The sequence below is a fragment of the Pseudomonas guariconensis genome (assembly GCF_015680235.1).
Taxonomy (GTDB): domain Bacteria; phylum Pseudomonadota; class Gammaproteobacteria; order Pseudomonadales; family Pseudomonadaceae; genus Aquipseudomonas; species Aquipseudomonas guariconensis_A.
This window is the reverse complement of record NZ_JADLJL010000007.1, coordinates 1-112,410: the sequence shown is the minus strand read 5'-3', so window position 1 is coordinate 112,410 and position 112,410 is coordinate 1. Positions and strand designations below refer to the sequence as shown.

Genomic DNA, 112,410 nt, shown 5'->3' with positions numbered 1-112,410 from the left:
GCCAACTGTCTTGAGTTGCTTGCCCCGGTCCTATCGCTGGCAAGCCAGCTCCCACAGGTACGGCGGTATCTCTGAAAACAGCGCAGGCCTGGTGGGAGCGGGCTTGCCCCGCGATTGGGCCGGCCCTGCCAACTTCAAACATGATACCCATACAGCGTGGCCAGCAGCCCCGCCAACGCACAGGCGATCAACACCTCCAGCACCCCGCGGCGGAACAGCAGCAACCCCAATGCCGCCAGCACCGCAATCAGTAGCGCCAGCCAATCGACCCCGGCGCCGAACCCATGGGGCCAGAACACGTGGTAGCCGAAGAACAGCGCCAGGTTGAGGATCACCCCCACCACCGCCGCGCTGATCGCCGTCAGCGGCGCGGTGAAACGCAGCTGCCGCCGTGTGCTCTCCACCAGCGGCGCGCCGATCAGGATGAATAGGAACGAGGGCAGGAAGGTGAACCAGGTCACCAGGCACGCCGCCAGGGCGCCAGCGAGGAATGCCTGGTCGGCGCCGAACTGCGCCTGCACGTAGCCGCCCACGAAGCCGACGAAGGCCACCAGCATGATCAACGGCCCCGGCGTGCTCTCGCCCAGGGCCAACCCATCGATCATCTGCGTCGGCGTCAGCCAGCCGTAATGAGTCACCGCCCCCTGGTACACATACGGCAACACCGCATAGGCGCCACCAAAGGTCAGCAAGGCGGCCTTGGTGAAGAACCAGGCCATCTGGGTGAAGGTACCTTCCCAGCCGAACAGCAGTGTCAGTGCCGCCATCGGCAGGCACCACAGCGCGGCGCCGCAGGCCACCAGCCACAGCAGGCGCGGCCAGCGGAAGCGGGTGTGCTCCGGTTGTACCGAGGGCTCTTCCGCCACCGGCTGCTGCCCGCCGCTGGCGCGCACTGTCTGGAACAGGCTCGGTTGCCAGCGCCCGCCTAGGTAGCCGAGCACACCGGCACCGATGACGATCAGCGGGAATGGCAGGCCCAGGCCGAACAAGGCCACGAACGCCGCCAGGGCGATGGCCCACAACGCGGCGTTGTGCAGCACTCGCGAGCCGATGCGCCACGCGGCCTGGAGCACGATGGCGGTAATCGCGGGCTTGAGCCCGTAGAACAGGCCGGCCACCACCGGCTGCTGGCCATGGGCGACATACACCCATGACAGGCCGATGAGGATGAACAGCGACGGCAGGACGAACAACCCGCCGGCGACGATGCCGCCCCAGGTGCGGTGCATCAGCCAGCCGAGGTACGTGGCCAACTGTTGGGCTTCCGGGCCGGGCAGCAACATGCAGTAATTGAGGGCGTGGAGGAAGCGCGACTCGCTGAGCCAGCGGCGTCGCTCGACGATCTCGCGGTGCATCAGGGCGATCTGCCCGGCGGGGCCGCCGAAGCCGATGAAGCCCAGCTTGAGCCAGAACAGCATGGCCTGGCGAAAGGGGATAGGGTGCTCGGTCTGCATGCAGGTCTATCCAGAGGGCAAGGGGAGAGCTGCGCCCTCCCAATCGCCGGCAAGCTGGCTCCCACAAGGCCAGTGGCAGCCGGCTTGCCGGCGATCGGGCGGTGATATCAGGCGTTGCGGGTAAGTGGCTGCGCCGCGAACTTCACCCCGGCCAACCCATGCTTGATCAGCGCACGGATATTGGCATGGTCGCTCCCGTCGGGAGTGGCCAGCACACTGCGGTAGTGCTCGCCGAATGCCAGCAACGCTTCCTGGTCGCTCAGGCCTTCGAGCAAGGCCAGGCCCAGGGTCTTGCACGACCCCTCGTTCTGCCCGGCGGCGTTGGCCACCCCGCCATTGTCGAAGGCCTGTGGCTGGTAGCTGTAGTGGGCGGCGACGAATGCCAGGGTATCGGCGAATACATGCTCGCCGCTGGCGAGGCTGGCCCGCAGGGTGGTCAGATCAGTCACGTGGCTTTCCTTTTTCGAACGCTGCTTGTTGCTCGGCGCTGGCTTCTTTCTGGTATTGGGCCTTCCAGTCGGCGTAGGGCATGCCATACACCTGCTCGCGGGCGTCATCCAGGCTCATCTCGATCTGGCGTTCGTCGGCGGCGGCCTTGTACCATTTGGACAGGCAGTTGCGGCAGAAACCGGAGAGGTTCATCAGGTCGATGTTCTGCACATCGGTGCGTTTTTGCAGGTGTTCGACCAGGCGCCGGAACGCGGCGGCCTCGAGTTCGAGCTGTTGTTGCGCAGTCATGGGAGCTTTCCTCAGGTCATGCGGTTCTTCAGGTGGCGGCCACCGTTGATGACCACCTGGCTGCCGGTGCTGTACTGGCTTTCGAGCAGGAACATCACCGCCTCGATCAGCGGGCGGGCGCCAGGCTCGAATTCCAGCAGGGCTTTCTTCAGGGTCTGCTGGCGATAGGCGTCGTCGCCGCCTTCCTTGAGAATCAGCAGGCCAGGAAGGATACCGTTGACGCGCACCTTCGGCGCGTATTTTTCAGCGAACGACAGCACCATGTTCTGCAGCGCGGCCTTGGTCGCGGCGTAGCCGATATGGCTCTTGCTACCCCGCGAAGAGGTCTCGTCGCAGATGTGGATGATATCGGCCTTTTCCACCTTGGCCAGCAGTTCGCCGAGGGCCAAGTTGAGGTGGTACGGCGCCTCGACGTGCAGGCGGAACATGGTCTGCAGGTTATCCAGGCCGTCGTCGAGCCACAGCGAGGCGTTGTGAATGATCGCCCGCAGGCCGTCATGGTTGTCGTGCAGGTAGTCGATCAAGGCCTGGCGGTCGGCCTCCTGGCAGAGGTCAGCCTGGAACTGGACGATGTTCGGGTGTGGCGTGTGCGGGTGGATACTGCGGCTGGCACTGACCACCGTATGGCCGGCCTTCGCCAGTTCCAGGGCCAGGGCCAGCCCGACGCGCTGGCTGGCGCCGGTAACGAGGATTGGGCTGTTCATGTTCGAGGCAGTCAACTTGTCTGTCCGTGCATTGATGGGCCCAGCATACCCGAACTGTTTCCCTCGTGTGCGCTCGACCCCCGGAACCAGGCGGCCGCGTCAGGTGTGCGCAACCTTAATGAACGAATCGGCCGGCGCTTACCTCTGAGCGTGGTGCAGTGACGGTCCACCGGTGGGCGGGCCGTGCTGAACCTCCACCCAAGCCATCGTAGAATGCCTATCAATCATCAGGAGACAGGGTGCCTGTGCACATGATCAGTCAGCTTCAAACGCCCTTGGGCGTCGCGGGCCTGGAGCACCAGGAGCTGTTTCCAATTCGCGAGGTGGCCCGCCTGACGGGCGTCAACCCGGTGACCTTGCGAGCGTGGGAGCGTCGTTACGGCCTGGTCCAGCCGACGCGTACCGACAGCGGCCATCGGCTGTATTCCCAGGCCGACATCGACAATATCCGCAACATTCTCGGCTGGCTGGAGCGTGGCGTGGCGGTGAGCAAGGTCGGCAGCATCCTGGCGCGCGACCAGGCGTTGGCGCAGGATGCTCAGGGCTCGGGCCGTGAAAATGAGCGGGCGCGCTGGCGCACGCAGGTGCAGGAGGCCGCCCAGCGCTTCGATGGCGCAGCGCTGGAGCGATTGTTCGATCAGGTATTCGCCAATTACGCCCAGGACCAGGTGTTCGGCGAGGTGTTCATGCCAGCCTGGCAGGCCTTGCGTGCGGGGCAGACCGGTTTCGGGCGCGCCAGCGAATGGCTGTTTCTCGATCAGTTCCTGCGCGGCCGGGTGCTGTTGCGCCTGCAACTGGCCCGTGCGCCCTGGAGCCAACGCGTGGTGCTGGCGCCCTTGTCAGGCCAATGCCAGGAACTGGAGCTGCTGGTGGCGGGGCTGCTGCTGGGCAGCGAGGAGGTGGGCGTCACGGTGTTGCCGGCCGGTCAGCCCTTGGCGGAGCTGGCGTTGGTCTGCGAGCGCCTGGCGCCTGATGCCCTGGTGGTGTTTTCCAACCAGCAGCCCACGGCGCAGTTGGGCAAGTGCCTGACAAGGCTGAACCAGGGCGTTGCGTGCCCGGTATTGTTGGCGGGGGAGGCGGCGGAACTGGCCCAGGACAGCCTGGCGGGCAGCCCGGTGGCCTGTCTGGGCGCGGAGGGAAGCCTGATGCGCAGGCGCCTGCGTCAGTACCTGGCGGGTCAGTTGGATACGTGAACGTGCAGCTCTGGGTGCGCCTGGCGGTGTGCCTGGAGAATGTATTCTCGCAGGCGCTCGATTTCTTCCGGCGCGCTGTCGCCCAGGTCGTAGGCGGCCAGGTCCGGGCCGATACGCCGGCGCAATGTGCCGTGCAGCTGGATGGCCGGGATGCCCTCGGGGGCGAAGCGCAGGTCGAAGTCGGCGGGCGTTGTGGGCAGGTCGCGGATCTGCACCAGTACGCCCTTGGAAGAAATCTCGCGCACCCACAGGCCGCTGGCCTGGTCTTGTGCATTCAGAAGCGCTGCCGGCTGTTCCAAGGTCATGCGCCAAGGGCGTGGCTTGGGGCCGTTCTCGTAAATTTCCGGTGAGCCCAGCTGCAGATGCAGGGCATGGAATTCGTCTTCGACCAACTGCAGCGGGAAGCTGATCTGTTGGTTGTTGAATTGCGCCTGGAGCTGGACCTGTTCGTTAGCCACCAGGCGGGTCAACAGTTCCTGGATTCGACGGTCGCCATTGACCAGCAGGCTCGACATGGGGTCGGCCAGGTTCAACTGGGGCGAATGCTGCATGTCCTGGATGAAGTCCAGTTCGTCCTGGGTCAGGAGGGCGTCGGCTTGCATGATTGGGCTCGAAGGTGATGATTTCTTCAAGGTGATGGACACCGTCCAAGGCGCTTCGTTCAGCTACGTTCGTCGGGTTCCTGCCGGCCCAGACGCGCCCGGGCCTGGGCCAGTTCCCGTTCCAGCTCGACCTGGCGGCTGACGTCTTTCTGGATCCCGATGAAATAGGTGCGTTGGTCGGCGGCGTTGTAGACCGGGGTGATCGATAGCTCGTTCCAGAACGCGCTGCCATCCTTGCGGTAGTTGCGCAGTACTTCCCGGCACGGCTGCCCTTCGGCCAGGGCTCGGCGGATCCGGGCGCGCCCGAGCTGGTCGCGGTCGTCGCCCTGGAGGAAGCGGCAGTCCTGGTAAAGGATGTCGTCGCGGGTGTAGCCGGTCAGGCGTTCGAAGGCCGCGTTCACGTAGATCAGGATGGTGTCGTCGCCTTCCTGTTCGGTGACCACGATCCCGTCGTTCGAGGCGTCGACCATCGATTGCAGCAGTTGCGCGTTGATCATGTCCGGGCCATTGGCATGAGGGGACTTTGGTGGAAGGCGGCCTTTTGCCACTGGTGAATGCTAGTATCCTACGTTTTCACTCAGTTTCGGAATCCTCTGCCCGATGAAAGTCGCCATTATTTCCGGCTCGGTGTATGGCACCGCCGAAGAAGTCGCCCGCCACGCCGAGGCCTTGCTCAAGGCTGCCGGTTTCCAAGCCTGGCATGCTGCCCGCGCCACCTTGCAGGATTTGCAGGGCTTCGCCCCGGAGGCATTGCTGGCCGTGACCTCGACCACTGGCATGGGCGAGCTGCCCGACAACCTGATGGCGCTGTACGGCGACATTCGCGATACCTTGCCAGCCGCTTGGCGCGGGTTGCCGGGGGCGGTGATCGGGCTGGGCGATTCCAGCTATGGCGACACCTTTTGCGGCGGTGGCGAGCAGATGCGCGAGCTGTTCGCTGAGTTGGGCGTGCGGGAAGTGCAGCCGATGCTGCGCCTGGATGCCAGCGAGACCGTGACACCCGAGGCCGATGCCGAGCCGTGGCTGGCAGACTTCATGGCTGCGCTCAAAGCCTGACCCCAGCCATCGCACGCCCCCTATAGGGGCGGCGACACCTCATGGCCCAGGCTAATCACTGACCGCTGGATGCTCCCGCACCAACTGCAACCACGCCTGCGCCGCCCGCGACAGGTACGCTCCGCGTCGCCAGATAAAGGCAATGTCCCAGCGCAAATGGCGTGGCGCACCCAGCGGTACCCGCACCACCCCAGGTCGCTCCAGCGCGCGCGCTACTACCCTGGGTAACAGCACCACCCCTTGCCCGGCGGCCACCAGCGCCGCCAGGAAATCCGCCTGCCCACTGCGCCCCCCTTCCTTCGGCGTGAACCCCAGTTGCTGGCAAGCACTCAGCAGCCGGTCATTGAGCACGAAGCTGCGCTGGTACAGCAGAAACGGCGTATCGGCCAATTGCTGCAACTCGACTTGCATCGCTCCAGCCAACGCATGCGCCTGGGGTAGCAGCGCATCCAGCGGCTCGTTGCAGAATGGTTGGTAGTCGAACGCCGTGTCGCTGGGTGTAAGGCTGCCGCCCAGCTCCAGTTCCCCGCTTTTTACCGCCTGCTCCACGGTACGGCTGCCGCCTTCGAGCAGTTGGATCGCAATATTCGGGTGCCGCCGCCGGTATTCAGCGAACAGCCCTGCGAACAACGCATCGCTGCCCAGCAACGGCAGGCCCAGGCGCAACTCGCCGCGGGCCATGTGGCTGAGGTCGTCGAGTTCGTTCTGCAGCTCCTGGCGCTGACGCAGCAAGGCTTCTCCACGCTCCAGGACGATTCGCCCTGCGGCGGTCAGGTGCAGTTGCGACCCCTGGCGCTCCAGCAAGGGCTGGCCGATGTCCTGCTCGAGCTGGGCGACTTGCTTGCTCACAGCGGACTGGCTGATGTGCAGGGTCAGTGCAGCCTGGGTGAAGCCGCCACGGTGGACCACCTCGATGAAACTGCGCAGCTGTTTGAATTCCATGATCGAATTCCATTTTGGAATGCAGACAAGTCTAACAATTCGCTTCTGGCCTAGGCAGCGCAAATCTAGAATAGAGCCTCTCGAGGACCTATCTGATGAACCCTGCGTTATTGAAGAAAAGCCTGCGCCTGTTCGCCGAATTGGCGGTATTGCTTGCCTTGTTCCTGCTCGGCGGCCAGCTGTCCAGCTGGCTCGGCTGGCCCATTCCCGGTGGGGTGATGGGGCTGGCGCTGCTGTTGCTGCTGTTCGCCTTCGGCGTGCTCAAACCCTCCATGTTGCAGTTGGGCGCCGGCTGGCTGATGGCGGAGATGCTGTTGTTCTTCATTCCAGCCCTGATGAGCCTGCTCGACTACGGCAGCCTGCTGCGCAGCGAGGGCTGGCGCATCCTGCTGGTGATCGCCGTGAGCACCGTGCTGGTGATGGTGGTCACGGCCGTCACGGTGGAGCTGGTATGCCGCTGGAGGTTGCGCCATGAGCCTTGAACCCATGCCGCTGTTCTGGCTTGCCCTGACACTGCTTGCCTACCTGGGCAGCCGCTGGCTGTATCGCCGCAGCGGGCGCTACCTGCTGTCGCCACTGATTTTGGTGCCGGCTGTGCTGTTGGCGGTGGCCGTGCCGTTGCACACCGCCTATGCCGAATACGCGCGCAATACCCATTGGCTGATGGGGGTGTTGGGCCCGGCGACCGTAGCCTTCGCGGTGCCGATCTGGCAGCAGCGGGCGATGCTGGCGCGTCACTGGCCGGCCTTGCTGGTGGGTATGCTCGCCGGCAGCTTGGTCTCGATCGGCAGTTCCTGGAGCCTGGCGCACCTGTTGGCGCTGGATGATGCAGTCAGCCTGTCGTTGGTGCCGCGTTCGATTACCACGCCCTTCGCCATGCCGTTGGCCCAGGGCCTGGGCGGTGTGCCGGAACTGACAGCCGTGTTCGTCATGTTCACCGGCGTGCTGGGCGCGATGTTCGGCGGCATCCTGCTGCGCATGCTGCCGCTGCGCACGCCTTTGGCCCGCGGCGCGCTGTTTGGCGTGGGCGCCCATGGCGCTGGCGTCAGCCGGGCCCAGGAGGTCGGGCGCGAGGAAGGTTCGGTGGCCGGCCTGGTCATGGTCCTGACCGGCCTGCTCAACCTGTTCGCCGCCCCGTTGCTGGCCATGCTGCTCTGACCGTTCGTACCCCTGACCCGCAAAGCCAGCAAGCTGGCTGCCAACGCAAGTTCCGCCACCCGGTGGGCTGACTAGACTGAGCCTCTACATAGAGCGCACACACAAGTGCCCGAGGGCAGGCCGCGAACGCTGCCTGCCTTGTCGCCAACACGTAACCACCGGGACAATTCTGATGCCACTGGCAGAGATACCTTTGTGCGTCTGGCGTACCCGAGCCCAGAACTTCGCCTTTCGGGGCCAGACCATCCGCTACTGGACTGCAGGGCAGGGAGAGCCACTGCTGCTACTTCACGGTTTCCCCACGGCCAGCTGGGATTGGCACTACCTGTGGGCACCTTTGACCCAACGCTTTCGCGTGATAGCCTGCGACATGCTTGGCTTCGGTGACTCGGCCAAACCGCTGGACCATGACTACAGCCTCATGGAGCAGGCCGACCTGCAACAGGCACTGCTCGCCTACCTGGACGTCGACCAGCCCGTGCATCTGCTGGCGCATGATTATGGCGGCAGCGTCGCCCAGGAACTGCTGGCGCGCCATTGCGAACTGCGTATCGAAATCGCCAGCTGCGCGTTTCTCAACAGCGGCCTGTTCCCCGAGTGCTACCAGGTGCTGCTGGTGCAGAAACTGTTGCTCAGCCCGTTGGGCTGGTTGGTGGGCCGTAGCTTCGGGCGTGACGACCTGGTGCGCAATGTCAGCCATATCTATGGCCCGTGCACCCACCCCAGCGAAAGCGCACTGGATGATTACTGGAGCCTGATCGTCGCCAACCAGGGCACGCGCATCCTGCACAAGCTGATCGGCTACCTGCCCGAGCGCAGGCGGTACCGTGAACGTTGGGTCGGCGCATTGCTACGCCGCTGTGTGCCGCTGCGCTTCATCAATGGCGTGGCCGACCCGATTTCCGGTGCGCGCATGCTCGATCGCTACCGGCAACTGGTGCCGGCGGCAGATACCGTGGCATTGCCGGGTATCGGGCACTACCCGCATACCGAGGCACCGCACCAGGTGCTGCGGCATTATTTGGCGTTTCGCGAACAGCCTCTGAGCTATGTACCGCAGAAAGTCGCCTGGTCATAAGGAATTCTTGCGGGCATAAAAAAGGCCGCTGCAAACGCAGCGGCCAATCGAGACGTTAGATCAAGGAGCTTCAAAATCAACGTCGGTGAACCTTGCAGGCCCGAAAGGCAGGGGGTAGAGCCTTTCGTGCCAGCCAGTGAGATCAGAATAAGCGCTTGGTGGCGTAGGAAAAATAGCCGCTTCCGACATTCACCTTTACGTTTTGAGTAAAAGTGCCTACCCCTGTGGATACGGTGCCGGCCGATTTTCTAGGGCGCATAGCCCATCCGCCAGCTGGTGGCCTGGGTCGCCGCCAGCAGCCGCTTGGCCGCCGGGCCGTGTTCGTCGGCATGGAATATCGAGGTCGGGCCGACCACGGTCATCACCGCTGCAATCTGCCCCATGGCGTTGAACACCGGTGCCGACAGGGCGTCCACGCCGGGCATCAGCAGGCCATGCACATGGTGCAGGCCGCGCTCGCGAATCTGTGTCAGCAACGGCTCGTAGTCGCCATACACCTGGTTCATCGCCGCCAGTTCCTGCTCGCGCAGCTCCACCGTCTCCCGCTCCGGCAAGTGGGCGGCGAAGACCAGGCCGGTGGAGGAGCTCAACAGCGGTAGCACCGAGCCGATCTGGGTCACCACCGTCACCGCACGCACCGCAGGCTCGATGTTCACCACCGTTGCTCCCTGGTTGCCCCACACAGCGATGAAGCAGCTTTCGTTGAGCTCGTCGCGCAATTGCGACAGTGGCAGTGCCGCCACCTTCAGCACATCGATGCTGCCCAGCGCCGCCATACCCACCCGCAGCGCCTCACGGCCCAGGCCGTAGTGGTTGGTGGCCGGGTCCTGCTCGGCGAAGCCGCTGGCGATCAAGGCCTGCAGGTAGCGGTGCACCTTGCTCGCCGGCATCCCTACGTGCTCGGCCAGGCGCGACAGCGAGGTGGACGGGGAGAGTTCGGCAAGGGCCTTTAGGATGTCGGTGCCGACTTCCGCCGAGCGAACCTTCTGCTTGCCGGTGTCGGCAGGGGAGCTGGCTTTGGCCATGGGTGCGGGTATCCAGGGAGACAGGTGGGCGTCTTTATAGCTTGACGCCTTTCGGCAATCAAATTACGTTATTCGTAATCTGATTACGATAAAAACAATGCAGACGCGCTGCCATGCCTGGATCGCTCGCTCGAATGCGCAGCAGCAGGCGCACAGCCAGCTGCCAACAACGGCTCCCATCGAGCCCGGAGGCACCGATGACTCGCGACCCTTCCCCAGACCTTCAGTACCTGAGCGGCTTCGGCAACGAATTCGCCAGCGAAGCGCTGCCCGGCGCGCTGCCGGTCGGGCAGAACTCCCCGCAGAAAGCGCCCTACGGCCTGTACGCCGAACTGCTCTCGGGCACCGCGTTCACCATGGCCCGCAGCGAACAGCGTCGGACCTGGCTGTACCGCATCCGCCCCTCCGCGCTGCACCCGCGCTTCGAACGCCTTGAGCGCCAGCCGTTGACCGGCCCGCTGGGTGCCTCCACGCCCAACCGCCTGCGCTGGAGCCCGCAGCCGATTCCGGCCGAGCCCACCGATTTCATCGAAGGCTGGTTGCCCATGGTGGCCAATTCGGCCGCCGAGAAGCCGGCCGGCGTGAGCGTCTACATCTATCGCGCCAACCGCTCCATGGAGCGCGTATTCTTCAACGCCGACGGCGAGTTGCTGCTGGTGCCGGAACAAGGCCGCCTGCGCATCGCCACCGAGCTTGGGGTGATGCAGGTCGAGCCGCTGGAGATCGCGGTGATCCCGCGTGGCATGAAGTTCCGTGTCGAGCTGCTCGACAGCCAGGCTCGCGGCTACATTGCCGAGAACCATGGCGCACCGCTGCGCCTCCCGGACCTGGGCCCGATCGGCAGCAACGGCCTGGCCAACCCGCGTGACTTCCTCACTCCGGCGGCGCACTACGAAGAGGCCACAGGGCCTGTGCAACTGGTGCAGAAGTTCCTTGGCGAGCACTGGGCCTGCGAGCTGCAGCATTCGCCGCTGGATGTGGTCGCCTGGCACGGCAACAACGTGCCCTACAAGTACGACCTGCGCCGTTTCAATACCATCGGCACGGTCAGCTTCGACCACCCGGACCCGTCCATTTTCACCGTGCTGACCTCGCCGACCAGCGTCCACGGCCTGGCCAACATGGACTTCGTGATCTTCCCGCCACGCTGGATGGTGGCCGAGAACACCTTCCGTCCACCGTGGTTCCACCGCAACCTGATGAACGAGTTCATGGGCCTGATCCAGGGGGCCTACGACGCCAAGGCAGAAGGCTTCCTGCCCGGTGGTGCCTCGCTGCACGGCGTGATGAGCGCCCACGGCCCCGACGCCGAGACCTGCGACAAGGCCATCGCCGCGGACCTGGCGCCGCACAAGATCGACAACACCATGGCCTTCATGTTCGAGACCAGCCAGGTGCTGCGTCCGAGCCTGAAGGCCCTCGAGTGCCCGCAGCTGCAGGCCGACTACGATAGTTGCTGGGCCACCTTGCCGAGCACCTTCAACCCGAATCGGAGATAACCCATGAACCAGACCGCCATCGCCCGTAGCTGGGTCGAGCACGCCAATGGGCACAGCGACTTCCCGCTGCAGAACCTGCCCCTGGGCATCTTCAGCCGCCCGGGCCAGGCGCCGCGTTGCGGCGTGGCCATCGGCGACGCCATCCTCGATCTGGAAGCGGTGCTGGCTGCCGGCCTGTTCGACGGCCAGGCCAAGGCTGCCGTGGAGGCCACCCGTGGCGGCGCGCTGAACGCCTTCTTCGCCCTCGGCCGCCCCGCCCGTGTCGCCCTGCGTGAGCGCCTGCTGGCGCTGCTTGGCGAGCACAGCGAACACCAGGACGCGCTGAAACCGGCGCTGCACCCGGCCAGCGACTGCCAGCTGCACTTGCCGGCGAAGATCGGCGACTACACCGACTTCTACGTAGGCATCGAGCACGCCAAGAACGTCGGCAAGCTGTTCCGCCCCGACAATCCGCTGCTGCCGAACTACAAGTATGTGCCCATCGGCTACCACGGCCGCGCCTCGACCATCCGCCCCACCGGCACCGACGTGCGCCGCCCCAAGGGCCAGACCCTGCCAGCCGGGCAGGCCGAGCCGAACTTCGGCCCCTGCGCGCGCCTGGACTACGAACTGGAGCTGGGTATCTGGATCGGCCAGGGCAATGACATGGGCCAGTCCATCCCGATCAGCGATGCCGCCGAGCACGTAGCCGGCTACTGCTTGCTCAACGACTGGTCGGCGCGCGACATCCAGGCCTGGGAATACCAGCCGCTGGGCCCGTTCCTGTCCAAGAGCTTCATCACCACCATCTCGCCGTGGGTGGTCACCGCCGAGGCGCTGGAGCCGTTCCGCTGTGCCCAGGCCAAGCGCCCGGAAGGCGACCCACAGCCGCTGCCTTACCTGCTGGACGAGCGTGACCAGGCCGCAGGCGCCTTCGACATCGAACTGGAAGTGTTGCTGCTGACCGAGCGCATGCGCGAGCAGGGTTTGCCGGCCCATCGCCTGACCCTGAGCAACACCCGCAGCATGTACTGGACCGTGGCACAGATGGTCGCTCACCACAGCGTCAACGGCTGCCAGCTGCAGCCGGGCGACCTGTTCGGCTCGGGCACCTTGTCCGGTGCAGCGCCGGGCTCGTTCGGCAGCCTGCTGGAGATCACCGAGGGCGGCAAGCACCCGGTCGAGCTGGCAAGCGGCGAGCTGCGCAAGTTCCTCGAGGACGGCGACGAGATCATCCTGCGCGCGCGCTGCACCCGTGACGGCGTGGCGAGCATTGGCTTCGGCGAATGCCGCGGCAAAGTCATCTCGGCCAACTGAGGGGCAGGGCGATGGAGCTGTTCACCTATTTCCGTTCCACGTCGTCGTATCGGGTACGTATCGCCCTGGCGCTCAAGGGCCTGGAATACCAGGCCCTGCCGGTCAACCTGCTCAAGGGCGAGCAACGTGGTGCCGACTATGTGGCGCTGAACCCGCAAGGGCGCGTACCGGCCCTGCGCACCGACGAGGGCGCCCTGCTGGTGCAGTCGCCGGCGATCATCGAGTACCTGGAGGAGGCCTATCCACAGGTGCCGTTGTTGCCCACGGGGGCCGAGGCGCGGGCCAAGGTACGCGGCGTGGCGGCGATCATCGGTTGCGATGTCCACCCGCTGCACAACGTCAGCGTGCTCAACCAGCTACGCCAGCTGGGGCATGACGAAACTCAGGTCAACCAGTGGATTGCCCACTGGGTCGGCCAGGGGCTTGCCGCAGTGGAGCAGTTGATCGGTGACGAGGGTTTCTGTTTCGGTGACCAGCCGGGCCTGGCGGATGTGTACCTGATCCCGCAGCTATACGCCGCCGAGCGCTTCAACGTCGACCTCGACGGCTATCCGCGGATTCGTCGCGTGGCTGCCTTGGCCGAGGCGCACCCGGCCTTCGCCAAGGCGCACCCTGCCCGCCAGCCGGATACGCCGGCTCAGTGAATCGAACGCTTGGCCGACGGCAGTTGGCCAAGGCGTTCGCTCAGTTTCAGGCGCTGTACCGGGTCGTCGGTCAGTAGCAGGGCATGCTCCAGGTCGTAGCGTTCGGCCTGGGGGCAGTCCAGTTGCTGGTAGAGCGTGGCCCTGGCCAGATAGTCGCTGACCAGCACCGGGCCCAGCTGCATCACCCGTTCGGCGTCGATCAGCGCGGCCAGGGCATTGTCGTTGCTGCCGTGTAGGTGGCGCAGGTTACGTGACAGGCGTTGGAGCATCTGTGCAGGGGTGGCGCTGCGCATGTGTTCGGCGGTCAGCGGCATGTGCGGGCCGAACTGGCGGGCGAGCAGCTCGCGGCAGTCGGCCGGGTACAGGCGTCGGCCGCCGCACGGGTCGAGCAGGTGGTCGGCACCGGGCACCCGGAGCAGGAAATGGCCTGGGAAGTTCACCCCTTCCAGCGGTATCGATAGCCGACGCGCCAGCTCCAGGGTGAGGATGGCCAGGGTCAGCGGCTGGCCGCGACGGCGCTGTAGGACCTTGTCCATCAAGGCCACCTGAGGTCGCAAGGGGTGGTACTCGTCCTGCTGGAAACCCAGCGCGCTGAGTTGGCGCAGCAGCGGCTGGGCCAGTTCGTGCAGGGGCAGCATCGGCAACTGCGCGCTGATCTCCCGTTGCAGGTCATGCAGATGGGCGAGGCTCGCCGCCGGGTCCAGCGCCCGGTCGTGTTCGGCGGCGATCCACAGCGTGGCCTCCAGCAGGGCGACAGGCTCGCGATCCAGGCAGGCCAGGCAGGCTTGGCGTGGGTTCATGGGCATCTCCACATACGCTTATCTTTTAGCCCTGGGCGGTGCTTTCGTCCAGTGGTCTGCCCGGGGTTCAGGCCTTGGCGGGCTGCCTATACTGGTAGGAGCACCTCTCTGGGGAGCCCGTTGATGTTCGCGCTCATGCAAAGCACCCGTACCCAGTCGCTGCACCTGTGCATCGACCCGCCCACGGGCCTGAAGGCCGTGGTGGTGATTCACAGCGAGCAACTGGGGCCAGCCATGGGCGGCTGCCGCTATCTGCCTTACGCCGATGATGAAAGCGCCATGACCGATGCCATCCGCCTGGCCCAGGGCATGAGCTACAAGGCGGCCCTGGCCGGTTTACCGCTGGGTGGTGGCAAGGCGGTAATCGTGCGCAACCCCCATGTGGAAAACCGCGCGGCGCTGTTCGAGGCGTTCGGCCGCTTCGTCGATAGCCTGCAAGGGCGCTTCATCACGGCCGTGGACAGCGGCACCTCGACCCTGGACATGGACTGCATCGCCCAGACCACCCCACACGTCACCAGCACCACCGCCTCGGGCGACCCTTCACCGCACGCGGCCATGGGCGTGTTCGCCGGCATCCGTGCCACATCCATGGCGCGCCTGGGTAGCGACAACCTCGAAGGCTTGCGGATAGCGGTGCAGGGGTTGGGCAATGTCGGCTATGCCCTGGCCGAACAACTGCATGCGGCGGGTGCGGAGTTGCTGGTCAGTGACCTGGACCCAGGGCGCGTGCGCCTGGCAGTGGAGCAGCTGGGGGCCCACCCGGTCGCCAGCGAAGCACTGGTCAACACCCCTTGCGATATCTTCGCGCCGTGCGGCGTGGGGCCGGTGCTAAATGGCCAGAGCGTGATGCAGTTGCGCTGTGCGGCGGTGGCGGGGGCGGCCAACAACCAGCTGACCACCTTGCAGGTAGCCGACCAACTGGAAAAACGCGGCATCCTCTATGCCCCGGATTATGTGATCAATGCCGGTGGCCTGATCTACGTGGCGTTGACTCATCGAGGCGAGAACCTGGGAACGATCACCTCGCACCTGGCGCGCATTCCCACACGGTTGACCGAAGTGTTTGCCCATGCCCAAGCGGAAAAACGTTCGCCAGCGAGGGTGGCGCAGATGCTGGCGGAGCGGTTGCTGTATGGGTGAGCCGGTGTCGCCTGTGCGGTCGCAATCGCGGGCAAGCCCGCTCCCACAGGGTGGCTCTGCAAGCCTGATTTATGTATCAGCTCAGTTTCTATGAGAGATCACCTAGCCCTTCGGAGCGCTGATCCTCTGTGGGAGCGGGCTTGCCCCGCGATTGCTGCCGCACAGGCACGCCACTCCAGTCATTACTCCGCACCGCCCTCAAGCAGTTCCGCCAGCGCATCCGGCTGGTTCTTGAACGCCCGGGCGAACACATCGCGGTTCTTGGCCATGTAGATACCGGCTTCCTCGACCTGCTGCTCGGTCAGCGACGGCACCGCCTTGTGCAATACATCGGCCAGGCGCTCGGCCAGTTCGAGCATCTTGTCGTGACGATCTGCCTCGGCCTTATCCATGAACAAGCGCTCCGGGTCGCGGCTGCTGCGGTACACCACTTCGACGGCCATTCATCACCTCTGTGCCTTTTTGCTGTGAATTGCGGTTTGCTGTATGCATATACAGTATCCGGTCAGGCCATGTAGATGCAACCACGATGATGGCCTTTTTTCCCTGAGCCTAGCCCACAGGTGCCTTGCGGCAATCGGTCGCCTTCCAAGCCAAGGGCCTGGCCCTTTAACTGCATGCACAAAGCGTCACAGGCGTGACGCATCATCCTTCAGCTCGTATCGGGGAATCGAACATCGTGAACATCAAATGGGCAGAAAAACTGCGCAAGGGCCTGCACGGCTCCGCCGACTCGCTGGGCAACCTGTGTGTCGAAGGTTTCCATTACCTGGCGTTGTTCGGTATCGGCGCCATCACGGCCTACGCGGCGGTCATGACCTTCCTGGACATGCTGGGCAAGGGAGGGGTCAGTGTCGATGACATCCTGCTGCTGTTCATCTACCTGGAGCTGGGGGCGATGGTCGGGATCTACTTCAAGACCAACCACATGCCGATCCGCTTCCTGCTGTACGTGGCGATCACTGCCCTGACCCGCCTGCTGATCGGCGATGTCTCGCACCACAAGGCGCCTGACGTCGGGCTGCTGTACCTGTGCGGCGGCATCCTGTTGCTGGCGTTTTCCATCCTGGTGGTGCGCTATGCGTCGTACCGCTACCCCTCGACCAAGGTGCTCGATGCCAACGGCAAGGAAGTGGAAGAGGGCAAGTGAGGGTGGTATGCCGCTAACGCCGGCCGGGGCGGGTGGGGCTGTGAAATCCGGGGCGTGGCCGCGGCCTGGGATCACGCCAAAGGGGCGTGAGGTTTGCGCGCCGCCCTGGATATCAACATGAGCTTTGACGACTACGTGCTGACCGAAGAGATCCGCCACTACCTGACCGCGTTCTTTGCCCCGTTGGGCATTGACCCAGACGCTACCTACCTCAACGAAATCGCCGATGTCATCGACGAAGACGTGGTAAGTGTCCGCACCCTGGTCGAGGAGGCCGAATACTGGGTCGAGCGCGAGGAAGTACCGACCTACGACCAAGGGCTGATCGGCTTTTTCAATGCGCCTGCCACCTTCGAGCCGGCATCGCGTGTACGTGGCTTGCGCTTGTCCGATTTCGAGCGGGCAATAGACAGCCTGCTGCTATCGCGACGCTGATCGCCAGGCAGCCTGCACCGGTTTGCGTGGCAAGCGGGCCAGGACTTCCACGGCCAGCCCTTGGCGGATGCTGTCGATGACCCGTTGCAGACGCTGCGGGTCGTTGCGTTGGGCGGCGGTGATCAAGCGCTTGGCCGCTATACCCTTGTCGTCCGAGAGCGTGAGCATGATGCTGCCATCCAGGCTTTCGATACTCAGGTTGACCCTGTACTCGGGGGCGAAGGCGTCGCTGATCTGGTCGAATGGATTGTGCATGGTCGTTGTCTGCGAAGAAGTGACTGCAGGGGTTGACCGGGTGGGCGCCGGGTTGGTTCAGGCCCACCGACCAGTGGAAACGAAAACGCCCGGCGTATAGCCGGGCGTCGTTGTGTCATGCAGCGGGTCAGGCTTCGGGGTCACTCAGCTGCAGCACGCCACGTTTGCTGCGCAACTTGCCGTAGAAGTGGTCCAGCGCGTTGTTCAGCTTACTGGCGGCGCCATCGACCGCCTGGTCCAGCGAAGTGGCGGTGTGGGTCACGGAAATCGGTTGATGGCCTTTCGGGCGAGCCTCCATCTGGCAGCGTTTGTCATGCGGGCCGGGCTTGGTGCCGTTCTCGTCGCGCAGGTGGACCTCGATGCGGGTGAGGTCGTCCTCGTAGCGTTCGAGGCTGCTTTCCAACGTGCTGCGGACCCACTCATTGAGCCGGATGTTGCTATCGATGTGGTTGCTGCTGTTGACCTGGATTTGCATGATTCAATCCTTATTCAGCTTGCTCGCAAGAGGCGCGCCTAGGCCACTGAGGCCCCTGGAATTTCTTCGCCTCTTGACTCTAAAGTCAGGCAACGGCGAAGCGAAATCAACCCCCTTCGAAAAATAAATTTCCTGTTGCAGTTCAGCAGGTGTGCATCGTTTGTAGGGACGGGTTTGCCTCCGCGATCGGACCGCAAGGCGACCCCTTGCCCGTTCAGCGGCTGAACGCCGCCCTGTATTCCCCAGGCGTCGCCCCCAACGCCTGGCGAAACCGGTTGCTGAAATGGCTGGCGCTGGCGAACCCACACAACAGCGCCACCTCGCCCAGCGGCAACGGGCCCAGGCGCAGCAGCCCGCAGGCCCGGTGCAGGCGCCGCGCCAGCAGGTACTGGTGCGGCGGCAGGCCGAAGCTTGCACGGAACATGCGGGCGAAATGGTATTCGGACAGGTTGCAGCGCAGGGCCAGCTCCCCCAGGGTGATGGGCTGCTCCAGGTGCGCTTCGATGTAGTCGATCAGTTGCCGGCGCTGATGCGGGGCCAGCCCACCTTTCAAGCGCAGCCCCTGGCGCAACCCCGCCTGGCCGAGTACGGCATGGTCGATGATTTCATGGGCCAGGCTGCTGGCCAGCAGGCGCTCGCCCGGTTCGTCCCAGTCCAGGCCCACCAGTTGGCGGAAACGCCGGGCCTGTAGCGGGTCGTCGAGGAATGTCGCCTCGCGCAATTGCATTTCCCGGGGTTCGCGGTCGAGCAAGCGGATGCAGCCGAGTGCGAATTGTTCCTCGCTGATGTACAGATGGGCCAGGCGGACTGCACCGTTGATGATCCAGTTGGACTCGTGGCCGGCGGGCATGATGCACAGCTTGTCCGGCGCGCCTTTGTCAGCCGGGCGCTGGCGGCGGAAGATGCCGGTGCCGTCGGCGATGTAGCAGGACAGGGTGTGGTGGCTCGGCGACTTGTAGTCGCGGGCGTCGTTGCGGTTGCTCCACAAGGCTGCGGCCAGGCCGTCACCCAGCTGCGCGCTCAGTTCCAGGCGTGCATGGGGCGAGGCGTGCATGGCATTGAAGACTTGCAGCTGGGTCAGTGGCGTCATGGGTGATTCCTCTCGATGCCATCCTACTGCGGCGTTGGGTGGCTGGCAGCCCCCGTGACGGGAAAAGCGCAAGTTTGTGCAAGCGGGGCAATCGAAAGCGGGCAGAAACTGGTCTCCGGCGAGGGCTGCGCTCTCGATCGCTGCAACCGGCTTGTGTTGTTGCCGTGGGAGCCGGCTTGCCGCCGATCGGCTGCACGGCGGCCCCGTTCAGGTAGCCTGGAGAAACCTCATGAACCTGTCGCTGTACCTGCTAACCGTCCTGATCTGGGGCACCACCTGGATCGCCCTGAAACTGCAGTTGGGTGTGGTCGCCATCCCGGTGTCGATCGTCTATCGCTTCGCCCTGGCCGGCCTGATCCTGTTCGCCATCCTGTTGCTCACCCGCCGCCTGCAGCCGATGGGCAGGCGCGGGCATCTGGTCTGCCTGGCCCAGGGCCTGTGCCTGTTTTGCGTCAACTTCATGTGTTTTCTCACCGCCAGCCAATGGATCGCCAGCGGGCTGATCGCCGTGGTGTTCTCCACCGCCACCTTGTGGAACGCACTCAACGCCCGGATCTTCTTCGGCCAGCGCATCGCTGCCAACGTACTGGGCGGTGGTGCCCTGGGGCTGCTGGGCCTGGGCTTGCTGTTCTGGCCGGAGCTGGCCAGCCATGGCGCCAGCCGTCAGACACTCTACGGCCTGGGCTTGGCGCTGCTTGGCACCTTGTGCTTCTCGGCAGGCAACATGCTGTCCAGCTTGCAGCAGAAAGCCGGCTTAAGGCCGATGACCACCAATGCCTGGGGCATGCTGTACGGCGCATCGATGCTGGCGGTGTATTGCCTGTCGAGCGGCATTCCCTTCGACATGGAATGGAACACGCGCTATATCGGTTCGTTGATGTACCTGGTGATCCCCGGCTCGGTGATCGGTTTTACCGCCTACCTGACCTTGGTGGGGCGCATGGGGCCGGAGCGGGCAGCCTATTGCACAGTACTGTTCCCGCTGGTGGCGTTGAACGTCTCGGCAGTGGCCGAAGGGTACCAGTGGACGGCACCAGCGCTGTTGGGGCTGCTGGCGGTGATGGTGGGGAACGTGCTGGTGTTTCGCAAGCCCAAGGCCGGCAAGGTGGGGGCGGCGGTGGCCATCAGGTGAAGACAGGGTTGGCCCTATCGCGGGACAAGCCCGCTCCAGGTATGCGCCAGCCCTGTGGGAGCGGGCTTGCACCGCGATCGAGGGCGAAGCCCTTGGCAGGCGCCTCAGTTCTTCCAGACCTGCGGGTTCACCAGGTCCCGCGGTCGCTCCCCCAGCAGCGCCGCCCGTAGGTTATCGATCGCCCGATTGGCCATGGCTTCGCGGGTTTCGGCGGTGGCCGAGCCCACATGAGGCAGGGTCAGGGCGTTGGGCAACGTGAACAGCGGTGAATCGGCCAGCGGCTCCTTCTCGTATACGTCCAGCCCGGCGCCTCGGATCGTGCCGCTCTGCAACGCCTCGACCAATGCCGCTTCGTCCACCACCGGCCCACGGGATACGTTGACCAGGAACGCGCTGGGCTTCATCAGCTTCAGTTCGCGGGCCCCGATCAGCTTGCGCGTGGCCTGCGACAGCGGCACCACCAGGCACACGAAGTCGGCTTCGGCCAGCAGTTGCTCCAGGCTGCGGAATTGGGCACCCAGTTCCTGCTCCAAGGCCGGCTTGCGGTTGTTGCCGCTGTACACCACCTGCATGTTGAAGCCCAGGCGGCCGCGCCGGGCAATGGCTGCGCCGATGTTGCCCATGCCGACGATGCCCAGGGTCTTGCCATGTACGTCGCTGCCGAACTGGGCCGGGCCGACGGTGGCCTGCCACTGGCCGGCCTTGGTCCAGGCATCGAGCTCGGCGACTCGACGGGCGCAGCCCATGACCAGGGCGAAGCCCAGGTCCGCGGTGCTTTCGGTGAGCACGTCCGGGGTGTTGGTCAGGGCGATGCCGCGTTCATTGAAGTAGTCCAGGTCGTAGTTGTCGTAGCCGACCGAGACGCTGGACACCACCTCCAGCCTGGCCGCGCCTTCGAGCTGCGCCCGGCCGAGCTTGCGACCGACACCGATCAGGCCATGGGCCTCGGGCAGGGCTTCGTTGAACTGGGCGGCGACGTCACCGAGCTTGGGGTTGGGCACGATCACGTTGAAGTCTTGTTGCAGGCGTTCGGCCATGGCCGGGGTGATGCGGCTGAAGGCCAGGACGGTCTTTTTCATCGGGCTTCTCTGCAAGGCTGGGGAGCGGAGCCGGGCAGAAAAGCGGGGCCGCTTCACGGCCCTTTTCGCGGCACGAGGCCGCTCCTACAACGACCTGTAGGAGCGGCCTCGTGCCGCGAAAGGGCCTGTCTGCCAGACGTGGAGTCAATGGATAGCAACCTACCATTGTCCTCGGTCCCGATGCAGCAGCTTTTTCAGTTGGCGATCAGCAACTCGTGGGTCTTCAGGTCTGCCTCATGGGCCGCGAGGATCTCCGGCAACGAATTGCGCAGGTATTCGACCCAGGTCTTGATCTTCGCATCCAAGTACTGGCGCGACGGGTAGATCGCGTACAGGTTCAGCTCCTGCAGGCGGTAGTCGGGCATGATCCGCACGATGCTGCCGTCACGCAGGCCGTCGATGGCCGAATAAATCGGCAACACGCCTACGCCCATGCCGCTGCGGATGGCGGTCTTCATGGCGTCGGCCGAATTTACCTGGAACGGCGAGCTGGTGATGTTGACCACTTCCTGGCCTTCCGGGCCGTCGAACAGCCATTTTTCCAGCGGAATCACCGGGCTGACCATGCGCAGGCACGAATGCTTGAGCAGATCGGCGGGTTTGTGCGCGGTGCCATGCTTGGCCACGTAGTCGGGCGATGCGCAGACGATGCTGTAGGTGATGCCCAGGCGCTGGGAAACGAAGCCGGAGTCCGGCAGTTCGCTGGCCAGCACGATGGACACGTCATAGCCCTCGTCGAGCAGGTCCGGCACGCGGTTGGCCATGGTCAGGTCGAAGGTCACGTCCGGGTGCGAGTCGCGGTAGCGGGCGATGGCATCGACCACGAAGTGCTGGCCTACGCCGGTCATCGAATGCACTTTCAACTGGCCGGCGGGGCGGGCGTGGGCATCGCTGGCCTCGGCCTCGGCTTCCTCGACGTAGGTCAGGATCTGCTCGCAGCGCATCAGGTAGCGCTTGCCGGCCTCGGTCAGGGCGATACGTCGGGTGGTGCGGTTGAGCAGCCGGGTTTGCAGATGGGCTTCCAGGTTGGAGACCGCCCGCGAGACGTTCGCGGTGGTCGTATCCAGTTGCGCCGCAGCGGCCGTGAAGCTGCCGAGCTGGGCCACGCAACTGAAAGCACGCATGTTTTGCAGGGTGTCCATGGGTCACTCTCAAGGTAGAGGACAAAATTGTGACATGAAGTAACCAAAGCGGTCTTCAGACTAAAGCCGGATTATCGCTGTTTTGGTAACAAAGATTCGCAGGAATATACGCTTATCGCCAGTGCGACCGCCCCCTAGAATTGCCCGGCCTCATCCACCTCTTCCTCGGGAAATCGCAGCTGTGCCGCGTCGCATCATCAGAGCGCTGAGTGCGCTCAGTGCCTGTGCCCTTACCCTCACCTTGAGCGGCTGTATCGGAACCTGGGGCATCGCCCCGCAAAGCAAGACGCTGCAAGCCAATACCCTGACCACCGACGATGCGATCCGCGAAGCGGCCAGCGACGCCCATTGGCCGGACCAGCAGTGGTGGCGCGCCTATGGCGACCCGCAGCTGGACCGCTGGGTCGCGTTGGCCCTGGCCGGCAGCCCGAGCCTGGCCATGGCCGCGGCGCGGGTGCGCGAGGCCAAGGCCATGGCCGGCGTGGTGGAATCGGCAGAAAAGCTCCAGGCCAATGGCCAGGCGACGCTCAAGCGCCACAACTGGCCCGAGGATCAGTTCTACGGGCCTGGCGCGCTCTCCGGCGCCAACACCTGGGACAACAATGCCGCCATCGGCTTGAGCTACGCCCTCGACCTTTGGGGTCGCGAGCGCAACGCCAGCGAAAAGGCCGTGGACCAGGCGCACATGAGCGTCGCCGAGGCCCGCCAGGCTCAGCTCGAGCTGGTGAACAACGTGGTGCGCGCCTATATCCAGCTGAGCCTGCATTTCGCCCAGCGCGATATCGTCAAGGCTGAACTGGCGCAGCAGGAGCAGATCCTGGCGCTGGCCAAGCGTCGCCTGGACAGCGGCCTGGGCACCCATTTCGAGGTCAGCCAGGCCGAGGCGCCACTGCCCGAGACCCATCGCCAACTCGACAGCCTCAACGAAGAAATCGCCCTGGCCCGTAACCAGCTGGCCGCCTTGGCCGGCAAGGGGCCAGGGGAGGGCGCGCAGCTTCAGCGCCCGACCTTGACCCTGGGCGCACCGCTGAAACTGCCCTCGAACCTGCCCGCCGAACTGGTCGGCCAGCGCCCGGACGTGGTCGCCAGCCGTTGGCAAGTGGCCGCGCAGGCGCGAGGCATCGATGTCGCCCATGCGGGTTTCTTCCCCAACGTCGACCTGGTCGGCAGCCTGGGCTTCATGGCCACCGGTGGCGGCCCGCTGGAGTTTCTCACCGGGCGCAAGTTCAACTACAACGTAGGCCCGGCGATCAGCTTGCCGATCTTCGATGGTGGCCGCTTGCGCTCGCAATTGGGCGTGGCCTCGGCGGGTTATGACGTCGCCGTGGCCCGTTACAACCAGACCGTGGTCGGCGCGCTGAAGAACATCTCCGACCAGCTGATCCGCCGCGAGTCGATGAAGGAGCAGGCGCATTTCGCCGCCGAGTCGGTGGCCGCTGCGCAGAAGACCTACGACATCGCCATGGTCGCCTTCCAACGCGGCCTGACCGACTACCTCAACGTGCTCAACGCCCAGACCTTGCTGTTCCGCCAGCAGCAGATCGAGCAGCAGGTCCAGGCCGCGCAACTGGCCGCCCACGCCGAGCTGGTCACTGCCCTGGGCGGGGGCCTTGCGGCTGGCGAGGACGTGCCCGACGAACAGCGCCAGGCCGCCCCGAAAACGCCGGCCACCCTGGCTATCTTCGACACGCCGGGCCACACCGAATGAGTACCTCGAGCCTACCCCTGCGTTGGCTGCAAAGCCTGGAGTGGCGCCGGGGCTTCTTCGCCTGGGCGCGCACCGACGGCGTGACCTGGGTCTATATCTTCAAGATCCTGGTCGCCGCCTTCGTCACCTTGTGGTTGGCCATGCGCCTGGAGCTGCCCCAGCCGCGCACGGCGATGATCACCGTGTTCATCGTCATGCAGCCGCAAAGCGGGCATGTGTTCGCCAAGAGCTTCTACCGCGTGCTCGGTACCCTGGCCGGCTCGGCGATGATGGTCGCGCTGATCGCGATCTTCCCGCAGAACACCGAGCTGTTCCTGCCCAGCCTGGCCCTGTGGGTCGGGCTGTGTTCGGCCGGGGCCATGCGCTACCGCACCTTCCGCGCCTATGGCTTCGTGCTGGCCGGCTACACCGCGGCGATGATCGGCCTGCCGGTGCTCGAACACCCGGACCAGGCGTTCATGGCGGCGGTGTGGCGGGTGCTGGAGATCTCCCTGGGGATCCTGGTGTCGACCGCAGTCAGCGCCGCGATCCTGCCCCAGTCGGCCAGCGCCGCCATGCGCAATGCGCTGTATCAGCGCTTTGGCGTGTTCGCCGGCGTGGTGGTCGAGGCCCTGCACGGCGACAGCCAGCGCGACCGCTTCGAAACCAGCAACGTCCGCTTTATCGCCGAAGCCGTGGGCCTTGAAAGCCTGCGTAACGTCACCGCATTCGAAGACCCGCACATGCGCAGGCGCTCAGGCCGCCTGGTGCGCATGAACAGCGAGTTCATGGCCATCACCACACGCTTCAACGCCCTGCACCGCCTGCTCGAACGCCTGCGCGCCCGTGGCCCGCTGCAGATCGTCGGCGCCATCGAGCCGGGCCTGGCGACGCTCGTCGAGCTGCTCGAGCCCTATGTCGGCCGGGCACTGACCGATGCCGACGCACTGCGCCTGACCCTGGAGCTGGCCGCCTACAAGGAAGGCCTGCAAGCCCAGGTGCGCACGCTTCGCGCCAACTACGTCCAGACCGACCCCAGCGAGTCCGACCTGCTCGACTTCCACACCGCCTTCGAGCTGCTGTACCGCTTCGTCGACGAGATGTACAGCTACGCCCAGACCCACGCCTCGCTGTCTGCGCACAACCACGAGCGCGAACACTGGGACGAACCCTACGTGGCCCAGACCAACTGGCTGGTGTCCCTGGCCGCCGGCGTGCGCGCCTCGGCGGTGCTGTTGCTACTGGGCAGCTACTGGCTACTCAGCGACTGGCCCAGCGGCGCCATGATGACCCTGATCGCCACGGTGACCGTAGGCCTGTCGGCCGCCTCGCCGAACCCCAAGCGCATGTCGTTCCAAATGGCCTGCGGGACGATGATCGGCGCCTTCGTCGGCTTCTTCGAAACCTTCTTCGTGTTCCCCTGGATCGACGGCTTCCCGCTGCTGTGCACCGTGCTGGCGCCAGTGTTCGTGCTGGGTGCATTCCTGTCCTCGCGCCCGGCCTACGCAGGCTATGGCATCGGCCTGTTGGTGTTCTTCGCCATCGGCTCGGTGCCGAACAACCTGACGATCTACGACCCGTACACCTTCATCAACGACTACATCGGCATGGTCATCGGTATGCTGGTCTGCGCCGCTGCCGGGGCGATCATCCTGCCGCCCAACAGCCGCTGGCTGTGGAGCCGCCTGGAGCAGGACTTGCGCGAGCAAGTGCTGTTCGCCATCACCGGGCGCCTGCGCGGGCTCGGCTCGGCCTTCGAAAGCCGCACCCGTGATCTGCTGCACCAGGCCTATGGCCTGGCCGCAGGCAAGCCCCAGGTACAGAGCGAGCTGATGCGCTGGATGTTCACCGTGCTGGAGATCGGCCACGCGATCATCGAACTGCGCAAGGAGCAGGTGCACGCGCCGGTGCACCCGGCCTATGCCGAGTCGCAGCCTTGGCGCCAGGCCATCCGTGTCATGGGCCGGGCCCTGGCGCGGCTGTTCCTGCAGCCCAACGCCAGCAACCACGAACGCGCCCTGGTGGCCGTGGACCATGCCATCAGCCGTGTGCAGGCCACCGACGAGCCCTTCGCCCGGCACTTCGACACCTCGGTGTTGCGCCGGGTGCAGAGCTACCTGCATTTCATCCGTACCTCCCTGCTCGACCCACAGTCGCCGTTGGCCCCGGCGAAAGGACTGCACCGTGCTCCGTGAAATCATGCCCCGCGAGATCGCCTTCCATGGCGTGTACATGCCCACCATGACCTTGATGTTCCTGTTCGCCGCGGGCCTGGCCTGGGGCCTGGACCGCTTCATCGCGAGCATGGATGGCTACCGCTTCTTCTGGCACTCGGCGCTGCTGCGTCTGTGCCTGTTCATCTGCCTTTTCGGCGCCATGGCGCTGACCTTGTACCGGTGAGAAACCTTCGATGAAAAAGTTCTTCAGCCTGATCGCCACCTTGCTGGTGCTGGCGGGCGCCGTGGTGATCGGCCGCCAGTTGTGGCTGCACTACATGACCACACCCTGGACCCGGGACGGCCGGGTGCGTGCCGACATCATCAACGTCGCTGCCGATGTGCCGGGCTATGTGGTGGATGTGCCGGTGCGTGACAACCAGCGGGTGAAGAAGGGCGACCTGCTGATACAAATCGACCCCGAGCATTACCAACTGGCGGTGAACCAGGCCAAGGCCCTGGTCGCCTCGCGCAAGGCCACCTGGGAGATGCGCAAGGTCAACGCCAAGCGCCGCGCCGACCTGGACAACCTGGTGATTTCCAAGGAAAACCGCGACGACGCCAGCAACATCGCAAGTGCTGCCTTGGCCGACTACCAACAGGCCCAGGCCCAGCTGGCCGCCGCCGAGCTGAACCTTGCGCGCACGCGGATCATCGCCACGGTCGACGGCTACGTCACCAACCTGAACATCCACAAGGGCGATTACGCCCGCACCGGCGAGGCGGTGATGGCGGTGGTCGACGAGCACTCGTTCTGGGTGTACGGCTTCTTCGAGGAAACCAAGCTGCCCCATGTGAACGTGGGCGACCAGGCCGAACTGCAGATGATGAGCGGCGAGCGCATCAAGGGCCATGTGGAGAGCATCGCCCGTGGCATCTACGACCGTGACAACCCGCAGAGCCGCGAGCTGATCGCCGATGTGAACCCGACCTTCAACTGGGTACGCCTGGCCCAGCGGGTGCCGGTGCGGATTCACATCGACGAAGTGCCCGAAGGTTTCCTGCTGGCCGCGGGGACGACCTGCACCGTAGTGGTCAAGCCAAGCACCTCCCTGTAGGAGCGGCCTTGCGCCGCGAAAGGGGCGCAGCGCGCCCCCAGCTACCTAGGCGACGCCCACCAAAACCGGCATCTGCACCCGGTCGATCACCTTGGCGCTGATCGAAGGGTCCAGCAAGCGCCCCAGCCGCGACAGGTGCCGGTGGCCCATGATGATCAGCTCGCATTTCAGCGCCTGGGCTTTTTCGACGATGGCAGCGACCGGCTCCGCGGCGACCACGCTGCCATGGCAATCGAAACCTGTCTCGCGCAAGGTGCGCACGGCACTGGCCACGGCCTGCTCGGCCAGGCGCTGTTCCTCGCAGGCGGCCGGGTATTCCTCCTGTTCCTGCGCGGTGTAGGCCGCCGGGCGCTCGTGCACGGCGAAGGTCGTGTCGATGGCCAGCAGCACATGCAGCTCATGCTCGCCCGGGCGGCAGTAGCGGTGGGCGAGGTCGAGCAGGGCGTGGGTGGCGGGGAAGGCGTCGATGGCGATCAGGACCGGGCGGGGCATGGGGGTTCCTTCAGGCTGCAAATGCTAGGTTGGCAGTTCCGGCCCAATCGCTGGCAAGCCAGCTCCCACCGGTCATGCGCTGCATCGGCAAGCGCCTGTGGGAGCCGGCTTGCCGGCGATAGGGGCTACGCCATTGTTCAAGCTTTGCGCCTGCGAATAAATGGCCTGCCATGCACGGCGTCGTTGCGCCAGACGCAATCCACCAACCTGTTAACATCGCGTTTCCCACAGCTGTCACGGAAAACGGCCATGCAACTGCCAGACATGAACCTGCTTGTCGCGCTCGATGCCCTGCTCGACGAGGGTAGCGTGGTCGGTGCGGCCCAGCGCATGAACCTGAGCCCGGCGGCGATGAGCCGCACCTTGGGGCGGATTCGCGATGCCCTGGGCGACCCGATCCTGGTCCGCGCCGGTCGCGGCCTGGTGCCGACACCCCGGGCGCTGGCCCTGCGTGAGCAAGTCTCGGCCCTGGTGGAACAGGCCGGGCAGGTGTTTCGCAGTGGCGACGACGTGGACCTGCCGAACTTGGACCGGGCCTTCAATATCCGCACCAACGACCTGTTCATCGCGCTCCATGGCGCCCAGTTGCTGCGCATGATGCACGAGCAGGCGCCGCGCACCGTGCTCAGGTTCGTCCCGGAGAGCCCAGGTGGGGATGACGACAGCGTGCTGCGTGATGGGCGCACAGATCTGATCATCAGCTCGACCATCGACCTGGGGCCGGAGATCAAGGTGCAGAGCCTGTTCCATACCGTCTACATCGGCCTGGCCCGGCGCGACCATCCGATCTTCGACGCCCAGATCACCCCGGAACGCTTCGCCGCCTACCCGCAGATCAGCGTATCGCGACGTGGCCGGGCCAATGGGCCGATCGATGTGGAGTTGGCCAACTACAAAGTGCAGCGACGGGTGGCATTGATCACCCCGAGTTTCCATTCGGCGATGTTCTCGCTGCCCGATTCGGACCTGATCCTGCCGATGCCGGCCAACATCCTCAACAGTGTGAACAAGCTGGGGCTGCCGCTGCGCTCGTTCCAGATCCCCTTGGCGCTCGAGCAGGTGACCGTCATGCAGGCGTGGCACCCGCGCTTTCAGAACGATCCAGCGCATCGCTGGTTGCGCCAGACGTTGAAGGCCTGTTGCAGCGTCGATCCTTGATTTCTGGGTTGTCTGTGCTGGCCCAATCGCTGGCAAGCCAGCTCCCACAGGCTGGCGGTGACCCTGTGGGAGCCGGCTTGCCGGCGATGGCGTCGGTACTGACACTCTGGATTGCGTCCAGCGCAACATAAAACTGCCAATAAGTCAGTTTTCGTCAGCATTCGACCTTTTTAGACTTCTCTTGCGCCCTAAATTGTTGCTGGAGATGTCTGTCCATGAGTTCCCTGTCCGCGTCTTCCGCCGTGCTCGCCGCCCCTGCACCGGCCGCACCGGCGCAAACGGCGTTCGGCGTGCGGGTGGTGGTCGGCCTGTTCGGCGTGTTGCTGGCGGTGCTTTGCGCCGGTCTCAACGAGGCGGTGACGAAGATTTCCCTGGCCGACATCCGCGGTGCCATGGGCATCGGTGCCGATGAAGGCGCCTGGCTGCTGGCGGTGTACTCGGCGGCCTCGGTCTCGGCCATGGCCTTCGCGCCCTGGATGGCCGGCACCTTCTCCCTGCGCCGCTTCACAATGTGCGCCATCGGCGTGTTCGCCGTGCTTGGTCTGGTACAGCCCTTCGCCCCGAACCTGCACAGCCTGATGCTGCTGCGTATCCTCCAGGGCCTGGCCTCCGGCGCCCTGCCGCCGATGCTGATGACCGTGGCACTGCGTTTTCTGCCACCGGGCATCAAGGTCTACGGCCTGGCCTGCTATGCCCTGACCGCCACCTTCGGCCCTAACTTGGGCACACCCTTGGCGGGCCTGTGGACTGAGTACGTCGGTTGGCAATGGGCGTTCTGGCAGATCATCCTGCCGTCGGGCCTGGCCATGTTCTGCGTTGGCTGGGGCCTGCCCCAGGACCCCCTGCGCCTGGAGCGCTTCAAGCAGTTCGACTGGCGCGGCGTGGTGCTTGGCCTGCCGGCCATCAGTTGCATCGTCCTGGGCCTGTCGCTGGGTGACCGCTGGGGCTGGTTCGACTCGCCGCTGATCTGCTGGTTGCTGGGCGGTGGCCTGCTGTTGCTGGTGCTGTTCATGTACAACGAATGGTCCGAACCGCTGCCGTTCTTCCAGCTGCGCCTGTTGTCGCGCCGCAACCTGAGCTTTGCCTTGGTGACGCTGGCTGGCGTGCTGATCGTGCTGTCGGGCGTGGGCAGCATTCCCTCTGCGTACCTGGCGCAGATCCAAGGTTATCGCCCGGCGCAGACCAGCCCGCTGATGATGCTGGTGGCCATGCCGCAATTGATCGCCCTGCCGTTGACGGCTGCGCTGTGCAATATCCGTGCGGTGGACTGCCGCTGGGTGCTGGCCGTGGGCCTGGGCATGCTGGCGCTGAGCTGCCTGGGCAGCAGCCTTCTGACCTCGCAGTGGATCCGGGGCGACTTCTATCCGTTCTACCTTCTGCAGGTGTTCGGCCAGCCAATGGCTGTGCTGCCGCTGCTGATGCTGTCCACCAACGGCATGACCCCGCAGGAAGGCCCATTCGCCTCGAGCTGGTTCAACACCGTCAAGGGCCTGGCCTCGGTGATCGCTGCCGGCCTGCTGGACGCCCTCGGCACCCTGCGCAGGCATTTTCATTCCAACCACCTGGTGGACAGCCTGGGCAACGCCCCGTTGGTCGACGACAACGCCGCAGGCCTGGCCAAGCGTATCCATGAACAAGCCCTGGTGCTGACCTCGGCCGACCTCTACCTGATCCTGGCCGGTGTCGCCGTGGCCCTGATCTGCCTGATTCCTTTCGTGCCTACCCGGGTCTACCCACCGCGTGCGGTGGCCTGAGCCCTGGATGAAATTCGAGACTGCTGAAATGACGAACAACCGCAAGACTCTCGTGATCGGCTCGGCACTGGCCGTGGCCGTGCTCGCCGCCCTGGTGATGCCCTGGATGCTGGGCAGCGGCCACGAACAGAGCACCAATGACGCCTATGTGACCGCCGACTACACCGTGGTCGCACCCAAGGTCGCGGGCTTCATCAAGCAAGTGCTGGTCGAGGATAACCAGCAGGTCAGGGCCGGGCAGTTGCTGGCGACCATCGATGCCCGTGATTACCAGGCTGCCCTGGACGCCGCCCAGGCCCAGCTGCTGGTGGCCAAGGCGCAGAGCGCCGACGCCCGCGCCACCCTCGAGCGCCAGGGCTCGCTGATCGTCCAGGCCGAGGCCGCGGTGAAGGCGGCGCAGGCCGAGGTGGCCTTCGCCGAGCATGAGGTCAAGCGCTACAGTCGTCTGGCCGAACAGGGCGCCGGCACCGTGCAGAATGCTCAGCAGGCGCGCAGCCGGGTCGACCAGGCCCGTGCGCGCCTGGCCAATGCCCAGGCGGCCTTGGTGGCCACGCGCAAGCAGGTGGATATCCTCAGCGCCCAGGTGGCCAGCGCCGATGGCCAGCTCAAGCGTGCCGAGGCGGGGCTCGAGAAAGCCCAGCTGGACCTTTCCTACACCCAGATCACCGCCCCGGTGGATGGCATGGTCGGCGAGCGCGCCCTGCGCGTGGGCGCCTACGTCAACCCGGGCGCGCGGCTACTGTCGGTGGTGCCGCTGCAGCAGGCCTATGTGGTCGGCAACTTCCAGGAGACCCAGCTGACCCACGTGCAACCCGGCCAGCCGGTGAGCATCCGTGTCGATACCTTCTCGGGCGAAACATTGCACGGCCATGTCCAGAGCATTGCCCCGGCCACCGGCGTGACCTTCGCCGCGGTTAAGCCGGACAACGCCACCGGCAACTTCACCAAGGTGGTCCAGCGCATTCCGGTGAAGATCGTCTTCGATGACGGCCAGCCGCTGCTTGAGCGCCTGCGGGTGGGCATGTCGGTGGTGGCGACCATCGACACCCACGGCGACACGCTCGAGGCAAAGAGGTGAGCGCGCGATGAAACCTGCATCCCGCTTGAGCCCCTTGTTGCTGGCGGTGCTGTTGGCCGGCTGCACGTTGGGCCCGGACTTCCAGCGCCCCGACCACCAGGCACCGCAGGCCTGGTCGCCGGTGCAGGGCGAGGCCGCCGCCAGCCAACCCACTGCCGAGCCCCTGGAGCTGCGCTGGTGGGACAGCTTCCACGATGCCCAGCTGAGCGCGCTGATCCAGCGCGTGGCCGAGCGCAACCTCGATCTGCAGATGGCCAGCGCGCGCTTGCTGCAAAGCCGTGCCTTGCGCAGTACCGTGGCCGCCGACGAGGCGCCCTCGGTGGACATGAACGCTGGCTACAGCCGTGCGCGCAACAGCGCCGAAGGCCTGAGCGACCCGTCCGGCAAGGCGGGCAAGTCGGCCTTCAACCTGTGGCAGGGCGACTTGGTGGCCGGTTGGGAGCTGGACCTGTGGGGCCGGGTGCGCCGCCAGGTCGAGGCGGCCGATGCCACGGTGGAAGTGGCCGAGAACGATCGTCGCGGTGTGCTGCTGGCGCTGTTGGCCGAAACGGCCGGGGACTATATCCAGTTGCGTGCGGTGCAGCACACCTTGCAGATCACCCGCGACAACCTCAAGGTCGCCCGACATAGCCTCGAGCTTTCCCAGGATCGCCAGGCCGAAGGTGTCGCCACGCGCCTGGACGTGGCCCAGGCCAGTGCCCAGGTAGCGTCCATCGAGGCCCGCCTGCCGACCCTGGAAGCCCGGCGCGATGATCTGATCAACGCTCTGAGCCTGCTCGCCGCCGAACCGCCGCGCAGCCTGCAAAGCCAGTTGCTGGCCGCTGGCGAGCTACCGGCGCCACGGCAGTCGTTCGCCATTGGCCTGCCTTCGGAGCTGGCCGAGCGTCGCCCGGATATCCGCCAGGCCGAGGCGCGCCTGCATGCGGCCACCGCCAGCATCGGCGTGGCCAAGGCCGACTTCTACCCGAGCATCCGGCTGTCGGGCAGTGTCGGTTTCCAGGCCATGCAGCTGTCCGACTTCGGCGCCTGGGATGCGCGGCGTTTCGCCTTCGGACCGCAGCTGTCGTTGCCAATCTTCGAAGGTGGGCGCTTGAAAGGTACGCTGGAACTGCGCGAGGCCCAGCAGCAGGAGGCGGCGTTGAACTACCGCAAGGTGGTGCTGGGGGCATGGCACGAGATCGACGATGTGCTGCGCTTGTACAACGCCAGCCAGTTGCGTCGCGACCATCTGGCCGAGGCGGTGAAACAGAACCGCATCGCCCTGGAAACTGCACAGCGCCAGTACGTGGAAGGGGCGGTGGACTTCCTCAACGTGTTGAGCGTGCAGGGCGCGTTGTTGGCCAGCGAGGAGCAGTGGATCGACAGTTCGGCGGCGGTGGCCCAGGCGCTCGTAGGGCTGTACAAGGCGTTGGGCGGCGGCTGGCAGGCGTTCGACGAGCCGGTGTAAGGGGCCGCTGCGCGGCCCAATCGCGGGACAAGCCCGCTCCCACACCAGACACTGCTTCTCTGCATGAACTCCCACAAATCAGGCCCTACGGGGAACCTGTGGGGGCGGGCTTGCCCCGATGCAGGCGACGCTATTTCACAATGGTCGCAGCAACCCGAACCGCTTGCGCAACACCTTGTCCAGCAACCGCCGCGGCACCAACCGGGCTAGCAGCGGCAGCGCCGTGCTGCCATTGCCCAGGCGCACCAGCGCGGGCGTCGGCGTCTTGCGGGTAGCCGCCAGCAGCCCTTGGGCGAATACCGCAGCCGGTGTCGGCCTGTCCTGCGAAGCCCGCGCCCGGGCCTGGACATATTCGCGCAATGGCCACCACGGCGAATCCGCGGCCAGTACCTCATCCGCCTGACGCTGGGCGTTGCTGGCGAACTGCGAGGCGATCGCCCCAGGCTGCACTTCCATCACCCGGATGCCGAATGGTGCCAGCTCCAGGCGCAGGGCATCGCTCAGGGCGTTCACGGCGGCCTTGGACGCGCAGTAGGCACCGGCGAATGGGGTGACCAACACCCCGGAGACGCTGCCGATGTTCACCACCAGGCCGCGTGCGCGGCGCAGCAGCGGGAACAGCGCGCCGGTCACACCAACCACGGCGAAGACGTTGGTCTCGAACTGGTGGCGCAGGCCCTCGACACCGCCATCGAGCAAAGGCCCCATGGCGCCGTAGCCAGCGTTGTTGATGAGCATGTCCAGGCTGCCGTGGCGATCCTCCAGCTCATCGGCCAGGCGTGCCAGGGCGTCGGTGTCGTTCACGTCCAGCTGCCGGGCGTCGAAGCCGGCGGCGGCCAGTCGCTCGACGTCTTCGGGCTTGCGGGCCGTGGCCCAGACTTCGTGGCCGGCGTCACGGAAGGCTTCGGCCAGGGCGCGGCCTATGCCGCTGGAGCAACCGGTGATCAGCACAGTGGGCATGGGGAAGGCCTGTCATCAAGGAAAGTAGGCGTTGCCAATACCGGCCCGATCGCCGGCAAGCGGGCTCCCACCAAGAGTAGGGTGTTGGAGCCGGCTTGCCGGCGATTGGGCCGGTACTGGCGGTGGATCAATTGGCGAATGTACCTTGCAGGTGCTCGGCCCGAAACTCCAGCGTCTGCGGACGATACCCGGCGCGCAGCGGCGGCAGGGGCAGGCAATCGGTCCAGGTGGCGCCGGGCTGCAGTTCGCCGGGGCCGCGGTAGCGCGGGGCGTTGTAGGTGTTCTCGGCCAGGTTGACGGTATCGCCCGGGGTGTAGGCGGCGACGCGCCAGCGCAATTCGGTCAGGGGAACATCGTTGCCGTTTTTCATGCGCACCTGCAAGGCACGGTCGGCGGGGCACTGGTCGGGGGCGTAGGTCAGGCGCAGGTCCAGGCGAGCCAGTTGCGAGGCTTCGCGGGTGTCCTGCCAGACCACCCACAGCGCCACCAGCCCCAGGCCGAGCACGGCGGCCAGGGAAATCGGCAGGGCCTTGGCAGGGTAGCGCAGCAGCAATACCAGCCAGGTGAGGATGAGCAGGGCGCCGATGAGCATGGCGGGGTTAGACCTTGTTGCAGCGGGTCAGGTCATCCTAGCTGGAAAACGGGGAGGGCTCAAAAGCGGGAGGGCGTTGCCCTCCTTTCGCGGCACAAGGCCGCTCCTACAGAGCCCTGCACAACGGCAGACCTCTGTAGGAGCGGCCTTGTGCCGCGAAAGGGCCGCAAAGCGGCCCCAGGGTCCCACTTACTGCGCGATGGTCTTCACCGAAACCCCACGCTCCACTGGCGTGGAAGTACGCCCGTAGACATCCTCGAAGCGCTCGATGTCGTCCTCGCCCAGGTAGCTGCCGGACTGCACTTCGATGATCTCCAGCGGGATCTTGCCCGGGTTGCGCAGGCGGTGGATCGAGGCGATGGGGATGTAGGTCGACTGGTTCTCGGTGAGCAGGAACACGTTCTCGTCACAGGTCACCTCGGCCGTGCCCGATACCACGATCCAGTGCTCGGCACGGTGGTGGTGCATCTGCAGCGACAGGCTCGCGCCCGGCTTGACGGTGATGTGCTTGACCTGGAAGCGGCCACCCATGTCCACCGAGTCGTACGAGCCCCATGGGCGATACACCTCGAGGTGGTTCTGGGTTTCGCTGCGGCCCTGCTGGTCGAGGGTGTTGACCAGTTGCTTCACGCCTTGGACCTTGTCCTTGTGGGCGATCATCATGGCGTCCTTGGTCTCGACCACGACGATGTTCTCCAGGCCGATCACCGATACCAGCTTGCCGTTGCCATGGATCATGCAGTTGCGGCTGTCCTGCACCACCACGTCGCCCTTGGTGACGTTGCCGTCGGCGTCCTTGTCGTGCACTTCCCACAGCGACGACCAGCAACCTACGTCGCTCCAGCCGGCCGACAGCGGCACCACGCAGGCGCGCTGGGTCTTTTCCATCACCGCGTAGTCGATGGAGTTGTCCGGGCAGCAGGCGAAGGTGGCGGCATCGATGCTCAGGGTGTCGCCGTCTTCCTCGCTGCGCTCCAGGGCCAGCAGGCAGGTGTCGTAGATGTCCGGGTCGTGCTTCTTCAGCTCTTCGAGGAAGCGGCTGGCGCGGAACAGGAACATGCCGCTGTTCCAGAAGTAGCCTCCGGCACGGACGAACTCGTTGGCGCGTTTCTCGTCAGGCTTCTCGACGAATTGCGCCACACGCGCCACGCCTTCGGGCAGCAGGGCATCCTGGCTGGAGCGGATGTAGCCGTAGCCGGTCTCGGGCTTGGTCGCCGGCACGCCGAACAGCACCATCTCGCCGCGCTCGGCCGCCACGGTGGCCAGGGCCAGGGCGCGCTGCAGGGCCTTCTGGTCCTCGATCACATGGTCGGCTGGCAGTACCAGCATCAGCTCGTCACGGCCTTCGTTGACCAGCTTCATGGCGGTCATGGCCACCGCTGGAGCAGTGTTGCGGCCGAAGGGCTCCATCAAAAGGCCCTGGGTCTGCAAGTTCAGGCCGGCCAGCTGCTCCTGGACGATGAATTTGTGGTCTTTGTTGCACACCACGATGGGTGCATCCATGCCTTCGAACACCAGGCGCTGGAGGGTCTGCTGGAACAGGGTGTGTTCACCGGTCAGGGCCAGGAACTGCTTGGGGAACTGCTTGCGCGACAGAGGCCACAGACGCGAACCGCTACCACCAGAAAGAATTACCGGGATCATGATGTTTCTCCAAAAGGTCGATAGGGGCTTGGATCAGTTGCTGGCGACTGGGCGGGTGACCCAGACCGGCGACAGGCTGCTGCCGGAACCGGTGACATAGAGCACTGCCGCTTCGCCGCGCTCGAGGGCGACAGGCTTGAGGTCGCTGACCTTCTTGTCGCCTTCGTACAGGGCCAGGTTGACCTTGACCGGGTTGATCTCACGCTCGCCACGGCCGTTGGCGGCCACGGTCTTGACCACTTCGGTCTTGCCGTCGGCGGTCTTGAGGGTCAGCGACTGGTCGGTGAGGTTCTGCACCCGCACCAGGGCCTTCTGCTTGTTCTTGAACGGTGGCTCCTCGATCAGCTGCGGGGTGCCGCTGGCGTTGTTGACCAGGGTGTAGTACTTGTCCGCGGCCAGCTTGACCGGGACGCTCTTGCCGCCGACCTGGGCGGTGTAGTCACCGCCTGGCAGGAAGCTGAAGTCGCTGCTGGCCTGGGCGCCGACCTGCTTGATCTGGGTGTTGCCCACGGACGCTGCGGCCGGGGCGCTTGCGGCGTTGTACAGGCGCACGAAGGTCGAGCCCTTCGGCGCGCTTGGGCCATAGAGCGCCGCATCGGCGCCGGCGAGGGCCTGCAGGGAGAGCAGGGACAGGCCTGCCGCGAGGGTGAACGCTTTGGCGAAGGAAGGTTTGTTGGTCATGTGCATGTCCTCTTCAGTGAACCGTCCGATTGGACGACAGAGCCAGGTTTTCTTCGGATTTGCGGGTGTTCTTCAGCTGCGCGATCCACTGCGGATCGAATGCGCTGAGGTCGTTCTTCATTGGCAGATAACGTTCCGGGAATTCCCACACCACCACTTGCGGGGCGTTGTCCTTGAAGGCGTCGCTCTGCAGGTACTTGAGCATCGGCAGCAGCGGGCCGTGGCCGTCTTCGGCGTAGTTGGCCACGTCGCTGCGCAGTGCCTGCTGCAGGGCGCCGAGGAAGTTCCAGTGCGGGTTGGCGCTGTAGCTGGTGCCAACCAGCGCCACCGGGATCTGGGTTTCGGCGAACAGTGCATCGCCTGATTCACCCGCGGCCTCGGCCGGTCGGGTGGTGCGTTGCTGCAGGTTGTCCGGGCTCGGCAAAAGGTTGCTGAACAGCGGGTCGAGCGGCAGGAAGTTGGTCAGGTCGCCTTTGTACGGGCTGGTGCCGCCGGCCTCGGTAATGAACTGCTGCGGATCGCCGTTGAGCAGGTTCTGGCGCGATACCGCCTCGGCCAGGGCCTGGGCCGCGACTTCGGCGCCCATGGGCGTCCAGTGGGTGTCGGTGCGCAGGAATACCTGGCCGCGGGCCTTGGCCTGCTCCATCGGGGCCATCAGGTCCGGAGCGAACACGCCGGCCTGGCGGGCCTGGGCGTGGAACTGGTTGTACAGGTCGCTATGCAGGCTGGCTGGCAGGGCCTTGCCCAGGTACTCCGAATAGACCCGAGCCTTCGCCGGGACGATCGCCAGTACCAGCTGGGTGCCGTGGCGCTGCAGGGTGTCGCGCACGCCACGGATCAGCGCCAGGTTTTCCTGCATCAGTTGCTCGGCGCCAGCGGTAGGCTTGAACTCCTCGTCGGTGAACAGCCACTGGTCGCGGCCCAATACCACGCCCGGGCGGCCTTCGTTGAACAGCTTGAAGTCCAGCGCGGCCCACAGGTTGGTGCCGATGCGCTTGATCGGGAACTGCTCGTCGTAATGGGTCTCGGCGGCCTTGGCCAGCTTGCCGTTGAGCAGGGTCATCTGCTCGGTACGGTTGAAGCTCTCAAGGCCACCCACCGACCAGGCACCGAGCCCGGTCAGCAGGCCCAGGAACGACAGCGAATAGGTGATGCGTAGTGTCCGGTTCATGATTCAGGCCTCAGAACTGGAAGTAGAGGAACGGTGAGTAGCTCTGTGCCGAGAGCTTGAGCACCGAGGCAACGAACAGCAGCAGGACCAGGGCGCGGGTCATGACGCGGGTCCAGTCCAGGCCTATGGAGCCGTCGGCGTTGATCTGCACCGGGGTCGGCTTGGGCGTGGGCTTGGCGTTGCGGTAGAAGTCGCGCAGGCCGAACACCGCCAGGGTGACGTAGGCCACCACCAGGGTCGCGACCTGAAGACCGGTGAGTTGGGCGCGGTTGAGTTCCGACAGCTGCCAGTCGCCGAAGCTGAACATGGCGCCGTACATGCGGCCGGCCACGTGGAGGTTCTCGGCGCGGAAGATCACCCAGCCGATCACCACCAGCAGGAAAGTGAAGGCCCACTTGACCGGGTTGAAGCGCTGCGGGTTGGTGTCCAGGCCCAGGGCGCGTTCGATGGCGAGCCAGGTGCCGTGCCAGGCGCCCCAGATGATGTAGGTGAAATTGGCACCGTGCCACAGACCACCCAGCAGCATGGTCAGGAACAGGTTGCGGTAGGTGTTGAAGGTGCCTTTGCGGTTACCGCCCAGGGTGATGTACAGGTAGTCGCGCAGCCAGGTGGACAGGCTGATGTGCCAGCGCCGCCAGAACTCGGTGATCGACTGGCTGATGTACGGCTGCTTGAAGTTCTCCATGAAGCGGAAGCCCATCATCAGCCCCAGGCCGATGGCCATGTCGCTGTAGCCGGAGAAGTCGAAGTACAGCTGCGCGGTGTAGGCCAGCGCGCCGAGCCAGGCATCGCCCGTGGTGGGGTTCTGCAAGGCGAAGCAGTGGTCGGCGACCACCGCCAGGGTGTCGGCGATGAACACTTTCTTGATGAAGCCCTGCATGAAGCGGGTGCAGCCTTCGGAGAACTTGTCCAGGGTGTGGGTGCGGTTGTTGAACTGGTCGACCAGGTCCTTGAAGCGCAGCACGGGGCCGGCGATCAGGTGCGGGAAGATCGCCACGAAGGCCGCGAAGTCGATCAGGTTGCGCGTGGCCGGTGTATCGCCGCGGTACACGTCGATGATGTAGCTGATCGACTCGAAGATATAGAACGAGATACCGATCGGCAGCAGCACGTGGGTGAGGATGAACGGCTGCATGCCGAACGAGGTGATGATCGCGTTGAGGCTGTCGACGCCGAAGTTGGCGTACTTGAAATAGCCCAGGATCGCCAAGTCGACGCCCACGCCCAGCAGCAGCCAGCGTTGGGCTGGCTTGGTGCGCACGCCGGCGGCGCCGACTTTCAGGCCGATCCAGTAGTTCCACAGCGTGACCCCGGCGAACAGGGCAAGGAAATCCACCCGCCACCAGGCATAGAAGATATAGCTGGCGATCAGCAGCAGCAGGTTGCGATAGCGTTGCCCGCTCAAGTAGTACAGACCGAGGAATATCGGCAGGAACAGGAACAGGAACACGTTGGACGAAAAGACCATCCGGGTTCTCCTTGTCGTTCATCAACCGGGGCAAAACGCCCCCCAAACCCCCCAGTCCGAAGACGGGGAGCAACCAGGTACCGGTGGGAGCTGGCTTGCCGGCGATGCAAGGCGAAGCCTTGCTCAGCGGTAGTCCGGGGCCGTTGGGCGGCCCATCGCCGGCAAGCCGGCTCCCACAGGTTTTTGTGTTACTTCTTGCTTTGCGCGCTCGGGTCGTAGACCCGCGTCAAGTCGCCACCCAGGCGGAAATTGTTGAACGGCTGCATGCCGCGCTTGCGCTTGAGGGTGTCGCCGCTGCACTGGTACAAGCTGCACCACGGTTCGAGCCAGGCGTACTTGCTGTCGACCTTCAGGTCCTTCATGTCCTGCTTCTCGCCGTTGCGCTTCTTGAACGCGCTCGGGTCGCGGGCGCCGTAAAGCACTTTTTGGCCCAGGCGATGCAAGGCGTTGTTGTTCTCGCCACGCAGGTCCACACCGTTGGCCTGGGCGAAGCTCGCGACCATCGCCAGCGGCGGCAGGGCATAGTTGTGGTAGGCCAGGGCGCGCTGCTTGCGCTTGAGCTCGTTGGGCAGGAAGCCCTGCTCATCGACCTGGTTGGCGCCGACCTTGTATTCCTTCACCGCCCAGTCGAACAGGTCGCGCCGGTCGGTGGCCACGGCGGTGGCCATGACCGCCCAGGCCGCCCAGTAGCTGTGGTTGTTGATCTTCTCCAGCGGCAGGTCGCTCCAGTCGCGCACGGTCTGTTCGGCCAGGCGCGCCAGCCATTTCTCGATCAGCTCGGCCTCGGCCTGGTGCGCGGCCAGCGGCTGGGAATTGGAGAATTTCAGGCGCAGCCACGAACCGCTCATGCTGCCCAGCGCCCATTTGCGCATGGACTTGCCGGTGTGGTTGTAGTCGGTGGACTCCAGTGCCCCGGCCCGGGCCCAGGTACCGAGCCAGGTCAGGGTGCAATCCAGCTGCGCCGGGCGGCCGTCGCGCATGTACTGACCGACCATCTTGCTCACGCCGCGCTCGAGGGTGGTGATGTCCTCGGTGGACTTGCGAAAGGCCTTGTCGGAGGCGGCATTGAACGTCGCCCGCGCCTTGTCGGAGCCTTCGTACTTGCTGCGGAACTGCAAGGCGCCGGTGTAGGGCCTTGGCGCCGGTTCGCAGCGGAAGTTGCCGTCCTTGGTCTTGAGCTTTTCGATCCCGGCGTAGTACCCCTGTGGAGGCACCAGGCCGCCGGCCTGCGCGGCCGGGCCGAACAGGGCCAGGGCGAGCAGGGCGGGGGTGATGATCTTGCGCAATGGAGTCATGGTCGCCTCACTGGCCGGCTTGCGCTGTGCTTTGCGCATGGCCGGCGAAGTTGTTGCGTTTGCACAGCTTGGCCTCGACCTTCTGGGTACCGTTTTCTGGCCCCTGGACTTCGAGGGCGAGCAGGTTCTGGTCAGCCCAGTCTTCGTCCTCGCGCATCTGGAAGACGAAGCGGCCATCGGTATCGGAGGTCTCCGGTTTTTCGATCTTGATGTCCTCGTGGCGGCCGTTGAGGTACCAGAGGGTGGCCTGCAGTACCTTGACCGAGGGGTCCTCGAACTTGATGTCCATCTGCAGGTTGCGGTTGATCAGGTCCTTGATCACGCCGTTCTTGCCATTGACCATCAGCTCGTTCTTGCCGGGCTTGAGGGTGGCGCTGGCGCTCATCTGCGCAGGGCGGCCGTCACAGCCGTCGTCGAGCAGGGCGAGGATCTGGCGCCAGATGGTTTCCTGGTCCAGGCGGTAGAGCGGGGAGAATTCCCAGATCAGGATCTTGGGTGGGTTCTTCTGGAACTCCTCGCTGCCCAGGTACTGGATCATCGAGCCTTCCAGGCCGCCACCGGGGAAGGCGACGTTGAGCACGTCGGCACCGATGTACTGCTGCAGGAAGCCGGAGAAGTTGTAGTTCTTGCCGCTGTGGCTGGTGCCGACCAGGGTGATCTGGGCATTGCCCGAGTCGCCGAACAGGTCGTCGCCACCGCTGGCACCGCCCTTGGGTTCGGTGGCGAACTGGTCCATGTACTGCACCGCATAGCTGGTGCCGCACAGCTGGCCGGCAACGTTGTGCAGGGTGCCGGTCTTGCCCATGCGCCCGGACTTGTGGGTCTCGAATTCCTTGCGCGGGATGCCTTCGAAGGCCGGCATGTCATGCACGGTGTCGGCCACGATCTTGGCCGCGCGTTCGGCGCCGTACGGCGTCCAGTGCTGGTCGCCGCGGAAGTAGAAGTCCTTGCCCTGGTCGGCTGCGGCCAGTTGCTCGTTGGTCAGCGGCGACAGGTCGGGCACGTTGTAGCCCATCTTGGCGAAGCGCTGGAGCATGGCGCGGTAGTTGCCCAGGGCCTTCTGGTAGTCGAAGGCGGCTTTCTCGGCCGGGTTGAGCATGTTGCGGTTCACCAGGCCACGGGTCGGCTGGTATACCAGCACCAGCTCGATGCCGCGCTTCTTGAACGCATCGTGCACCTGCTGCAGGCGCTTGTAGCCGGCCGGGGTGGTGCTGAACTCGGTGCGCAGGTCTTCACGGGTACGGAACAGCCAGTCGCCCTGGGCCTGCACCAAGGTGGTGAAGTTCTGCTGGTAGCGGGTCACGTAGCGGCTGGCGTCGTGGGCCTCGGGGCACAGCTGGCAGCAAGGCTCGGCGGTGAAGCTCGGGGCCTGCACGTCGGCGGCGCGCACGCCCTGGCTGATGGCCAGGAGGGCAGCGGACAGGCCGAGCAATTTCATCAGGTGTGGGGTCATGGTCTGGGCTTCCTTAGTCGATCATTTCGGCCTGGCGTTCGACCGGGTCGATCAGCACAGCCTTCTGCTGGCGCACCAGCAGGTCGAGGATTTCGTCCTGGCGCTCGCCCAGCACGCCATTGAGGCTGATGCCGTTGGACTTGCGTGGCGCCAGCATGGAGACCTTGTACAGTTCCACCGACAACGGCGAGTCGATCGACAGCGGGCCGGAACCGTTGGCCGCCAGCTCGCCGCCGACGACGATCAGCGAGACCTTGGTGTCGAACGGGTCGAGGGCGATGTCGCGGTCGGTATCGGAAAGGTCCTTGATGTGCCCGTATACACCGACCAGGCCGTTGGCCATGGCGACGTTCTCGTATAGGCGGATGTTCACGCTGTTACGCACGCGAATGCCGTGGCGGCGGTTGTTGATCAGCTTGTTGCCCCAGATCAGGTTGTCGCCGCTCTCGTACAAGGTGATGCCGTCGGTGTGGTTGCGGTAGATCTCGTTGTAGGCGACCAGGTTGTTGACGCTGTTACGGTCCAGGACCACGCCGGAGAGCTTGTTGTCGTAGCTCTTGTTGTTGATGATCCAGCTGTCGTTGACCTCACGGGAGATGATGATCCCGTGCTTCTTCTTGGTGCCGTACACGGTGTTGCCGGCGATGATCAGGCGGTGCGAGCGGTCATGGGGGTCGATGCCATAGACGATGTTGTCGCGGTAGGTGTTGTCCTTGACCACGAAGTCCTGGGTCTCGTAGCAGTAGAAGCCGTACCACATGTCGCTGAACTCCGAGCCGATGATCCAGCCGGTGGGTTCCGGGCGGCCCATGCGCTTGGCCATGTTCGGCGTGTACTGGGAAATACTCACCCCGTACGACTTACTCTTGGCGTAGCCGAAGCTGGCCATCTTGGTATTGACGATGTAGGTCTCGGTGCCCCCCCAGGACAGCAGGAACGGGCGGAACTCGTCCGGCTTGCGGAACGTGGCCGGGCCGTTGGCCTGCTCGCGCCAGCCGGTGACCTGGGTATCGGTGACGAACAGTTTGCCGTCGTTGACGATGAACGAACCACCCTCCTGGGATAGGCGCAGCTCCTTGACCTTGCCGTTGATTTCCAGCACGCCTTTCTGGCCGACCACGATGGGCAGGCGCGCCAGGTACACGCCCGGTTCGGTTTCGCGCAGGTACTGCTTGGGCACCTGCTTGCTCAACTGCACCAGGTCGACATGCCCGTCGTCGACGAAAATCGCCTGGGGGATGCCGTGCTGGCGCCGAACCCATTCGGCGCCCTTGTTGTCGCCGCCGATGAATTCCTTGAGCGACTCTTCCTGGAGCATCCGGCGTACGCTGACCTTACCCTTGCGGCTGCGATCGAGCTTCTTCTGCACCGCCTCGGCGGTGAAGCCTGTGAGGTCGGGCAGCTTGGGCGGGTCCATGTGCAGGGGCTCGACCGGAGCGCTGGAGACTGTGTAGGTCTTGGCCTGCTGCAGTTCCTTGACCACCGGCTTGGTCGGCTCGGCCAGGGCCAGGCCGCTGCTGGCGAGCAGCAGGGCACTGGCCAACAGGCCGTGGCGGAAATTCGGGTGAAGGTTCATGAGTGTCCTCTCCCGGGCCTCAGTAGCGCCAGATCACGTCGACGAAGGCGCGGTGCATGTACGAGTCGGTCTCGCTGCCGTAGGCGTCGCCTGGCTTGAACACGCCGGCACGCAGGCGCACCAGGGCCGAAGGCTCGTCGATCGACTGGCTCAGCGAGGCCGGCAGCAGGCCCTGCTTGAAGTACTTGGTGACCACCACGTCCATCTCCTGGCCCAGGTCCTTCTCACCGTTGATCAGCGGACGGTTCACGCCGTTGTCCTCGACCACCGCGTTGATGCCGCTGGAGCCGATGTTCTGCTGGTCATCGACGCGCCAGAACTTGTGGTAGATGAAGCTTGCGTCGTAGTCGTCGCGCAGCTGCCAGGAGGCGAACAGGGTGGCCGCTTGCAGGTTGCCCAGCTCGCCACGGAAGGCTTCGCCGAAGCGGTGCACGCGCGAACGGGTGCCGGTGTAGTTGGAGCGGTTGCTCTCAAGGCCGGTCTGTTCGTAGTTGCTCGAGCCGTCGCTGCCGCCACCGCCGCTGCCGCGGGCATAGGCCGCACCGACTTGCCAGTTGGGGTTCAGGCGCAGGCGCACGCCCAAGTCGGTGGCCCAGGCATTGACGTCGCCGCTCTGCTTGCCGGTGGCGACCTGTTCATTGCCCACGGTCTGGCTGCTGAGGCTGTCGCGATCGCCGGTCAGCCAGGTGACGCTGCCCCAGTAGTTGACGGTGTGGTCGTTGCGCCAGTTGTAGGCGTCGCTGTTGGCCTCCAGGCCCAGCCAGGTGAGGTCGCCGGTGCGGGTCTTGTCCAGCGCGTCGACGGTCTCGCCCGGGTCTTTCAGGCTGCCGCTGTCGTGGGTGTGGTGGGCGCGTACGCCAACCCAGTGCCCCGGCGTCCATTGGGTGGCGACGTTGCCGTAGACGTGGGTGCGGTCCTTGTCTTCGGGCGCCAGCTCGGTGAGGTCGGTGCGGTATTCGCTGAAGCGCTGGGCCACGCCCAGGTCGGCCTTGAGCAGGGTGGTGTCGAAGGTCCAGTTCAGCGCTTCGATGTTGGTATCGCGCCACATGCCGTCGTCGCTGCGCAGGCGCTGGCGACCGAAGCGCAGCTGCTCGCCTGGGTACGGGGTGAAGCCGCTGTAGCCGACCCAGAACTCGCGCATCGCCAGGTAGCTCTTGTCGGGCTTGCGACCGTCGTCGGCGTTGTCCACGGTGCTGCCGTCGTCGGACTGGCGCAGAGTGTCGGTCTCGATGATGTCGGTGGCGGCCACCGCCTGGCCCATGGCGAAGGCGCTCCAGTTGCCACGCTCGCCGTACACCCAGGGGCGCAGGTCAAGGCCCAGGCCGTTCACGTCGCCGCCGGAGCGGGTGCCCAGGTCGCGGTCGTCCTCGGACTGGCCGGTGATCTTGATGTCCAAGCCGAAGTTTTTGTCGGCTGTCATTTCCGCCAGGGTCGGGCAGGACCACAGCAGGGCGAAGCTCAGGCCAATGCCGGCTTTCACGAATGGATTGAGCGTCATAGCGAGTCCTCACCGTCTACTTCTTTTTCTTCGTCTTGCAGGGCTTCTTGGGCCAGGGTGCTGTTGCCGACCTGGGCCATGCTGCCGCGCGCCTGCTTTTCCTGGTCCAGCAGTTGCTGGGCCTGGCTGCGTTGCTCGGGTGTCAGTTGCTGGTCGAGCTGTTGCAGCAACTCGGCCGACTGGGGTGTAGGGTTGGCCTGGGCCAGCTGGGCGAATACCCAGGCGTTGGCCGGTGCCGGGCGGATGCCGTGGCCTTCGCTGAACAGCTGGGCCAGGGCGTAGTCGGCACTGAGCTGGCCGCCACGGGCGGCGCTGAGCAGGTGGTCGACGGCCTTCTGCGGCTCGACGTGGCCCAGGTAGCCGCGGCGATACAGCTGGCCGAGGTAGTAGTGGGCGCTGATCTCGCCGGCATCGGCGGCCGCCTGCAGGTGCTGCTCGGCCTTCTTGGCATCGGCCGGCAGGGTCTTGCCTTCGTAGTAGAGGCGGCCCAGCAGCAGTTCGGCGCGAGGCTGTTCGGCCTCGCGGCCTTTGTCGATGTAGGCCAGCAGTTGGTCGTTGTCGCCAAGCTCGGGGAAGTCGTACACCAGTTGCGCCAGGCTCACCCAGGAGGCCGGGTTGACCGGTGCCACTTGCTCGAGCAGTTCCTTGGCGGTCTTCTCGTCGGTCTGGCCCAGGCTGCGGTCGGCCAGGACACGGGCGACGCTGTCGACCCGGGTGGCGGGTACCGCGCCGCTGCCATAGGCGGCCTTGAGCTGCTGGATCAGCGCGGCCTGCTGGTCGGGCTGGGCACGCTTCTGGTAGACGGTGGCCAGTTCCACATAGCAGATATCGGTGGTGTTCAGCGCGGCCTTGCAGATCTTCTCCACATCGCCCAGGTGCTGGTCGTAGGTGCCCTGGGTGCGATAGAGCAGCACCTGGGCCAGGCCCGCCTCGGGGTTGCCCGCGGCGCGCCACTGGTCGATCTGCTGCTGGGCGTTCACGTTGGGGAAGCTCTGCGGGTATTGCAGGTAGAGCATCGCCAAGGGGATCAGGGTGTTGGTCTCACCTTGTTGCGCTGCGAGCTTGAGCAGGGTCTCGGCTTCCTGGCGCTCGGCCTGGGTGGCGTCGGGTTTGGCCACCAGCAGGCGGCCGAGGCGAGCCTGGGCGCGCGGCGAAGTGGCCGCGGCGGCGCGGTAGGTGGCCTCGGCCTGCTTGAGCTGGGCCGGGTCGCGGGTGGCGACCTGGATATCGGCCAGGCCCACCTGGGCATCGCTGTAGCCCAGGTCGGCCAGGGCCTTGTAATTGCGTTCGGCCAGCGCGGTATCGCCGCGCTTCATGGCTTCGTTGGCCAGGCGCTGGTCGGGCAGGCCGGAACAGCCGGCCAGGGCGACGGCCAGGGCCAGGCCACACCATGCCAATGGGCGAGCGCTGCGCGCTCGATCGCGGGGCAAGCCCGCTCCCACAGGAAGGGCGGTCGACTCGGCCCCTGTAGGAGCGGCCTTGTGCCACGAACGAGGGCAAAGCCCTCGCAGTCCAGGCGACACCGATTCCAACGGAATAATATGGTTCGAAGGGTTCATGGTCCGATCCCTCTTACAGCCCGCGGGCCACGGCCTTGTCGATCAGCCAGTCCAGCGACGGGCCACGGTCGGCGTTGACCGAGGCAGGACGGCCGGCCAGTTCGGCAGGCAGGGCGCCGTCGGGCTTGATCTGCACGCGGATGTCCGAGGCCAGGTCTTCGCTGTTGAGGTTGGCGCTGCTGACGATCTGACCAGTACGCACGTCGTCTTCGCCGGCGATCTGGAACTGCACACGGGTGCCAGGCTTGACCTGGTCGAACTGGCGGTAGCTGAAGCGCGCCTCGATCATCGGGTTGCTGGTCCGCGGAATCAGCTGGAAGATCGGCTGGCCCTTGGCAGCGTACTGGCCGTCGTTCACCAACTGGCGGGAGACCACGCAATCGCACGGGCTGGTGAGGGTGCCGGACAGCTGCTTGCCGAACAGCTCCTCGACCTTGGCTGGCTCGAGCTGGGAGTCGTCCAAGTGGCCCTTGAGCATGTCCAGCATGCTGGTGCTGAAGCTCGCCAGCGGGGCGCCCTTGACCACTTGGCCGCCACTTTCCACCAGGCTCTGCACGGTGCCGTCGCGAGGCATGGTGACGTTGGTGGTGGGCACGGCGACTACGCCGGCCTCGGCGTGGCTGACGAAGTACATGCCATACAGCGACTTGGCGATGAAGCCGAAGGCCGCCACGCCGACCACGAACACGCCGAGGCTGACGGTGACCGCGCGCAGACGGCCGAAGGCCGACAGGCCCGAGCCGTTGTCCTTCTGCTTGCGCGCCTTGGTGAAGTTGTCGCGCTGCAGGGTGCTGAGCACGCCGCCCACGTCGATCATTTCGCCGGACAGGAAGGTGGTGATGATGTGGCGCAGGGTCGCCACGTCGCGCGGTTCCAAGTTCTGGAACTGCACGCCAGTGCGGCCGTTGCTCTGGTAGGAGCGGACCTGGAACTCGACGTCCATGGACAGGCCCAGGTTGTCGACCGTGAACTGCAGGCGGCCACGCAGCACGTCGCCGACATTCAGCGGTTTGTTGGTGTGGAAGGACAGGCCCCCGGCGGAGAGATCGTCCACCTTCACATCGTGCGTCTCGCGGTTGCGGTCCAGGTAGCGCAGCTTGGCGGGGATGCGTACCCGTACATGCTGGCGCTGGGCTTCGGACTCATGCACGACATTGGCGTTCACGGCGGTATTCATGGCGATTTCGTTCCTGTTAGTTCCGTTCCGGGGGGGCTCACACGATCATGAACAGCACAGCGACGAAGATGCTGGCCGCCGAGAAGGTCATGGTCCGCGAGGACCAGGTGTTGAACCATTGTTGAAAACTTGCGAGGTCACGCTTGAGCGCAGTCGGCTGGCGGGTCCACGACTGTTTGTCGAGGCGGAAGAACACGTAGATCTTCATGATCGCGCCGACGATCTGGTTGTAATAAAGAATCAGCGGGTAGGCCGGCCCTACGTTGTGGCCCGAGCACAGCAGCATGATGGTGAGGATCAGGCGGGTGATGCCGATCCACAGCAGGTACACCAGCAGGAAGCCCAGGCCGAACTTGAGGCTGGCGATCACCGCCACGGTCAGGCCCAGCAGGCTGGTCCACATGGACACGCGCTGGTCGAACAGGACGATGCTGGTGAACAGCCCCAGGCGCTTGAGGCCCAGGCCCAGTGCACGGGAGTTCTGCCGCAGGTTGTTGCCGTACCAGCGGTACATCAGCTTGCGGCTGGCCTTGAGGAAGCTCTTCTCCGGCGGGTGCTCGACCGTGTTGATCGCCGCGTCCGGCACGTAGAAGGTGTCGTAGCCAAGGCGCATGAGGCTGAACCAGCTGGACTTGTCGTCACCGGTGAGGAACTTGAAGCGGCCCAGGCGCCAGTGGTGCAGCGAATCGCTTTCCACGTCGGCGATGAACTCGGGGTTGGTCACCACGCTTGCGCGGAACATCGACATCCGGCCGGTCATGGTCAGCACGCGCTTGGACAAGGCCATCGAGCACATGTTGATGTGGCGCTGGGCGAAGCGCAGCTTGTGCCACTCGCTCATGATGTAGCCGCCGCGCACTTCGCAGAATTCGTTGGTGGTCAGGCCACCGACATTGGGGAACAGCTTGAACCAAGGTACGGTCTTGCGGACCACGCCTTCGCCGAGCACGGTGTCGCCATCGATCACCGCGACCACGGCATGTTCGTCGGGCATCATCCGCGAGATGGCGCGGAAGCCGAAGGCCAGGCCGTCGCGCTTGCCGGTACCGGCGATGCGCACGAAGTCCAGCTTGACGTGGGCGGGCGGGTTGTAGCGGGCCCACAGGCTCTTGACCAGCAGCTCGTCGGACATCTCCACCAGCGAACAGACCACGGTGGTGGGGTAGCCACAGTCGATCGCCTCACGGATCACCGAGCTGTAGACCTGCGCGGTGGTGTGGGCATCGATGCGGAAGCTGGTGACCATCAGGTACACATGGGACGGGTCGGCCGCCTTGCCCAGCTTGCGCACTTTACGGCGCAGGTACGGGTAGACGCCGTAGAGGAAGGCCATGCCACGGATGAAATGGGTGGCGCCCATGGAGTAGCGCCAGATGCCGACAGCGCCGACCAGGAAGATGAAGTGCTTCGACTGCGAGTCGAAGATGTCGCTGGGCAGGGCCAGGGCGATCAGCATGAGCAGGCTCACGTAGAGCAGCCACCCGGCGCACTGCAACAGCACTGTCTGGAGCCTTTGCATGTTCAGCATCCGTCGCGAGAATCAGGGGGAAGGGCAGCGGTCGCCCGCTGCCCGGCCGGTTACCAGCAGATGCCTTCGGTACGGCTGGTGGCGCAGGTCGGCTTGGTCATGAAGCCGACCAGGTCGATCACCTGCTTGCCTTCCGGTGCCTGCTGGGCGAGGGCGCGGAACTTCTCGTCGCGGTTGCCCAGGATGATCACGTCGGCGTTGTCGATGACGTGCTGCAGGTCATCGTTGAGCAGCGAGGAAACGTGCGGGATCTTCGACTCGATGTAGTCCTTGTTGGCGCCGTGGACACGGGCGTACTGGACGTTCTGGTCGTAGATGTTCAGCTCGTAGCCCTTGCCGATCAGGCGCTCGGCCAGTTCCACCAGCGGGCTTTCACGCAGGTCGTCCGTGCCGGCCTTGAACGACAGGCCCAACAGGGCGACCTTGCGCTTGTCGTGGCTTTCGATGATGTCGAAGGCGTTCTGCACCTGGGACTCGTTGCTGCGCATCAGCGAGTCGAGCAGCGGTGCCTTCACGTCCAGGCTCGAAGCGCGGTAGGTGAGGGCGCGTACGTCCTTGGGCAGGCACGAGCCACCGAAGGCGAAGCCTGGGCGCATGTAGTACTGGGACAGGTTCAGGACCTTGTCCTGGCAGACCACGTCCATCACGTCGCGGCCATCGACACCCACGGCCTTGGCGATGTTGCCGATCTCGTTGGCGAAGGTGACCTTGGTGGCGTGCCAGACGTTGCAGGTGTACTTGATCATCTCGGCCACTTCGACCGGCTTGCGGATGATCGGCGCGTCCAGCTCCTCGTAGATGGCTTGGAGCACGTCGCCGCTGGCCTTGTCCAGCTCGCCGATGACGGTCATCGGTGGGCGGTCGTAGTCGGCGATAGCGGTGCTTTCGCGCAGGAACTCAGGGTTGACCGCGACGCCGAAGTCGACGCCGGCCTTCTTGCCGGAGCAGTCCTCGAGAATCGGGATCACCACGTTCTTGACGGTGCCCGGCAGCACGGTGCTGCGCACCACGATGGTGTGGCGGCGCTCGGTGTCACGCAGCACGTAGCCGATCTCGCGGCACACCGACTCGATGTATTCCAGGCCCAGGTCACCGTTCTTCTTGCTCGGGGTGCCGACGCAGATCATCGACACGTCGCTGGCACGGATGGCTTCGGCGAAGTCGGTGGTACCGCGCAGGCGGCCATTGGCGATGCCTTGCTGCAGGAGCTGTTCCAGACCCGGCTCGACGATGGGCGACTTGCCCTGGTTGATCAGGTCGATCTTGGTCTTGGACACGTCCACACCAATCACTTCATGGCCCCGTGCCGACAGGCAGCCTGCACAGACGGCACCCACATAACCCAAACCAAAGATGCTGATACGCATCGTATTCACCTCGTGTGTTTATCACGTCGGTTCCTCCGAGAAGAACCGGACCGGGTTGATTAACCAGCAGTTTTCGGGCGCACGGCTCCCTGGCGAATGAACAGTTCGCCGAACGCAGGCATGAATAAATCCGGAGCGCGCAAAGTTGTGCACTCACAATTGGCAGTAAAAGGCCAGTAATTAAAAGGCGTGCCCTGAAATGCAGCCGTCTTTATTGCAGTTTGCTAACTCGCATACTGCTGTGCTTGTTCTTTCAATTGGAAAAATCCTATGAAATCAACCACTAGGACGATAGTAGGGGCGCGTCTCTCCTTCGTGGACAGGGCCTTCGGTCGGTACCGTTGCGCCTGTCGAAGTTATCGGAGCCGGTAGTGGATACCGGCCGTTGTCATCTGTAAGTCATTTCTCACGTGTGTCGCAGGAAATGCGTTACGGGTCCTATGAGCCGTCGCCGGTAGCAGAAGTTCCGAGGTCGGTTCGGCGGCGGTGAAAGATTTCTTAATATTTTTTCAATCGGAAATACTTTCAATCTGATAGCACAGGGGAGTTTGGCCCCCATATATAAAGGGCCGGATCGATGAGGGATGGTTATATGCCATTATGTGAAAAAATTTTTCAAAAACCGTCAAAAAACTACGAGCGGTCTTATGGCATTTTGCGATAAGCGGATGAGTGGTGGTTTTTTGGCGTCGGGATCGTGGCAGGGTGGCAATATGAAGCACCGCGCGCGCGGCGCTCGATGTACGCCTCCCACAAATCCCAAACCAGGCACTTCAAGTGGCCGGATGATCCCGCAGGAACACCAGGTGGTCCTGCTTCGACTGCTCGGCACTGTAGAAATACCCCTGCACGTCGAAGCGCTTGAGCTGCTCGGGGTCGTCGATCCGTTCCTGGATCACGAAGCGGCTCATCATTCCGCGAGCTTTCTTGGCATAGAAGCTGATGATCTTGTATTGGCCGTTCTTCAGGTCCTTGAAATCGACGTCGATCACCCGCGCGTTCAGGGCACTGCGCTTGACCGCACTGAAGTATTCGTTGCTGGCCAGGTTCAGCAGCACGTCATCACCCTGGTCGGCCAGGGCCTGGTTCAGCCATTCGCTGATGCGGGTGCCCCAGAAGGCGTAGAGGTCCTTGCCGCGGGCATTGGCCAGCTTGGTGCCCATTTCCAGGCGATAGGGTTGCATCAGGTCCAGTGGGCGCAGCAGCCCATACAGGCCCGAAAGCATGCGCAGGTGGTCCTGGGCGTAGGTGAAGTCGTCTTCGCTGAGGCTTTCGGCATCGAGCCCTGTGTACACGTCACCTTTGAAAGCCAACAGGGCCTGCTTGGCGTTGGCGGGTGTGAAATCCGGCGTCCAGCTGCCGAAGCGGGCGGCGTTAAGGCCGGCGAGCTTGTCGGACAGGTGCATCAGTTCGCTGATCTGGGCGGGCGTGAATTCACGCAGTTGGGTGATCAGCTCCTGGGAATCGTCCAGGTACTGGGGCAGGGTGAAGCGCTGGGTCACCGGCGGGGTGTCGTAATCGAGGGTTTTGGCGGGGGAAATCACCGTCAGCATCGGGTCGGCTCCTGGAATCGTCGGCGCCGATTCTACGGGTTGGCACCGGTGAGGCCAAACTATGGCGACGATAGTCGCGGACCATCAGCGGGCGTCACGTTATAGTGCGCCTGATGATGTTGCGGAGAGTTCGATCGTGCGTATTGCCTTCGTCCTGCTGGTGGGCCTGCTGAGCCTGGCTGCCCAGGCCGCCCCGTTACCTGTGGCCAGCCTGGACCGCACCTTGTGGCCGGAGCAGCTGGACAGCCCGGCGCTGTTCGATGTCGCCTCCCGGGCCGAGATCCTGTCGTTCGCCCAGGTGTTGCAGGAGAGCGAAATGCTCGACGAGCCGGCGCTGGCAGCGCGCTTGCAGCTGCGCCAGGTCAACCTGGCGTCCATCCGTGCGGTACGTGCGCGCATGTGGCAGCGGCTGTGGGAAAACTACCAGCAGGCCCAGCGCAGCTGCGAACAGGACGCCTCGTTCTGCTACCCGCTGGAATCGATGGCCGAGCTGCGTACCCTGGCCGCCACCTTCGCCGGTGACGTGGGGGAGTTCTATGTGCCATGGATCGAGCCCAGCCGGCAATTCCACAGCCGCTACCTGAACGAACAATTGCGCAAGGCGGCGGTATTGCCCCAGACCAGCAGCGAGATCGAGCGTTTGTCCAGCCGTGAGCGCAATGGTGACGAGCTCAACGACCGGGTGTTCCTGCTGACCTTCGTCGGTGGGCCTGGCCCTGAAGGCAGCAGTACCGATGTGCTGGTCGACTACCTGCGACGACAGAAGCTCGGTGGCCTGTTCTTCGTCATCGGCAACCGCCTGCAACAACGACGCGACGCCGATGCGCCGGGCGCGCTCGCTGCGCTGTATGAGGACCAGTGCGTGGGTATCCAGGGCTGGGAATATCGCTCCCATGCGCAGTGGTCGGATTGGCAGGACTCGCTGCGCCGAGCCCAGACCCGGGTCCAGGCGGACTTGCCGGAGCAGTACGTGCCGTTGTTCCGACCGCCCTATGGGCAGCGCAGAGCCGATGGCGAGGCGTTCATGGGGCGTCAGAAATTGCAGGTATCGTTGTGGGACATCGATGCCCAGGATGACAGTGCGTTGAGCGCACAGGCCTCGGCCCAGCGAGTGCTGACCTTGATGCTGCTGTGGCGCAAGGGCGTGATCCAGTTCCACGACAGCCAGCCCAAGGCGCAGCCAGCGGTGGAGTGGTTGCTGCGCAACACGGCGCAGAGCGGGATCGGCTGGGAGGATTGCCTGGAATACGGGCGGCGGGAATAACTGGCCCTCTGTGGTACCGCGATCAAGGGCGAAGGCCCTTGCCTGGCGACGGTGATATCGGGGGTGGCCTGATCGCGGGGCAAGCCCGCTCCTACAGAGGCAGTACCCGCCGTATCGCGCAATTATGCAGTGCTTGATCTTTGACTCTAGACCCGTCCGGGGCTCAAGCCAAGCCCTGAACATCAATCGGAAAAATAAACTTCAACTGAACGTAAAAAGACTTTTTCTGGTCATCATTTATGCGGTATGTAGGAACCAGACAGCCGAATCCTGCAGCACAGGTGGCGTCATCCAGGCCCTCCTTGCCAGGTGCGCTCCCCGCCCGTAACGACGCGGATACGGGGAGAACGGCGGTCACTCTGCGGCGCAGCATTACGCGTCGTGTGGCTTTCACATAAGGTGACCGAGTATGGATGACCAAGGACGCAATTCTTCCTCCACCCAGCCAATCCTGTATGTGCTCGATACCAATGTCCTGATTCACGACCCCAACGCATTGCTCAACTTCGAGGAGCACCGTGTCGCCATCCCGATGACGGTGCTGGAGGAACTCGACAAACTCAAGACCGGCAAACACACCATCGCCGCCGAATGCCGCCAGGCCATCCGCCTGATCGACCAGACCCTCGGTGATGCCTCTCCCAGCGACGTCGAGCAGGGTGTGCCGATCCAGCGTGGCAAGAGCGGGCCCAAGGGCTTCCTGTCGATCCTGATGAGCCCGCGCAACGAACCGAACCGGCTGCTGCCGGAGAACCTCAACGACAACATCATCATCAACCAGCTCCTGGAGCTGCGCAGCCGCCGCGCCGACCTCGATGTCGTGCTGGTGACCAAGGACATCAACATGCGCCTGAAGGCGCGTGCCTGTGGCATCGCTGCCGAGGACTACAGCACCGACCAGCTGGTCGATGACGTTGCCTTGCTGTCCAAGGGCTACCACTCGGTGACCGGCTCCTTCTGGGACCGGGTCAGCAAGGTCGAGACCCGCCAGGAGCGCGGCCGTACCTGGCACCGGGTGCAACTGACCGACAACCTGCCGGCGGTGCACGTCAACGAGTTCATCATCGATGAGCAGGGCTTCGTCGGTTGGATCAAGGGCATCCGCGAAGACGAACTGCTGTTGCTCGACCTGCACCAGGAGCCATTGCTGCACCAGGAGGCCTGGGGCCTGAAGCCGCGTGACATCCACCAGAGCCTGGCGCTGTTCGCGCTGCTCGACCCGGATATCCACCTGGTCAACCTCACCGGCGCTGCGGGCTCCGGCAAGACCATCCTGGCGCTGGCCGCAGCCATCGAGCAGACCATGGTCAGCAAGCGCTACCGGCGGATCATCGCCACCCGCAGCGTGCAGGGGCTGGACCAGGAGATCGGCTTCCTGCCGGGTACCGAGGCCGAGAAGATGGAGCCCTGGCTGGGCGCCATCACCGACAACCTCGAAGCCTTGCACATGGATGACGAGAGCACCCATGGCAGCGTGGAATACATCCTCGAGCGGGTACCGCTGCAGTTCAAGTCGCTGAACTACATTCGCGGCCGCAGCTTCCAGCAGAGCCTGATCCTGATCGACGAGTGCCAGAACCTTACCCCGCACCAGATGAAAACCATCATCACCCGTGCTGGGGCCGGGTCGAAGGTGGTCTGCCTGGGCAACCTGGCGCAGATCGACACCCCTTACCTGTCGGCCACCAGCTCTGGCCTGACCTACCTCACCGAGCGCTTCAAGGACTTCCCCCACGGCGTTCATATCACCCTGCAGGGCGTGCCACGCTCGGTACTGGCCGAGTACGCCGAGTCGCATCTGTAATGCCCACTGCCGGGCGGCCCTCCGCCCGGCCTTCTCCGTTCACCGTACGCCCTCTGTAGGAGCGGCCGACATATTCCCCTGCTCAAACCTGACCTACAGGTTTACACTCTTTGTTCCCTTCACAGGAGCAGAGCAGTGCTGACTCATCTCGATTCCCAGGGGCGCGCCAATATGGTCGACGTCACTGAAAAAGCCGTGACCGCGCGCGAAGCGGTGGCCGAGGCGCGGGTGCGCATGTTGCCGCAGACCTTGCAGATGATCGTCGATGGCGAACACCCCAAGGGTGACGTATTCGCCGTGGCGCGCATCGCCGGTATCCAGGCGGCGAAGAAGACCAGCGATTTGATCCCGCTGTGCCACCCATTGATGCTCACCAGCGTCAAGGTCGAATTGGCCGCCGACGGCAGCGATGGGGTGCATATCGTCGCCCGTTGCAAGCTGGCCGGGCAGACCGGCGTGGAGATGGAAGCGCTGACCGCCGCCAGTGTCGCCGCGTTGACCCTCTATGACATGTGCAAGGCGGTGGACAAAGGCATGGTCATCGAGCAGGTGCGCCTGCTGGAGAAAGTCGGCGGCAAGAGTGGCCATTACCAGGTGGAGGCGTGATGAAGGTTCAGGTCATGTATTTCGCCCGCTATCGCGAACTGCTGGGGCTTGACAGCGAGCGCCTGGAAGGGGATTTCGCGGTACTCGACGATGTGCGCCAGGCATTGGTCGCCAAGGGCGGGCAGTACGCGGTGCTGGCCGAGCAAAACCTGATGTGCGCGCGTAACGAAGAGCTGTGCAAGCTCGACGAGGTGCTGGAAGAGGGCGACGAAGTGGCGTTCTTCCCGCCGGTGACCGGAGGCTGACCATGGGTGTTCGGGTTCAGCAGCAGGCGTTCGACCCCGGCGTGGAAACCAACGCCATGCATGCCGCCAACGTCGGCGTCGGCGCGGTGGTGGGTTTCGTGGGTTACGTGCGCGATTTCAACGATGGCCTGGATGTCGCGGGGATGTTCCTCGAACACTACCCAGGCATGACCGAGAAGGCCCTGGCCAAGATCGTTGTCGAGGCCGAGCAACGCTGGCCGCTGCTCAAGGTCGAGGTGCTGCACCGCATCGGTGCGCTGGAGCCGGGCGAGCCGATCGTCTTCGTCGGTGTGGCCAGCGCCCATCGGCAAGCGGCGTTCGATGCCTGCAACTTCATCATGGATTACCTGAAGACCCGAGCGCCGTTCTGGAAGAAGGAGAATACCCAGGAGGGGCCACGGTGGGTGGAAGGCAAGCAGAGCGACCAGGATGCCGCGCAGCGCTGGTAGTCAAAGTGCGCCGCCGCCCCCTCACTGTAGGAGCGGTAAGCGGCCTGCATCAGTGATGCTTGCGCGGCACCGGCTTGAGCAGCTCGTCAGGCGGCATCTCGCACTTGATCTTGCGACCCAGCAGTTCCTCGATGGCTGGCAATTGGTAGGCGTCGTCCTCGCCCGCGAAACTGATCGACACGCCACTGGTGCCGGCACGGCCCGTGCGGCCGATGCGGTGCACGTAGTCGTCCGGGTCTTCCGGCAGGGTGAAGTTGATCACGTGGCTGATGCCATCGATGTGAATGCCGCGGCCGGCCACGTCGGTGGCCACCAGCACGGCGATGCGGCCTTCGCGGAAGCTTTCCAGGGTGCGGATGCGCTTGTGCTGCGGCACGTCGCCCGACAGTTGGGCGGCGTTGATGCCATCGCGCACCAGGCGCTCCTCGACCCGCCGCACTTCGTCCTTGCGGTTGGCGAAGACCATCACCCGTTCCCACTTGTTCTGGGTCACCAGGTTGTACAGCAGTTTGTATTTGTCGCTTGAGGCCACGGCGTAGACGTGTTGCTCGACCGTCTCGCTGGCCACGTTCTCCGGCTCGATCTCGACGATGGCGGGGTTGGTGGTCCACTGCTTGGCCAGGTTCATCACGTCATCGGTGAAGGTGGCCGAAAACAGCAGCGTCTGGCGTTCGCTCTTGGGTGGGGTCTGGCGGATGATCTGGCGCACCTGCGGGATGAAGCCCATGTCGAGCATGCGGTCGGCTTCGTCCAGCACCAGTACTTCGACCATGTCCAGGTGCACCTCGCCGCGCTGGTGGAAGTCCAGCAGGCGGCCCGGGGTGGCCACCAGGATGTCGCAATGGCGCGCTTCCAGGGCCTTTAGCTGCTTGTCGAAGTCCATGCCGCCGACGAATGTCATCACGTTCAGGCCGCTATACCTGGTCAGGGCCATGGCGTCCTTGGCGATCTGCACCACCAGCTCGCGGGTTGGCGCGATGATCAGCGCACGGGGCTCGCCCATGTAGCGTTCCTTGGGCGGCGGCGTCTGCTGCAGCTGGGAGATGATCGAGATCAGGAACGCGGCGGTCTTGCCGGTGCCGGTCTGGGCCCGGCCGATGGCGTCCTTGCCGCGCAGGGTATGGCCCAGTACCTGGGCCTGGATCGGTGTGCAGTAGGGGAAGCCCAGGTCGTGGATGGCATGCATCAGCTCGTTGGACAGCTTGAAGTCATGGAAGCGGGTCTTGCCTTCCTGGGGCTCGACCACGAAGTCTTCCGGCTTCCACAGGCTGGCCTGGGGCTTTGGCTTGCGCTCGCGGCGAGGCTTGTCTTGGGGGGCGGGTTTTTCCGCACGCGGGGCGGCCGTTGGCGCTGCCGCTTCGACGGGCTGGGCTGGGGTTGCCGGCGGCTCTGCCGCGGGCGGGGGGGTAATCACGTTGGCAACGGGTGCGACGGCCTGCGGGGCAGCGTCGGGCTTGCCGAATATTTTCTTGAGTGCCTTGAGCACGATCGTCTCGTCAACTGGTTAAGGAATGTACGCCGGGCAGTGTAATGCAAGAACCGGGCGCGGCGTAGTGGAGTGCGCCGACAACTACGGATGAATGCACCGCTAGCGCAGGTGGCGTACAAGCCAGTTGTAGATGTCGTTGATTTCCTGGGGCACCACTTCGTGTTCCATCGGGTATTCCTCCCAGGCCGCCTCGACACCCCAGTGCTTGAGGTGCTCGTAGGCCGTGCGGCCCATGGACGGGATCACCACCGGGTCATGCACGCCGTGCAGGCACAGGGCCGGGGTGCGCTGCTGGCAGGCGCTGAGCTGGTGCTCGTCAGTGAAGGTCGGGGCATAGGTCGACAACGCCAGCACGCCGCCCAGGGCCTCCTGCCACTTTATATAGGCTGTGTGCAACACCACCGCACCCCCCTGGGAGAAGCCGGCGAGGAACACCCGCGCCAGGTCGATGCCCTTGGCGCGCTCGGCCTCGATCAGTGCCACCACCTGCTCGGCAGATTCCTCCAGTTGCGCTTGATCGATGGCGCGGGCCGGGGTCATGGCCTTGATGTCGTACCAGCTGGGCATGGCGTAGCCACCATTGATGGTGACCGGGCGGGTAGGCGCCTGGGGCATCACGAAGCGGGTGCTGAGCAAGTGTTCCTGCAGGGCCTCGGCCACCGGTAGGAAGTCGTAACGGTCGGCCCCCAGGCCGTGCAACCAGATCACACAGGCATCGGCGGTGTTCTGGGGTTCGAGGATCAAAGGGTTGGTCATGGCTGCTCCGAAAGTGTGCGCACACACAGGTTCTGGTGCGTGAAAAGAAGGCGTGCACGGGTAATGCCACAAGAAGATGTCGCAACTCTACAACTTTTCCGGCTTGACGACCGCTTAAACGCTTAAGCGCATGACTATGGTACGCCCTTTGCTACGGATCAACCGATGCGAGGGGATCGACCGGCGACGGTAACACCCCTCGTGCGGATAGTAAGGCTGTCATCAGAACAGCTCATTGCGCCATTGACCCAATAACAAGCCAACCAGGGGTCGGATGCGCCTCATAAGGGTGCGGTGCAATTCCGGCTCGATACAACAAGAGCGATTGGAGGTTGTGAATGAAGATGTTGAAAACCACCCTGGCAGTCCTGACCGCTGCCGCTGCGCTGGGCGCCACCAGTTTTGCCCAGGCCGGCGCCACCCTTGATGCGGTGAAGAAGAAGGGCTTCGTCCAGTGTGGCGTGAGTGACGGCCTCCCGGGCTTCTCGGTACCGGACAGCACCGGCAAGATCGTCGGTATCGACGCCGATGTATGCCGCGCCGTGGCGGCGGCGGTGTTCGGCGACGCTACCAAGGTCAAGTTCAGCCAGCTCAACGCCAAGGAGCGTTTCACCGCACTGCAGTCCGGCGAAGTCGACGTGCTGTCGCGTAACACTACCTGGACCAGCTCGCGCGATGCCGGCATGGGCCTGGTGTTCGCCGGTGTTACCTACTACGACGGCGTCGGTTTCCTGGTCAACAAGAAGCTGGGCGTCTCCAGCGCCAAGGAACTCGATGGGGCGACCATCTGCATCCAGGCCGGTACCACCACCGAGCTGAACGTCTCGGACTTCTTCCGCGCCAATGGCCTGAAGTACACCCCCATCACCTTCGACACCTCCGACGAGAGTGCCAAGTCGCTGGAGTCCGGCCGTTGCGACGTGCTGACCTCGGACAAGTCGCAGCTGTTCGCCCAGCGTTCGAAGCTGGCTGCACCGAGCGAGTACGTGGTGCTGCCGGAAACCATCTCCAAGGAGCCCCTGGGCCCGGTGGTGCGCAAGGGCGACGAGGAGTGGTTCAGCATCGTCAAGTGGACCCTCTTCGCCATGCTCAACGCCGAGGAAGCGGGCATCACCTCGAAGAACGTCGAGGCCGAGGCCAAATCCACCAAGAACCCCGACGTCGCTCGCCTGCTGGGTGCCGACGGCGAGTACGGCAAGGACCTGAAGCTGCCCAAGGACTGGGTGGTGCAGATCGTCAAGCAGGTGGGCAACTATGGCGAAGTGTTCGAGAAGAACCTGGGCCAGAGCACGGACCTGAAGATCGACCGTGGCATGAACGCCCTGTGGAACAACGGCGGCATCCAGTACGCACCTCCAGTGCGCTGATGGTTGCACCCTGCGGCGGCATTCCGCCGCCGCAGGCTGTTCGATCCCATCCTTGCGGGGCACTTCATGCAAAATCGAATCGGCGCGCAGAAGGGGTTTTCCCTGAGCGATCCACGTGTGCGCGCGTGGCTGTTCCAGGTGGTCACGGTGGTGTTCGTGGTCGGCCTGGGCTGGTACCTGTTCCATAACACCCAGACCAACTTGCAACACCGGGGCATCACCTCGGGCTTCGACTTCCTCGAGCGCAGTGCGGGCTTCGGCATCGCCCAGCACCTAATTCCCTATGTGGAGTCGGACAGCTATGCCCGGGTTTTCGTCATCGGCCTGCTCAACACCCTGCTGGTGACCTTCATCGGCATCATCCTGGCCACGGTGCTGGGCTTCGTCATCGGCGTGGCGCGGCTGTCGCCGAACTGGATGATCAGCAAACTGGCGACCGTGTACGTGGAGACCTTCCGTAACATCCCGCCGCTGCTGCAGATCCTGTTCTGGTACTTCGCCGTGTTCCTCACCCTGCCGGGGCCACGGGGCAGCATCAACCTCGACGACACCTTTTTCATCAGCAACCGCGGCCTGAACATGCCCGGGGCGACCATGGCCGAGGGCTTCTGGCCGTTCGTGCTGGCCCTGGTGCTGGCGGTAGTCGCCATCGTGTTGATGGTGCGCCTGGCCAACAAGCGTTTCGACGAGACTGGCGAGCCGTTCCACAAGTTCTGGGTGGGGCTGTTGATGTTCATCGGCATCCCTGGCGTCTGCGTGCTGCTGTTCGGTAGCCCGGTGCACTGGGAGGTGCCGCAGCTCAAGGGCTTCAACTTCGTCGGCGGCTGGGTGCTGATTCCCGAGCTGCTGGCCTTGACCTTGGCGCTGACCATCTATACGGCGGCGTTCATCGCCGAGATCGTGCGCTCGGGCATCCGCTCGGTCAGCCATGGCCAGACCGAGGCCGCGCGTTCGCTGGGCCTGCGCGAGGGGCCTACCCTGCGCAAGGTGATCATCCCCCAGGCCTTGCGGGTGATCGTGCCACCGTTGACCAGCCAGTACCTGAACCTGGCGAAGAACTCGTCCCTGGCGGCCGGTATCGGCTACCCGGAGATGGTCTCGCTGTTCGCCGGTACCGTGCTCAACCAGACCGGCCAGGCCATCGAGGTGATCGCCATCACCATGAGTGTCTATCTCGCCATCAGCATCAGCATTTCGCTGCTGATGAACTGGTACAACAAGCGCATCGCGCTGATCGAGCGGTGAGGGTACGCCTGTGACAGCCCATGTTTTCAAACCCGACATGCCGCCACCGGTGAAGACCGTCGGCGCGCTCGCATGGATGCGGGCCAACCTGTTTTCCAACTGGCTCAACACGCTGTTGACCCTGTTTGCCCTGTACCTGATCTGGCTGATCGTGCCGCCGCTGGTGCAGTGGGCGTTCATCGATGCCAACTGGGTCGGTACCACCCGTGCCGACTGCACCAAGGAGGGCGCCTGCTGGGTGTTCATCCAGCAGCGCTTCGGCCAGTTCATGTATGGCTACTACCCGGTCGAATTGCGCTGGCGGGTCGACCTGACCGTCTGGCTCGCCGTGCTCGGCGCCGCGCCGCTGTTCATCAAGCGCTTCCCGCGCAAGGTGGCCTACGGCGTGGGCTTTCTAGTGTTGTACCCAGTGTTGGCCTACACCCTGCTGCACGGCGGCTACCTGGGCCTTGCCGCAGTTCCCACCAGCCAGTGGGGTGGCCTGATGTTGACCTTGGTGATCGCCACCGTCGGTATCGTCGGCGCCTTGCCACTGGGCATTCTGCTGGCGCTGGGGCGGCGTTCCAACCTGCCGGCGGTGAAGGTGGTGTGCGTCACCTTCATCGAGTTCTGGCGCGGCGTACCGCTGATCACCGTGTTGTTCATGTCCTCGGTGATGCTGCCGTTGTTCCTGCCCGAGGGCATGAGCTTCGACAAGCTGCTGCGGGCCATGATCGGCGTCATCCTGTTCCAGTCAGCCTACATCGCCGAGGTGGTCCGCGGAGGCCTGCAGGCCATCCCCAAGGGCCAATACGAGGCGGCCGCGGCCATGGGCCTGGGCTACTGGCGGGCGATGGGGCTGGTGATCCTGCCCCAGGCACTGAAGCTGGTAATCCCTGGCATCGTCAACACCTTCATCGCCCTGTTCAAGGACACCAGCCTTGTGATCATCATCGGCCTCTTCGACCTGCTCAACAGCGTCAAGCAGGCCGCGGCCGACCCGGCCTGGCTGGGCATGGCCACCGAGGGCTATGTGTTCGCCGCCCTGGTGTTCTGGATTTTCTGTTTCGGTATGTCCCGCTACTCCATGCACCTGGAGCGCAAGCTGGACACTGGCCACAAGCGTTAGGAGTTTCGAAATGAGTGAAGCGAGCAAGCAGCCTGTCGGCCCCGAAGGCATCATCCAGATGCAGGGTGTGAACAAATGGTATGGGCAGTTCCACGTGCTCAAGGACATCAACCTGAACGTGCGCCAGGGGGAACGTATCGTGCTGTGTGGGCCGTCGGGCTCGGGCAAGTCGACTACCATCCGCTGCCTCAACCGTCTGGAAGAGCACCAGCAGGGCCGTATCGTGGTCGATGGCGTGGAGCTGACCAACGACCTCAAGCAGATCGAGGCGATCCGCCGCGAGGTGGGCATGGTGTTCCAGCACTTCAACCTGTTCCCGCACCTGAGCATTCTCGAGAACTGCACCCTGGCGCCGATGTGGGTGCGCAAGATGCCACGGCGCAAGGCCGAGGAAATCGCCATGCACTACCTGGAGCGGGTGCGCATTCCCGAGCAGGCGCACAAGTATCCGGGGCAGTTGTCCGGTGGTCAGCAGCAGCGCGTGGCCATCGCCCGGGCGCTGTGCATGAAGCCCAAGATCATGCTGTTCGACGAGCCGACCTCGGCGCTGGACCCAGAGATGGTCAAGGAGGTGCTCGATACCATGGTGGGCCTGGCCGAAGACGGCATGACCATGCTCTGCGTGACCCACGAGATGGGCTTTGCCCGGACGGTGGCGAACCGGGTGATCTTCATGGACAAGGGGGAGATCGTGGAGCAGGCGGCGCCGGATGACTTCTTCGACCGGCCGCGCAGTGACCGGACCAAGTTGTTCCTGAGCCAGATCCTGCATTGAGCTGATTGGGGCCGCCTTGCGGCCCTTTCGCGGCACAAGGCCGCTGCTACAGGGAATGGTTGGGCCCCTGTAGCAGCGGCCTTGTGCCGCGAAAGGGCCTGCAAAGCAGCCCCTGCGTGAAGCCTTACTTCTCTTCCGGGGCGCTCACCGGCGCAGGCGGCGGCCGCAGCCCCACCTCGGCGATCAGCTTGAGCTGCTCGCCATTGCGCATCACTTCGATGGAAATCTTCTCGTTGGGCTTGATACGCGCCACCTGGTTCATGGACTTGCGCCCGTCGCCGGCCGGTTCGCCATTGATGCTCAGGATCACGTCACCCAGCTGCAGGCCCGCACGTTGCGCCGGGCCATCGCGGAAGATGCCTGCCACGACGATGCCCGGGCGGCCCTTCATGCCATAGGACTCGGCCAGCTCCTGGCTCAGCGGCTGCACCTCGATGCCCAGCCAGCCACGGATCACCTGGCCGTGTTCGACGATCGACTTCATCACCTCCAGCGCCAGCTTGACCGGGATGGCGAAGCCGATGCCCTGGGAGCCGCCGGACTTGGAGAAGATCGCGGTGTTGATGCCGATCAGGTTGCCGTTGGCATCGATCAGCGCCCCGCCCGAGTTGCCCGGGTTGATCGCCGCGTCAGTCTGGATGAAGTCTTCGTAGTTGTTCAGGCCCAGCTGGTTGCGGCCGGTGGCGCTGATGATGCCCATGGTCACGGTCTGGCCGACGCCGAAGGGGTTGCCGATGGCCAGCGATACATCGCCGATGTGGATGGTGTCGGAGCGGCCAATGGTAATGGCCGGCAGTTTCTTCAGGTCGATCTTCAAGACCGCCAGGTCGGTCTCCGGATCGCTGCCGATCACCCGCGCCAGGGTTTCGCGGCCGTCCTTGAGCGCCACTACGATCTGATCGGCGCCGCTGGTCACGTGGTTGTTGGTCAGCAGGTAGCCTTCCGGGCTCATGATCACCGCCGAACCCAGGCTCGATTCCCAGCGTCGTTGCTTGGGCAGGTTGTCACCGAAGAAGCGGCGGAACTGCGGGTCTTCGAACAGCGGGTGCGAGCTCTTGTTCACCACCTTGGTGGTGTACAGGTTGGCTACGGCCGGGGCGGCCAGGGTCACCGCATCGGCGTAGGACACCGGCCCCTGCACGATGCGCGAGGTCTGTGGCGCCTGCTGCAGGTTGACGTCCTGGCTGGGCAGGCCGACCCATTCGGGAAAACGCTGGATGATCAGCATGGCGATCAGCACGCCGGTAAGCAGGGGCCATCCAAAAAAACGCAAAGCCTTGAGCATCGAATGAATCCTGGGAATAGGGCAGGGGCCGGTGGCTACGCAGCGGGGAGCGAGCGCGCGCGATCATACACTGGTAGCAGCGCTCCCACACGGGGTGTGTCGACCCTGTGAGAGCGGGTTTACCCGCGAATGACGGTGCCACGAACTGACCCCCAGGCGTTCGCAGCCGGTTTCCCCGAAGCCGGCGACGGCCCATAATGGCGGCCATTATACGGGCGTTGCGCCCACCGAACGCGCAGATTTTCGAGGAGATTTTCCATGGCCGTCGCCCTGAGCACCCTGGTGGAGGAAGCCGAGCGCTACCTGGCCAGCGCCAAGATCCAGGATTACTGCCCCAACGGCCTGCAGGTCGAAGGCCGCCCGCAGGTCAGCCGCATCGTCAGTGGCGTCACCGCCAGCCAGGCCTTGCTCGATGCCGCGGTCGAGGCCGACGCCGACCTGGTGCTGGTGCACCATGGCTACTTCTGGAAAGGTGAGAACCCGTGCATCACCGGCATGAAGCAGCGCCGCCTCAAAACTTTGCTCAAGCATGACATCAGCCTGCTGGTCTATCACCTGCCGCTGGACCTGCATCCGGAGGTGGGCAACAACGTGCAGTTGGCTCGCCAGTTGGACATTACTGTCGAAGGCCTTCTGGACCCGGACAACCCGAAGGTGGTCGGCTTGGTGGGCTCGCTCGCCGAGCCGATGTCGGCGCGTGATTTCGCTCGCCGGGTGCAGGAGGTGATGGGGCGCGAACCGCTGCTGATCGAGGGCGAGCAGATGATCCGTCGGGTGGGCTGGTGTACCGGTGGTGGGCAGGGTTACATCGACACCGCTATTGCGGCGGGGGTCGACCTGTTCTTGAGCGGCGAGGCATCCGAGCAGACCTTCCACAGCGCCCGCGAGAACGGCATCAGCTTCATCGCCGCCGGGCACCATGCTACCGAGCGCTACGGGGTGCAGGCGCTGGGCGACTACTTGGCGCGGCGCTTTGCGCTGGAGCATTTGTTCATCGACTGCCCCAACCCGATCTGACTTCATTGGCCAATCGCCGGCAAGCCGGCACCCACAGGTTCAGCGCAGTTTCTGTGGGAGCCGGCTTGCCGGCGATTGGACTGCGCAGCGATCCTCGATTTCCCCCAAACCCCCAGTCATATCGTTAGATTCTTTCGGTCTAGCCAGCCTCCTAAATAGAATCAAGTGCTGTGATACAGTGCCAGCCTCGAACACGGCCCGCTGGCCGTCCATAAGATCGTTTTTCGTGAGTAGCCATGGTCGACAAACTGACGCACTTGAAACAGCTGGAGGCGGAGAGCATCCACATCATCCGCGAGGTGGCCGCCGAGTTCGACAACCCGGTGATGCTGTACTCGATCGGCAAGGACTCCGCCGTGATGCTGCACCTGGCGCGCAAAGCCTTCTTCCCGGGCAAGCTGCCATTCCCGGTGATGCATGTCGACACCCAGTGGAAATTCCAGGAGATGTACCGCTTCCGCGACAAGATGGTCGAGGAGATGGGCCTGGAGCTGATCACCCACGTCAACCCTGAAGGTGTAGCCCAGGGTATCAACCCGTTCACCCATGGCAGCTCCAAGCACACCGATATCATGAAGACCCAGGGCCTGAAGCAGGCGCTGGACAAGTACGGCTTCGACGCAGCCTTCGGTGGCGCCCGCCGCGACGAGGAGAAGTCCCGCGCCAAGGAGCGTGTCTACTCCTTCCGCGACAGCAAGCACCGCTGGGACCCGAAGAACCAGCGCCCGGAGCTGTGGAACATCTACAACGGCAAGGTCAACAAGGGCGAGTCGATCCGCGTCTTCCCGCTGTCGAACTGGACCGAGCTGGACATCTGGCAGTACATCTACCTCGAAGGCATCCCGATCGTGCCGCTGTACTTCGCCGCCGAGCGCGAAGTCATCGAGAAGAACGGCACCCTGATCATGATCGACGACGAGCGCATCCTCGAGCACCTCACCGATGAGGAGAAGGCACGCATCGTCAAGAAGAAGGTGCGTTTCCGTACCCTCGGCTGCTACCCGTTGACGGGCGCGGTGGAGTCGGAGGCCGACAGCCTCACCGACATCATTCAGGAAATGCTCCTGACGCGCACTTCCGAGCGCCAGGGCCGCGTCATCGACCACGATGGTGCAGGCTCCATGGAAGACAAGAAACGTCAGGGCTATTTCTAATTCTCAGGGTTACTCCATGTCGCACCAATCCGATTTGATCAGCGAAGACATCGTCGCTTATCTGGCTCAGCACGAGCGCAAAGAACTGCTGCGTTTCCTCACCTGCGGCAACGTGGATGACGGCAAGAGCACCCTGATCGGGCGCCTGCTGCACGACTCCAAGATGATCTACGAGGACCACCTCGAGGCCATCACCCGCGACTCGAAGAAAGTTGGCACCACCGGCGAGGAGGTCGACCTGGCGTTGCTGGTCGACGGCCTGCAGGCCGAGCGCGAGCAGGGCATCACCATCGATGTCGCCTACCGCTATTTCTCCACCGCCAAGCGCAAGTTCATCATCGCCGACACCCCGGGCCACGAGCAGTACACCCGCAACATGGCCACCGGCGCCTCGACCTGCGACCTGGCGATCATCCTGGTCGACGCCCGCTACGGCGTGCAGACCCAGACCCGCCGGCACAGCTTCATCGCCTCGTTGCTGGGCATCAAGCACATCGTGGTCGCGGTCAACAAGATGGACCTGAAGAACTTCGACGAGCAGGTGTTCGAGTCGATCAAGGCCGACTACCTGAAGTTCGCCGAGGGCATCAACCTCAAGCCGTCGAGCCTGCACTTCGTGCCGATGTCGGCGCTCAAGGGCGACAACGTGGTCAACCGCAGCGAGCGTTCGCCGTGGTACACCGGCCCTGCGCTGATGGAAATCCTCGAGACCGTGGAAGTGGCGGCCGACCGCAACTTCACCGACCTGCGCTTCCCGGTGCAGTACGTCAACCGCCCGAACCTGAACTTCCGCGGTTTCGCCGGCACCATCGCCAGCGGTGTCGTGCACAAAGGTGACGAAGTGGTGGTGCTGCCTTCGGGCAAGAGCAGCCGGGTCAAGTCCATCGTCACCTTCGAAGGCGAGCTGGAAAACGCAGGGCCCGGCCAGGCCGTGACCCTGACCATGGAAGACGAGATCGACATCTCCCGCGGCGACCTGCTGGTGCATGCCGACAACGTCCCGCAGGTAGCCGACCAGTTCGACGCCATGCTGGTATGGATGGCCGAGGAGCCGATGCTCCCAGGCAAGAAGTACGACATCAAGCGCGCCACCAGCTACGTGCCGGGCTCGATCGCCAGCATCACCCACAAGGTCGACGTGAACACCCTGGAGCAGGGCGCTGCCAGCGCGCTGCAACTGAACGAGATCGGTCGTGTCAAGGTCAGCCTGGACGCCGCCATCGCCCTGGACGGCTACGACAGCAACCGCACCACCGGCGCGTTCATTGTCATCGACCGCCTGACCAACGGCACTGTCGGTGCCGGCATGATCATCGCGCCGCCGGTATTGCCGCACGGCAGCACCGGCCACCACGGCAAGCTGGCTCACGTTTCCACCGAGGAACGCGCCCTGCGCTTCGGTCAGCAGCCGGCTACCGTGTTGTTCAGCGGCCTTTCCGGGGCGGGCAAGAGCACCCTGGCCTATGCCGTGGAGCGCAAGCTGTTCGACATGGGCCGTGCGGTGTACGTGCTCGACGGCCAGAACCTGCGTCATGACTTGAACAAGGGGCTGCCGCAGGATCGCGCCGGCCGCACCGAGAACTGGCGCCGCGCCGCCCATGTGGCGCGCCAGTTCAACGAAGCCGGCATGCTGACCCTGGCCGCCTTCGTGGCGCCGGATGCCGAAGGCCGCGAGCAGGCCAAGGCACTGATCGGCAAGGAGCGCCTGATCACTGTCTACGTGCAGGCATCGCCGACCGCCTGCCGCGAGCGTGACCCGCAAGGCCTGTACGCTGCCGACGGCGACAACATCCCGGGCGAAAGCTTCCCGTACGATGTGCCGCTGGACGCGGACCTGGTGATCGACACCCAGGTCACCAGCATTGACGAAGGCGTCAAGCAGGTGCTGGACGTGCTGCGCAAGCGCGGCGCGATCTGATCACGCTGGGGCCGCTTTGCGGCCCTTTCGCGGCACAAGGCCGCTCCTACACCAGAGGCTAACGCGGTTGATGTAGGAGCGGTCTTGTGTCGCGAAAGGGCTGCACAGCAGCCCCCAATAATGCTGAAAATACCCTCGATCAACATGACCGCCGCGGCGGTTTTTTTATTTTCTGCCCCTGGCTATTCTCTGATCAGACGCCGGGTCTCTTTCTCGATCCTGGTCATTTCTAGGTGTCGGTCATAATCGCTGCGTTTCGCGCATCCTTGCCTGTAAGGATCCATGGGTGCGGTAACACCGTAATGGGTTGTACTTCTGATGCTTAGGTTGGCGTGCTTTTTATTATCTGATTTTGGTGGAGAACTTTGGTAAATACCGAGCTATGTCTTGTGCGAAACCTCAGCTACAGGCGTAGAGAGACGCTGAGGGCTATGGGGGGAGGGTTTCCGGTTCGCTTGGGCTTTGCACGGTTTGTAATTATTGAGATCTGGCTTTGGTAGAGAAAAACTCCAAGCTCTGTTAACTCAATAATGAAGGGTGGTGCAATGGGTAAGTACTCAAAAATCAAGACTGCGCGCTTCAGTGGATCGGGAGGGATTGTGCTGCCTCCAAACCAATCCATGCACGCAGGAGATTTCATAAGGTCACCAAATGGGCGTTATGTATTGCGTCTTCGACATGATGGAAACTTGGTGATTGAAGATCGTGGAGTTGTAATCTGGGTGGCTAACGATAAACAACCGCACAGCTTCACCTTCAAGCTCAGAAAGCGGGAAACACTTCACTTCATAATCCAGAATTCTGGTTTTCTGTATGATCCATCCCGTGGCCGGATATGGTCTGCTCAAGCCTCCGAGACCCGAGATACGTCCTACTGGCATAATAATCATCTAGGTGTTACCGATACCGGGAATCTGGAAATTTATGATGGGAGGAATGGGGAGGTCAGGTGGGCGCGCTCTGGATTTTTACCCGGGCGGCTTCGGCGAAGAGAAAAGATATTCCCGCATGTTGACTTGCCGGCGCTTCCGCCGCTATTCACGGTAAAGCATGATTTTCCATAGCGTTTAGGTTGGTATTGTAATGTAAAGAGCTCCAAGTTGACGCTTATATTGGGTAGTGCAGCTTGGAGCTGTTGTTGCTGTGATTCAGGTCGGGGTTGTATTGACTCAGTTTTGCGGGGTTTTAATTAGTCGATAATGCTCTTGATAATCGATATCCCGTTCGCAGCCTTGTCGGTAGGGGTCCATGTCGCATTTGAATTTTATGTCCTGTTTATCAGGTATCCATGTATAGTCGCTACCGCATCCGGAAAGAAATAATAAAGTCATTAGGCTAAGTCGTTTCATGCTCTGCTCACGCATTTAAGGGGTGCATAGTTTTCATCATGGGCTGATTTGTGGGATATATCGCTATTTCAGAAGCTTTAGTAGGATATTTCCTTTTTTGTTTGAAGAATGGTCTTGTGGCAGAATGTTATGTCCTGAAAGTTTCTTGATAATAGAGCGGGCGTATGAATTCTGGAGTCTCGATAGTTAATCGTCCGTGAGCGCATCTAGACGTTGGTATTATATTGGCTTCATATATGCTTTTCCGACACCGGAATCACCTGCCCTTCCTTCACCGCCTTGTACGAAAGCTCGAATAGATCTCCTTTTGACCCCCGGCAACCGCTGCAGCACTTCCCGCGTGAAGTCTCCGAACGACTCCAGAACCAGCATTGACAAAGGCGTCAAACAGGTGCTGCGCAAGCGCGGGGCGATCTAAGCGTCAATGCTGCAAAGAAAACCCCGCTTCGGCGGGGTTTTCTTTTTTCGGCCGCACTGATTCAGCGCTCGGCCGTCATCGGATTTAACGCCGCAGCATTGTTGAAATGTCATCTTGGGCACGGTGATGCGTTCTTTCATCTTCTTCGCGCTTTTCTCTATAGCCTATGAAGAGGTACCAATGAAATTAGAAAAGACCGCCGCTGCTGTAGCCTTTGTCCTGTGCAGCACCCAGGCCACCACTGCATCCGCTGATCTGGGTGCCAAGTGCTGTCCATTCAGCGATGCGCGCCTGAAGACCAATGTCGAGAACTTGTTGGACTCGACCGACACCTTGACCAAGATCCACGGCGTACGCTTCAAGTGGAAGGAGTCGGGGCGTGAGGATATCGGTGTCGTCGCGCAGAACGTAAAAGAAGTGTACCCCGAGCTGGTTCACGAAAAGGACGGCATGCTGACGGTCGACTACGAAAAGCTGGTGGCCCCTCTGATCGAGTCGGTGCGCGAGCTGAACCAGCGCATCGAAGCCCTGGAAAAGGCTCAGGTTGCTCACTGATTACCACGCGAGTTGGGCTGCGCTGTTACATATAGAACAGATAAGTAGCGCCAACCCCCTGTGGGGCTTGTCCCGCGATTGCGTCTGCCCAGGAATCGCTGCATGCTGAATCCCTACCGCTACGTCCCGGCATGCTAACCAAGCTGGCAACGCCGCCAGCTTTTCCACAAGGAGCATGGCCATGAAAGCAGCAATGAAGCAGGGCATCATCGACCTCCGTCGTGGTGGCGACGATGATGAGGGCGGCCAGTCCTGGCGCAAGCCGTAAGTCGAGTTGGAAGCGATTGTTCCGCTAATGCAGAACACGCCGCCTAGGGGCTGCTATGCAGCCCATCGTAGGACAAGCCCGTTACAGGACCACGCCACCTCAAGAGTGGCGAGGTCCTTGTAGGAGCGGGCTTGTCCCGCGATGGGTCGCGTAGCGGCCCCGACTGCTTAACTCAGCACCATTTTTGTCCTTGTCCTAGCCGTGTTGCACTGCTTCAGCCTACAGGGCCTTTTATCCATCGAAAGTGCTCTTGATAATCCATCTGCCGCTCGCAGCCTTGTTTGTAAGGGTCCATATCGCACTGGAAGTGGATATCTTGCTTGTCAGGAAAAAACAAGGGCATTTCGCTATTGCATCCGCATAGCAGGAGCATGGTTATTGCTGCTAATTGTTTCATTGAGAACTCGTAACCTGTCTTTTGGCTGGTCGTTTGCGTTCAATGAATTATTGTCGATTGCTGATGGCGATATTTAATTATTTTGTGTGGGAAAAATCTATTTGTGGTGTAGGATGTTTTTCAGTGGTTAGGGTGGAAATTGACTCGATGTTCAGGTGGCGGGCGCATGTGGAAGATATATTGGCAGCCGAGTGAGTGGCTGCTGATGTACAAACTACAGAAGAGGTTGGCATGGGAAGGAAATATAAAAATATAAATTATCAGCCGTTTCAAGGCTCCGGTGGCGTACTGTTGCCACCTAACCAAACCTTGCGTGCAGGACAGTTTATAAGATCCACTAACGGCCGATTCTTTCTGCGACTCAGAGAGGATGGCAATCTGGTGCTGGAAGAGGGCGCTTCGTTGGTTTGGGTTGCAGATGAGCGGCAACCCTACAGTTCGACGATTTATCGTAAGCGAATGCGTGAGCCGCTGCAATTTGTCGTGAGCAACTCGGGATTTTTATATGACCCAGCTCGGGGGCGGTTATGGTCCGCCCAGAGTACAGAGACTCTAGATAAATCGTATTGGCGAAATAATTATCTGAAGGTGACCGATGCCGGAAACATCGTGATATTCGACGGCCGTAACGGGGAGGTCCGCTGGGCGCGCCAAGGGTATGTGCCGGGACGGCTTCCTAAAAGGGAAAAGATATATCCGGAGGTATACCCTCCCATACCTGACCCGCTCATAAAAATACCTCATGATTTTCCATGATTCATAAGTGATAGTCATGCGACATATGACCCCAGGCCACAAGATTTTTAAAGTGGCTTGGCGGTCGTTGCAAAGGATTAAATATGGGCTTCCGATACCGGTATAACTCGCTTTTCCTTCACCGCTTTGTATGAGAAGCTCGAATAAATCTCCTTCACCCCCGGCAACCGCTGTAACACTTCCCGGGTGAACTCTCCAAACGATTCCAGATCCCTCGCCAATATCTCCAGCAGGAAGTCATACCGCCCGGAAATGTTGTGGCAAGACACGATCTCGGGGATTTCCAGCAATCGCTTTTCGAACGCCAAGGCCATTTCCTTGGTATGCGAATCCATCATGATGCTGACGAACGCCGTCACGCCAAAGCCCAGCGACTTGGGCGAAAGGATGGCCTGGTAGCCGGTGATATAGCCGTTGTCTTCGAGCAACTTGACGCGCCGCCAGCAGGGCGAGGTGGTCAGGGAAACCTGGTCGGCCAGTTCGGCGACGGTGAGGCGGGCGTTGTCTTGCAGGGCCGCGAGCAGGGCGCGGTCGGTGCGGTCCAGGGTCGAAGGCATGTCTTGCTCTCCTGATGCGTTGATTGTTGTTTTTATTCCAAAATAAATGCGAAAGCGTGGGAGATTTTGGAAAAATACCCGCCGTCTGGTGGCATAAGCTTATAACAAACCACCAGAGGCTGTTGCCATGCGCGACTGCGATAAAAACACCGGTTTTTCCACACGGGCCATCCACCATGGCTACGACCCGCTGTCCCACGGCGGCGCACTGGTGCCGCCGGTGTACCAGACCGCGACCTATGCCTTCCCGACCGTCGAGTACGGTGCTGCCTGTTTCGCCGGGGAAGAAAGCGGGCATTTCTACAGCCGCATTTCCAACCCGACCCTGGCCCTGCTCGAGCAGCGCATGGCGTCTCTGGAAGGTGGCGAGGCGGGCTTGGCGCTGGCGTCGGGAATGGGCGCCATTACCTCGACCCTATGGACAATGCTGCGCCCGGGCGACGAGCTGATTGTCGGGCGCACCCTGTATGGCTGCACCTTCGCCTACCTGCATCACGGTATCGGTGAGTTCGGCGTGAAGATCCGCCATGTCGACCTCAACGACGAAAGTGCCCTGAAGGCGGCCATCACCGCGAAAACCCGGATGATCTATTTCGAAAGCCCAGCCAACCCCAACATGCAGTTGGTCGATATCGCAGCCGTGGCCGACACGGTGCGTGGGCATGACATCCACATCGTGGTCGACAACACCTATTGCACGCCTTACCTACAGCGCCCGTTGGAGCTCGGCGCCGACCTGGTGGTGCATTCGGCCACCAAGTACCTGAGCGGCCATGGCGACATCACGGCCGGCCTGGTGGTGGGGCGCAAGGCGCTGATTGACCGGATCCGCCTGGAAGGCCTTAAGGACATGACCGGCGCGGTGCTCTCGCCCCACGATGCCTCACTGCTGATGCGCGGCATGAAGACCCTGACCCTGCGCATGGAGCGCCATTGCAGCAACGCCCAACAACTGGCCGAGTACCTGGCGCGTCAGCCCCAGGTGGAACTGATCCACTATCCGGGCCTGCCCAGCTTCCCTCAACACGCGCTGGCCCAGCGGCAGATGCGCCTGCCTGGCGGGATGATCGCCTTCGAGCTCAAGGGTGGCATCGAGGCGGGGCGGCGGTTCATGAATGCGCTGCAACTGTTCAGCCGCGCCGTGAGCCTGGGTGATGCCGAGTCGTTGGCCCAGCACCCAGCGAGCATGACCCACTCCAGCTACACGCCGCAGGAGCGCGCTCACCATGGTATCTCCGAAGGCCTGGTGCGGCTTTCGGTGGGCCTGGAGGACATCGAGGACCTGGTCGCCGATATCGCCCAGGCATTGAAAGCCTGTGCCTGAAGGGGGGCAGCGCTTGTTTCGCAGGTGAACCCCTGGCGAACCCTGTAGGAGCGGGCCCGCCAATCAAATAGTCATGGGTTGTTCTTAGGTGCGGGTTTACCGCGAATCTTGGAAAGTGAAGGGGAAGCCCGGTGGTGGCAATGATCAAGCCGAACGAGCCATCCTCGGCTCAAGATATCGACCTGGACAATGACCCGGCCGAGACCGCCGAATGGTGCGAGGCGCTCGAGTCTACCTTGGCCCATTGCGGCCCGGCGCGGGCGCGCTACCTGTTGCAGCGCCTGCAGAGCCATGCCCTGGAGCTGGGCCTGGCGCGCGATGCCCAGCCATTCTCCGCCTACCGCAACACCTTGCCGGTAGAGCAGCAGGGCGCCTACCCCGGTGACCTGGAGCTGGACGAGCGCATCACCGGCATCCTGCGCTGGAACGCCCTGGCCATGGTGGTGCGAGCCAATCATGCCTATGGCGACCTGGGCGGACACATCGCCAGCTACGCTTCGGCGGCGGAGATCTTCGAGGTCGGCTTCCAGCATTTCTTCCGCGGCGAGGGTGGTGGTGAGCAGCGTACCGGCGACTTGGTGTTCTTCCAGCCCCACTCGGCGCCGGGTATCTATGCGCGTGCCTTTCTCGAAGGGCGCCTGAGCGAGGCGCAATTGGCCCATTATCGCCAGGAGGTCGCCGGCAACGGGCTGTGCTCCTATCCGCACCCCTGGCTGATGCCCGATTTCTGGCAATTTCCCACCGGCTCCATGGGCATCGGCCCAATCAATGCGATCTACCAGGCGCGCTTCATGCGCTACCTGCAGCATCGCGGCCTGGCCGACACGGCCTCACGGCATGTCTGGGGCGTGTTCGGCGACGGCGAGATGGACGAGCCGGAATCCATCGCCGGTCTGACCCTGGCGGCGCGGGAGGGGCTGGACAACCTGACCTTCATCGTCAACTGCAACCTGCAGCGGCTGGATGGCCCGGTACGCGGCAACGGCCAGATCATCCAGGAACTCGAGGCATTGTTCAGTGGGGCCGGCTGGAACGTAATCAAGGTGCTCTGGGGGTCGGAATGGGACCCGCTGTTCGCCCGCGACCATGAGCACGTGCTGCTGCGCCAGCTGGCCGCGACGCCGGATGGGCAGTTCCAGACCCTCGGCGCCAAGGACGGCACCTACAACCTCGAGCACTTCTTCAACCAGCACCCGGCCCTGCAACGGCTGGTGGCGCACATGAGTTCCGAACAGATCAACGCCCTCAAGCGCGGTGGCCATGATTTTCGCAAGTTGCATGCGGCCTACGCCGCGGCCAAGGCCTGCAAGGGCCGGCCAACGGTGATCCTGGCCAAGACCAAGAAGGGCTACGGCATGAGCAGTGCCGGCGAATCAAGGATGACCGCGCACCAGGCCAAGAAGCTGGATGTCCAGGCGCTGCTGGCGTTTCGGGATCGCTTCCGCCTGCCGTTGTCGGACGAAGCGGTGGCGCAATTGCGTTTCTATCGCCCAGCCGATGACAGCCCGGAAATGCTCTACTTGCGCCAGCGCCGCGCGGCCCTCGGTGGGCCACTGCCGGTGCGGCGCAGCGATTGCCCCCGACTGCCGGTGCCTGACCTGGCAACCTTCGGCGACTTCGCCCTGCACGCCCAGGGCAAGGAAATGTCTACCACCATGGCCGCGGTGCGCCTGCTTGGGCACTGGCTGAAGGCTCCCGGGCTTGGGCCGCGGGTGGTGCCCATTGTCGCGGACGAGGCGCGTACCTTCGGCATGGCCAGCCTGTTCCGGCAGATCGGCATCTACTCGTCCTGCGGGCAACGCTACGAGCCGGAGGATGCCGGCTCCCTGTTGACCTACCGGGAAGCCAAAGATGGCCAGTTGCTGGAGGAGGGCATCACCGAGGCCGGGGCGATTTCCTCGTGGGTGGCCGCGGCAACGTCCTACGCGGTGCATGGCGAGCCGATGCTGCCGGTGTACATCTACTATTCGATGTTCGGCTTCCAGCGGGTCGGCGACCTGATCTGGGCGGCCGCGGACCAGCGCGCCCGCGGTCTGTTGCTGGGCGCCACGGCCGGGCGTACCACCTTGGGTGGCGAAGGGCTGCAACACCAGGACGGTTCGAGCCTGGCGATGGCTGCGCTGGTCCCCAATTGCCGGGCCTGGGACCCGTGCTTTGCCGGTGAGCTGGCGGTGATCCTCGACCATGCCGCCCGGCGCATGCTGGTGGAGCAACACGACGAATTCCACTACGTGGCGGTGATGAATGAAAACTATCCACAGCCTTCGCTCCCCGAGAGCAAGCACACGGATGTGTTGCGCGGCATGTACCACTTCGCCAGCCAACGCGCGCTGCAGTCGCGCGGCACGGTGCGGCTGCTGGGCTCGGGTGCGATCCTGCGTGAGGTGATCGCCGCCAGTGAGCTGTTGGCCACCGAGTGGCAGATCGACAGCGAGGTGTTCAGTGTCACCAGTTTCAGCGAACTGGCTCGCCAGGCGCGGGATGTGCAGCGGGCAGCGGTGCGCGGGCAGGGCATAAAGCAAGATAGCCACCTGAGCCGTTGCCTGACCGGTGATGCGCCGGTGGTCGCGGCCAGCGACTATGCGCGGGCCTGGCCGCAGTTGATTGCCGAGTATGTACAGGCGCCCTACATGACCCTTGGCACCGACGGCTTCGGGCGTAGCGACACCCGCCAGCAGTTGCGGCGCTTCTTCGAGGTGGACAGGTACAGCGTAGTGATGGCGGCGTTGTATAGCCTGGTCAAACAGGGGCGGTTAGGTGAGGAGGTGCTGGAGCAGGCGAGGGGGCGGTATGGGGTAGGAGAAGGTATGGCGCCCTGGTATCGCTGAGGCGAGGACGTTGTCCTCGGTCGCGGCACAAGGCCGCTCCTGCAACGGTGTCGGTGCAGCGTTCCTATCAATAAAAAAGGCCTCTTGCGAGGCCTTTTTGATGTTCAGCGCTTGAGCCCGTAGCTCTCGTCGAGCATGCCCGGCGAGTTCGGCGTCTTGGGCGCGTAGTCGCGAGGCACCTCGGCGGTGTCCTTCGGCGGAGTCAGGCGGTCACGTGGACCCTGCGCGGCTTCGGAGTGCAGCGCGGCCAGCAGGCGCTGGCGGGTCAAGTCATCCAGGGCCAGGCGGTTGGCGCCGTCGGCCAGGTGGTCCTGCACGTCCTGGTAGCTCTGGGTCAGTTTCTTGACCAGCGCAGCGGTGCTGTTGAAGTGGGTGACCACTTCGTTCTGATAATTGTCGAAACGCTGCTGGATATCGTCCAGCTGGCGCTGGGTATTGCTGGGCGCTGCGTTGGGCAGCAGGCGGGCCACGACGAAGCCGACCACCACGCCGACGACGAGGGCCAGGGTCGGCAACAACCAAACAAGGAGCGAGAGTTCCACGAGTCCTTCCTCTATAAACGGCTTTGCTTTACGTTAACGGCTCAGACCTGCGCTGTATACCGCGAGCGATCGCAAATCAGAACAGAATTCTTCAGCTAGACGAGTCGACCTTTCCCTAGGTCACGGAGTTGTGCCTTGCTTATCCGCGAAACCCCCTTGTTCATCGATGGCCCCAGCGGCCAGCTGGAAGCCTTGTACCTGGATGGGGCCGATGCCCGCGGTGCGGTGCTGATCTGCCACCCGAACCCGGTGCAGGGCGGTACCATGCTCAACAAGGTGGTCTCGACCCTGCAGCGCACTGCCCGCGACGCCGGCTACATCACCCTGCGCTTCAACTACCGTGGCGTGGGCCAAAGCGCCGGTAGCCATGACATGGGTGCCGGCGAAGTCGCCGATGCCGAGGCCGCCGCCACCTGGCTGCGGGCCAAGCACCCAGGCCTGCCGCTGGTACTGATGGGCTTCTCGTTCGGCGGTTTCGTCGCCGCCAGCCTGGCCGGCCGTCTGGAGGCCGACGCCGTCGAGCTGCAACATCTGTTCATGATCGCACCGGCTGTGATGCGTCTGAGCGAGCAGTTCCCGCTGCCCCAGCGTTGTCCGCTGACCGTGGTGCAGCCGGAAACCGACGAGGTCGTCGACCCACAGCTGGTATACGACTGGTCCGACAACCTGCCGCGCCCCCATGAGCTGCTGAAAGTGGCAGAATGCGGACACTTCTTCCATGGCAAGCTGACCGATCTGAAGGATCTGGTGCTGCCGCGTCTTTCGAACTGAGCCAAGCCTGATCAAGCGAACACCCATGACTACGCGCATCCTCACCGGTATCACCACCACCGGCACCCCGCACCTGGGCAACTACGCCGGCGCCATCCGCCCGGCGATCCTCGCCAGCCAGCAGCCCGGTGCCGACTCGTTCTACTTCCTGGCCGACTACCACGCCCTGATCAAGTGCGACGACCCGCTGCGTATCCAGCGCTCGCGCCTGGAAATCGCCGCCACCTGGCTGGCCGGTGGCCTGGACCCGGCCAAGGTCACTTTCTACCGCCAGTCCGATATCCCCGAAATCCCCGAGCTGACCTGGCTCCTGACCTGCGTGGCCGCCAAGGGCCTGCTCAACCGCGCCCATGCCTACAAGGCCTCGGTGGACAAGAACGTCGAGGTCGGCGAAGACCCAGATGCCGGCGTGACCATGGGCCTGTTCAGCTACCCCGTGCTGATGGCCGCTGACATCCTGATGTTCAACGCGCACAAGGTGCCGGTCGGCCGCGACCAGATCCAGCACGTGGAGATGGCCCGCGACATCGGCCAGCGCTTCAACCACCTGTTCGGCCAGGGCAAGGACTTCTTCGCCCTGCCGGAGGCCGTGATCGAGGAAAGCGTGGCCACCCTGCCGGGCCTGGACGGCCGCAAGATGTCCAAGAGCTACGACAACACCATTCCGTTGTTCACCAGCGCCAAGGACATGAAAGACGCCATCTCGCGCATCGTCACCGATTCGCGTGCGCCGGGCGAGCCGAAGGACCCGGACAACGCTCACCTGTTCACCCTGTTCCAGGCCTTCTCTACCCCGGCGCAATCGGCCGAGTTCCGTGAAGAGCTGCTGCAGGGGCTGGGTTGGGGCGAAGCCAAGCAGCGTCTGTTCCAGTTGCTCGACGGCCAGCTGGCCGGGCCTCGCGAGCAGTACCACCAGTTGATCGCCCGGCCTTCTGACCTGGAAGACATTCTCCTGGCCGGCGCCGCCAAGGCCCGCAAGATCGCCACGCCGTTCCTCGAGCAGCTGCGCGAGGCTGTTGGCCTGCGTTCGTTCCGCACGGCAGTGCAGGTGTCCACCGAGGTGAAGAAGAAGGCAGCCAAGAGCGCCCGCTTCGTCAGCTTCCGTGACGAAGATGGCAGCTTCCGTTTCCGCCTGCTGGCGGCCGATGGCGAGCAACTGCTGCTTTCGCGCAGCTTCGCCGACGGCAAGAGCGCCGGAGCCGTGAGCAAGCAACTGCAGCAGGGCGGTGAAGCCGATGTGCGTGTCGAAGGCCTGGGCTTCTCGCTCTGGCTGAACGGCGAACAGGTTGCCGACGGGCCGCAGTTCGACAGCGCCGAGGCCCGTGATTCGGCCATCCAGAGCCTGCACGAGGCCCTGGCGCCACAGCAGGACTGAGGCAATTCGCCGCAACGCCAATTGCCATTATGCGGGCCTGTCGCTACAGTGACGGCCCGTTTTTTGTTGCCTCGCTAACGAATCATGACGCCCCTCGAACGATATCAAGCAGATCTGAAACGTCCCGACTTCTTCCATGACGCGGCGCAGGAAACTGCGGTGCGTCACCTGCAGCGCCTGTACGAAGACCTGCTGGCGGCGCAGAACAACAAGCCGGGCGTGTTCGGCAAGCTGTTCGGCAGGAAGGAGCAGGCGCCGGTCAAGGGCCTGTATTTCTGGGGTGGGGTAGGGCGAGGCAAGACTTACCTGGTCGACACCTTCTTCGAGGCGTTGCCCTTCAAGCAGAAGATGCGGACGCACTTCCATCGCTTCATGAAGCGCGTGCACGAGGAGATGAAGACCCTCAAGGGTGAGAAGAACCCGCTGACCATCATCGCCAAGCGCTTCTCCGAGGAAGCCAAGGTGATCTGCTTCGACGAGTTCTTCGTTTCCGACATCACCGATGCCATGATCCTCGGCACCCTGATGGAAGAGCTGTTCAAGAACGGCGTGACCCTGGTAGCGACGTCCAACATCGTCCCTGACGGCCTCTACAAGGACGGCCTGCAACGCGCACGCTTCCTGCCGGCCATCGCCCTGATCAAGCAGAACACCGAAGTGGTCAACGTCGACAGCGGCGTCGACTATCGCCTGCGCCACCTGGAGCAGGCCGAGCTGTACCACTACCCGCTCGACGATGCTGCCCACGAAAGCCTGCGCCAGAGCTTCCGGGCGTTGACGCCCGAGTGCACCCAGGCGGTCGAGAACGACGTGCTGGTGATCGAGAACCGCGAGATCCAGGCCATCCGCACCTGCGACGACGTTGCCTGGTTCGACTTCCGCGCCCTGTGCGACGGCCCGCGCAGCCAGAACGACTATATCGAGCTGGGCAAGATCTTCCACGCCGTGCTGCTGAGCAATGTCGAGCAGATGGGCGTGACCACCGATGACATCGCCCGGCGTTTCATCAACATGGTCGACGAGTTCTACGACCGGAACGTGAAGCTGATCATCTCCGCCGAAGTGGAGCTCAAGGACCTGTACACCGGTGGGCGCCTGAGCTTCGAGTTCCAGCGCACCCTGAGCCGCTTGCTGGAGATGCAGTCCCACGAGTTCCTGGCGCGGGCGCACAAGCCTTGACCCAATGAACAAGGGGGCCGCTTCGCGGCCAATCGCCGGCAAGCCGGCTCCCACAGGTTCTGCGCTGGCCTTGTGGGAGCCGGCTTGCCGGCGATTGGGGCGCGAAGCGGCCCTTTTTGTATTCAGGCTTCCTGCATGAACTGCTGCCGGTACTGGTTCGGCGACAGCTCGGTGTGTTGGCGGAACAACCGCGCGAAGAAGCTGGCATCGTCATAGCCCACTTCGTAGCTGATGGTCTTGATGCTCTTGCGCGTGCTCGATAGCAAGCCCTTGGCGGTCTCGATACGCAGGCGCTGCAGGTAGTGCAGGGGCTTGTCGCCGGTGGCGCTCTGGAAGCGACGCATGAAATTGCGAATGCTCATGCCGTGGTTGCGCGCCACGTCCTCGAAGCGGAATTTGTCGGCGAAGTGCTCCTCCAGCCAATGCTGGATCTGCAGGATGATCAGGTCCTGATGCAGCTTCTGCCCGCCAAAACCCATGCGCCCCGGCGTGTAGCTGCGCTGGACCTCGTAGAGGATGTCCCGGGCCACGGCGCGGGCGACGTTGGCGCCGCAGAAACGCTCGATCAGGTAGATGTACAGATCGCACGCCGAGGTGGAGCCGCCTGCGCAATAGAGGTTGTCGGCATCGGTCAGGTGTTTGTCCTGGTTCAGGCGCACGTTCGGGAAGCGCTCGGCGAAACTGTTGAAGAAGCGCCAATAGGTGGTCGCCTCCTTGCCGTCGAGCAGGCCGGCTTCGGCGAGCCAGAACACGCCACTGGCCTCGCCGCACAGCACAGCGCCGCGGGCGTGCTGTTCGCGCAACCAAGGCAGTACCTGCGGGTAGCGTTGCTGCAGGGTGTCGAAGTCTTCCCAGAAGGCCGGAAGGATGATCACGTCGGCATCGTCCAGGCCGCCATCGACCGGCACCTGCACGTTGCTGAAGCTGTCCACGGGCTTGCCGTCCGGGCTCACCAGGCAGATGTCGAACATCGGCTGCAGACCCAGGCCCAACTGCTTGCTGTAGCGCAGGCTGGCCAGGTGGAAGAAATCCTTGGCCTGCATGAGGGTCGAAGCGAACACCTTATCGATGGCCAGGATGCTGACGCGCCGCAGCGACGCGGAGGGTTGGGTGAACATCATTGTCATTGTTCTTATAGGGTAGAGTGGTCAATCACCGGCTGGATCGTCTTATTTTTTGGCGATTGTGTCTACCCCGTGAAGCAGAGGGCTGCTTTGCAGCCCAATCGCCGGCAAGCCAGCTCCTACAGGCCTTGGGGTCGCGTCGTACCTGTGGGAGCTGGCTTACCGGCGATTGGGTCGCGAAGCGGCCCCTTTCGGCTCAAGGCGCCGGGTTCGGTTGCTCCTGGTGAATCGCCTCGATCGCCGCCAGCAGTTCATCGCTCAGGTTCAGCTCGGCGCTGGCCAGGTTGCTCTGTAATTGCTCGACACTGGTGGCGCCGAGGATATTGCTGGTCACGAACGGCTGGCGGGTCACGAACGCCAGGGCCATTTGCGCCGGATCCAGGCCATGGGCTCGGGCCAGTTGTACGTAGCGGCTGCAGGCCGCCACGGTCTGCGGGTTGGAATAGCGGGCGAAGCGGCTGAACAGCGTCAGGCGCGCATGCTCTGGCCGGGCACCGTCCTCGTACTTGCCCGAGAGCATGCCGAACGCCAGGGGCGAGTAGGCCAGCAGCCCGCACTGTTCACGGATCGCCACTTCCGCAAGGCCCACTTCGAAGCTGCGGTTGAGCAGGTTGTAGGGGTTCTGGATCGACACCGCCCGCGGCCACCCGCGGGTCTCGGCCAGGTGCAGGAACTTCATCGTGCCCCAGGGCGTTTCATTGGACAGGCCGACATGGCGGATCTTGCCTGCGCGCACCTGCTCGTCGAGCACCTCCAGGGTTTCTTCCAGCGGCGTGAAGTGGTCGTGCGGCAAGTGCTGGTAGCCCAGCTTGCCGAAGAAATTGGTGCTGCGCTCGGGCCAGTGCAGCTGGTACAGGTCGATGCGATCGGTGTGCAGGCGGCGCAGGCTTTCGTCCAGGGCGGCGACGATGTGCTGGCGATTGTGCTTGAGCTGGCCGTCGCGAATGTGGCTGATGCCATTGCCGGGGCCGGCCACCTTGCTGGCCAGGATCCAGTCGTCGCGATCGCCATGGCGGCGGAACCAGTTGCCGATGATGCGCTCGGTGGCGGCGTAGGTTTCCGGGCGCGGGGGCACCGGGTACATCTCGGCGGTGTCGATGAAGTTGACCCCACTGGCCTTGGCCAGGGCGATCTGGGCGAAGGCTTCGGCCTCGTCGTTCTGCTCACCCCAGGTCATGGTGCCCAGGCACAGGGCGCTGACGTTGAGGTCGGTACGGCCGAGCTGGCGGTATTCCATCAGGCATCGTCTCCTTGCAAATGAAGCCATCAAATCAGGTTGAAATTTTTTGCGCAATCTGGATAATTCGGCCCCTCTCCGTGTGGCGGAAGTGATGCACCACCATGCAGGAGGAACCCTTGTCGAACATTGGACGCGCCGACCCGAGCCCCCAATAGCGTCCGTGTGCGGCTGCGCGCTTGCCCTTGGCAAGCTGTGCACTATCCAGTAAGATTCGCCGTCTATTTTTCGCTGGGCGGCCTCTGAGGCTTTAGAGAATGAAAACTTTTACTGCTAAACCGGAAACAGTAAAGCGCGACTGGTACGTAGTTGACGCCGCTGGTCAGACCCTGGGTCGTCTGGCTACCGAAATCGCTCGTCGTCTGCGTGGCAAGCACAAGCCAGAATACACCCCTCACGTTGACACCGGCGACTACATCGTCGTCATCAACGCCGAGCAGGTACGTGTCACTGGTGCCAAGACTTCGGACAAGATGTACTACTCCCACTCCGGTTTCCCAGGCGGCATCAAGGAAATCAGCTTCGAGAAGCTGATCGACAAAGCCCCTGAGCGTGTTATCGAAACTGCGGTCAAAGGCATGCTGCCGAAGAACCCGCTGGGTCGCGACATGTACCGCAAGCTGAAAGTGTACGCGGGTGCTGCTCACCCTCACACTGCTCAGCAGCCTCAAGAACTGAAGATCTAACGGGATAGTTCATTATGTCGGCGACTCAAAATTACGGCACTGGCCGTCGCAAGACCGCAACCGCTCGCGTTTTCCTGCGTCCGGGTACTGGTAACATCTCCATCAACAACCGTCCTCTGGACACCTTCTTCGGCCGCGAAACCGCTCGCATGGTTGTTCGCCAGCCGCTGGAGCTGACCGAGACCGTCGAGAAGTTCGACATCTACGTCACCGTTGCCGGTGGTGGTGTCAGCGGTCAGGCCGGTGCGATCCGTCACGGTATCACCCGCGCGCTGATGGAATACGACGAAACCCTGCGTGGCGCTCTGCGTCGTGCTGGCTACGTCACCCGCGACGCTCGTGAAGTCGAGCGTAAGAAAGTGGGTCTGCGTAAAGCGCGTAAGCGTCCTCAGTACTCCAAGCGTTAATACCGCTTCGGCAGTCGAAAAAAAGCCCGGTTCCATATTTGGAACCGGGCTTTTTTTTTGGCTTGAACTAACCTGTCAGCATGTCAGTGACAACTTGCCGCATAGACACAGATCAAGCAAAGCGAGGGTTGCAGCCCAACCGGGGGGTAATCACCTTGTCAGTGTGTGGACTTGTTCCTTACCATTGCGGCCAATTTTTAGTGCACAGACATTACTAAGTAGATGCCTGATCCAACAGGCCAAAGCAGCTGATGGGAGAGGACTGAATGAGCAATGACGGCGTCAACGCAGGCCGGCGCCGCTTCCTCGTAGCCGCCACATCCGTGGTGGGCGCAGCGGGGGCAGTGGGGGCTGCGGTACCGTTCGTGGGGTCATGGTTCCCCAGCGCCAAGGCGAAAGCCGCAGGTGCACCGGTGAAGGTCAATATCGCCAAGGTCGAGCCGGGTCAGCAGATGGTGGCTGAGTGGCGGGGGCAACCTGTATTCATTGTGCGACGAACCGAGGAGATCCTCGGCAATCTGAAGAAAATCACCGGGGATTTGTCCGACCCCGAATCCAAGTCGTCGGTGCAGCCGACCTATGTCGACCCACAGAACCGCGCCATCAAGCCCGAGATCCTCGTGCTGGTCGGTCTGTGTACCCACCTGGGCTGCTCGCCCACGTTCCGTCCTGAAGTCGCACCCGCCGACCTGGGGCCGAAATGGGTGGGGGGCTACTTCTGCCCTTGCCACGGTTCGCACTACGACCTGGCCGGGCGCGTCTACAAGTCGCAACCGGCTCCTCTCAACCTGCCAGTGCCTCCGCACTCGTACGAGTCGGATGACATCATCGTCATCGGCGTCGATCAGGAGAACGCGTGATGAGCAAGTTCATGGACTGGATTGATGCTCGCTTCCCCGCTACCAAGATGTGGGAAGACCACCTGAGCAAGTATTACGCGCCCAAGAACTTCAACTTCTTCTACTTCTTCGGCTCCCTGGCCTTGTTGGTGCTGGTCAACCAGATCGTCACTGGCGTCTGGCTGACCATGAGTTTCACGCCGTCGGCCGAAGAGGCGTTCGCCTCGGTCGAATACATCATGCGCGACGTGGAGTACGGCTGGATCCTGCGCTACCTGCACTCCACCGGTGCTTCGGCGTTCTTCATCGTGGTGTACCTGCACATGTTCCGCGGGCTGCTCTATGGCTCGTACCAGAAGCCGCGCGAGCTGGTCTGGTTGTTCGGCATGCTGATCTACCTGGCGCTGATGGCCGAGGCGTTCATGGGCTACCTGCTGCCCTGGGGGCAGATGTCCTACTGGGGCGCACAGGTGATCATCTCGCTGTTCGGTGCCATTCCGGTGATCGGCGACGACCTGACCCAATGGATCCGCGGTGACTACCTGATCTCGGGCATCACCCTGAACCGCTTCTTCGCCCTGCACGTGATCGCCTTGCCTATCGTCATCCTGGGCCTGGTGGTGCTGCATATCCTGGCGCTGCACGAGGTGGGCTCGAACAACCCCGATGGCGTCGACATCAAGAAGAAAAAGGACGAGAACGGCGTGCCGCTCGATGGCATTCCTTTCCACCCTTACTACACCGTGAAGGATATCGTCGGGGTCGTGGTGTTCCTGTTCGTGTTCTGCGCCGTGGTGTTCTTCTTCCCTGAAATGGGCGGCTACTTCCTGGAAAAGCCGAACTTCGAGCAGGCGAACGCGTTCAAGACCCCCGAGCACATCGCGCCGGTGTGGTACTTCACGCCGTTCTACGCGATCCTGCGCGCGGTCCCTGACAAGCTGTTCGGCGTCATCGCCATGGGCGCTGCCATTGCCGTGCTGTTCGTGTTGCCCTGGCTGGACCGCAGCCCCGTGCGCTCCATGCGCTACAAGGGCTGGCTGAGCAAGATCTTCCTGCTCGTGTTCTGCGTGGCCTTCGTGATCCTGGGTGTGCTGGGCGTATTGGCGCCGACGCCGGGTCGGACCTTGCTGTCGCAGGTCTGCACCGTGCTGTATTTCGCCTACTTCCTCCTGATGCCGTTCTACACCAGGCTCGAGAAGACCAAACCGGTTCCGGAAAGGGTGACTGGCTGATGAAAAAGCTAATAGCAGTATTGTTCCTGGCAGTGATGCCCGCCTTGTCCTTTGCCGCAAGCGAGCACGGCCCGGTGCTGGACAAGGTCGATATCGACCTTACCGACAAGGCCGCCATGCAGGACGGTGCACGTACCTTCGCCAACTATTGCATGGGGTGCCATAGCGCCAAGTTCCAGCGTTACGAGCGGGTTGCGGACGACCTGGACATCCCGCACGAGCTGATGCTCGAGAAGCTGGTGTTCACCGGTGCCAAGATCGGCGACCACATGAAGATCGGCATGCAGCCCGACGATGCCAAGACCTGGTTCGGTGCGGCGCCGCCTGACCTTACCCTGGTCGCCCGTGTGCGCGGCACCGACTGGCTGTACACCTACCTGCGCAGCTTCTATGAGGACAAGTCGCGTCCTTATGGGGTGAACAACAAGGTGTTCCCGAACGTCGGCATGCCTAACGTGCTGGTTGGCCTGCAAGGCAACCAGGTGATCGGCTGCAAGCAAGTGCAGACCGTGGTCGACGGCAAGAAGCAATTCGACCCGCTGACCGGCAGCCCATTGACCCATGAAGCCTGCGACCAGCTGACCATCGAGCCGAATTCCGGTACCCTGACGGCCGAGCAGTTCGACGAGAAGGTCAAGAACCTGGTGACCTTCCTGGCCTATTCGGCCAACCCGGTCAAACTGGAAAGCCAGCGCATCGGTACCTACGTGTTGCTGTACCTGGCTTTCTTCTTCGTGTTCGCCTACTTGCTCAAGCGCGAATACTGGAAGGACGTGCACTGATCACGCAGTAGTTTCTGGTAGTTGAACGCGCCCTGGGGCGCCCCTTCGCGAATGCGTCGGGGCCCTCCAGGGCGCGTTTGCATTTGGAGTTTCACAAAGCATCCCCATGCGAGGAGGCGTTACATGGGCGCAACCAACAGGTTAGCCTGCTATTCCGACCCCGCTGATCACTATTCTCACCGGGTACGCCTTGTTCTCGCCGAGAAGGGCGTCAGTGTACAGATTGTCGACGTCGACCCCGGTCGTCTGCCGCCCAAGCTGGTCGAAGTGAACCCTTACGGCAGTGTGCCGACGCTGGTCGATCGTGACCTGGCTCTCTACGAGTCCAGCGTGGTGATGGAGTACCTCGAGGAGCGTTACCCGCACCCGCCCTTGATGCCGGTCTACCCGGTGGCTCGGGGCAACAGCCGCTTGCTGATGCACCGCATCCAGCGCGACTGGTGCGTCTTGGCGGACACCATTCTCGATTCACGCAGCACGGATGCGGCGCGTGCCGAGGCGCGCAAGGCCCTGCGTGAAAGCCTGACGGGCGTATCGCCGTTGTTCGGCGAGTTCTCCTGCTTCATGAGCGAGGAGCAAAGCCTGGTCGATTGTTGTCTATTACCCATATTGTGGCGGTTGCCGGTCATGGGTATCGAATTGCCGCGGCAGGCCAAGCCGCTGTTGGATTACATGGAGCGGCAGTTTGCCCGCGAGCCTTTCCAGGCGAGCCTGTCCGCTGCAGAACGTGAAATGCGCAAGCTTTAAGGAGCCGTTGATGAACTCCAGTCGCCCCTATCTGGTTCGAGCACTGTACGAGTGGATCGTCGACAACGATTGCACCCCCCATATGCTGGTCAATGCCGAGTATCCGGCTGTCCAGGTGCCCCAGGGATTCGCCAGTGACGGCCAGATCGTCCTGAATATTTCCCCCAATGCCGTGCGCGGCCTGCACATGGACAACGATGCGGTGAGCTTCGAAGGTCGTTTCAGTGGCGTGTCCCATTCGCTGTTCGTGCCGGTGGGCGCGATCCTGGGCATTTATGCCCGGGAGAATGGTCAAGGCATGGTCTTCGAGTTGGAGCCGCCGTTGATGGACAACGACGAGCTGGACGACGAAGGCGTCGAGCCGGACGACGATGGGCCGCCAGAAGGTGGTGGTCAACCGCCGCGCCCGAGTGGCCGGCCCAGCCTCAAGGTGGTCAAGTAAACGAAAAAAGGCGATCCGGATGGATCGCCTTTTTTATTGGTGCGGGGCCTGTGATTACAGGTCCTTGATGCTGCGTACCTGGTCCTTGTTGACGCGGGTGCGCTTGCCGTCCAGTTGCTCGAACTCGTAGAAGCCCGAATCGGCGTCGTATTCCGGAGCATCGGTGGTCTGGAATTCACGGCCGTCGTTGAGGGTGATCTGGCTTGGGGTGGAGCAGCCGGCCAGGGCGGCGAAGGCGCCGATTGCGAGGACGGACAGCAGGGACTTCTTCATGGGTACTTCCTGGTTTGGGTTGAACGCTGGTGTTGCTATGACCTCATCGCCGGCAAGCTGGCTCCCACAGGCAAGGCCGCGCACGGCGGGTGGGAGCCGGCTTGCCGGCGATGCAATTGGGTGTCAATCGATGTACTCGAACAGCTTGACGATCTTCTGCACGCCCGACACGCCTTGCACCACGCTGGTGGCGGCGTTGGCTTCCTGTTGGGTCACCAGGCCCAGCAGGTAGACAATACCGTTCTCGGTGATCACCTTGATGCGCGTGCTTGGCACGTTGGCATCACCGAGCATTTGCGCCTTGATCTTGGTGGTCAGCCAGGCGTCGTTGTTGCGCGCCAGGATCGAGGAGGGCTGCATGACCTGCAGTTCGTTATGCACCTTCTTGACCCGTTGCACCTGGCTTGCGGTCTGCTCGGCGAGGCTCTTGAGGTCGGCGCGCGGGGTCTGACCGGCCAGCAGGACGATGCCGTTGTAGCTGCTGACGACGATGTGCGAGCCTTTGTCGAGGTCGGCGTTGGCCTTGGCGATGTTCACCGAGACCTTGGTTTCGATCAGCGAGTCGTCGATCTTGCTGCCGATGGTGCGGGTGCCGCGATCATCCTCGATGGGTGAATTGCGGGCCGAGGTCAATACCGAGCTGCAGCCGGAGAGGCTCAGGCACAGGGTCAGGGCCATCAGGCCAAGGCGCTTGGGGATCATTCTTCACTCCCGAACAGTTGGCTGTCGATCAGGTCGCACAGGCAATGGATCGCCAGCAGGTGGACTTCCTGGATTCGCGCGGTGACGTTCGACGGCACGCGGATCTCCACATCTTCAGGCAGCAACAGCGAGGCCATGCCGCCGCCGTCACGCCCGGTCAGTGCCACGACGATCATTTCACGGTCGTGCGCGGCCTGAATCGCTTGTATCACGTTGGCGGAATTGCCACTGGTAGAGATCGCCAGCAGCACGTCGCCCGGTTGGCCCAGGGCGCGGATCTGCTTGGAGAAGACTTCGTTGTAGCTGTAGTCGTTGGCGATCGAGGTCAGCGTCGAGCTGTCGGTCGTCAGGGCAATGGCCGGCAGGCTGGGGCGCTCGCGCTCGAAGCGGTTGAGCAGCTCCGAGGAGAAGTGCTGTGCGTCGCCGGCCGAGCCGCCGTTGCCACAGGCAAGCATCTTGCCCTCGTTGAGCAGCGCATTGACCATGACCAGGCTGGCCTGCTCGATGTGGGGTGCCAGGATGTCCATCGCCTGTTGCTTGGTGTCGATGCTGGCCTGGAACAGCCGGCGAATTCGGGATTGCATGTCCATCTGGTGTGACCTTAAGAGGGGCGGTGGCCGACGCGACGCGCGACAGGAACCAGCCCGCGAAACATAGAGCTAAAAAATCGGAATGGGTTCAGCATTCGAAGGCGTTTTTCAGCCATTGCAGCGGCTGGCCCGCATGGTGGCTGCCCTGCAGGGCGATAACGTCGAAGCGGCAGGGTTGGTTGGCCCAGCGCGGCTCTTTCTGCAGGAACAGGTTGGCAGCGAGTACCAGTCGCTTCTGCTTGCGTCCGTCGATGCTGCCGACGGCGCCGCCGAAGGCCGCATGCAACCGGTAGCGGACTTCGACGAATACTACTGTATCGGCGTCGAGCATGACCAGATCGAGCTCACCACCCTTGCATCGCCAATTGCGCGCCAGTAGTCGCAGGCCATGCCCTCGGAGGTATTCGAGGGCATGGTTTTCCGCGGCAAGGCCTGCGTTGGAAGGCGATGCGTCGGGCATCAGCGAGGGGTGTCCGGCAAGCGCTTGACCTGGCCACCCGCGAACTCGGCCCACGGCAGCTGGCGCTCGACGCGCTGGCTGGGGCTCATGGTCAAGCTGCCGGAAAGGCCTTCGATGCGGTTGTCCGGCAGGGCCTTCAGCTGGCCCAGGCGAGGGGCCAGGCTGTAGGCGTCCACGCCCATGGCGTAAAGGCGACCGAGGCTGCCAGCGGCCTGGGGCCATTGCTGGACCACCTGCTGGCGCAGGCTGTTGGTGCTGTCGAGCAGCCAAGGGGTCTCGCAGAAGCGGATGCCGTTCATGTCGTTGTACTGGTTCACGTCACCACTGGCGCTGTAGAGGTTGGAGGTGGCGTAGACCGGCACGTCGCCTGCGTACTGGAAGTTCAGGGTCGGCTTGATCTGCTGGGCCTGCTGCGGCGTGGAGGCGAGGAAGATGAAGTCGATGTCCTGGCGGCGTGACGGTTGCGCGGCGATATTGCCGCCAACGGTGCTCTGCAGGCTCTTGGCGCGGCCTTCGCTCTGGCGCAGTTGGAACAGCTCGGCGATCTGCTGGGCCAGGGCAACCGGCTGGGCGATGCGCTCGGCGGCCAGCAGGGTGCCGCCATGGCCTTCCCAGTCCTGGCGGAAGGCGGCGAGTACGCGATCGCCCCATTCACCGCTCGGTACCAGGGCCACGGCGCGGACCAGGCCGTCGGCGCGGGCGCGGCGCGAGACTTCGCGGGCTTCGTCCTCGGCGGCCAGGCCGAACTGGAACAGCTGAGGGGGGGCTTTCTGGCCGGCGTCGGCGTAGTTCAGCGCCAGGGTGGTGATCGGCAGTTGCGGGTTGGCTGCGAGCTTCTTCACCAGTGGTTTTTCCAAAGGACCGACCACCAGTTGTACGCCGGCCGCCTGGGCCTGGCGGTAGAAGTCATCCAGCGAGGTCAGGCGCGAGCTGTCGAACACCTGCACGGCCGGAGCCGGCTGGCCAGATTGCTGGGCCTGGAAGTGAGCGGCCATGAAGCCGTCGCGCAGGGCGCGGGCGACGCCGGCCAGCGGGCCTTCCTGAGGCAGCAGCAGGGCGACCTTGGTCAGCGGCTGGCTGGCCAGCTCCTTGAGCTTGACCAGGGCCAGGGGCAGTTGTTTGGCGGCGGGGTGCTCCGGGTGCTGGTTGCGCCAGGTGTCGATGGCGGCCTGTTGCTGCTCCAGGGTGCCGGCGCTCTTCACCGCCAGGGCCAGGCTGGTCCAGCCTGCCAGGGTCTCGTCGGCGGCGGGCTGCTGCAGTTGCTCGGCCGGCAGCGAGGCGACCAGTGCCCAGATCGAGTCGTTGTTGGCGGCGGCGGCCTGATCGCTGAGCAGCGGGGCGAGCAATACGCGCTGCTGGGCGGCGGCCAGTGCCTGGCCGTCGGCCTCGAGGGCGGCGGCATGGACGCTGTAGGTGCGAGCCTGCTGCTCTTGCGGCAGTTCGCCCAGGCGTTGCAGGCTCGGGTGGGAGAGGGCGGTCAGGGCGGCCTTGGGCTGGTTGCGGCTCATGGCGAGCTCCGCGGCCAGGGTGCTGGCGAATACCTGCTGGGCAGGCTTGAGCGAGTCCATCGGGACCTGCTCGAGAATGCGTGCGGCGCGTGGATAGTCCTTCTGCTTGTAGGCCAGGTCGGCGGCGCTCAGGCGCAGCAGGGCGGCATCTTCAGCGGACTTGCTGGTGGCGGCCTTGTCGAGCAGCTGCTCGATGCTGGCATCCGGGGTGCGTGGCAGTTCGCCCAGGCTGGATGAGGGCGAGCTGGCGCAGGCTGCCAGCAGGGCAGCCAAGCAGAGGGCTGTGAACAGCCGCAGGCAAGCGATCATGTAAAAGTCCTGTTACTCGATCAAGTTGGCCGGCAATTGTACCCAAGCGTCGGCCGGGGCGCGATGTCGCTGACGTTGATCCTTCAATATAGGTCGCCTTGCGCGGGTTGCCGGTGAAGTTCTTTGCGCGTTGTTGCCGGCGCTCGGGCTACAATGGCGCCTTTGATCCACATGACAGGTACGCGCAGTGACTGATGGTGCAGGGGCTTCGACATCCACGATGGGCACGCTTTACGTGGTCGCCACGCCGATCGGCAACCTCGACGACATGAGTGCCCGGGCCCTCAAGGTGCTGGCCAATGTGGCGCTGATCGCCGCCGAGGACACCCGTCATTCGGTGCGTCTGCTCCAGCACTTCGGCATCGATACACCACTGGCCGCCTGCCACGAACACAACGAGCGCGACGAGGGCGGGCGCTTCATCACCCGCCTGCTGGCTGGCGACGACGTCGCCCTGGTATCCGACGCGGGCACCCCGTTGATTTCCGACCCTGGCTACCATCTGGTGCGCCAGGCGCGCGCTGCCGGGGTACAGGTGGTTCCGGTGCCGGGCGCCTGCGCCCTGATCGCTGCGCTGTCGGCGGCAGGCCTGCCGTCGGACCGTTTCATCTTCGAAGGCTTCCTGCCCGCCAAGACGGCAGGTCGTCGCGCGCGCCTGGAGCAAGTCAAGGAGGAGCCTCGTACCTTGATCTTCTACGAGGCGCCGCACCGCATTCTCGAATGCCTGGAAGACATGGAAGCGGTATTCGGCGCGCAGCGTCCGGCGGTGCTGGGCCGAGAGCTGACCAAGGCGTTCGAGACGCTCAAGGGGCTGCCGTTGGGTGAATTGCGTGCTTTCGTCGCAGGCGATAGCAACCAGCAGCGCGGCGAGTGCGTGGTTCTCGTGGGTGGCTGGAGTGCCCCCGAAGACGAGCAGGCGATCAGCAGCGAAGCGCAGCGCGTGCTGGACCTGCTGCTGGCGGAGCTGCCACTCAAGCGTGCGGCTGCGCTGGCGGCGGAAATCACCGGTGTGCGCAAGAACCTGCTCTATCAAGTGGCACTGGAAAAACAGAAAACTCACTAGTGGCAAAGTGACATACTTTGTGATGTCACTTGTTCTTGGGCGCTTGTGCCGTTAACCTTGTCGGCGGAGAGTCGATTGGACAGTCGCTGCCTTCTTTTGTTCCGCAAAAGAGGGGGGAGGAAAGTCCGGGCTCCATAGGGCAGAGTGCCAGGTAACGCCTGGGGGGCGCGAGCCTACGGAAAGTGCCACAGAAAACAACCGCCTAAGCACTTCGGTGCCGGTAAGGGTGAAAAGGTGCGGTAAGAGCGCACCGCGCGACTGGTAACAGTTCGTGGCTAGGTAAACCCCACTCGGAGCAAGACCAAATAGGGTTCCATACGGCGTGGCCCGCGTCGGAACCGGGTAGGTTGCTAAAGGCGTCCAGTGATGGCCGTCGTAGAGGAATGACTGTCCTCGACAGAACCCGGCTTACAGATCGACTCTCCACCTCCTTCCTTCTCCTGCTTGAATCGACAGCAGATACGTCCCGGTAATACCAAAAAAATCTTACTCTTAATAAATTACTTTAAGTTCTCACTCTATCCACTTGAGTGAACTTGATTTTTCCCGCCAGTTTTTCCTTCCGGTAATGCTTCCTCCTTCCTTTGTTGCGCTAAATCTCCGTCCTGTAAGGAATTTCCTTCTGAACGTGCCTTGACGGTGTGCCGGACGGATTCCTATAGTGTGCGCAAGTGGCAGAAAGTGGGATGAAGTGGGTTTTCTGACACAAAAAAGCTAACATTGTGGGGAATCGCAGCCGTGTTCCGCGGAGCTAACGCCGTCAGCCTCGATGCAAAGGGCCGACTCGCCATGCCGAGTCGGTACCGTGACGAGCTCGATTCGCGTTGCAATGGTCAGTTGATCGTGACCATCGACGCGGTGGACCCCTGCTTGTGTGTTTATCCCCTCGATGAGTGGGAACAGATAGAAGCCAAGTTGCGTGCCTTGCCGTCGTTGCGTGAGGAAAACCGCCGCCTGCAGCGTTTGCTGATCGGCAATGCGGTGGACCTGGAGCTCGATGGCAGTGGCCGTTTCCTGGTACCGCCCCGCCTGCGCGATTACGCCAAGCTCGACAAGAAGGCGATGCTGGTGGGGCAGCTGAACAAATTCCAGCTGTGGGATGAGGATGCCTGGAACGCGGTTTCGGCAGCTGACCTTGCAGCTATTCAACAACCGGGCGCCATGCCCGACGATTTGCGTGACCTGATCCTGTGACGATAGATAGCGGCTTCAACCACATCACCGTGCTGCTCGACGAGGCTGTCGAGGCATTGGCCCTGCGTGCCGACGGTTGCTATCTGGACGGCACCTTCGGCCGTGGCGGGCATAGCCGCCTGATTCTCAGCAAGCTCGGGCCGCAAGGGCGGCTGCTGGGCTTCGACAAAGATCCACAAGCGATTGCCACGGGGCAAGCGCTGGCGGCCGAAGACGGCCGCTTTGTCATTGTGCAGCGCAGCTTTGCCGAGCTGGGCGATGAAGTCGCCCAGCGTGGCCTGCACGGCAAGGTCAGTGGCGTGCTCCTCGACCTGGGCGTGTCGTCGCCGCAGCTGGACGACCCGGAGCGCGGTTTCAGCTTCCTGAACGACGGCCCGCTGGACATGCGCATGAACCCCGGCCAGGGCATCAGCGCCGCCGAGTTCATCGCCACTGCGCCCGAAGAAGAAATCGCCCGCGTCTTCAAAGAATACGGCGAAGAGCGTTTCGCCAAGCGCATGGCGCGCGCCGTGGTGCAGCGCCGTGAGCAGCAGCCGTTCACCCGCACGGCTGACCTCGCTGAAGTCCTCAAGGTCGCCAACCCGGCCTGGGAAAAGGGCAAGAACCCGGCGACCCGGGCCTTCCAGGGCCTGCGCATTCACGTCAATAACGAACTGGGCGACCTGGAGGCGGGCCTGGAGGCTGCCATCGAGGCGCTGGAGGTCGGTGGCCGCCTGGCGGTGATCAGCTTCCACTCACTCGAAGACCGCATCGTCAAGCTGTTCATGCGCAAACTGGCCAAGGGCGAGGCGGACAACCTGCCGCGCAACCTGCCAGTACAGCACAAGGTGTTCGAGCCGAAGATCCGCCTGGTCGGCAAGGCGCAGTTCGCCTCCGAAGCTGAACTCAAGGCCAACCCGCGGGCGCGCAGCGCCGTCATGCGGGTGGCGGAGAAACTGCGGTGAGTCGGCTGTTCGCCAAGCCCTTGCCAGGCGGAAGCTTCCTGATGCTTCTGCTGTTCGTCGGCGTGCTGGTTTCGGCCATCGCCGTGTCCTACAGCGCCCACTGGAACCGCCAACTGCTCAACACCCTGTACGGTGAACTGAACGAGCGTGACAAGGCCCAGGCCGAATGGGGCCGCTTGATCCTCGAGCAAAGCACCTGGACGGCCCACAGCCGTATCGAGAACCTGGCCACCGAGCAATTGAAGATGCGCGTGCCGGCCGCCGACGAAGTGCGGATGGTGGCGCCATGATGAAGCTTGAAGGCGCACTCTACCCCTGGCGCTTCCGGGTGGTGATCGCATTGCTGGCGTTGATGGTCGGCGCGATCGCCTGGCGCATCATCGACCTGCAGGTGGTCGACCGCGACTTCCTCAAAGGCCAGGGCGATGCTCGTAGCCTGCGCCATATTCCCATTCCCGCGCACCGTGGCCTGATCACCGACCGCAACGGCGAACCGCTGGCCGTCAGTACGCCGGTCACCACCTTGTGGGCCAACCCCAAGGAAATGCAGGCCTACCGCGAGCGCTGGCCACAACTGGCCGCAGCGCTCGGGCAGAACCCGCAGCAGCTGGCTGACCGCCTGACCCAGCAGGCCAACAAGGAGTTCATCTACCTGGTGCGGGGCCTGACCCCGGAGCAGGGGCAGCAGGTGCTCGACCTCAAGGTGCCGGGTGTCTACGGCATGGAGGAGTTCCGGCGCTTCTACCCGGCCGGCGATGTCACCGCGCACATGGTCGGCTTCACCGACCTGGACGACCACGGCCGCGAAGGGGTGGAGCTGGCCTATGACGAATGGCTCGCCGGGGTGCCGGGCAAACGACAAGTGATCAAGGACCGGCGCGGCCGGCTGATCAAGGACATTCAGGTGACCAAGAACGCCAAGGCCGGGAAGACCTTGGCGTTGTCGATCGACCTGCGTCTGCAGTACCTGGCCACCCGCGAACTGCGCAACGCTATTGCCGAGCAGGAGGCCAAGGCCGGCAGCCTGGTGATCATGGACGTCAAGACCGGCGAGGTCCTGGCCATGGTCAACCAGCCGACCTACAACCCGAACAACCGCCGTAGCATGTTCCCGGCGGCCATGCGCAACCGGGCGATCATCGACGTGTTCGAGCCAGGCTCCACGGTCAAGCCGATCTCCATGAGCGCAGCCCTGCAGAGCGGCCGCTGGAAGCCCACCGACAAGGTCGAGGTCTACCCCGGCAGCCTGCAGATCGGACGCTACACCATCAAGGACGTGTCCCGCAGCGAGGGCCCGATCCTCGACCTGACCGGCATCCTGATCAACTCCAGTAACGTGGGCATGAGCAAGATCGCCTTCGATATCGGCGGCGAGGCGATCTACCGGGTGATGTCCCAGGTGGGCCTTGGCCAGTACACCGGCCTCGGCTTCCCCGGCGAGCGTGTCGGCAACCTGCCCAACCACCGCGAATGGCGCAAGGCCGAGACCGCCACGCTGTCGTACGGCTATGGCGTATCGGTGACCGCCCTGCAGCTGGTGCATGCCTACGCGGCGATCGCCAACGACGGCAAGATGGTGCCGCTGTCGATCCTCAAGGTCGACAAGGCGCCCGACGCCGTGCAGGCGATTCCGAAGGATACCGCCGAGACCGTGCAGGCCATGTTGCAGCAGGTGGTCGAAGCGCCGCGGGGTGTGTTCCGTGCCCAGGTGCCGTTCTACCACGTGGGTGGCAAGTCCGGTACCGCGCGCAAGGCTACCGTCGGTGCCAAGGGCTACACCCAGAACGCCTACCGTTCGCTGTTCGCAGGCTTCGGCCCGATGAGCGACCCGCGCTACGCCATCGTCGTGGTCATCGACGAGCCGAGCAAGGGCGGCTATTTCGGTGGCCTGGTATCGGCCCCGGTATTCAGCAAGGTGATGTCGGGCACCCTGCGCCTGATGAACGTACCGCCGGACAACCTGCCGCCACCACCGGTCCCTTCGGCGACCCAGCCCCAGGTCCAGCAGGCCAGCGCAGTACCCGCCAATGGAGGGCGTGGTTGATGACAATGCCATTGAGCAAGCTTTTCGCCCATGCCAGCCGCGATCCGTTGATTCGCGAGCTGACCCTCGACAGCCGCCAGGTCCGGCCGGGCGACCTGTTCCTGGCCGTGCCCGGTGCCAAGGTCGACGGTCGTGCGCACATTGCCGATGCCCTGGCCCGCGGCGCTGCCGCCGTGGCCTATGAAGAGCAGGGCGCCAGCGTCCTGCCGATGACCGAGGCGCCCTTGATCCCGGTGCGCGGCCTGATCGGTCAGTTGTCGGAGATCGCCGGGCGCTTCTATGGTGAGCCCAGCCGCCAGCTCGACCTGGTCGGTGTCACCGGCACCAACGGCAAGACCAGCGTCACTCAATTGGTGGCCCAGGCCCTCGATGCACTGGGCCAGCGTTGCGGATTGATCGGCACGCTGGGTACCGGTTTCTACGGCGAGCTGCGCAGCGGTCGCCTGACCACCCCGGACCCGATCGCCGTGCAGGCGACCCTGAACGACCTCAAGAAAGGCGGCGCCAAGGCCGTGGCCATGGAGGTTTCCTCCCATGCGCTGGAGCAGGGCCGGGTCGCTGCCCTGGCCTTCGACATCGCGGTGATGACCAACCTGTCTCGCGATCACCTGGACTACCACGGCAGCATGGAGGCCTACGAGGCCGCCAAGGCCAAGCTGTTCGCCTGGCCGAACCTGCGTTGCCAGGTGGTCAACCTGGACGATGCGTTCGGGCGTCGCTTGGCCGAAGATTTTGCCCGGCGTCCGAGCCCCGAGCATGTCGAGACCCGGCTGCTCAGTTACAGCCTGGACAACCCGGACGCCTCGCTGTTCTGCCGTGAAGCCCGCTTCGATGACGATGGCGTGCGCGCCATCCTCGTCACTGCCCAGGGTGAACATACCCTGCGCAGCCAGCTGCTGGGTCGCTTCAACTTGAGCAACATGCTCGCCGCGGTCGCCACGCTGTTGGCGCTGGACTACCCGCTGGACGAAATCCTCAAGGTCACCCCGCAACTGCAAGGCCCGGTCGGCCGTATGCAGCGCCTGGGTGGTGGCGACAAACCGCTGGTGGTGGTCGACTACGCCCACACCCCGGATGCCCTGGAGAAAGTGCTGCAAGCCCTGCGTCCCCATGCCCATGGCCGCCTGCTGTGCCTGTTCGGCTGTGGTGGCGATCGCGATCGCGGCAAGCGCCCGCTGATGGCCGAAGTGGCCGAGCGCCTGGCCGATCGCGTCCTGGTCACCGACGACAACCCGCGCACCGAAGATCCCCAGCGGATCTTCGCTGACATTCGCCCTGGCTTTGCCAAGCCCGCCGACGTCGAGTTCGTCGCCGGCCGTGGCGAGGCCATCGCCCATCTGATCGCCTCTGCGGCTGCCGACGATGTGATCGTGCTGGCCGGCAAGGGGCATGAGGATTACCAGGAGATCAATGGTCAGCGCCACGATTTCTCCGACCTCGTCGAAGCCGACAAGGCACTTGCCGCCTGGGAGGCGCCCCATGCTTAAGCCCATGACACTCAGCCAGCTGACCGCGCCGCTGCAGGCACGCGTGGTGGGTGCCGATGCCAGCTTCAGCGGCGTGAGCATCGACAGCCGCACCGTAGCGGCTGGCCAGCTGTTCATTGCCCTGGCCGGGCCGCGTTTCGATGGCCACGACTACCTGGCCGACGTGAAGGCCAAGGGCGCCGTCGCCGCTCTGGTCGAGCGCGAAGTCGCCGATGTCGACCTGCCGCAGCTGCTGGTCGCCGACTGCCGCGTTGCCCTGGGCCAGCTCGGCGCCCTGAACCGCGCCGCCTTCGACAAGCCGGTAGTGGCCATCACCGGCTCCAGCGGCAAGACCACGGTCAAGGAGATGCTGGCCTGCATCCTGCGCACCCGTGGCCCGGTGCTGGCGACCCGTGGCAACCTGAACAACGACCTCGGTGCACCGCTGACCTTGCTGGAGATCGCGCCTGAACACAGCGCCGCAGTGATCGAGCTCGGTGCCTCGCGCATCGGCGAGATCCGCTACACCGTCGGCCTGACCCAGCCCCAGGTGGTCATCATCAACAATGCCGGCACCGCCCATGTGGGCGAGTTCGGCGGCCCCGAAAAAATCGTCGAGGCCAAGGGCGAGATCCTCGAAGGCCTGGGCGAGGGCGGTACCGCCATCCTCAACCTGGCCGACAAGGCCTTCGACGTCTGGCGCAAGCGTGCGGGCGAGCACCGCGTCCTCAGCTTCGCCCTGGACAACCCGCAGGCCGACTTCCACGCCAGCGACATTGGCCGCGACGCCCGGGGTTGCCCGTCGTTCACCCTGCATGGCCCGGACGGTAGCGTCCCGGTGCAGTTGAACCTGCTGGGCACCCATAACGTCAGCAACGCCTTGGCCGCCGCCGCCGCTGCCCATGCCGTCGGTCTGAGCCTGAACGGCATCGCCGCAGGCCTTGGCGCCGTGCAACCGGTCAAGGGCCGTACCGTGGCGCAGATCGCGCCCAACGGTGTGCGGGTCATCGACGACAGCTACAACGCAAATCCCACCTCGATGTGCGCCGCCATTGATATACTCGCCGGCTTTTCCGGCCGCACCGTCCTGGTGCTCGGAGATATCGGCGAACTGGGGCAATGGGCGCAGGAAGGCCACCGTCAGGTGGGCGACTATGCGCGCGGCAAGGTCGACGCCCTGTACGCAGTGGGTACCAACATGGCCCATGCGGTCGCGGCGTACGGCGCCAATGGCCGTCATTTCGCTACTCAAGCTGAGCTTATCGATGCCGTTCGCGCCGAGACTGCCAGCGACACCACTATCTTGATCAAGGGCTCGCGCAGCGCTGCGATGGAAAACGTCGTGGCGGCATTGTGCGGTGCCAGCGGGGAGAAACATTAATGCTGCTGCTGTTGGCCGAGTATCTGCAACAGTTCCACAAGGGCTTCGCGGTCTTCCAGTACCTGTCCCTGCGCGGGATCCTGGGCGTGCTGACCGCATTGTCCCTGGCGCTGTGGCTGGGGCCGTGGATGATCCGTACCCTGCAGATTCGCCAGATCGGTCAGGCCGTGCGCAATGACGGCCCGCAATCGCACCTGTCCAAGTCCGGCACCCCGACCATGGGTGGCGCGTTGATCCTCTCGGCCATCGGCATCAGTACCCTGCTGTGGGCTGACCTGAGCAACCGCTACGTCTGGGTCGTGCTGGTCGTGACCATGCTGTTCGGTGCCATCGGCTGGGTCGATGACTACCGCAAGGTGATCGAGAAGAACTCCCGCGGGCTGCCAAGCCGCTGGAAGTACTTCTGGCAGTCGGTATTCGGCCTGGGTGCCGCGGTGTTCCTCTACATGACCGCGCCGACCAGCGTCGAGACCACCCTGATCGTGCCGATGCTCAAGGACGTCACTATTCCGCTGGGCATCGGCTTCGTCGTGCTGACCTATTTCGTCATCGTCGGTTCGAGCAACGCGGTCAACCTGACCGACGGCCTCGATGGGCTGGCGATCATGCCGACGGTGATGGTCGGCGGTGCCCTGGGCATCTTCTGCTACCTGTCGGGCAACGTGAAGTTCGCCGAATACCTGCTGATCCCCTACGTGCCGGGCGCCGGTGAGCTGATCGTGTTCTGCGGCGCGCTGATTGGCGCCGGGCTGGGCTTCCTGTGGTTCAACACCTACCCGGCCCAGGTGTTCATGGGCGATGTCGGCGCGCTGGCGCTGGGCGCGGCCCTGGGCACCATCGCGGTCATCGTCCGCCAGGAGATCGTGCTGTTCATCATGGGTGGCGTGTTCGTCATGGAGACCCTGTCGGTGGTGATCCAGGTGGCCTCCTTCAAGCTGACCGGCAAGCGCGTGTTCCGCATGGCGCCGATTCACCACCATTTTGAACTCAAGGGTTGGCCCGAGCCGCGGGTGATCGTCCGATTCTGGATCATCACCGTGATTCTGGTGTTGATCGGCCTTGCCACCCTGAAACTGAGGTAGATGAGCGTGTCACTGATCGCTTCCGACCAATTCCGCATCGTTGTCGGCCTCGGCAAGAGCGGCATGTCCCTGGTTCGCTTCCTGGCGAACCGGGGCATCGCCTTTGCGGTCGCCGATACCCGCGAGCAGCCGCCGGAACTGGAAACCCTGCGCCGTGAATACCCGCAGGTGGAAGTGCGCTGTGGTGAACTGGACGTGGACTTCCTGTGCCGCGCCAACGAACTCTATGTCAGCCCTGGGCTGGCCCTGGCCACCCCGGCCCTGCAGCAGGCTGCCGCACGTGGCGTGAAGCTGTCCGGCGACATCGAGTTGTTCGCACGGTTTGCCAAGGCGCCGATCGTGGCCATCAGCGGTTCGAACGCCAAGAGCACCGTGACCACACTGGTTGGCGAGATGGCCGCCAAGGCCGGTAAGCGCGTGGCCGTGGGCGGCAATCTGGGCACCCCGGCGCTGGACTTGCTAGACGACGCGGTGGAGCTGTACGTGCTGGAGCTGTCCAGCTTCCAGCTGGAAACCACCGACCAGCTCAACGCCGAAGTAGCGACCGTACTGAACATCAGCGAAGACCACATGGACCGCTACAGCGGCCTGCCGGCCTACCACCTGGCCAAGCACCGGATCTTCCGTGGCGCGCGCCAGGTGGTGGTGAACCGTCAGGATGCCCTGAGCCGGCCGTTGCCGGTCGAAGGTCGTCCATGCTGGACCTTCGGCCTCAATACGCCGGACTTCAAGGCCTTCGGTCTGCGTGAAGTGGACGGTGAAAAGCACCTGGCCTTCGAATTCCAGGCATTGATGCCGGTGCGCGAACTGAAGATCCGCGGTGCCCACAACCAGAGCAACGCCCTGGCCGCCCTGGCCCTGGGGCACGCCGTGGGCCTGCCGTTCGCACCGATGCTCGAGGCTCTGCGCGAATTCACCGGGCTCGCCCACCGCTGCCAATGGGTGCGCGAGCGCAACGGCGTCAACTGGTACGACGACTCCAAGGCCACCAACGTCGGTGCCGCTCTGGCCGCGATCGAAGGCTTGGGCGCAGACATCGACGGCAAGCTGGTGCTGATCGCCGGTGGCGATGGCAAGGGTGCCGACTTCAGCGCCTTGCGCGAGCCGGTGGCGCGCTTCTGCCGCGCGGTGGTGCTGCTGGGCCGTGACGCCGAACGCCTGGCCGAGTCGCTGGGCGAGGGCGTGCACCAAGTCAGGGTCAAGACCTTGGACGAAGCGGTGCAGCAGTGCGCCGAACTGGCCCAGCCTGGTGACGCCGTGCTGCTGTCGCCGGCCTGCGCCAGCCTGGACATGTTCAAGAACTTCGAAGAACGCGGGCGCCTGTTCGCCCAGGCGGCGGGAGGGCTGGCATGATCTTCGGCATCCTCAAGCCTTATCCATCGCCGCTGATCAGCGGCCGTGGCATCGACCTGGACTTCGCCTTCCTCGCCGGTTGCCTGGCGCTGCTGGGCCTGGGCCTGGTGATGATCACCTCGGCGTCCTCGGAAGTCGCCGCGGTGCAGTCGGGCAACCCGCTGTACCACATGTTCCGCCACCTGGTGTACGTGGCCCTGGGCCTGGTCGCCTGCGGCGCCACCCTGCTGGTGCCGATCGCCACCTGGCAGCGCATGGGCTTCATGATGCTGGTCGGCGCCTTCGGCCTGCTGGTGCTGGTACTGGTGCCAGGCATCGGCCGTGAAGTGAACGGTTCGATGCGCTGGATCGGCTTCAGCTTCTTCAACGTCCAGCCTTCGGAGATCGCCAAGGTCTTCGTGGTCATCTACCTGGCCGGCTACTTGGTGCGCCGGCAACAGGAAGTGCGCGAAAGCTGGATGGGCTTCTTCAAGCCGTTCATCGTCTTACTGCCGATGGCCGGCCTGCTGCTGATGGAGCCGGACTTCGGTGCCACCGTGGTCATGATGGGCGCCGCGGCGGCAATGCTGTTCCTCGGCGGGGTGGGGTTGTTCCGCTTCAGCCTGATGGTGGTGCTGGCGGTGCTGGCGGTGTTCGTGTTGGTCCAGGCACAACCCTATCGGATGGCGCGCCTGATCACCTTCACCGACCCGTGGGCCGACCAGTTCGGTTCCGGTTACCAGTTGACCCAGGCGCTGATCGCCTTCGGTCGCGGCGAATGGCTGGGCGTGGGCCTGGGCAACAGCGTGCAGAAGCAGTTCTACCTGCCTGAAGCGCACACCGACTTCGTGTTCTCGGTGCTGGCCGAGGAACTGGGTGTGGTCGGCTCGCTGTGCACCGTGGCGCTGTTCGTCTTCGTCACCGTGCGTGCCCTGTATATCGGCCTATGGGCCGAGAAGGCCAAGCAGTTCTTCGCCGCCTACATGGCGTTCGGCCTGGCCTTCCTGTGGATCGGCCAGTTCCTGATCAACATCGGCGTGAACGTCGGCCTACTGCCCACCAAGGGCCTGACCCTGCCGTTCCTCAGCTACGGCGGCAGCTCCCTGGTGATCTGCTGCGCCTGCGTGGGCTTGTTGCTGCGTATCGAATGGGAGAGCCGCACGCACCTGGGCAGCGAGGAGCACGAATTCAAGGAAAGCGATTTTGCCGAGGAGACCTACCATGGCCGCTGACGGCAAGAACGTCCTGATCATGGCCGGCGGTACCGGGGGCCACGTGTTCCCGGCCCTGGCCTGTGCTCGTGAGTTCCAGGCCCGCGGCTACAGCGTGCACTGGCTGGGTACCCCGCGCGGCATCGAGAACGAGCTTGTGCCCCAGGCCGGCCTGCCATTGCACTTGATCCAGGTCAGCGGCCTGCGCGGCAAGGGCAAGCTGTCGCTGCTCAAGGCGCCGTTCACCCTGGTCAAGGCCGTGCTCCAGGCGCGGCGTGTCATTCGTCAGCTCAAGCCGGCCTGCGTGCTGGGCTTTGGCGGCTACGTGACCGGCCCTGGCGGCGTTGCCGCGCGGCTGTGCGGCGTGCCGCTGGTGATCCACGAGCAAAACGCCCGGGCAGGTACCGCCAATCGGCTGCTGGTGCCGTTGTCGGCCCGTGTCTGCGAGGCATTCCCGAACACCTTCGAGGCCAGCGACAAGCGCCGCACCACCGGTAACCCGGTACGCCCGGAGCTATTCCTGGACGCCCATCGCGAGCCCCTGGCCGAGCGCCGTGCACGCCTGTTGGTGCTCGGCGGCAGCCTGGGTGCGGAACCATTGAACAAATTGCTGCCTAAGGCCCTGTCGGAAGTGCCCGCCAGCGTACGCCCCGAGGTGTTCCACCAGGCCGGCAAGCAGCATGCGCCGATCACCGCCGAGCGTTATCGCGAAGCCGGGGTCGAGGCTCAGGTAGAGCCCTTCATCAAGGACATGGCCCACGCCTATGGCTGGGCCGACATGGTGGTCTGCCGGGCCGGTGCCCTGACCGTCAGCGAACTGGCGGCCGCCGGCCTGCCCTCGGTGCTGGTGCCGTTGCCCCACGCCATCGATGACCACCAGACCCACAACGCCCAATACCTGGCACGTGAAGGCGCCGCCTTCCTGATGCCACAAGCGACAACTGGCGCAGCGCAGCTCGCTGAATGCCTGAACGAGGTGCTGATGCAACCCGAGAAACTCAACACCATGGCCAGCACCGCACGGCGCCTGGCCAAACCTGCCGCAACCAGCACCGTGGTCGATATCTGCCTGGAGGTGGCCCATGGTTGAGAGCCAGAAAGCCATGCCCCAGCCGAAGATGGGCCGTATCCGTCGCATCCACTTCGTCGGTATCGGCGGCGTGGGCATGTGCGGCATCGCCGAAGTGCTGCTGAACCTGGGCTACCAAGTATCCGGTTCCGACCTCAAGGCCTCGCCGGTTACCGAGCGCCTGGAGTCGTTCGGTGCCGAGATCTTCGTCGGCCACCGCGCCGAGAACGCCGCCAATGCCGATGTGCTGGTGGTGTCCAGCGCGATCAACCCGGCCAACCCGGAAGTCGCCACTGCCCTTGAGCGTCGCATTCCCGTGGTGCCGCGTGCCGAGATGCTTGCCGAACTGATGCGCTACCGCCATGGCGTCGCCGTGGCCGGCACTCACGGCAAGACCACCACCACCAGCCTGCTGGCCTCGGTATTCGCTGCCGGCGGACTGGACCCGACCTTCGTCATCGGCGGTCGCCTGACCGCGGCCGGTACCAACGCCCAGCTCGGCACCAGCCGCTACCTGATCGCCGAGGCCGACGAGAGCGACGCCAGCTTCCTGCACCTGCAGCCGATGGTCGCGGTGGTCACCAATATCGACGCCGACCACATGGCCACCTACGAAGGCGACTTCAACAAGCTGAAGAAGACCTTCGTCGAGTTCCTGCACAACCTGCCGTTCTATGGCCTGGCTGTGATGTGCCTGGACGACCCGGTGGTGCGCGAGATCCTGCCGCAGGTCAAGCGCCCGACCGTCACCTACGGTTTCAGCGACGAGGCCGACATCCGCGCCATCAACGTGCGCCAGCAGGGCATGCAGACCCACTTCACCGTGCTGCGCCGTGATCGCGAGCCGCTGGACGTTTCGGTCAACATGCCGGGTAACCACAACGTGCTCAATGCCTTGGCCACCATCGCCATCGCCACCGACGAGGGCATCAGCGACGAGGCCATCGTCCAGGGGCTGTCCGGCTTCCAGGGCGTCGGCCGACGCTTCCAGGTGTACGGCGAGCTGCCGGTCGAAGGCGGCAGCGTGATGCTGGTCGACGATTACGGCCACCACCCGACCGAAGTGGCCGCGGTGATCAAGGCCGTGCGTGGCGGCTGGCCGAGCCGGCGCCTGGTGATGGTCTACCAACCGCACCGCTACAGTCGCACCCGCGACCTGTACGACGATTTCGTACAGGTGCTGGCCGACGCCAACGTGCTGTTGCTGATGGAGGTCTACCCGGCCGGCGAAGAGCCGATCCCCGGCGCCGACAGCCGCCAGCTGTGCCACAGCATCCGCCAGCGCGGCCAACTGGACCCGATCTACATCGAGCGTGGTGTCGACCTGGCACCGCTGGTCAAGCCGCTGCTGCGCGCCGACGACATCCTGCTGTGCCAGGGCGCCGGCGACATCGGTGGCTTGGCCCCGCAATTGATCAAGAGCCCGCTGTTCGCTGGCGCGGTCGCCAGCCCGGAGAAGTCGAAATGAGCAGCGCATACGCCAAGTTGCACTCCACCCTGGACGTGAAGGCCTTCGGTCGCGTCGCCGTGCTGTACGGCGGCAAGAGCGCCGAACGCGAAGTGTCGCTCAAGTCTGGCAAGGCCGTGTTGCAGGCACTGACCGAGGCCGGTGTCGACGTGGTCGGCATCGACGTGGGCGATGACCTGCTGGCTCGCCTGCAGAGCGAGAAGATCGACCGCGCCTTCATCATCCTCCACGGCCGTGGCGGCGAAGACGGCAGCATGCAAGGCCTGCTGGAGTGCCTGGGCATTCCCTACACCGGCAGCGGCATCCTGGCCTCGGCGCTGGCGATGGACAAGCTGCGTACCAAGCAGGTCTGGCAGAGCCTGGGCATTCCGACCCCGCGCCACGCCGTGCTGGGCAGCGAAAACGATTGTGTCGAAGCGGGCACGGAACTGGGCTTCCCTTTGATCGTCAAACCGGCCCATGAAGGTTCCAGTATCGGCATGGCCAAGGTGAACAGCGTCGAAGAGCTGGTCGCCGCCTGGAAGGATGCCGCCAAGTACGATTCCCAGGTGCTGGTCGAACAGTGGATCCGCGGCCCGGAGTTCACCGTCGCGGTGCTGCGTGGCCAGGTGCTGCCGCCGATCGCGCTGGGCACCCCGCACGTGTTCTACGACTACGACGCCAAGTACATCGCCAATGACACCCAGTACCGCATCCCGTGCGGCCTGGACAGTGCCAAGGAACAGGAACTGATCGACCTGACCGCGCGCGCCTGCGATGCCATCGGCATCGAAGGCTGGGGCCGGCTGGACGTGATGCAGGACGAGCAGGGCCGGTTCTGGCTGCTCGAAGTCAACACCGCACCGGGCATGACCGACCACAGCCTGGTGCCCATGGCGGCCCGCGCGGCCGGCCTGGACTTCCAGCAGTTGGTGCTGGCGATCCTGGCTGCCAGCGTCGAGACGCGAGGTTAACAGCCATGCAAGGCGCGATGTTACGTCATCAGCAACCCGCCACCGGCCGTAGCAAGCCGGTGCCGCGTGGTGCCAGCCGACTGGTGGCCAAGGAGCCAATGTCGGCGCGCCTGCCCAAGGCCAACTTCAGTGTGTTCAAGCGCCTGCTGTGGCCGGTGCTACTGGTGGCCGCGGGCTTCGGTGCCTATGAAGGTGCCGTGCGCCTGATGCCGTACGCCGACCGGCCGATCACCAAGATCGCCGTGCAGGGCGACCTGAGCTACATCAGCCAGCAGGCGGTGCAGCAGCGGATCGCGCCCTACGTGGCCGCGAGCTTCTTCAGCGTCGACCTCACGGCGATGCGCACGGAGCTCGAGCAGATGCCGTGGATCGCCCACGCCGAAGTCCGTCGTGTCTGGCCGGACGAAGTGGTGATCCGCCTGGAAGAACAGTTGCCGGTGGCGCGCTGGGGCGACGAGGCCCTGCTCAACAACCAGGGGCAGGCCTTCACCCCGCGCGAGCTGGCCAACTACGAGCACCTGCCGCAGCTGTTCGGGCCGCAGCGTGCTCAGCAACAAGTCATGCAGCAGTATCAGGTATTGAGCCAGATGCTGCGCCCCTTGGGCTTTTCCATCGCTCGCCTGGAGCTGCGCGAGCGAGGCAGCTGGTTCCTGACCACTGGCGCGGGCAGCGCCGGGCCCGGAATCGAGCTGCTGCTGGGGCGCGACCACCTGGTGGAGAAGATGCGCCGTTTCATTGCCATTTACGACAAGACACTCAAAGAGCAGATCACCAACATTGCCCGCGTTGATCTGCGGTACGCCAACGGGCTTGCCGTTGGCTGGCGGGAACCGATTGCACCGACGACGGCCCAACCCGCCGTTGCGAAGAATTAGAGAGAGGCAGGACCATGGCAAACGCGCATAGCGGCAAAATGATCGTCGGGCTGGACATCGGCACCTCCAAGGTGGTGGCGCTGGTGGGTGAAGTGGCCGACGACGGCTCCCTGGAAATCGTGGGGATCGGCACGCACCCATCCCGCGGCCTGAAGAAGGGCGTGGTGGTGAACATCGAATCGACCGTGCAGTCGATCCAGCGCGCCGTGGAAGAGGCGCAGCTGATGGCCGGCTGCCGGATCCACTCGGCGTTCGTCGGTGTCGCCGGCAACCACATCCGCAGCCTGAACTCCCACGGCATCGTTGCCATCCGCGACCGCGAGGTGAGCACCGCCGACCTCGAGCGCGTACTCGACGCTGCCCAGGCCGTGGCCATTCCGGCCGATCAGCGGGTGCTGCACACCCTGCCGCAGGACTACGTGATCGACAACCAGGAGGGCGTGCGCGAGCCCCTGGGCATGTCGGGCGTGCGCCTGGAGGCCAAGGTCCACGTGGTCACCTGTGCAGTCAATGCCGCGCAGAACATCGAAAAATGCGTGCGCCGCTGCGGCCTGGAAATCGACGACATCATCCTCGAGCAACTGGCGTCGGCCTACTCGGTGCTGACCGATGACGAAAAAGAACTGGGCGTGTGCCTGGTGGACATCGGGGGTGGCACCACCGACATCGCCATCTTCACCGAAGGCGCGATCCGTCACACCGCGGTGATCCCGATCGCCGGCGACCAGGTGACCAACGACATCGCCATGGCCCTGCGTACCCCGACCCAGTACGCCGAGGAAATCAAGATCCGCTACGCCTGCGCACTGGCCAAGCTGGCCGGCGCTGGCGAGACCATCAAGGTGCCGAGCGTGGGCGATCGTCCGCCGCGCGAACTGTCGCGCCAGGCCCTGGCCGAGGTGGTGGAGCCCCGTTACGACGAGCTCTTCACCCTCATCCAGGCCGAGTTGCGTCGCAGCGGCTACGAGGACCTGGTGCCGGCCGGCATCGTCCTCACCGGCGGCACCGCGAAGATGGAAGGCGCCGTGGAACTGGCCGAGGAAATCTTCCACATGCCGGTACGCCTGGGCGTGCCGCACAGCGTTCGGGGGCTGAGCGATGTAGTACGCAACCCGATCTATTCCACCGGCGTGGGCCTGCTCACCTATGGCCTGCAAAAGCAGACCGAGGACCTGCCCTTGACCGGCAACAGCAGCAACAACAGCTATGGCGATGAACCGAAGGCCCCGGTGCTTGAGCGATTCAAGCGTTGGGTCCAGGGCAACTTCTAAGTTTCAAAGCAGTAGTGGTAGGCGCAAAAACTAGAGAACTGTAAGGAGAGGGAAAATGTTCGAGCTCGTAGACAACGTCCCGCAAAGCCCGGTCATCAAAGTGATCGGCGTCGGCGGTGGTGGCGGCAACGCCGTCAACCACATGGTCAAAAGCAACATCGAAGGCGTCGAGTTCATCTGCGCCAACACCGATGCACAGGCGCTGAAGAACATCGGCGCGCGCACTATCCTGCAATTGGGTACCGGCGTTACCAAGGGCCTGGGTGCAGGTGCCAATCCGGAAGTCGGCCGCCAGGCCGCGCTGGAAGACCGTGAGCGTATCGCCGAAGTGCTGCAGGGCACCAACATGGTGTTCATCACCACCGGCATGGGTGGCGGTACCGGTACCGGTGCTGCGCCGATCATCGCCGAAGTGGCCAAGGAAATGGGGATCCTCACCGTTGCGGTAGTGACCCGTCCGTTCCCGTTCGAAGGCCGCAAGCGCATGCAGATCGCCGATGAAGGCATCCGCATGCTGGCCGAGAGCGTCGACTCGTTGATCACCATCCCCAACGAGAAGCTGCTGACCATCCTGGGCAAGGATGCCAGCCTGCTGTCCGCCTTCGCTAAGGCCGACGACGTACTGGCCGGTGCCGTGCGCGGTATCTCCGACATCATCAAGCGCCCTGGCATGATCAACGTCGACTTCGCCGACGTGCGCACCGTGATGGGCGAGATGGGCATGGCGATGATGGGTACCGGCTGCGCCAGCGGCCCGAACCGTGCCCGCGAAGCCACCGAGGCGGCGATCCGCAACCCGCTGCTCGAGGACGTCAACCTGCAAGGCGCCCGCGGCATCCTGGTGAACATCACCGCAGGCCCGGACCTGTCCCTGGGCGAGTACTCCGACGTCGGTAGCATCATCGAGGCCTTCGCCTCCGACCACGCGATGGTCAAGGTCGGCACCGTGATCGACCCGGACATGCGCGACGAACTGCACGTGACCGTGGTGGCCACTGGCCTGGGCGCGCGCATCGAGAAGCCGGTCAAGGTCGTGGACAACACCCTGCAGAACGCCCAACAGGCGTACGAGGCGTCCATCCCGGCACCGGCTCGCCAGGAGCAGCCAGCAGTCAACTACCGTGACCTGGAGCGTCCGACCGTGATGCGCAACCAGGCCCATGGCGGTGCTGCCGCAGCAGCTAAACTCAACCCACAGGATGATCTGGACTACCTCGACATCCCGGCGTTCCTGCGTCGCCAGGCCGATTAATGGAATTTATCAGGGGTATAGGGGTGATTGGTGTTCAGCAAAGGCCGGGTCTGTTATCATCCCCAGCCTTTGTTGATACCTGTTCGCAATTTGCGCTGAAGCGGCCAATGCCATGATTAGACAACGCACCCTGAAGAATACCATCCGTGCCACAGGTGTCGGCCTGCACTCCGGGGAGAAGGTCTACCTGACCCTCAAGCCAGCGCCTGTGGACACCGGCATCGTCTTCCGCCGTGCCGACCTCGACCCTGTCGTCGAGATCCCGGCGCGCGCGGCCAACGTCGGCGAGACAACCATGTCGACGACGCTGGTCAACGGTGACGTAAAGGTCGATACGGTCGAGCACCTGCTCTCCGCCATGGCGGGCCTGGGCATCGATAACGCCTACGTCGAGCTCTCCGCCTCGGAAGTACCGATCATGGATGGCAGCGCGGGCCCCTTCGTATTCCTGATTCAATCCGCCGGCCTGGAAGAACAGGACGCAGCCAAGAAGTTCATCCGCATCCTGCGCGAAGTGACGGTGGAGGAGGGCGACAAGCGCGCCACCTTCCTGCCTTTCGACGGGTTCAAGGTGAGCTTCGAGATCGACTTCGATCATCCGGTACTGCGCAACCGGACCCAGAGCGCCAGCGTCGACTTCTCCAGCACGTCGTTCGTGAAGGAAGTCAGCCGCGCCCGTACCTTCGGTTTCATGCGCGACATCGAGTACCTGCGCAAGCACAACCTTGCGTTGGGCGGCAGCGTGGAAAACGCCATCGTGGTCGATGAGGACGGCGTGCTCAACGAAGACGGCCTTCGTTACGAAGACGAATTCGTCAAGCACAAGATCCTCGACGCCATCGGCGACCTCTACCTGCTGGGCAACAGCCTGATCGGCGAGTTCAAGGGCTACAAGTCCGGACACGCGCTGAACAACCAGCTGCTGCGCAAGCTCATTGCCGAGAAAGACGCCTGGGAAGTGGTCACTTTCGAAGATGCCAGCACGGCACCGATCTCCTACATGCGCCCTGTTGCGGCCGTGTAAGTTCGAACACTCTCTAGTTCATTGAGGCCACCTTCGGGTGGCCTTTTTTATGGTGCGCCAGGCATGGCGCGTTGCGCGCAAGCGCAACCTGCTTGGCTGTGGTGGTCGAGTGGGTGACTTGGAGGTGAAAGTCCTCTACA

General features: G+C 63.8%; 105 protein-coding genes, 1 other RNA gene and 2 pseudogenes. 64 read left to right on the top strand and 44 right to left on the bottom strand.

The genetic code is table 11. The features are described 5' to 3' along the window. Window positions 1–134 precede the first annotated feature (134 nt). The 4 genes from chrA to folM form a co-directional block, all read right to left on the bottom strand. Window positions 135–1,454 (bottom strand): chromate efflux transporter, encoded by a 1,320-nt coding sequence (gene chrA / locus IRZ56_RS07865; RefSeq protein ID WP_196144431.1) that lies wholly within the window; start codon window positions 1,452–1,454, stop codon window positions 135–137. Window positions 1,455–1,561: 107 nt separating this feature from the next. Next, a complete protein-coding gene (locus IRZ56_RS07860; protein WP_196144430.1) occupies window positions 1,562–1,903 on the bottom strand; it encodes a HopJ type III effector protein in 342 nt (113 codons plus the stop codon). Next, window positions 1,896–2,192 (bottom strand): DUF1244 domain-containing protein, encoded by a 297-nt coding sequence (locus IRZ56_RS07855; protein ID WP_416766475.1) that lies wholly within the window; start codon window positions 2,190–2,192, stop codon window positions 1,896–1,898. The genes IRZ56_RS07860 and IRZ56_RS07855 overlap by 8 nt, the downstream gene beginning before the upstream one ends. An 11-nt stretch (window positions 2,193–2,203) precedes the next feature. After that, the gene (gene folM / locus IRZ56_RS07850; protein WP_196144429.1) at window positions 2,204–2,896 is read right to left on the bottom strand and encodes a dihydromonapterin reductase; all 693 of its coding nucleotides are present in this window, start codon (window positions 2,894–2,896) and stop codon (window positions 2,204–2,206) included. A 251-nt stretch (window positions 2,897–3,147) separates the two neighbouring features. Here folM and IRZ56_RS07845 point away from each other — a divergent pair, with 251 nt between their 5' ends. Continuing rightward, window positions 3,148–4,089, top strand: a complete 942-nt coding sequence (locus tag IRZ56_RS07845; protein WP_196144428.1) for a MerR family transcriptional regulator — start codon at window positions 3,148–3,150, stop codon at window positions 4,087–4,089. On the opposite strand, the gene IRZ56_RS07840 is transcribed toward IRZ56_RS07845, so the two are convergent. Then, window positions 4,074–4,691 carry a hypothetical protein gene (locus tag IRZ56_RS07840; protein WP_196144427.1) on the bottom strand — a complete coding sequence of 206 codons (618 nt, stop codon included), beginning with the start codon at window positions 4,689–4,691 and terminating at the stop codon, window positions 4,074–4,076. The genes IRZ56_RS07845 and IRZ56_RS07840 overlap by 16 nt on opposite strands. Before the next feature lie 59 nt (window positions 4,692–4,750). Then, complete coding sequence (locus IRZ56_RS07835) at window positions 4,751–5,188, bottom strand: PAS domain S-box protein (protein WP_196144426.1); 438 nt, start codon at window positions 5,186–5,188, stop codon at window positions 4,751–4,753. A gap of 103 nt (window positions 5,189–5,291) precedes the next feature. Here IRZ56_RS07835 and IRZ56_RS07830 point away from each other — a divergent pair, with 103 nt between their 5' ends. After that, window positions 5,292–5,747, top strand: a complete 456-nt coding sequence (locus IRZ56_RS07830) for a flavodoxin (RefSeq protein ID WP_196144425.1) — start codon at window positions 5,292–5,294, stop codon at window positions 5,745–5,747. 51 nt (window positions 5,748–5,798) lie between these two features. Here the strand turns inward: IRZ56_RS07830 and IRZ56_RS07825 are convergent, their stop codons facing one another. Beyond that, window positions 5,799–6,689, bottom strand: coding sequence for a LysR family transcriptional regulator (locus tag IRZ56_RS07825; protein WP_196144424.1), 891 nt, complete (start codon window positions 6,687–6,689; stop codon window positions 5,799–5,801). Between the two features lie 95 nt (window positions 6,690–6,784). On the opposite strand from IRZ56_RS07825, the gene IRZ56_RS07820 reads away from it, so the two are divergent. The 3 genes from IRZ56_RS07820 to IRZ56_RS07810 all read left to right on the top strand — a co-directional run bounded on the left by IRZ56_RS07820 (window position 6,785) and on the right by IRZ56_RS07810 (window position 8,925). After that, complete coding sequence (locus IRZ56_RS07820; protein WP_196144423.1) at window positions 6,785–7,171, top strand: CidA/LrgA family protein; 387 nt, start codon at window positions 6,785–6,787, stop codon at window positions 7,169–7,171. Then, window positions 7,161–7,847 carry an LrgB family protein gene (locus tag IRZ56_RS07815; RefSeq protein WP_196144422.1) on the top strand — a complete coding sequence of 229 codons (687 nt, stop codon included), beginning with the start codon at window positions 7,161–7,163 and terminating at the stop codon, window positions 7,845–7,847. The genes IRZ56_RS07820 and IRZ56_RS07815 overlap by 11 nt, the downstream gene beginning before the upstream one ends. Window positions 7,848–8,019: 172 nt before the next feature. Further along, window positions 8,020–8,925 carry an alpha/beta fold hydrolase gene (locus IRZ56_RS07810; RefSeq protein ID WP_196144421.1) on the top strand — a complete coding sequence of 302 codons (906 nt, stop codon included), beginning with the start codon at window positions 8,020–8,022 and terminating at the stop codon, window positions 8,923–8,925. A 248-nt stretch (window positions 8,926–9,173) separates the two neighbouring features. On the opposite strand, the gene IRZ56_RS07805 is transcribed toward IRZ56_RS07810, so the two are convergent. Further along, the gene (locus tag IRZ56_RS07805) at window positions 9,174–9,950 is read right to left on the bottom strand and encodes an IclR family transcriptional regulator (RefSeq protein ID WP_196144420.1); all 777 of its coding nucleotides are present in this window, start codon (window positions 9,948–9,950) and stop codon (window positions 9,174–9,176) included. Window positions 9,951–10,147: 197 nt separating this feature from the next. On the opposite strand from IRZ56_RS07805, the gene hmgA reads away from it, so the two are divergent. From hmgA to maiA, 3 genes are read left to right on the top strand one after another with little or no spacing between them, the layout of a single operon-like run. Continuing rightward, window positions 10,148–11,449, top strand: coding sequence for a homogentisate 1,2-dioxygenase (hmgA, locus tag IRZ56_RS07800; protein WP_196144419.1), 1,302 nt, complete (start codon window positions 10,148–10,150; stop codon window positions 11,447–11,449). 3 nt (window positions 11,450–11,452) lie between these two features. After that, window positions 11,453–12,745, top strand: a complete 1,293-nt coding sequence (gene fahA / locus IRZ56_RS07795; protein WP_196144418.1) for a fumarylacetoacetase — start codon at window positions 11,453–11,455, stop codon at window positions 12,743–12,745. An 11-nt stretch (window positions 12,746–12,756) separates the two neighbouring features. Continuing rightward, window positions 12,757–13,389 carry a maleylacetoacetate isomerase gene (maiA, locus tag IRZ56_RS07790; protein ID WP_196144417.1) on the top strand — a complete coding sequence of 211 codons (633 nt, stop codon included), beginning with the start codon at window positions 12,757–12,759 and terminating at the stop codon, window positions 13,387–13,389. On the opposite strand, the gene IRZ56_RS07785 is transcribed toward maiA, so the two are convergent. Beyond that, window positions 13,383–14,189: a SirB1 family protein gene (locus IRZ56_RS07785; RefSeq protein WP_196144416.1), complete on the bottom strand. Its 807-nt coding sequence runs from the start codon at window positions 14,187–14,189 to the stop codon at window positions 13,383–13,385. The genes maiA and IRZ56_RS07785 overlap by 7 nt on opposite strands. Window positions 14,190–14,312: 123 nt before the next feature. Here IRZ56_RS07785 and IRZ56_RS07780 point away from each other — a divergent pair, with 123 nt between their 5' ends. Continuing rightward, complete coding sequence (locus IRZ56_RS07780) at window positions 14,313–15,332, top strand: Leu/Phe/Val dehydrogenase (RefSeq protein ID WP_196144415.1); 1,020 nt, start codon at window positions 14,313–14,315, stop codon at window positions 15,330–15,332. 182 nt (window positions 15,333–15,514) lie between these two features. Here IRZ56_RS07780 and IRZ56_RS07775 read toward each other — a convergent pair whose 3' ends face one another. Beyond that, on the bottom strand, window positions 15,515–15,775 hold the full coding sequence (locus tag IRZ56_RS07775) for a YebG family protein (RefSeq protein ID WP_196144414.1): 261 nt from the start codon (window positions 15,773–15,775) through the stop codon (window positions 15,515–15,517). A gap of 236 nt (window positions 15,776–16,011) precedes the next feature. Here IRZ56_RS07775 and IRZ56_RS07770 point away from each other — a divergent pair, with 236 nt between their 5' ends. After that, window positions 16,012–16,482 carry a phosphate-starvation-inducible protein PsiE gene (locus tag IRZ56_RS07770; protein WP_196144413.1) on the top strand — a complete coding sequence of 157 codons (471 nt, stop codon included), beginning with the start codon at window positions 16,012–16,014 and terminating at the stop codon, window positions 16,480–16,482. 117 nt (window positions 16,483–16,599) lie between these two features. Next, window positions 16,600–16,917, top strand: a complete 318-nt coding sequence (locus IRZ56_RS07765; RefSeq protein ID WP_196144412.1) for a hypothetical protein — start codon at window positions 16,600–16,602, stop codon at window positions 16,915–16,917. Here the strand turns inward: IRZ56_RS07765 and IRZ56_RS07760 are convergent. The 3 genes from IRZ56_RS07760 to IRZ56_RS07750 form a co-directional block, all read right to left on the bottom strand. After that, on the bottom strand, window positions 16,903–17,172 hold the full coding sequence (locus IRZ56_RS07760) for a DUF3509 domain-containing protein (RefSeq protein WP_196144411.1): 270 nt from the start codon (window positions 17,170–17,172) through the stop codon (window positions 16,903–16,905). The genes IRZ56_RS07765 and IRZ56_RS07760 overlap by 15 nt on opposite strands. Before the next feature lie 127 nt (window positions 17,173–17,299). After that, on the bottom strand, window positions 17,300–17,647 hold the full coding sequence (locus IRZ56_RS07755) for an HPF/RaiA family ribosome-associated protein (protein ID WP_196144410.1): 348 nt from the start codon (window positions 17,645–17,647) through the stop codon (window positions 17,300–17,302). A 214-nt stretch (window positions 17,648–17,861) separates the two neighbouring features. Beyond that, entirely contained in the window at window positions 17,862–18,737 is an 876-nt protein-coding gene (locus IRZ56_RS07750; RefSeq protein WP_196144409.1) for a helix-turn-helix domain-containing protein, read from the bottom strand. A 229-nt stretch (window positions 18,738–18,966) separates the two neighbouring features. Here IRZ56_RS07750 and IRZ56_RS07745 point away from each other — a divergent pair, with 229 nt between their 5' ends. After that, window positions 18,967–19,869 carry a DMT family transporter gene (locus IRZ56_RS07745; protein WP_196144408.1) on the top strand — a complete coding sequence of 301 codons (903 nt, stop codon included), beginning with the start codon at window positions 18,967–18,969 and terminating at the stop codon, window positions 19,867–19,869. Between the two features lie 104 nt (window positions 19,870–19,973). Here IRZ56_RS07745 and IRZ56_RS07740 read toward each other — a convergent pair whose 3' ends face one another. Beyond that, window positions 19,974–20,948, bottom strand: a complete 975-nt coding sequence (locus tag IRZ56_RS07740) for a 2-hydroxyacid dehydrogenase (RefSeq protein ID WP_196144407.1) — start codon at window positions 20,946–20,948, stop codon at window positions 19,974–19,976. Between the two features lie 194 nt (window positions 20,949–21,142). Beyond that, window positions 21,143–22,090 (bottom strand): LysR family transcriptional regulator, encoded by a 948-nt coding sequence (locus IRZ56_RS07735; RefSeq protein WP_084857133.1) that lies wholly within the window; start codon window positions 22,088–22,090, stop codon window positions 21,143–21,145. 181 nt (window positions 22,091–22,271) lie between these two features. Here IRZ56_RS07735 and IRZ56_RS07730 point away from each other — a divergent pair, with 181 nt between their 5' ends. Genes IRZ56_RS07730 through IRZ56_RS07715 form a run of 4 tightly spaced genes read left to right on the top strand, consistent with a single transcriptional unit; the run spans window position 22,272 to window position 27,051 of the window. Continuing rightward, on the top strand, window positions 22,272–23,798 hold the full coding sequence (locus tag IRZ56_RS07730) for an efflux transporter outer membrane subunit (protein ID WP_196144406.1): 1,527 nt from the start codon (window positions 22,272–22,274) through the stop codon (window positions 23,796–23,798). After that, the gene (locus tag IRZ56_RS07725; protein ID WP_196144405.1) at window positions 23,795–25,972 is read left to right on the top strand and encodes an FUSC family protein; all 2,178 of its coding nucleotides are present in this window, start codon (window positions 23,795–23,797) and stop codon (window positions 25,970–25,972) included. The genes IRZ56_RS07730 and IRZ56_RS07725 overlap by 4 nt, the downstream gene beginning before the upstream one ends. Window positions 25,973–25,976: 4 nt before the next feature. After that, on the top strand, window positions 25,977–26,177 hold the full coding sequence (locus IRZ56_RS07720) for a DUF1656 domain-containing protein (protein ID WP_196144478.1): 201 nt from the start codon (window positions 25,977–25,979) through the stop codon (window positions 26,175–26,177). 10 nt (window positions 26,178–26,187) lie between these two features. Next, window positions 26,188–27,051 (top strand): HlyD family secretion protein, encoded by an 864-nt coding sequence (locus IRZ56_RS07715; RefSeq protein ID WP_196144404.1) that lies wholly within the window; start codon window positions 26,188–26,190, stop codon window positions 27,049–27,051. Between the two features lie 45 nt (window positions 27,052–27,096). On the opposite strand, the gene IRZ56_RS07710 is transcribed toward IRZ56_RS07715, so the two are convergent. Then, window positions 27,097–27,543: a universal stress protein gene (locus IRZ56_RS07710; protein ID WP_196144403.1), complete on the bottom strand. Its 447-nt coding sequence runs from the start codon at window positions 27,541–27,543 to the stop codon at window positions 27,097–27,099. A 249-nt stretch (window positions 27,544–27,792) separates the two neighbouring features. On the opposite strand from IRZ56_RS07710, the gene IRZ56_RS07705 reads away from it, so the two are divergent. From IRZ56_RS07705 to IRZ56_RS07690, 4 genes and pseudogenes are all read left to right on the top strand, one after another. After that, a complete protein-coding gene (locus IRZ56_RS07705) occupies window positions 27,793–28,701 on the top strand; it encodes a LysR family transcriptional regulator (RefSeq protein ID WP_196144402.1) in 909 nt (302 codons plus the stop codon). A 215-nt stretch (window positions 28,702–28,916) separates the two neighbouring features. Continuing rightward, window positions 28,917–30,455 carry an MFS transporter gene (locus tag IRZ56_RS07700; protein ID WP_196144401.1) on the top strand — a complete coding sequence of 513 codons (1,539 nt, stop codon included), beginning with the start codon at window positions 28,917–28,919 and terminating at the stop codon, window positions 30,453–30,455. 28 nt (window positions 30,456–30,483) lie between these two features. Next, a pseudogene (locus IRZ56_RS07695) lies at window positions 30,484–31,544 on the top strand (HlyD family secretion protein). After that, a complete protein-coding gene (locus IRZ56_RS07690; RefSeq protein WP_196144400.1) occupies window positions 31,541–32,980 on the top strand; it encodes an efflux transporter outer membrane subunit in 1,440 nt (479 codons plus the stop codon). The pseudogene IRZ56_RS07695 and the gene IRZ56_RS07690 overlap by 4 nt, the downstream one beginning before the upstream one ends. Before the next feature lie 135 nt (window positions 32,981–33,115). On the opposite strand, the gene IRZ56_RS07685 is transcribed toward IRZ56_RS07690, so the two are convergent. The 15 genes from IRZ56_RS07685 to yaaA form a co-directional block, all read right to left on the bottom strand. Then, window positions 33,116–33,940 (bottom strand): SDR family oxidoreductase, encoded by an 825-nt coding sequence (locus IRZ56_RS07685; protein ID WP_196144399.1) that lies wholly within the window; start codon window positions 33,938–33,940, stop codon window positions 33,116–33,118. 127 nt (window positions 33,941–34,067) lie between these two features. Continuing rightward, window positions 34,068–34,532 carry a multidrug transporter gene (locus IRZ56_RS07680; RefSeq protein ID WP_196144398.1) on the bottom strand — a complete coding sequence of 155 codons (465 nt, stop codon included), beginning with the start codon at window positions 34,530–34,532 and terminating at the stop codon, window positions 34,068–34,070. Between the two features lie 189 nt (window positions 34,533–34,721). Continuing rightward, window positions 34,722–36,176: a mannose-1-phosphate guanylyltransferase/mannose-6-phosphate isomerase gene (locus tag IRZ56_RS07675; protein WP_196144397.1), complete on the bottom strand. Its 1,455-nt coding sequence runs from the start codon at window positions 36,174–36,176 to the stop codon at window positions 34,722–34,724. Between the two features lie 33 nt (window positions 36,177–36,209). Next, entirely contained in the window at window positions 36,210–36,863 is a 654-nt protein-coding gene (locus tag IRZ56_RS07670) for an alginate O-acetyltransferase AlgF (protein ID WP_230381313.1), read from the bottom strand. A gap of 7 nt (window positions 36,864–36,870) precedes the next feature. Then, window positions 36,871–38,028, bottom strand: a complete 1,158-nt coding sequence (locus IRZ56_RS07665) for an alginate O-acetyltransferase (RefSeq protein ID WP_196144395.1) — start codon at window positions 38,026–38,028, stop codon at window positions 36,871–36,873. 10 nt (window positions 38,029–38,038) lie between these two features. Then, entirely contained in the window at window positions 38,039–39,496 is a 1,458-nt protein-coding gene (locus tag IRZ56_RS07660) for an MBOAT family O-acyltransferase (protein WP_196144394.1), read from the bottom strand. A 188-nt stretch (window positions 39,497–39,684) separates the two neighbouring features. Next, entirely contained in the window at window positions 39,685–40,791 is a 1,107-nt protein-coding gene (locus IRZ56_RS07655) for a mannuronate-specific alginate lyase (protein ID WP_196144393.1), read from the bottom strand. Window positions 40,792–40,798: 7 nt separating this feature from the next. Further along, on the bottom strand, window positions 40,799–42,244 hold the full coding sequence (locus tag IRZ56_RS07650) for an alginate O-acetyltransferase (protein WP_196144392.1): 1,446 nt from the start codon (window positions 42,242–42,244) through the stop codon (window positions 40,799–40,801). Between the two features lie 13 nt (window positions 42,245–42,257). Next, complete coding sequence (gene algG / locus IRZ56_RS07645; RefSeq protein WP_196144391.1) at window positions 42,258–43,820, bottom strand: mannuronan 5-epimerase AlgG; 1,563 nt, start codon at window positions 43,818–43,820, stop codon at window positions 42,258–42,260. A 19-nt stretch (window positions 43,821–43,839) separates the two neighbouring features. Continuing rightward, on the bottom strand, window positions 43,840–45,318 hold the full coding sequence (locus IRZ56_RS07640; protein ID WP_196144390.1) for an alginate export family protein: 1,479 nt from the start codon (window positions 45,316–45,318) through the stop codon (window positions 43,840–43,842). After that, window positions 45,315–46,877 (bottom strand): alginate biosynthesis TPR repeat lipoprotein AlgK, encoded by a 1,563-nt coding sequence (gene algK, locus IRZ56_RS07635; protein WP_230390348.1) that lies wholly within the window; start codon window positions 46,875–46,877, stop codon window positions 45,315–45,317. Before algK ends, IRZ56_RS07640 begins: the two co-directional genes overlap by 4 nt. A 13-nt stretch (window positions 46,878–46,890) precedes the next feature. Continuing rightward, window positions 46,891–48,054, bottom strand: a complete 1,164-nt coding sequence (locus tag IRZ56_RS07630) for a PilZ domain-containing protein (protein ID WP_196144388.1) — start codon at window positions 48,052–48,054, stop codon at window positions 46,891–46,893. A 37-nt stretch (window positions 48,055–48,091) separates the two neighbouring features. After that, window positions 48,092–49,573: a mannuronan synthase gene (gene alg8, locus IRZ56_RS07625; protein ID WP_230390347.1), complete on the bottom strand. Its 1,482-nt coding sequence runs from the start codon at window positions 49,571–49,573 to the stop codon at window positions 48,092–48,094. Window positions 49,574–49,632: 59 nt separating this feature from the next. Continuing rightward, window positions 49,633–50,949, bottom strand: coding sequence for a nucleotide sugar dehydrogenase (locus tag IRZ56_RS07620; protein WP_196144386.1), 1,317 nt, complete (start codon window positions 50,947–50,949; stop codon window positions 49,633–49,635). Between the two features lie 773 nt (window positions 50,950–51,722). After that, window positions 51,723–52,502 carry a peroxide stress protein YaaA gene (gene yaaA / locus IRZ56_RS07615; protein ID WP_196144385.1) on the bottom strand — a complete coding sequence of 260 codons (780 nt, stop codon included), beginning with the start codon at window positions 52,500–52,502 and terminating at the stop codon, window positions 51,723–51,725. A 136-nt stretch (window positions 52,503–52,638) separates the two neighbouring features. On the opposite strand from yaaA, the gene IRZ56_RS07610 reads away from it, so the two are divergent. The 5 genes from IRZ56_RS07610 to moaE all read left to right on the top strand — a co-directional run bounded on the left by IRZ56_RS07610 (window position 52,639) and on the right by moaE (window position 56,870). Continuing rightward, window positions 52,639–53,766: a polysaccharide deacetylase family protein gene (locus IRZ56_RS07610; protein WP_196144384.1), complete on the top strand. Its 1,128-nt coding sequence runs from the start codon at window positions 52,639–52,641 to the stop codon at window positions 53,764–53,766. A 409-nt stretch (window positions 53,767–54,175) separates the two neighbouring features. Then, window positions 54,176–55,570 carry a PhoH family protein gene (locus IRZ56_RS07605; RefSeq protein ID WP_196144383.1) on the top strand — a complete coding sequence of 465 codons (1,395 nt, stop codon included), beginning with the start codon at window positions 54,176–54,178 and terminating at the stop codon, window positions 55,568–55,570. A 135-nt stretch (window positions 55,571–55,705) separates the two neighbouring features. Continuing rightward, the gene (gene moaC / locus IRZ56_RS07600) at window positions 55,706–56,176 is read left to right on the top strand and encodes a cyclic pyranopterin monophosphate synthase MoaC (protein ID WP_196144382.1); all 471 of its coding nucleotides are present in this window, start codon (window positions 55,706–55,708) and stop codon (window positions 56,174–56,176) included. Beyond that, window positions 56,176–56,421: a MoaD/ThiS family protein gene (locus IRZ56_RS07595; protein ID WP_196144381.1), complete on the top strand. Its 246-nt coding sequence runs from the start codon at window positions 56,176–56,178 to the stop codon at window positions 56,419–56,421. Before moaC ends, IRZ56_RS07595 begins: the two co-directional genes overlap by 1 nt. Window positions 56,422–56,423: 2 nt before the next feature. After that, a complete protein-coding gene (moaE, locus tag IRZ56_RS07590) occupies window positions 56,424–56,870 on the top strand; it encodes a molybdopterin synthase catalytic subunit MoaE (protein ID WP_196144380.1) in 447 nt (148 codons plus the stop codon). A 49-nt stretch (window positions 56,871–56,919) separates the two neighbouring features. On the opposite strand, the gene rhlB is transcribed toward moaE, so the two are convergent. Both rhlB and IRZ56_RS07580 read right to left on the bottom strand, forming a co-directional pair. Beyond that, window positions 56,920–58,356 (bottom strand): ATP-dependent RNA helicase RhlB, encoded by a 1,437-nt coding sequence (gene rhlB, locus IRZ56_RS07585; protein WP_196144379.1) that lies wholly within the window; start codon window positions 58,354–58,356, stop codon window positions 56,920–56,922. Window positions 58,357–58,458: 102 nt separating this feature from the next. Next, the gene (locus tag IRZ56_RS07580) at window positions 58,459–59,115 is read right to left on the bottom strand and encodes an alpha/beta hydrolase (protein WP_196144378.1); all 657 of its coding nucleotides are present in this window, start codon (window positions 59,113–59,115) and stop codon (window positions 58,459–58,461) included. A gap of 338 nt (window positions 59,116–59,453) precedes the next feature. Between IRZ56_RS07580 and IRZ56_RS07575 the strand changes: the two genes are divergently transcribed. The 4 genes from IRZ56_RS07575 to IRZ56_RS07560 all read left to right on the top strand — a co-directional run bounded on the left by IRZ56_RS07575 (window position 59,454) and on the right by IRZ56_RS07560 (window position 63,610). Then, window positions 59,454–60,482, top strand: a complete 1,029-nt coding sequence (locus IRZ56_RS07575) for an amino acid ABC transporter substrate-binding protein (protein ID WP_196144377.1) — start codon at window positions 59,454–59,456, stop codon at window positions 60,480–60,482. Window positions 60,483–60,548: 66 nt separating this feature from the next. Further along, window positions 60,549–61,727 carry an amino acid ABC transporter permease gene (locus IRZ56_RS07570; RefSeq protein ID WP_196144376.1) on the top strand — a complete coding sequence of 393 codons (1,179 nt, stop codon included), beginning with the start codon at window positions 60,549–60,551 and terminating at the stop codon, window positions 61,725–61,727. A gap of 10 nt (window positions 61,728–61,737) precedes the next feature. Next, window positions 61,738–62,835: an amino acid ABC transporter permease gene (locus IRZ56_RS07565; protein ID WP_196144375.1), complete on the top strand. Its 1,098-nt coding sequence runs from the start codon at window positions 61,738–61,740 to the stop codon at window positions 62,833–62,835. A gap of 10 nt (window positions 62,836–62,845) precedes the next feature. Beyond that, a complete protein-coding gene (locus IRZ56_RS07560; protein ID WP_084857219.1) occupies window positions 62,846–63,610 on the top strand; it encodes an amino acid ABC transporter ATP-binding protein in 765 nt (254 codons plus the stop codon). Window positions 63,611–63,734: 124 nt separating this feature from the next. Here the strand turns inward: IRZ56_RS07560 and algW are convergent, their stop codons facing one another. Further along, entirely contained in the window at window positions 63,735–64,895 is a 1,161-nt protein-coding gene (gene algW / locus IRZ56_RS07555) for a Do family serine endopeptidase AlgW (protein WP_196144374.1), read from the bottom strand. Window positions 64,896–65,153: 258 nt separating this feature from the next. Here algW and IRZ56_RS07550 point away from each other — a divergent pair, with 258 nt between their 5' ends. The 3 genes from IRZ56_RS07550 to cysN all read left to right on the top strand — a co-directional run bounded on the left by IRZ56_RS07550 (window position 65,154) and on the right by cysN (window position 68,984). Then, on the top strand, window positions 65,154–65,912 hold the full coding sequence (locus IRZ56_RS07550) for a Nif3-like dinuclear metal center hexameric protein (protein WP_196144373.1): 759 nt from the start codon (window positions 65,154–65,156) through the stop codon (window positions 65,910–65,912). A gap of 236 nt (window positions 65,913–66,148) precedes the next feature. Next, window positions 66,149–67,066, top strand: coding sequence for a sulfate adenylyltransferase subunit CysD (cysD, locus tag IRZ56_RS07545; protein WP_084857225.1), 918 nt, complete (start codon window positions 66,149–66,151; stop codon window positions 67,064–67,066). Between the two features lie 16 nt (window positions 67,067–67,082). Next, complete coding sequence (gene cysN, locus IRZ56_RS07540; protein ID WP_196144372.1) at window positions 67,083–68,984, top strand: sulfate adenylyltransferase subunit CysN; 1,902 nt, start codon at window positions 67,083–67,085, stop codon at window positions 68,982–68,984. 1,579 nt (window positions 68,985–70,563) lie between these two features. Here the strand turns inward: cysN and IRZ56_RS07535 are convergent. Beyond that, a pseudogene (locus IRZ56_RS07535) lies at window positions 70,564–70,696 on the bottom strand (AsnC family transcriptional regulator); the annotation flags it as partial. A gap of 235 nt (window positions 70,697–70,931) precedes the next feature. Between IRZ56_RS07535 and IRZ56_RS07530 the strand changes: the two are divergent. Then, window positions 70,932–71,306, top strand: a complete 375-nt coding sequence (locus IRZ56_RS07530) for a tail fiber domain-containing protein (protein ID WP_196144371.1) — start codon at window positions 70,932–70,934, stop codon at window positions 71,304–71,306. An 860-nt stretch (window positions 71,307–72,166) separates the two neighbouring features. Then, window positions 72,167–72,727 carry a hypothetical protein gene (locus IRZ56_RS07525; protein WP_328311178.1) on the top strand — a complete coding sequence of 187 codons (561 nt, stop codon included), beginning with the start codon at window positions 72,167–72,169 and terminating at the stop codon, window positions 72,725–72,727. A 77-nt stretch (window positions 72,728–72,804) separates the two neighbouring features. Here the strand turns inward: IRZ56_RS07525 and IRZ56_RS07520 are convergent, their stop codons facing one another. Continuing rightward, window positions 72,805–73,284, bottom strand: a complete 480-nt coding sequence (locus IRZ56_RS07520) for an Lrp/AsnC family transcriptional regulator (RefSeq protein WP_084857231.1) — start codon at window positions 73,282–73,284, stop codon at window positions 72,805–72,807. 127 nt (window positions 73,285–73,411) lie between these two features. Between IRZ56_RS07520 and IRZ56_RS07515 the strand changes: the two genes are divergently transcribed. Both IRZ56_RS07515 and mdeB read left to right on the top strand, forming a co-directional pair. Then, window positions 73,412–74,608, top strand: coding sequence for a methionine gamma-lyase (locus IRZ56_RS07515; RefSeq protein WP_196144370.1), 1,197 nt, complete (start codon window positions 73,412–73,414; stop codon window positions 74,606–74,608). Window positions 74,609–74,748: 140 nt separating this feature from the next. Then, complete coding sequence (gene mdeB / locus IRZ56_RS07510) at window positions 74,749–77,436, top strand: alpha-ketoglutarate dehydrogenase (RefSeq protein ID WP_196144369.1); 2,688 nt, start codon at window positions 74,749–74,751, stop codon at window positions 77,434–77,436. Between the two features lie 104 nt (window positions 77,437–77,540). Here the strand turns inward: mdeB and IRZ56_RS07505 are convergent, their stop codons facing one another. Further along, window positions 77,541–77,978 (bottom strand): YhcB family protein, encoded by a 438-nt coding sequence (locus tag IRZ56_RS07505; RefSeq protein WP_196144368.1) that lies wholly within the window; start codon window positions 77,976–77,978, stop codon window positions 77,541–77,543. Between the two features lie 135 nt (window positions 77,979–78,113). On the opposite strand from IRZ56_RS07505, the gene IRZ56_RS07500 reads away from it, so the two are divergent. From IRZ56_RS07500 to zapE, 3 genes are all read left to right on the top strand, one after another. Continuing rightward, window positions 78,114–78,749, top strand: coding sequence for an alpha/beta hydrolase (locus IRZ56_RS07500; RefSeq protein WP_196144367.1), 636 nt, complete (start codon window positions 78,114–78,116; stop codon window positions 78,747–78,749). A gap of 25 nt (window positions 78,750–78,774) precedes the next feature. Continuing rightward, a complete protein-coding gene (locus IRZ56_RS07495; RefSeq protein WP_196144366.1) occupies window positions 78,775–80,124 on the top strand; it encodes a tryptophan--tRNA ligase in 1,350 nt (449 codons plus the stop codon). Window positions 80,125–80,208: 84 nt separating this feature from the next. Continuing rightward, window positions 80,209–81,303: a cell division protein ZapE gene (gene zapE, locus IRZ56_RS07490; RefSeq protein ID WP_196144365.1), complete on the top strand. Its 1,095-nt coding sequence runs from the start codon at window positions 80,209–80,211 to the stop codon at window positions 81,301–81,303. Window positions 81,304–81,425: 122 nt separating this feature from the next. On the opposite strand, the gene IRZ56_RS07485 is transcribed toward zapE, so the two are convergent. Further along, window positions 81,426–82,322: a GlxA family transcriptional regulator gene (locus tag IRZ56_RS07485; RefSeq protein WP_196144475.1), complete on the bottom strand. Its 897-nt coding sequence runs from the start codon at window positions 82,320–82,322 to the stop codon at window positions 81,426–81,428. A 301-nt stretch (window positions 82,323–82,623) separates the two neighbouring features. After that, window positions 82,624–83,664, bottom strand: a complete 1,041-nt coding sequence (locus IRZ56_RS07480) for an NADP(H)-dependent aldo-keto reductase (RefSeq protein WP_196144364.1) — start codon at window positions 83,662–83,664, stop codon at window positions 82,624–82,626. A 257-nt stretch (window positions 83,665–83,921) separates the two neighbouring features. On the opposite strand from IRZ56_RS07480, the gene rplM reads away from it, so the two are divergent. The 7 genes from rplM to IRZ56_RS07445 all read left to right on the top strand — a co-directional run bounded on the left by rplM (window position 83,922) and on the right by IRZ56_RS07445 (window position 88,799). After that, window positions 83,922–84,350 (top strand): 50S ribosomal protein L13, encoded by a 429-nt coding sequence (rplM, locus tag IRZ56_RS07475; RefSeq protein ID WP_043207468.1) that lies wholly within the window; start codon window positions 83,922–83,924, stop codon window positions 84,348–84,350. A gap of 14 nt (window positions 84,351–84,364) precedes the next feature. After that, window positions 84,365–84,757 (top strand): 30S ribosomal protein S9, encoded by a 393-nt coding sequence (gene rpsI, locus IRZ56_RS07470; RefSeq protein WP_054893989.1) that lies wholly within the window; start codon window positions 84,365–84,367, stop codon window positions 84,755–84,757. A gap of 266 nt (window positions 84,758–85,023) precedes the next feature. Then, a complete protein-coding gene (petA, locus tag IRZ56_RS07465) occupies window positions 85,024–85,617 on the top strand; it encodes a ubiquinol-cytochrome c reductase iron-sulfur subunit (protein ID WP_196144363.1) in 594 nt (197 codons plus the stop codon). Continuing rightward, complete coding sequence (locus IRZ56_RS07460; protein ID WP_196144362.1) at window positions 85,617–86,828, top strand: cytochrome b; 1,212 nt, start codon at window positions 85,617–85,619, stop codon at window positions 86,826–86,828. The genes petA and IRZ56_RS07460 overlap by 1 nt, the downstream gene beginning before the upstream one ends. Then, window positions 86,828–87,610: a cytochrome c1 gene (locus tag IRZ56_RS07455; protein ID WP_196144361.1), complete on the top strand. Its 783-nt coding sequence runs from the start codon at window positions 86,828–86,830 to the stop codon at window positions 87,608–87,610. The genes IRZ56_RS07460 and IRZ56_RS07455 overlap by 1 nt, the downstream gene beginning before the upstream one ends. A 123-nt stretch (window positions 87,611–87,733) precedes the next feature. Further along, a complete protein-coding gene (locus tag IRZ56_RS07450) occupies window positions 87,734–88,357 on the top strand; it encodes a glutathione S-transferase N-terminal domain-containing protein (RefSeq protein WP_196144360.1) in 624 nt (207 codons plus the stop codon). A 10-nt stretch (window positions 88,358–88,367) separates the two neighbouring features. Further along, on the top strand, window positions 88,368–88,799 hold the full coding sequence (locus tag IRZ56_RS07445; protein ID WP_196144359.1) for a ClpXP protease specificity-enhancing factor: 432 nt from the start codon (window positions 88,368–88,370) through the stop codon (window positions 88,797–88,799). Between the two features lie 54 nt (window positions 88,800–88,853). Here IRZ56_RS07445 and IRZ56_RS07440 read toward each other — a convergent pair whose 3' ends face one another. The 5 genes from IRZ56_RS07440 to IRZ56_RS07420 form a co-directional block, all read right to left on the bottom strand. After that, entirely contained in the window at window positions 88,854–89,072 is a 219-nt protein-coding gene (locus IRZ56_RS07440) for a YgdI/YgdR family lipoprotein (protein ID WP_084857259.1), read from the bottom strand. A gap of 123 nt (window positions 89,073–89,195) precedes the next feature. After that, a complete protein-coding gene (locus IRZ56_RS07435; protein WP_196144358.1) occupies window positions 89,196–89,774 on the bottom strand; it encodes a BON domain-containing protein in 579 nt (192 codons plus the stop codon). Continuing rightward, window positions 89,771–90,364 (bottom strand): phosphoheptose isomerase, encoded by a 594-nt coding sequence (locus IRZ56_RS07430; protein ID WP_043207486.1) that lies wholly within the window; start codon window positions 90,362–90,364, stop codon window positions 89,771–89,773. The genes IRZ56_RS07435 and IRZ56_RS07430 overlap by 4 nt, the downstream gene beginning before the upstream one ends. Before the next feature lie 88 nt (window positions 90,365–90,452). Then, complete coding sequence (locus tag IRZ56_RS07425) at window positions 90,453–90,824, bottom strand: YraN family protein (RefSeq protein ID WP_196144357.1); 372 nt, start codon at window positions 90,822–90,824, stop codon at window positions 90,453–90,455. Beyond that, window positions 90,824–92,641 (bottom strand): penicillin-binding protein activator, encoded by a 1,818-nt coding sequence (locus IRZ56_RS07420; protein WP_196144356.1) that lies wholly within the window; start codon window positions 92,639–92,641, stop codon window positions 90,824–90,826. Before IRZ56_RS07420 ends, IRZ56_RS07425 begins: the two co-directional genes overlap by 1 nt. Window positions 92,642–92,861: 220 nt before the next feature. Between IRZ56_RS07420 and rsmI the strand changes: the two genes are divergently transcribed. From rsmI to lpxC, 18 genes are all read left to right on the top strand, one after another. Continuing rightward, on the top strand, window positions 92,862–93,704 hold the full coding sequence (gene rsmI, locus IRZ56_RS07415) for a 16S rRNA (cytidine(1402)-2'-O)-methyltransferase (protein WP_196144355.1): 843 nt from the start codon (window positions 92,862–92,864) through the stop codon (window positions 93,702–93,704). 67 nt (window positions 93,705–93,771) lie between these two features. Continuing rightward, window positions 93,772–94,131: RNase P RNA component class A (rnpB, locus tag IRZ56_RS07410), an RNA gene on the top strand. A 311-nt stretch (window positions 94,132–94,442) separates the two neighbouring features. Beyond that, window positions 94,443–94,898 (top strand): division/cell wall cluster transcriptional repressor MraZ, encoded by a 456-nt coding sequence (gene mraZ, locus IRZ56_RS07405; RefSeq protein ID WP_196144354.1) that lies wholly within the window; start codon window positions 94,443–94,445, stop codon window positions 94,896–94,898. Then, window positions 94,895–95,842: a 16S rRNA (cytosine(1402)-N(4))-methyltransferase RsmH gene (rsmH, locus tag IRZ56_RS07400; RefSeq protein WP_419183254.1), complete on the top strand. Its 948-nt coding sequence runs from the start codon at window positions 94,895–94,897 to the stop codon at window positions 95,840–95,842. Before mraZ ends, rsmH begins: the two co-directional genes overlap by 4 nt. Then, a complete protein-coding gene (gene ftsL / locus IRZ56_RS07395; RefSeq protein WP_196144353.1) occupies window positions 95,839–96,132 on the top strand; it encodes a cell division protein FtsL in 294 nt (97 codons plus the stop codon). Before rsmH ends, ftsL begins: the two co-directional genes overlap by 4 nt. After that, window positions 96,132–97,886, top strand: a complete 1,755-nt coding sequence (locus IRZ56_RS07390) for a peptidoglycan D,D-transpeptidase FtsI family protein (protein WP_196144473.1) — start codon at window positions 96,132–96,134, stop codon at window positions 97,884–97,886. Before ftsL ends, IRZ56_RS07390 begins: the two co-directional genes overlap by 1 nt. After that, entirely contained in the window at window positions 97,886–99,373 is a 1,488-nt protein-coding gene (locus IRZ56_RS07385) for a UDP-N-acetylmuramoyl-L-alanyl-D-glutamate--2,6-diaminopimelate ligase (RefSeq protein WP_196144352.1), read from the top strand. Before IRZ56_RS07390 ends, IRZ56_RS07385 begins: the two co-directional genes overlap by 1 nt. Beyond that, on the top strand, window positions 99,366–100,733 hold the full coding sequence (locus tag IRZ56_RS07380; protein ID WP_196144351.1) for a UDP-N-acetylmuramoyl-tripeptide--D-alanyl-D-alanine ligase: 1,368 nt from the start codon (window positions 99,366–99,368) through the stop codon (window positions 100,731–100,733). Before IRZ56_RS07385 ends, IRZ56_RS07380 begins: the two co-directional genes overlap by 8 nt. Then, entirely contained in the window at window positions 100,733–101,815 is a 1,083-nt protein-coding gene (gene mraY / locus IRZ56_RS07375; RefSeq protein ID WP_196144350.1) for a phospho-N-acetylmuramoyl-pentapeptide-transferase, read from the top strand. Before IRZ56_RS07380 ends, mraY begins: the two co-directional genes overlap by 1 nt. Before the next feature lie 6 nt (window positions 101,816–101,821). After that, the gene (murD, locus tag IRZ56_RS07370) at window positions 101,822–103,168 is read left to right on the top strand and encodes a UDP-N-acetylmuramoyl-L-alanine--D-glutamate ligase (protein ID WP_196144349.1); all 1,347 of its coding nucleotides are present in this window, start codon (window positions 101,822–101,824) and stop codon (window positions 103,166–103,168) included. Next, on the top strand, window positions 103,165–104,379 hold the full coding sequence (gene ftsW / locus IRZ56_RS07365) for a putative lipid II flippase FtsW (protein ID WP_230381251.1): 1,215 nt from the start codon (window positions 103,165–103,167) through the stop codon (window positions 104,377–104,379). The genes murD and ftsW overlap by 4 nt, the downstream gene beginning before the upstream one ends. Beyond that, complete coding sequence (murG, locus tag IRZ56_RS07360) at window positions 104,369–105,448, top strand: undecaprenyldiphospho-muramoylpentapeptide beta-N-acetylglucosaminyltransferase (RefSeq protein WP_196144348.1); 1,080 nt, start codon at window positions 104,369–104,371, stop codon at window positions 105,446–105,448. Before ftsW ends, murG begins: the two co-directional genes overlap by 11 nt. After that, complete coding sequence (gene murC / locus IRZ56_RS07355) at window positions 105,441–106,895, top strand: UDP-N-acetylmuramate--L-alanine ligase (protein ID WP_196144347.1); 1,455 nt, start codon at window positions 105,441–105,443, stop codon at window positions 106,893–106,895. Before murG ends, murC begins: the two co-directional genes overlap by 8 nt. Then, window positions 106,892–107,848, top strand: a complete 957-nt coding sequence (locus tag IRZ56_RS07350; protein WP_196144346.1) for a D-alanine--D-alanine ligase — start codon at window positions 106,892–106,894, stop codon at window positions 107,846–107,848. Before murC ends, IRZ56_RS07350 begins: the two co-directional genes overlap by 4 nt. 5 nt (window positions 107,849–107,853) lie before the next feature. Further along, window positions 107,854–108,723 (top strand): cell division protein FtsQ/DivIB, encoded by an 870-nt coding sequence (locus tag IRZ56_RS07345; protein WP_196144345.1) that lies wholly within the window; start codon window positions 107,854–107,856, stop codon window positions 108,721–108,723. 14 nt (window positions 108,724–108,737) lie between these two features. Further along, window positions 108,738–109,994, top strand: a complete 1,257-nt coding sequence (gene ftsA / locus IRZ56_RS07340; protein WP_084857289.1) for a cell division protein FtsA — start codon at window positions 108,738–108,740, stop codon at window positions 109,992–109,994. A 55-nt stretch (window positions 109,995–110,049) separates the two neighbouring features. Continuing rightward, window positions 110,050–111,246: a cell division protein FtsZ gene (gene ftsZ, locus IRZ56_RS07335; protein WP_084857291.1), complete on the top strand. Its 1,197-nt coding sequence runs from the start codon at window positions 110,050–110,052 to the stop codon at window positions 111,244–111,246. A gap of 112 nt (window positions 111,247–111,358) precedes the next feature. Continuing rightward, a complete protein-coding gene (gene lpxC, locus IRZ56_RS07330) occupies window positions 111,359–112,270 on the top strand; it encodes a UDP-3-O-acyl-N-acetylglucosamine deacetylase (RefSeq protein ID WP_070092350.1) in 912 nt (303 codons plus the stop codon). Window positions 112,271–112,410 lie beyond the last annotated feature (140 nt).

Bases quoted from the DNA above. Each gene is read 5' to 3' on its own strand.
- chrA (WP_196144431.1), bottom strand. From the start codon at position 1,454: ATGCAGACCGAGCACCCTATCCCCTTTCGCCAGGCCATGCTGTTCTGG.
- IRZ56_RS07855 (WP_416766475.1), bottom strand. From the start codon at position 2,192: ATGACTGCGCAACAACAGCTCGAACTCGAGGCCGCCGCGTTCCGGCGC.
- folM (WP_196144429.1), bottom strand. From the start codon at position 2,896: ATGAACAGCCCAATCCTCGTTACCGGCGCCAGCCAGCGCGTCGGGCTG.
- IRZ56_RS07845 (WP_196144428.1), top strand. From the start codon at position 3,148: ATGATCAGTCAGCTTCAAACGCCCTTGGGCGTCGCGGGCCTGGAGCAC.
- IRZ56_RS07840 (WP_196144427.1), bottom strand. From the start codon at position 4,691: ATGCAAGCCGACGCCCTCCTGACCCAGGACGAACTGGACTTCATCCAG.
- IRZ56_RS07835 (WP_196144426.1), bottom strand. From the start codon at position 5,188: ATGATCAACGCGCAACTGCTGCAATCGATGGTCGACGCCTCGAACGAC.
- IRZ56_RS07830 (WP_196144425.1), top strand. From the start codon at position 5,292: ATGAAAGTCGCCATTATTTCCGGCTCGGTGTATGGCACCGCCGAAGAA.
- IRZ56_RS07825 (WP_196144424.1), bottom strand. From the start codon at position 6,689: ATGGAATTCAAACAGCTGCGCAGTTTCATCGAGGTGGTCCACCGTGGC.
- IRZ56_RS07820 (WP_196144423.1), top strand. From the start codon at position 6,785: ATGAACCCTGCGTTATTGAAGAAAAGCCTGCGCCTGTTCGCCGAATTG.
- IRZ56_RS07815 (WP_196144422.1), top strand. From the start codon at position 7,161: ATGAGCCTTGAACCCATGCCGCTGTTCTGGCTTGCCCTGACACTGCTT.
- IRZ56_RS07810 (WP_196144421.1), top strand. From the start codon at position 8,020: ATGCCACTGGCAGAGATACCTTTGTGCGTCTGGCGTACCCGAGCCCAG.
- IRZ56_RS07805 (WP_196144420.1), bottom strand. From the start codon at position 9,950: ATGGCCAAAGCCAGCTCCCCTGCCGACACCGGCAAGCAGAAGGTTCGC.
- hmgA (WP_196144419.1), top strand. From the start codon at position 10,148: ATGACTCGCGACCCTTCCCCAGACCTTCAGTACCTGAGCGGCTTCGGC.
- fahA (WP_196144418.1), top strand. From the start codon at position 11,453: ATGAACCAGACCGCCATCGCCCGTAGCTGGGTCGAGCACGCCAATGGG.
- maiA (WP_196144417.1), top strand. From the start codon at position 12,757: ATGGAGCTGTTCACCTATTTCCGTTCCACGTCGTCGTATCGGGTACGT.
- IRZ56_RS07785 (WP_196144416.1), bottom strand. From the start codon at position 14,189: ATGAACCCACGCCAAGCCTGCCTGGCCTGCCTGGATCGCGAGCCTGTC.
- IRZ56_RS07780 (WP_196144415.1), top strand. From the start codon at position 14,313: ATGTTCGCGCTCATGCAAAGCACCCGTACCCAGTCGCTGCACCTGTGC.
- IRZ56_RS07775 (WP_196144414.1), bottom strand. From the start codon at position 15,775: ATGGCCGTCGAAGTGGTGTACCGCAGCAGCCGCGACCCGGAGCGCTTG.
- IRZ56_RS07765 (WP_196144412.1), top strand. From the start codon at position 16,600: ATGAGCTTTGACGACTACGTGCTGACCGAAGAGATCCGCCACTACCTG.
- IRZ56_RS07760 (WP_196144411.1), bottom strand. From the start codon at position 17,172: ATGCACAATCCATTCGACCAGATCAGCGACGCCTTCGCCCCCGAGTAC.
- IRZ56_RS07755 (WP_196144410.1), bottom strand. From the start codon at position 17,647: ATGCAAATCCAGGTCAACAGCAGCAACCACATCGATAGCAACATCCGG.
- IRZ56_RS07750 (WP_196144409.1), bottom strand. From the start codon at position 18,737: ATGACGCCACTGACCCAGCTGCAAGTCTTCAATGCCATGCACGCCTCG.
- IRZ56_RS07745 (WP_196144408.1), top strand. From the start codon at position 18,967: ATGAACCTGTCGCTGTACCTGCTAACCGTCCTGATCTGGGGCACCACC.
- IRZ56_RS07740 (WP_196144407.1), bottom strand. From the start codon at position 20,948: ATGAAAAAGACCGTCCTGGCCTTCAGCCGCATCACCCCGGCCATGGCC.
- IRZ56_RS07735 (WP_084857133.1), bottom strand. From the start codon at position 22,090: ATGGACACCCTGCAAAACATGCGTGCTTTCAGTTGCGTGGCCCAGCTC.
- IRZ56_RS07725 (WP_196144405.1), top strand. From the start codon at position 23,795: ATGAGTACCTCGAGCCTACCCCTGCGTTGGCTGCAAAGCCTGGAGTGG.
- IRZ56_RS07720 (WP_196144478.1), top strand. From the start codon at position 25,977: ATGCCCCGCGAGATCGCCTTCCATGGCGTGTACATGCCCACCATGACC.
- IRZ56_RS07715 (WP_196144404.1), top strand. From the start codon at position 26,188: ATGAAAAAGTTCTTCAGCCTGATCGCCACCTTGCTGGTGCTGGCGGGC.
- IRZ56_RS07710 (WP_196144403.1), bottom strand. From the start codon at position 27,543: ATGCCCCGCCCGGTCCTGATCGCCATCGACGCCTTCCCCGCCACCCAC.
- IRZ56_RS07705 (WP_196144402.1), top strand. From the start codon at position 27,793: ATGCAACTGCCAGACATGAACCTGCTTGTCGCGCTCGATGCCCTGCTC.
- IRZ56_RS07700 (WP_196144401.1), top strand. From the start codon at position 28,917: ATGAGTTCCCTGTCCGCGTCTTCCGCCGTGCTCGCCGCCCCTGCACCG.
- IRZ56_RS07690 (WP_196144400.1), top strand. From the start codon at position 31,541: ATGAAACCTGCATCCCGCTTGAGCCCCTTGTTGCTGGCGGTGCTGTTG.
- IRZ56_RS07685 (WP_196144399.1), bottom strand. From the start codon at position 33,940: ATGCCCACTGTGCTGATCACCGGTTGCTCCAGCGGCATAGGCCGCGCC.
- IRZ56_RS07680 (WP_196144398.1), bottom strand. From the start codon at position 34,532: ATGCTCATCGGCGCCCTGCTCATCCTCACCTGGCTGGTATTGCTGCTG.
- IRZ56_RS07675 (WP_196144397.1), bottom strand. From the start codon at position 36,176: ATGATCCCGGTAATTCTTTCTGGTGGTAGCGGTTCGCGTCTGTGGCCT.
- IRZ56_RS07670 (WP_230381313.1), bottom strand. From the start codon at position 36,863: ATGCACATGACCAACAAACCTTCCTTCGCCAAAGCGTTCACCCTCGCG.
- IRZ56_RS07665 (WP_196144395.1), bottom strand. From the start codon at position 38,028: ATGAACCGGACACTACGCATCACCTATTCGCTGTCGTTCCTGGGCCTG.
- IRZ56_RS07660 (WP_196144394.1), bottom strand. From the start codon at position 39,496: ATGGTCTTTTCGTCCAACGTGTTCCTGTTCCTGTTCCTGCCGATATTC.
- IRZ56_RS07655 (WP_196144393.1), bottom strand. From the start codon at position 40,791: ATGACTCCATTGCGCAAGATCATCACCCCCGCCCTGCTCGCCCTGGCC.
- IRZ56_RS07650 (WP_196144392.1), bottom strand. From the start codon at position 42,244: ATGACCCCACACCTGATGAAATTGCTCGGCCTGTCCGCTGCCCTCCTG.
- algG (WP_196144391.1), bottom strand. From the start codon at position 43,820: ATGAACCTTCACCCGAATTTCCGCCACGGCCTGTTGGCCAGTGCCCTG.
- IRZ56_RS07640 (WP_196144390.1), bottom strand. From the start codon at position 45,318: ATGACGCTCAATCCATTCGTGAAAGCCGGCATTGGCCTGAGCTTCGCC.
- algK (WP_230390348.1), bottom strand. From the start codon at position 46,877: ATGAACCCTTCGAACCATATTATTCCGTTGGAATCGGTGTCGCCTGGA.
- IRZ56_RS07630 (WP_196144388.1), bottom strand. From the start codon at position 48,054: ATGAATACCGCCGTGAACGCCAATGTCGTGCATGAGTCCGAAGCCCAG.
- alg8 (WP_230390347.1), bottom strand. From the start codon at position 49,573: ATGCAAAGGCTCCAGACAGTGCTGTTGCAGTGCGCCGGGTGGCTGCTC.
- IRZ56_RS07620 (WP_196144386.1), bottom strand. From the start codon at position 50,949: ATGCGTATCAGCATCTTTGGTTTGGGTTATGTGGGTGCCGTCTGTGCA.
- yaaA (WP_196144385.1), bottom strand. From the start codon at position 52,502: ATGCTGACGGTGATTTCCCCCGCCAAAACCCTCGATTACGACACCCCG.
- IRZ56_RS07605 (WP_196144383.1), top strand. From the start codon at position 54,176: ATGGATGACCAAGGACGCAATTCTTCCTCCACCCAGCCAATCCTGTAT.
- IRZ56_RS07595 (WP_196144381.1), top strand. From the start codon at position 56,176: ATGAAGGTTCAGGTCATGTATTTCGCCCGCTATCGCGAACTGCTGGGG.
- moaE (WP_196144380.1), top strand. From the start codon at position 56,424: ATGGGTGTTCGGGTTCAGCAGCAGGCGTTCGACCCCGGCGTGGAAACC.
- IRZ56_RS07580 (WP_196144378.1), bottom strand. From the start codon at position 59,115: ATGACCAACCCTTTGATCCTCGAACCCCAGAACACCGCCGATGCCTGT.
- IRZ56_RS07575 (WP_196144377.1), top strand. From the start codon at position 59,454: ATGAAGATGTTGAAAACCACCCTGGCAGTCCTGACCGCTGCCGCTGCG.
- IRZ56_RS07570 (WP_196144376.1), top strand. From the start codon at position 60,549: ATGCAAAATCGAATCGGCGCGCAGAAGGGGTTTTCCCTGAGCGATCCA.
- IRZ56_RS07560 (WP_084857219.1), top strand. From the start codon at position 62,846: ATGAGTGAAGCGAGCAAGCAGCCTGTCGGCCCCGAAGGCATCATCCAG.
- algW (WP_196144374.1), bottom strand. From the start codon at position 64,895: ATGCTCAAGGCTTTGCGTTTTTTTGGATGGCCCCTGCTTACCGGCGTG.
- IRZ56_RS07550 (WP_196144373.1), top strand. From the start codon at position 65,154: ATGGCCGTCGCCCTGAGCACCCTGGTGGAGGAAGCCGAGCGCTACCTG.
- cysD (WP_084857225.1), top strand. From the start codon at position 66,149: ATGGTCGACAAACTGACGCACTTGAAACAGCTGGAGGCGGAGAGCATC.
- cysN (WP_196144372.1), top strand. From the start codon at position 67,083: ATGTCGCACCAATCCGATTTGATCAGCGAAGACATCGTCGCTTATCTG.
- IRZ56_RS07530 (WP_196144371.1), top strand. From the start codon at position 70,932: ATGAAATTAGAAAAGACCGCCGCTGCTGTAGCCTTTGTCCTGTGCAGC.
- IRZ56_RS07520 (WP_084857231.1), bottom strand. From the start codon at position 73,284: ATGCCTTCGACCCTGGACCGCACCGACCGCGCCCTGCTCGCGGCCCTG.
- IRZ56_RS07515 (WP_196144370.1), top strand. From the start codon at position 73,412: ATGCGCGACTGCGATAAAAACACCGGTTTTTCCACACGGGCCATCCAC.
- mdeB (WP_196144369.1), top strand. From the start codon at position 74,749: ATGATCAAGCCGAACGAGCCATCCTCGGCTCAAGATATCGACCTGGAC.
- IRZ56_RS07495 (WP_196144366.1), top strand. From the start codon at position 78,775: ATGACTACGCGCATCCTCACCGGTATCACCACCACCGGCACCCCGCAC.
- zapE (WP_196144365.1), top strand. From the start codon at position 80,209: ATGACGCCCCTCGAACGATATCAAGCAGATCTGAAACGTCCCGACTTC.
- IRZ56_RS07480 (WP_196144364.1), bottom strand. From the start codon at position 83,664: ATGGAATACCGCCAGCTCGGCCGTACCGACCTCAACGTCAGCGCCCTG.
- rplM (WP_043207468.1), top strand. From the start codon at position 83,922: ATGAAAACTTTTACTGCTAAACCGGAAACAGTAAAGCGCGACTGGTAC.
- rpsI (WP_054893989.1), top strand. From the start codon at position 84,365: ATGTCGGCGACTCAAAATTACGGCACTGGCCGTCGCAAGACCGCAACC.
- petA (WP_196144363.1), top strand. From the start codon at position 85,024: ATGAGCAATGACGGCGTCAACGCAGGCCGGCGCCGCTTCCTCGTAGCC.
- IRZ56_RS07460 (WP_196144362.1), top strand. From the start codon at position 85,617: ATGAGCAAGTTCATGGACTGGATTGATGCTCGCTTCCCCGCTACCAAG.
- IRZ56_RS07455 (WP_196144361.1), top strand. From the start codon at position 86,828: ATGAAAAAGCTAATAGCAGTATTGTTCCTGGCAGTGATGCCCGCCTTG.
- IRZ56_RS07450 (WP_196144360.1), top strand. From the start codon at position 87,734: ATGGGCGCAACCAACAGGTTAGCCTGCTATTCCGACCCCGCTGATCAC.
- IRZ56_RS07445 (WP_196144359.1), top strand. From the start codon at position 88,368: ATGAACTCCAGTCGCCCCTATCTGGTTCGAGCACTGTACGAGTGGATC.
- IRZ56_RS07440 (WP_084857259.1), bottom strand. From the start codon at position 89,072: ATGAAGAAGTCCCTGCTGTCCGTCCTCGCAATCGGCGCCTTCGCCGCC.
- IRZ56_RS07435 (WP_196144358.1), bottom strand. From the start codon at position 89,774: ATGATCCCCAAGCGCCTTGGCCTGATGGCCCTGACCCTGTGCCTGAGC.
- IRZ56_RS07430 (WP_043207486.1), bottom strand. From the start codon at position 90,364: ATGGACATGCAATCCCGAATTCGCCGGCTGTTCCAGGCCAGCATCGAC.
- IRZ56_RS07425 (WP_196144357.1), bottom strand. From the start codon at position 90,824: ATGCCCGACGCATCGCCTTCCAACGCAGGCCTTGCCGCGGAAAACCAT.
- IRZ56_RS07420 (WP_196144356.1), bottom strand. From the start codon at position 92,641: ATGATCGCTTGCCTGCGGCTGTTCACAGCCCTCTGCTTGGCTGCCCTG.
- rsmI (WP_196144355.1), top strand. From the start codon at position 92,862: ATGGGCACGCTTTACGTGGTCGCCACGCCGATCGGCAACCTCGACGAC.
- IRZ56_RS07390 (WP_196144473.1), top strand. From the start codon at position 96,132: ATGAAGCTTGAAGGCGCACTCTACCCCTGGCGCTTCCGGGTGGTGATC.
- IRZ56_RS07385 (WP_196144352.1), top strand. From the start codon at position 97,886: ATGACAATGCCATTGAGCAAGCTTTTCGCCCATGCCAGCCGCGATCCG.
- IRZ56_RS07380 (WP_196144351.1), top strand. From the start codon at position 99,366: ATGCTTAAGCCCATGACACTCAGCCAGCTGACCGCGCCGCTGCAGGCA.
- mraY (WP_196144350.1), top strand. From the start codon at position 100,733: ATGCTGCTGCTGTTGGCCGAGTATCTGCAACAGTTCCACAAGGGCTTC.
- ftsW (WP_230381251.1), top strand. From the start codon at position 103,165: ATGATCTTCGGCATCCTCAAGCCTTATCCATCGCCGCTGATCAGCGGC.
- murG (WP_196144348.1), top strand. From the start codon at position 104,369: ATGGCCGCTGACGGCAAGAACGTCCTGATCATGGCCGGCGGTACCGGG.
- murC (WP_196144347.1), top strand. From the start codon at position 105,441: ATGGTTGAGAGCCAGAAAGCCATGCCCCAGCCGAAGATGGGCCGTATC.
- IRZ56_RS07350 (WP_196144346.1), top strand. From the start codon at position 106,892: ATGAGCAGCGCATACGCCAAGTTGCACTCCACCCTGGACGTGAAGGCC.
- IRZ56_RS07345 (WP_196144345.1), top strand. From the start codon at position 107,854: ATGCAAGGCGCGATGTTACGTCATCAGCAACCCGCCACCGGCCGTAGC.
- ftsA (WP_084857289.1), top strand. From the start codon at position 108,738: ATGGCAAACGCGCATAGCGGCAAAATGATCGTCGGGCTGGACATCGGC.
- ftsZ (WP_084857291.1), top strand. From the start codon at position 110,050: ATGTTCGAGCTCGTAGACAACGTCCCGCAAAGCCCGGTCATCAAAGTG.
- lpxC (WP_070092350.1), top strand. From the start codon at position 111,359: ATGATTAGACAACGCACCCTGAAGAATACCATCCGTGCCACAGGTGTC.